114 protein-coding genes and 1 riboswitch (2 of these 115 running past the window's edge) are annotated in these 115,343 nt (G+C 43.1%); of the genes, 31 read left to right on the top strand and 83 right to left on the bottom strand.

Annotated features, from left to right (window positions below; genetic code table 11):
- The 17 genes from MKZ09_RS12590 to MKZ09_RS12510 all read right to left on the bottom strand — a co-directional run.
- Nucleotides 1-300 carry the 5' portion of a hypothetical protein gene (locus MKZ09_RS12590; RefSeq protein WP_076208147.1) on the bottom strand. Its footprint begins 159 nt before the window's first position, so the window shows 300 of its 459 coding nt (coding positions 1-300); the start codon lies at nucleotides 298-300; the stop codon falls past the left edge of the window.
- Nucleotides 293-562, bottom strand: a complete 270-nt coding sequence (locus MKZ09_RS12585) for a hypothetical protein (protein WP_076104504.1) — start codon at nucleotides 560-562, stop codon at nucleotides 293-295. The genes MKZ09_RS12590 and MKZ09_RS12585 overlap by 8 nt, the downstream gene beginning before the upstream one ends.
- 2 nt (nucleotides 563-564) lie before the next feature.
- Nucleotides 565-1,296: a dUTP diphosphatase gene (locus tag MKZ09_RS12580; protein ID WP_076208150.1), complete on the bottom strand. Its 732-nt coding sequence runs from the start codon at nucleotides 1,294-1,296 to the stop codon at nucleotides 565-567.
- Nucleotides 1,297-1,350: 54 nt separating this feature from the next.
- Complete coding sequence (locus MKZ09_RS12575; RefSeq protein WP_256719312.1) at nucleotides 1,351-2,037, bottom strand: hypothetical protein; 687 nt, start codon at nucleotides 2,035-2,037, stop codon at nucleotides 1,351-1,353.
- A gap of 28 nt (nucleotides 2,038-2,065) precedes the next feature.
- The gene (locus tag MKZ09_RS12570) at nucleotides 2,066-2,350 is read right to left on the bottom strand and encodes a LexA family protein (RefSeq protein WP_076138859.1); all 285 of its coding nucleotides are present in this window, start codon (nucleotides 2,348-2,350) and stop codon (nucleotides 2,066-2,068) included.
- 49 nt (nucleotides 2,351-2,399) lie between these two features.
- Nucleotides 2,400-3,077, bottom strand: a complete 678-nt coding sequence (locus tag MKZ09_RS12565) for an HNH endonuclease (RefSeq protein ID WP_076208201.1) — start codon at nucleotides 3,075-3,077, stop codon at nucleotides 2,400-2,402.
- A gap of 140 nt (nucleotides 3,078-3,217) precedes the next feature.
- Entirely contained in the window at nucleotides 3,218-3,520 is a 303-nt protein-coding gene (locus MKZ09_RS12560) for a hypothetical protein (RefSeq protein ID WP_076208152.1), read from the bottom strand.
- Nucleotides 3,513-4,046: a Holliday junction resolvase RecU gene (locus MKZ09_RS12555; RefSeq protein ID WP_076138858.1), complete on the bottom strand. Its 534-nt coding sequence runs from the start codon at nucleotides 4,044-4,046 to the stop codon at nucleotides 3,513-3,515. Before MKZ09_RS12555 ends, MKZ09_RS12560 begins: the two co-directional genes overlap by 8 nt.
- A 135-nt stretch (nucleotides 4,047-4,181) precedes the next feature.
- Nucleotides 4,182-4,442 (bottom strand): hypothetical protein, encoded by a 261-nt coding sequence (locus MKZ09_RS12550; RefSeq protein ID WP_076138857.1) that lies wholly within the window; start codon nucleotides 4,440-4,442, stop codon nucleotides 4,182-4,184.
- Between the two features lie 166 nt (nucleotides 4,443-4,608).
- Complete coding sequence (locus tag MKZ09_RS12545; RefSeq protein ID WP_076138856.1) at nucleotides 4,609-5,583, bottom strand: hypothetical protein; 975 nt, start codon at nucleotides 5,581-5,583, stop codon at nucleotides 4,609-4,611.
- Between the two features lie 33 nt (nucleotides 5,584-5,616).
- Nucleotides 5,617-5,985: a hypothetical protein gene (locus MKZ09_RS12540; RefSeq protein WP_076138855.1), complete on the bottom strand. Its 369-nt coding sequence runs from the start codon at nucleotides 5,983-5,985 to the stop codon at nucleotides 5,617-5,619.
- Nucleotides 5,985-6,383: a hypothetical protein gene (locus tag MKZ09_RS12535; RefSeq protein WP_076104498.1), complete on the bottom strand. Its 399-nt coding sequence runs from the start codon at nucleotides 6,381-6,383 to the stop codon at nucleotides 5,985-5,987. Before MKZ09_RS12535 ends, MKZ09_RS12540 begins: the two co-directional genes overlap by 1 nt.
- A complete protein-coding gene (locus tag MKZ09_RS12530) occupies nucleotides 6,373-6,846 on the bottom strand; it encodes a hypothetical protein (protein ID WP_076138854.1) in 474 nt (157 codons plus the stop codon). The genes MKZ09_RS12535 and MKZ09_RS12530 overlap by 11 nt, the downstream gene beginning before the upstream one ends.
- Nucleotides 6,836-7,144: a hypothetical protein gene (locus MKZ09_RS12525; RefSeq protein WP_076138853.1), complete on the bottom strand. Its 309-nt coding sequence runs from the start codon at nucleotides 7,142-7,144 to the stop codon at nucleotides 6,836-6,838. The genes MKZ09_RS12530 and MKZ09_RS12525 overlap by 11 nt, the downstream gene beginning before the upstream one ends.
- Nucleotides 7,145-7,169: 25 nt before the next feature.
- The gene (locus tag MKZ09_RS12520) at nucleotides 7,170-7,865 is read right to left on the bottom strand and encodes a Rha family transcriptional regulator (protein WP_076138852.1); all 696 of its coding nucleotides are present in this window, start codon (nucleotides 7,863-7,865) and stop codon (nucleotides 7,170-7,172) included.
- 6 nt (nucleotides 7,866-7,871) lie between these two features.
- Complete coding sequence (locus MKZ09_RS12515) at nucleotides 7,872-8,147, bottom strand: hypothetical protein (RefSeq protein ID WP_076104494.1); 276 nt, start codon at nucleotides 8,145-8,147, stop codon at nucleotides 7,872-7,874.
- Between the two features lie 4 nt (nucleotides 8,148-8,151).
- Nucleotides 8,152-8,352: a hypothetical protein gene (locus MKZ09_RS12510; protein ID WP_076138851.1), complete on the bottom strand. Its 201-nt coding sequence runs from the start codon at nucleotides 8,350-8,352 to the stop codon at nucleotides 8,152-8,154.
- 82 nt (nucleotides 8,353-8,434) lie between these two features.
- Here MKZ09_RS12510 and MKZ09_RS12505 point away from each other — a divergent pair, with 82 nt between their 5' ends.
- Entirely contained in the window at nucleotides 8,435-8,674 is a 240-nt protein-coding gene (locus MKZ09_RS12505; RefSeq protein ID WP_076138850.1) for a hypothetical protein, read from the top strand.
- On the opposite strand, the gene MKZ09_RS12500 is transcribed toward MKZ09_RS12505, so the two are convergent.
- The 3 genes from MKZ09_RS12500 to MKZ09_RS12490 are packed head-to-tail and all read right to left on the bottom strand — an operon-like array spanning nucleotide 8,643 to nucleotide 9,392.
- Nucleotides 8,643-8,855: a hypothetical protein gene (locus MKZ09_RS12500; RefSeq protein ID WP_076138849.1), complete on the bottom strand. Its 213-nt coding sequence runs from the start codon at nucleotides 8,853-8,855 to the stop codon at nucleotides 8,643-8,645. The genes MKZ09_RS12505 and MKZ09_RS12500 overlap by 32 nt on opposite strands.
- Before the next feature lie 58 nt (nucleotides 8,856-8,913).
- Nucleotides 8,914-9,117: a helix-turn-helix domain-containing protein gene (locus MKZ09_RS12495; protein WP_076138848.1), complete on the bottom strand. Its 204-nt coding sequence runs from the start codon at nucleotides 9,115-9,117 to the stop codon at nucleotides 8,914-8,916.
- Nucleotides 9,118-9,140: 23 nt separating this feature from the next.
- Complete coding sequence (locus MKZ09_RS12490) at nucleotides 9,141-9,392, bottom strand: helix-turn-helix domain-containing protein (protein WP_076138847.1); 252 nt, start codon at nucleotides 9,390-9,392, stop codon at nucleotides 9,141-9,143.
- 154 nt (nucleotides 9,393-9,546) lie between these two features.
- Here MKZ09_RS12490 and MKZ09_RS12485 point away from each other — a divergent pair, with 154 nt between their 5' ends.
- Both MKZ09_RS12485 and MKZ09_RS12480 read left to right on the top strand, forming a co-directional pair.
- On the top strand, nucleotides 9,547-10,233 hold the full coding sequence (locus MKZ09_RS12485) for a LexA family protein (RefSeq protein WP_076138846.1): 687 nt from the start codon (nucleotides 9,547-9,549) through the stop codon (nucleotides 10,231-10,233).
- A gap of 33 nt (nucleotides 10,234-10,266) precedes the next feature.
- Nucleotides 10,267-11,496 (top strand): tyrosine-type recombinase/integrase, encoded by a 1,230-nt coding sequence (locus tag MKZ09_RS12480; protein WP_076138845.1) that lies wholly within the window; start codon nucleotides 10,267-10,269, stop codon nucleotides 11,494-11,496.
- A gap of 31 nt (nucleotides 11,497-11,527) precedes the next feature.
- Here MKZ09_RS12480 and MKZ09_RS12475 read toward each other — a convergent pair whose 3' ends face one another.
- The 3 genes from MKZ09_RS12475 to MKZ09_RS12465 form a co-directional block, all read right to left on the bottom strand.
- A complete protein-coding gene (locus tag MKZ09_RS12475) occupies nucleotides 11,528-12,019 on the bottom strand; it encodes a cellulase N-terminal Ig-like domain-containing protein (RefSeq protein ID WP_076208155.1) in 492 nt (163 codons plus the stop codon).
- A gap of 156 nt (nucleotides 12,020-12,175) precedes the next feature.
- Nucleotides 12,176-12,925, bottom strand: a complete 750-nt coding sequence (locus MKZ09_RS12470; protein WP_036689808.1) for a GTP pyrophosphokinase — start codon at nucleotides 12,923-12,925, stop codon at nucleotides 12,176-12,178.
- 715 nt (nucleotides 12,926-13,640) lie between these two features.
- Complete coding sequence (locus MKZ09_RS12465) at nucleotides 13,641-14,219, bottom strand: LOG family protein (RefSeq protein WP_076138843.1); 579 nt, start codon at nucleotides 14,217-14,219, stop codon at nucleotides 13,641-13,643.
- 97 nt (nucleotides 14,220-14,316) lie between these two features.
- On the opposite strand from MKZ09_RS12465, the gene MKZ09_RS12460 reads away from it, so the two are divergent.
- Nucleotides 14,317-14,634, top strand: a complete 318-nt coding sequence (locus MKZ09_RS12460; RefSeq protein WP_076138842.1) for a MazG nucleotide pyrophosphohydrolase domain-containing protein — start codon at nucleotides 14,317-14,319, stop codon at nucleotides 14,632-14,634.
- An 81-nt stretch (nucleotides 14,635-14,715) separates the two neighbouring features.
- Here MKZ09_RS12460 and MKZ09_RS12455 read toward each other — a convergent pair whose 3' ends face one another.
- From MKZ09_RS12455 to lepB, 3 genes are all read right to left on the bottom strand, one after another.
- A complete protein-coding gene (locus MKZ09_RS12455) occupies nucleotides 14,716-15,576 on the bottom strand; it encodes an alpha/beta fold hydrolase (RefSeq protein ID WP_076138841.1) in 861 nt (286 codons plus the stop codon).
- A 262-nt stretch (nucleotides 15,577-15,838) separates the two neighbouring features.
- Nucleotides 15,839-16,876, bottom strand: a complete 1,038-nt coding sequence (locus tag MKZ09_RS12450) for an HD-GYP domain-containing protein (protein ID WP_076138840.1) — start codon at nucleotides 16,874-16,876, stop codon at nucleotides 15,839-15,841.
- 184 nt (nucleotides 16,877-17,060) lie between these two features.
- Complete coding sequence (gene lepB / locus MKZ09_RS12445) at nucleotides 17,061-17,558, bottom strand: signal peptidase I (RefSeq protein ID WP_076138839.1); 498 nt, start codon at nucleotides 17,556-17,558, stop codon at nucleotides 17,061-17,063.
- Between the two features lie 155 nt (nucleotides 17,559-17,713).
- On the opposite strand from lepB, the gene MKZ09_RS12440 reads away from it, so the two are divergent.
- Entirely contained in the window at nucleotides 17,714-18,691 is a 978-nt protein-coding gene (locus MKZ09_RS12440; RefSeq protein ID WP_076208158.1) for an alpha/beta hydrolase, read from the top strand.
- A gap of 85 nt (nucleotides 18,692-18,776) precedes the next feature.
- On the opposite strand, the gene MKZ09_RS12435 is transcribed toward MKZ09_RS12440, so the two are convergent.
- Both MKZ09_RS12435 and MKZ09_RS12430 read right to left on the bottom strand, forming a co-directional pair.
- Nucleotides 18,777-19,178, bottom strand: coding sequence for a DUF4265 domain-containing protein (locus MKZ09_RS12435; RefSeq protein WP_076130337.1), 402 nt, complete (start codon nucleotides 19,176-19,178; stop codon nucleotides 18,777-18,779).
- Nucleotides 19,179-19,547: 369 nt separating this feature from the next.
- Nucleotides 19,548-20,405, bottom strand: a complete 858-nt coding sequence (locus tag MKZ09_RS12430; protein ID WP_076208161.1) for an SDR family oxidoreductase — start codon at nucleotides 20,403-20,405, stop codon at nucleotides 19,548-19,550.
- Nucleotides 20,406-20,609: 204 nt separating this feature from the next.
- On the opposite strand from MKZ09_RS12430, the gene MKZ09_RS12425 reads away from it, so the two are divergent.
- Nucleotides 20,610-21,416, top strand: coding sequence for a hypothetical protein (locus MKZ09_RS12425; RefSeq protein WP_076138836.1), 807 nt, complete (start codon nucleotides 20,610-20,612; stop codon nucleotides 21,414-21,416).
- A gap of 18 nt (nucleotides 21,417-21,434) precedes the next feature.
- On the opposite strand, the gene MKZ09_RS12420 is transcribed toward MKZ09_RS12425, so the two are convergent.
- From MKZ09_RS12420 to MKZ09_RS12355, 14 genes are all read right to left on the bottom strand, one after another.
- Entirely contained in the window at nucleotides 21,435-22,226 is a 792-nt protein-coding gene (locus MKZ09_RS12420; protein ID WP_036689792.1) for a lipid II flippase Amj family protein, read from the bottom strand.
- 24 nt (nucleotides 22,227-22,250) lie between these two features.
- Nucleotides 22,251-22,661: a ribosomal maturation YjgA family protein gene (locus MKZ09_RS12415; protein ID WP_076138835.1), complete on the bottom strand. Its 411-nt coding sequence runs from the start codon at nucleotides 22,659-22,661 to the stop codon at nucleotides 22,251-22,253.
- 9 nt (nucleotides 22,662-22,670) lie between these two features.
- Entirely contained in the window at nucleotides 22,671-22,910 is a 240-nt protein-coding gene (locus MKZ09_RS12410) for a hypothetical protein (RefSeq protein WP_076138834.1), read from the bottom strand.
- Nucleotides 22,907-23,494: a histidine phosphatase family protein gene (locus MKZ09_RS12405; protein ID WP_076138833.1), complete on the bottom strand. Its 588-nt coding sequence runs from the start codon at nucleotides 23,492-23,494 to the stop codon at nucleotides 22,907-22,909. Before MKZ09_RS12405 ends, MKZ09_RS12410 begins: the two co-directional genes overlap by 4 nt.
- Before the next feature lie 16 nt (nucleotides 23,495-23,510).
- Nucleotides 23,511-23,984, bottom strand: coding sequence for an NUDIX domain-containing protein (locus MKZ09_RS12400; RefSeq protein WP_076138860.1), 474 nt, complete (start codon nucleotides 23,982-23,984; stop codon nucleotides 23,511-23,513).
- A gap of 30 nt (nucleotides 23,985-24,014) precedes the next feature.
- A complete protein-coding gene (locus tag MKZ09_RS12395; protein WP_076138832.1) occupies nucleotides 24,015-24,464 on the bottom strand; it encodes a DUF4362 domain-containing protein in 450 nt (149 codons plus the stop codon).
- Between the two features lie 168 nt (nucleotides 24,465-24,632).
- A complete protein-coding gene (locus tag MKZ09_RS12390) occupies nucleotides 24,633-24,779 on the bottom strand; it encodes a hypothetical protein (RefSeq protein ID WP_155288116.1) in 147 nt (48 codons plus the stop codon).
- Between the two features lie 49 nt (nucleotides 24,780-24,828).
- Nucleotides 24,829-25,302, bottom strand: a complete 474-nt coding sequence (locus MKZ09_RS12385) for a DUF523 domain-containing protein (RefSeq protein ID WP_076138831.1) — start codon at nucleotides 25,300-25,302, stop codon at nucleotides 24,829-24,831.
- A gap of 146 nt (nucleotides 25,303-25,448) precedes the next feature.
- The gene (locus MKZ09_RS12380; protein WP_076138830.1) at nucleotides 25,449-26,015 is read right to left on the bottom strand and encodes a putative ABC transporter permease; all 567 of its coding nucleotides are present in this window, start codon (nucleotides 26,013-26,015) and stop codon (nucleotides 25,449-25,451) included.
- 165 nt (nucleotides 26,016-26,180) lie between these two features.
- On the bottom strand, nucleotides 26,181-26,360 hold the full coding sequence (locus MKZ09_RS12375) for a hypothetical protein (protein ID WP_038570027.1): 180 nt from the start codon (nucleotides 26,358-26,360) through the stop codon (nucleotides 26,181-26,183).
- Nucleotides 26,361-26,526: 166 nt separating this feature from the next.
- A complete protein-coding gene (locus MKZ09_RS12370; RefSeq protein WP_036689781.1) occupies nucleotides 26,527-26,706 on the bottom strand; it encodes a hypothetical protein in 180 nt (59 codons plus the stop codon).
- 94 nt (nucleotides 26,707-26,800) lie between these two features.
- Entirely contained in the window at nucleotides 26,801-27,487 is a 687-nt protein-coding gene (locus MKZ09_RS12365; protein WP_076208164.1) for an LrgB family protein, read from the bottom strand.
- Nucleotides 27,487-27,897, bottom strand: a complete 411-nt coding sequence (locus MKZ09_RS12360) for a CidA/LrgA family holin-like protein (protein WP_076208166.1) — start codon at nucleotides 27,895-27,897, stop codon at nucleotides 27,487-27,489. Before MKZ09_RS12360 ends, MKZ09_RS12365 begins: the two co-directional genes overlap by 1 nt.
- A gap of 187 nt (nucleotides 27,898-28,084) precedes the next feature.
- A complete protein-coding gene (locus tag MKZ09_RS12355) occupies nucleotides 28,085-28,759 on the bottom strand; it encodes an NAD(P)H-dependent oxidoreductase (RefSeq protein WP_076208169.1) in 675 nt (224 codons plus the stop codon).
- A gap of 150 nt (nucleotides 28,760-28,909) precedes the next feature.
- On the opposite strand from MKZ09_RS12355, the gene MKZ09_RS12350 reads away from it, so the two are divergent.
- Nucleotides 28,910-29,302 (top strand): winged helix-turn-helix transcriptional regulator, encoded by a 393-nt coding sequence (locus MKZ09_RS12350; RefSeq protein WP_076138826.1) that lies wholly within the window; start codon nucleotides 28,910-28,912, stop codon nucleotides 29,300-29,302.
- A 16-nt stretch (nucleotides 29,303-29,318) separates the two neighbouring features.
- Here MKZ09_RS12350 and MKZ09_RS12345 read toward each other — a convergent pair whose 3' ends face one another.
- The 10 genes from MKZ09_RS12345 to MKZ09_RS12300 form a co-directional block, all read right to left on the bottom strand.
- Nucleotides 29,319-29,696, bottom strand: coding sequence for a YkvA family protein (locus MKZ09_RS12345; protein ID WP_081389201.1), 378 nt, complete (start codon nucleotides 29,694-29,696; stop codon nucleotides 29,319-29,321).
- A gap of 110 nt (nucleotides 29,697-29,806) precedes the next feature.
- Nucleotides 29,807-30,445 (bottom strand): Vat family streptogramin A O-acetyltransferase, encoded by a 639-nt coding sequence (locus MKZ09_RS12340; protein ID WP_076138825.1) that lies wholly within the window; start codon nucleotides 30,443-30,445, stop codon nucleotides 29,807-29,809.
- A gap of 159 nt (nucleotides 30,446-30,604) precedes the next feature.
- Complete coding sequence (gene rhaA / locus MKZ09_RS12335) at nucleotides 30,605-31,879, bottom strand: L-rhamnose isomerase (protein ID WP_076138824.1); 1,275 nt, start codon at nucleotides 31,877-31,879, stop codon at nucleotides 30,605-30,607.
- Between the two features lie 85 nt (nucleotides 31,880-31,964).
- Nucleotides 31,965-33,455: a rhamnulokinase gene (gene rhaB, locus MKZ09_RS12330; protein ID WP_256715257.1), complete on the bottom strand. Its 1,491-nt coding sequence runs from the start codon at nucleotides 33,453-33,455 to the stop codon at nucleotides 31,965-31,967.
- A gap of 25 nt (nucleotides 33,456-33,480) precedes the next feature.
- A complete protein-coding gene (locus MKZ09_RS12325) occupies nucleotides 33,481-34,209 on the bottom strand; it encodes a LutC/YkgG family protein (protein WP_076208171.1) in 729 nt (242 codons plus the stop codon).
- Nucleotides 34,202-35,755 (bottom strand): LutB/LldF family L-lactate oxidation iron-sulfur protein, encoded by a 1,554-nt coding sequence (locus MKZ09_RS12320; RefSeq protein ID WP_076138863.1) that lies wholly within the window; start codon nucleotides 35,753-35,755, stop codon nucleotides 34,202-34,204. Before MKZ09_RS12320 ends, MKZ09_RS12325 begins: the two co-directional genes overlap by 8 nt.
- A complete protein-coding gene (locus MKZ09_RS12315; protein WP_076208174.1) occupies nucleotides 35,752-36,480 on the bottom strand; it encodes a (Fe-S)-binding protein in 729 nt (242 codons plus the stop codon). The genes MKZ09_RS12320 and MKZ09_RS12315 overlap by 4 nt, the downstream gene beginning before the upstream one ends.
- A 26-nt stretch (nucleotides 36,481-36,506) precedes the next feature.
- Nucleotides 36,507-37,265, bottom strand: coding sequence for a DeoR/GlpR family DNA-binding transcription regulator (locus MKZ09_RS12310; protein WP_076138864.1), 759 nt, complete (start codon nucleotides 37,263-37,265; stop codon nucleotides 36,507-36,509).
- Between the two features lie 40 nt (nucleotides 37,266-37,305).
- Nucleotides 37,306-39,375, bottom strand: coding sequence for a bifunctional aldolase/short-chain dehydrogenase (locus MKZ09_RS12305; protein ID WP_076208176.1), 2,070 nt, complete (start codon nucleotides 39,373-39,375; stop codon nucleotides 37,306-37,308).
- Nucleotides 39,376-39,591: 216 nt separating this feature from the next.
- On the bottom strand, nucleotides 39,592-40,092 hold the full coding sequence (locus MKZ09_RS12300; protein WP_076208179.1) for a GNAT family N-acetyltransferase: 501 nt from the start codon (nucleotides 40,090-40,092) through the stop codon (nucleotides 39,592-39,594).
- Nucleotides 40,093-40,595: 503 nt separating this feature from the next.
- Here MKZ09_RS12300 and MKZ09_RS12295 point away from each other — a divergent pair.
- From MKZ09_RS12295 to MKZ09_RS12280, 4 genes are read left to right on the top strand one after another with little or no spacing between them, the layout of a single operon-like run.
- Complete coding sequence (locus MKZ09_RS12295; protein WP_256719313.1) at nucleotides 40,596-40,775, top strand: hypothetical protein; 180 nt, start codon at nucleotides 40,596-40,598, stop codon at nucleotides 40,773-40,775.
- A gap of 10 nt (nucleotides 40,776-40,785) precedes the next feature.
- On the top strand, nucleotides 40,786-41,217 hold the full coding sequence (locus MKZ09_RS12290; RefSeq protein ID WP_341040844.1) for an alpha/beta fold hydrolase: 432 nt from the start codon (nucleotides 40,786-40,788) through the stop codon (nucleotides 41,215-41,217).
- A 24-nt stretch (nucleotides 41,218-41,241) separates the two neighbouring features.
- On the top strand, nucleotides 41,242-41,496 hold the full coding sequence (locus MKZ09_RS12285) for a hypothetical protein (RefSeq protein WP_341040843.1): 255 nt from the start codon (nucleotides 41,242-41,244) through the stop codon (nucleotides 41,494-41,496).
- A 29-nt stretch (nucleotides 41,497-41,525) separates the two neighbouring features.
- Nucleotides 41,526-42,392 carry a sugar phosphate isomerase/epimerase family protein gene (locus tag MKZ09_RS12280; RefSeq protein WP_341041863.1) on the top strand — a complete coding sequence of 289 codons (867 nt, stop codon included), beginning with the start codon at nucleotides 41,526-41,528 and terminating at the stop codon, nucleotides 42,390-42,392.
- A gap of 63 nt (nucleotides 42,393-42,455) precedes the next feature.
- Here MKZ09_RS12280 and MKZ09_RS12275 read toward each other — a convergent pair whose 3' ends face one another.
- Nucleotides 42,456-42,965 carry a DinB family protein gene (locus MKZ09_RS12275; protein WP_076138869.1) on the bottom strand — a complete coding sequence of 170 codons (510 nt, stop codon included), beginning with the start codon at nucleotides 42,963-42,965 and terminating at the stop codon, nucleotides 42,456-42,458.
- A gap of 142 nt (nucleotides 42,966-43,107) precedes the next feature.
- Between MKZ09_RS12275 and MKZ09_RS12270 the strand changes: the two genes are divergently transcribed.
- Together MKZ09_RS12270 and MKZ09_RS12265 are read left to right on the top strand one after the other, a co-directional pair.
- Entirely contained in the window at nucleotides 43,108-44,136 is a 1,029-nt protein-coding gene (locus MKZ09_RS12270) for a glycosyltransferase family 4 protein (protein ID WP_076208184.1), read from the top strand.
- A gap of 157 nt (nucleotides 44,137-44,293) precedes the next feature.
- Complete coding sequence (locus MKZ09_RS12265) at nucleotides 44,294-45,262, top strand: glycoside hydrolase family 43 protein (protein ID WP_076138871.1); 969 nt, start codon at nucleotides 44,294-44,296, stop codon at nucleotides 45,260-45,262.
- Between the two features lie 73 nt (nucleotides 45,263-45,335).
- On the opposite strand, the gene MKZ09_RS12260 is transcribed toward MKZ09_RS12265, so the two are convergent.
- Nucleotides 45,336-46,130 carry an AraC family transcriptional regulator gene (locus MKZ09_RS12260; RefSeq protein WP_076138872.1) on the bottom strand — a complete coding sequence of 265 codons (795 nt, stop codon included), beginning with the start codon at nucleotides 46,128-46,130 and terminating at the stop codon, nucleotides 45,336-45,338.
- 133 nt (nucleotides 46,131-46,263) lie between these two features.
- Between MKZ09_RS12260 and MKZ09_RS12255 the strand changes: the two genes are divergently transcribed.
- Nucleotides 46,264-47,607, top strand: coding sequence for a glycoside hydrolase family 30 protein (locus MKZ09_RS12255; protein ID WP_076138873.1), 1,344 nt, complete (start codon nucleotides 46,264-46,266; stop codon nucleotides 47,605-47,607).
- Nucleotides 47,608-47,695: 88 nt separating this feature from the next.
- Here MKZ09_RS12255 and MKZ09_RS12250 read toward each other — a convergent pair whose 3' ends face one another.
- From MKZ09_RS12250 to MKZ09_RS12230, 5 genes are all read right to left on the bottom strand, one after another.
- Nucleotides 47,696-50,113: a TIM-barrel domain-containing protein gene (locus tag MKZ09_RS12250; protein ID WP_256719316.1), complete on the bottom strand. Its 2,418-nt coding sequence runs from the start codon at nucleotides 50,111-50,113 to the stop codon at nucleotides 47,696-47,698.
- A 22-nt stretch (nucleotides 50,114-50,135) separates the two neighbouring features.
- On the bottom strand, nucleotides 50,136-51,740 hold the full coding sequence (locus MKZ09_RS12245; RefSeq protein WP_076208187.1) for an extracellular solute-binding protein: 1,605 nt from the start codon (nucleotides 51,738-51,740) through the stop codon (nucleotides 50,136-50,138).
- 45 nt (nucleotides 51,741-51,785) lie between these two features.
- Complete coding sequence (locus MKZ09_RS12240) at nucleotides 51,786-52,709, bottom strand: carbohydrate ABC transporter permease (RefSeq protein ID WP_076138875.1); 924 nt, start codon at nucleotides 52,707-52,709, stop codon at nucleotides 51,786-51,788.
- 17 nt (nucleotides 52,710-52,726) lie between these two features.
- On the bottom strand, nucleotides 52,727-53,650 hold the full coding sequence (locus MKZ09_RS12235; protein ID WP_036689753.1) for an ABC transporter permease: 924 nt from the start codon (nucleotides 53,648-53,650) through the stop codon (nucleotides 52,727-52,729).
- An 82-nt stretch (nucleotides 53,651-53,732) separates the two neighbouring features.
- On the bottom strand, nucleotides 53,733-55,337 hold the full coding sequence (locus MKZ09_RS12230) for an extracellular solute-binding protein (protein ID WP_076208190.1): 1,605 nt from the start codon (nucleotides 55,335-55,337) through the stop codon (nucleotides 53,733-53,735).
- A 256-nt stretch (nucleotides 55,338-55,593) separates the two neighbouring features.
- Here MKZ09_RS12230 and MKZ09_RS12225 point away from each other — a divergent pair, with 256 nt between their 5' ends.
- Both MKZ09_RS12225 and MKZ09_RS12220 read left to right on the top strand, forming a co-directional pair.
- The gene (locus tag MKZ09_RS12225) at nucleotides 55,594-57,318 is read left to right on the top strand and encodes a cache domain-containing sensor histidine kinase (RefSeq protein WP_076208193.1); all 1,725 of its coding nucleotides are present in this window, start codon (nucleotides 55,594-55,596) and stop codon (nucleotides 57,316-57,318) included.
- A 14-nt stretch (nucleotides 57,319-57,332) separates the two neighbouring features.
- Nucleotides 57,333-58,943: a response regulator transcription factor gene (locus MKZ09_RS12220; RefSeq protein WP_076208195.1), complete on the top strand. Its 1,611-nt coding sequence runs from the start codon at nucleotides 57,333-57,335 to the stop codon at nucleotides 58,941-58,943.
- An 88-nt stretch (nucleotides 58,944-59,031) separates the two neighbouring features.
- On the opposite strand, the gene MKZ09_RS12215 is transcribed toward MKZ09_RS12220, so the two are convergent.
- Both MKZ09_RS12215 and MKZ09_RS12210 read right to left on the bottom strand, forming a co-directional pair.
- The gene (locus MKZ09_RS12215) at nucleotides 59,032-59,154 is read right to left on the bottom strand and encodes a hypothetical protein (RefSeq protein WP_256719317.1); all 123 of its coding nucleotides are present in this window, start codon (nucleotides 59,152-59,154) and stop codon (nucleotides 59,032-59,034) included.
- Nucleotides 59,155-60,247: 1,093 nt separating this feature from the next.
- A complete protein-coding gene (locus MKZ09_RS12210; RefSeq protein ID WP_076204443.1) occupies nucleotides 60,248-61,342 on the bottom strand; it encodes a glycosyltransferase in 1,095 nt (364 codons plus the stop codon).
- 181 nt (nucleotides 61,343-61,523) lie between these two features.
- Here MKZ09_RS12210 and MKZ09_RS12205 point away from each other — a divergent pair, with 181 nt between their 5' ends.
- From MKZ09_RS12205 to MKZ09_RS12190, 4 genes are all read left to right on the top strand, one after another.
- On the top strand, nucleotides 61,524-62,405 hold the full coding sequence (locus MKZ09_RS12205) for a DUF4850 domain-containing protein (protein WP_076204446.1): 882 nt from the start codon (nucleotides 61,524-61,526) through the stop codon (nucleotides 62,403-62,405).
- A gap of 131 nt (nucleotides 62,406-62,536) precedes the next feature.
- Complete coding sequence (gene thiD / locus MKZ09_RS12200) at nucleotides 62,537-63,349, top strand: bifunctional hydroxymethylpyrimidine kinase/phosphomethylpyrimidine kinase (protein ID WP_036689743.1); 813 nt, start codon at nucleotides 62,537-62,539, stop codon at nucleotides 63,347-63,349.
- Nucleotides 63,350-63,545: 196 nt separating this feature from the next.
- A complete protein-coding gene (locus MKZ09_RS12195; RefSeq protein WP_076133466.1) occupies nucleotides 63,546-64,058 on the top strand; it encodes an Rrf2 family transcriptional regulator in 513 nt (170 codons plus the stop codon).
- On the top strand, nucleotides 64,045-66,918 hold the full coding sequence (locus MKZ09_RS12190; protein WP_076204449.1) for a YhgE/Pip domain-containing protein: 2,874 nt from the start codon (nucleotides 64,045-64,047) through the stop codon (nucleotides 66,916-66,918). The genes MKZ09_RS12195 and MKZ09_RS12190 overlap by 14 nt, the downstream gene beginning before the upstream one ends.
- 65 nt (nucleotides 66,919-66,983) lie before the next feature.
- Here MKZ09_RS12190 and MKZ09_RS12185 read toward each other — a convergent pair whose 3' ends face one another.
- The 6 genes from MKZ09_RS12185 to MKZ09_RS12160 all read right to left on the bottom strand — a co-directional run bounded on the left by MKZ09_RS12185 (nucleotide 66,984) and on the right by MKZ09_RS12160 (nucleotide 74,188).
- A complete protein-coding gene (locus MKZ09_RS12185) occupies nucleotides 66,984-68,327 on the bottom strand; it encodes a glycoside hydrolase family 30 protein (protein ID WP_076204452.1) in 1,344 nt (447 codons plus the stop codon).
- A gap of 63 nt (nucleotides 68,328-68,390) precedes the next feature.
- Entirely contained in the window at nucleotides 68,391-70,028 is a 1,638-nt protein-coding gene (locus MKZ09_RS12180) for a sugar ABC transporter substrate-binding protein (RefSeq protein ID WP_076133472.1), read from the bottom strand.
- Between the two features lie 55 nt (nucleotides 70,029-70,083).
- Nucleotides 70,084-70,971, bottom strand: a complete 888-nt coding sequence (locus tag MKZ09_RS12175; protein ID WP_036689738.1) for a carbohydrate ABC transporter permease — start codon at nucleotides 70,969-70,971, stop codon at nucleotides 70,084-70,086.
- A gap of 14 nt (nucleotides 70,972-70,985) precedes the next feature.
- Nucleotides 70,986-71,927 carry an ABC transporter permease gene (locus MKZ09_RS12170; protein ID WP_036689816.1) on the bottom strand — a complete coding sequence of 314 codons (942 nt, stop codon included), beginning with the start codon at nucleotides 71,925-71,927 and terminating at the stop codon, nucleotides 70,986-70,988.
- A gap of 179 nt (nucleotides 71,928-72,106) precedes the next feature.
- Nucleotides 72,107-73,114 (bottom strand): LacI family DNA-binding transcriptional regulator, encoded by a 1,008-nt coding sequence (locus tag MKZ09_RS12165; RefSeq protein WP_036689737.1) that lies wholly within the window; start codon nucleotides 73,112-73,114, stop codon nucleotides 72,107-72,109.
- 171 nt (nucleotides 73,115-73,285) lie between these two features.
- Nucleotides 73,286-74,188 (bottom strand): ArsR/SmtB family transcription factor, encoded by a 903-nt coding sequence (locus MKZ09_RS12160; RefSeq protein ID WP_076204455.1) that lies wholly within the window; start codon nucleotides 74,186-74,188, stop codon nucleotides 73,286-73,288.
- Nucleotides 74,189-74,338: 150 nt separating this feature from the next.
- Between MKZ09_RS12160 and arfA the strand changes: the two genes are divergently transcribed.
- Complete coding sequence (gene arfA / locus MKZ09_RS12155) at nucleotides 74,339-75,844, top strand: arabinosylfuranosidase ArfA (RefSeq protein WP_076105376.1); 1,506 nt, start codon at nucleotides 74,339-74,341, stop codon at nucleotides 75,842-75,844.
- A 73-nt stretch (nucleotides 75,845-75,917) separates the two neighbouring features.
- Here arfA and MKZ09_RS12150 read toward each other — a convergent pair whose 3' ends face one another.
- Nucleotides 75,918-78,299 (bottom strand): alpha-L-arabinofuranosidase C-terminal domain-containing protein, encoded by a 2,382-nt coding sequence (locus MKZ09_RS12150; protein WP_076204457.1) that lies wholly within the window; start codon nucleotides 78,297-78,299, stop codon nucleotides 75,918-75,920.
- A gap of 169 nt (nucleotides 78,300-78,468) precedes the next feature.
- Complete coding sequence (locus MKZ09_RS12145; protein ID WP_076204460.1) at nucleotides 78,469-81,135, bottom strand: family 78 glycoside hydrolase catalytic domain; 2,667 nt, start codon at nucleotides 81,133-81,135, stop codon at nucleotides 78,469-78,471.
- Between the two features lie 136 nt (nucleotides 81,136-81,271).
- Here MKZ09_RS12145 and MKZ09_RS12140 point away from each other — a divergent pair, with 136 nt between their 5' ends.
- Complete coding sequence (locus MKZ09_RS12140; protein WP_076133478.1) at nucleotides 81,272-82,141, top strand: AraC family transcriptional regulator; 870 nt, start codon at nucleotides 81,272-81,274, stop codon at nucleotides 82,139-82,141.
- 47 nt (nucleotides 82,142-82,188) lie between these two features.
- On the opposite strand, the gene MKZ09_RS12135 is transcribed toward MKZ09_RS12140, so the two are convergent.
- Together MKZ09_RS12135 and MKZ09_RS12130 are read right to left on the bottom strand one after the other, a co-directional pair.
- Nucleotides 82,189-83,094, bottom strand: coding sequence for a hypothetical protein (locus MKZ09_RS12135; protein ID WP_076204463.1), 906 nt, complete (start codon nucleotides 83,092-83,094; stop codon nucleotides 82,189-82,191).
- Between the two features lie 167 nt (nucleotides 83,095-83,261).
- Nucleotides 83,262-84,086: an AraC family transcriptional regulator gene (locus MKZ09_RS12130; RefSeq protein ID WP_036689725.1), complete on the bottom strand. Its 825-nt coding sequence runs from the start codon at nucleotides 84,084-84,086 to the stop codon at nucleotides 83,262-83,264.
- Between the two features lie 120 nt (nucleotides 84,087-84,206).
- Here MKZ09_RS12130 and MKZ09_RS12125 point away from each other — a divergent pair, with 120 nt between their 5' ends.
- The gene (locus MKZ09_RS12125) at nucleotides 84,207-87,317 is read left to right on the top strand and encodes a glycoside hydrolase family 2 TIM barrel-domain containing protein (RefSeq protein WP_076204466.1); all 3,111 of its coding nucleotides are present in this window, start codon (nucleotides 84,207-84,209) and stop codon (nucleotides 87,315-87,317) included.
- A gap of 66 nt (nucleotides 87,318-87,383) precedes the next feature.
- Here the strand turns inward: MKZ09_RS12125 and MKZ09_RS12120 are convergent, their stop codons facing one another.
- Nucleotides 87,384-88,214: an AraC family transcriptional regulator gene (locus tag MKZ09_RS12120; protein WP_076100780.1), complete on the bottom strand. Its 831-nt coding sequence runs from the start codon at nucleotides 88,212-88,214 to the stop codon at nucleotides 87,384-87,386.
- A gap of 120 nt (nucleotides 88,215-88,334) precedes the next feature.
- Between MKZ09_RS12120 and MKZ09_RS12115 the strand changes: the two genes are divergently transcribed.
- A complete protein-coding gene (locus tag MKZ09_RS12115) occupies nucleotides 88,335-89,795 on the top strand; it encodes an alpha-L-fucosidase (RefSeq protein ID WP_076204469.1) in 1,461 nt (486 codons plus the stop codon).
- A 93-nt stretch (nucleotides 89,796-89,888) separates the two neighbouring features.
- Here MKZ09_RS12115 and MKZ09_RS12110 read toward each other — a convergent pair whose 3' ends face one another.
- Nucleotides 89,889-91,094: a mannitol-1-phosphate 5-dehydrogenase gene (locus tag MKZ09_RS12110; RefSeq protein ID WP_076204472.1), complete on the bottom strand. Its 1,206-nt coding sequence runs from the start codon at nucleotides 91,092-91,094 to the stop codon at nucleotides 89,889-89,891.
- A gap of 42 nt (nucleotides 91,095-91,136) precedes the next feature.
- Nucleotides 91,137-91,799 (bottom strand): HAD family hydrolase, encoded by a 663-nt coding sequence (locus MKZ09_RS12105; protein WP_076204475.1) that lies wholly within the window; start codon nucleotides 91,797-91,799, stop codon nucleotides 91,137-91,139.
- A 526-nt stretch (nucleotides 91,800-92,325) separates the two neighbouring features.
- On the opposite strand from MKZ09_RS12105, the gene MKZ09_RS12100 reads away from it, so the two are divergent.
- From MKZ09_RS12100 to MKZ09_RS12075, 6 genes are all read left to right on the top strand, one after another.
- Nucleotides 92,326-93,351, top strand: a complete 1,026-nt coding sequence (locus tag MKZ09_RS12100; RefSeq protein WP_076204477.1) for an ABC transporter substrate-binding protein — start codon at nucleotides 92,326-92,328, stop codon at nucleotides 93,349-93,351.
- Nucleotides 93,352-93,490: 139 nt separating this feature from the next.
- Nucleotides 93,491-95,158 (top strand): helix-turn-helix domain-containing protein, encoded by a 1,668-nt coding sequence (locus MKZ09_RS12095; RefSeq protein WP_076204480.1) that lies wholly within the window; start codon nucleotides 93,491-93,493, stop codon nucleotides 95,156-95,158.
- Nucleotides 95,159-95,206: 48 nt separating this feature from the next.
- A riboswitch (cyclic di-AMP (ydaO/yuaA leader) is annotated at nucleotides 95,207-95,350 on the top strand.
- A gap of 132 nt (nucleotides 95,351-95,482) precedes the next feature.
- Nucleotides 95,483-96,658, top strand: coding sequence for a KamA family radical SAM protein (locus MKZ09_RS12090; protein ID WP_370511173.1), 1,176 nt, complete (start codon nucleotides 95,483-95,485; stop codon nucleotides 96,656-96,658).
- A gap of 132 nt (nucleotides 96,659-96,790) precedes the next feature.
- Nucleotides 96,791-97,702, top strand: a complete 912-nt coding sequence (locus MKZ09_RS12085) for a helix-turn-helix transcriptional regulator (protein WP_076204487.1) — start codon at nucleotides 96,791-96,793, stop codon at nucleotides 97,700-97,702.
- Between the two features lie 81 nt (nucleotides 97,703-97,783).
- Entirely contained in the window at nucleotides 97,784-98,299 is a 516-nt protein-coding gene (locus tag MKZ09_RS12080; protein ID WP_076133491.1) for a DinB family protein, read from the top strand.
- Nucleotides 98,300-98,355: 56 nt separating this feature from the next.
- Nucleotides 98,356-98,925 (top strand): YdeI/OmpD-associated family protein, encoded by a 570-nt coding sequence (locus MKZ09_RS12075; RefSeq protein ID WP_076204490.1) that lies wholly within the window; start codon nucleotides 98,356-98,358, stop codon nucleotides 98,923-98,925.
- 71 nt (nucleotides 98,926-98,996) lie between these two features.
- On the opposite strand, the gene MKZ09_RS12070 is transcribed toward MKZ09_RS12075, so the two are convergent.
- A complete protein-coding gene (locus tag MKZ09_RS12070; protein ID WP_179089552.1) occupies nucleotides 98,997-99,293 on the bottom strand; it encodes a hypothetical protein in 297 nt (98 codons plus the stop codon).
- A 750-nt stretch (nucleotides 99,294-100,043) separates the two neighbouring features.
- Complete coding sequence (gene uvrA, locus MKZ09_RS12065; protein ID WP_076204493.1) at nucleotides 100,044-102,548, bottom strand: excinuclease ABC subunit UvrA; 2,505 nt, start codon at nucleotides 102,546-102,548, stop codon at nucleotides 100,044-100,046.
- 206 nt (nucleotides 102,549-102,754) lie between these two features.
- On the opposite strand from uvrA, the gene MKZ09_RS12060 reads away from it, so the two are divergent.
- Entirely contained in the window at nucleotides 102,755-103,243 is a 489-nt protein-coding gene (locus MKZ09_RS12060) for a MarR family winged helix-turn-helix transcriptional regulator (protein WP_081394256.1), read from the top strand.
- A gap of 70 nt (nucleotides 103,244-103,313) precedes the next feature.
- Here MKZ09_RS12060 and MKZ09_RS12055 read toward each other — a convergent pair whose 3' ends face one another.
- From MKZ09_RS12055 to MKZ09_RS12025, 7 genes are all read right to left on the bottom strand, one after another.
- On the bottom strand, nucleotides 103,314-106,067 hold the full coding sequence (locus tag MKZ09_RS12055; RefSeq protein ID WP_256719201.1) for an alpha-mannosidase: 2,754 nt from the start codon (nucleotides 106,065-106,067) through the stop codon (nucleotides 103,314-103,316).
- Nucleotides 106,068-106,112: 45 nt separating this feature from the next.
- Nucleotides 106,113-109,265, bottom strand: a complete 3,153-nt coding sequence (locus MKZ09_RS12050; protein ID WP_076204496.1) for a beta-galactosidase — start codon at nucleotides 109,263-109,265, stop codon at nucleotides 106,113-106,115.
- Nucleotides 109,262-110,581, bottom strand: a complete 1,320-nt coding sequence (locus MKZ09_RS12045; RefSeq protein ID WP_076204499.1) for a glycoside hydrolase family 125 protein — start codon at nucleotides 110,579-110,581, stop codon at nucleotides 109,262-109,264. Before MKZ09_RS12045 ends, MKZ09_RS12050 begins: the two co-directional genes overlap by 4 nt.
- 122 nt (nucleotides 110,582-110,703) lie before the next feature.
- Nucleotides 110,704-112,221, bottom strand: a complete 1,518-nt coding sequence (locus tag MKZ09_RS12040) for an ABC transporter substrate-binding protein (RefSeq protein WP_076133496.1) — start codon at nucleotides 112,219-112,221, stop codon at nucleotides 110,704-110,706.
- 85 nt (nucleotides 112,222-112,306) lie between these two features.
- Nucleotides 112,307-113,230, bottom strand: coding sequence for a carbohydrate ABC transporter permease (locus tag MKZ09_RS12035; RefSeq protein WP_036689623.1), 924 nt, complete (start codon nucleotides 113,228-113,230; stop codon nucleotides 112,307-112,309).
- Between the two features lie 18 nt (nucleotides 113,231-113,248).
- Complete coding sequence (locus MKZ09_RS12030; RefSeq protein ID WP_076204502.1) at nucleotides 113,249-114,178, bottom strand: ABC transporter permease; 930 nt, start codon at nucleotides 114,176-114,178, stop codon at nucleotides 113,249-113,251.
- Between the two features lie 281 nt (nucleotides 114,179-114,459).
- Nucleotides 114,460-115,343, bottom strand: the 3' portion of a protein-coding gene (locus MKZ09_RS12025) for a response regulator transcription factor (protein ID WP_036689621.1). Its footprint extends 691 nt past the window's final position; 884 of the gene's 1,575 nt are visible here — the last part of the coding sequence; the start codon falls outside the window, past its right edge; the stop codon is at nucleotides 114,460-114,462.

Here is a 115,343-nt window from a genome sequence, read left to right as displayed (position 1 = left end):
CGCCTCGCGTTGTCGGGCTATGGTCTGCTGTGCCTCTACTAGCTCCTTTTCTAAGCGAGTTTCAGCGCATACCGGACAACTATGACCACCTTCTGGTGTATCGTCTTCATACATTGCAGGAAATGCAAATCCGCAATCCTCACATTCCCAAAGTTCAACCTTCTGTTGTTGAGACTCTTCTAGAGCAGCCAGCAGGTTGTGTAGTTCTCCGACTGAGATGAATGTGAGTTCTTCTGGCGCTATATCCTTGAATCGACCTTTTAGTTCTTCTATCCGTTCTGGTGTCATAGGATTAGTCATCGTCCGTGTCATCCTCCTCGTTATATAGATTGTCTGGGTGTTGGCGGCTGTGGCGTATGTCCTCAAGCATACAAAGGATTGTCGCGTGCTCGGATAGCATGCCGGCGCGCCCAGAGTATTTGAGCCTATTCAGTTCGTTTCCTCCACCGCGCCGCGGCTTCGTACCATGCTTCTCAATCCTACGGAGCTTCCGACGTAGATACTGCCGCCGCTTATCCATACCTTGCAGGAGCAGTTCAAGTGTTTCTTCAGCCGATCTCATTCCTAATATCCGTTGGATTGACGATCGTGGTTTACTTTGTTCTTGGCTGTATATGCTTCTGCAATCTGCTCGAAGGTAAATCCTAGTCGTTGCTCCCCGAGGCTATAAAAAACGAATAGCGCCGACCGGAAATGTTCACGTTGAAACTTAGCGTTATCATTAGGAGGTGTTGCTAGTAGCTTGTCTCCGAGAATCAACCCAACATTGTGCAATAAATCCGTAAATAAGATTGCTGTTTCTGCTTCAACCAATTCTTCCATTACATACAAATCATCTGCCGGAAGGTTTAGCTGCCTAGCGATGCTCAGAAAGAAGTGTAGGCAGTCTACGTATTCTTCGAGTAGTTTCTGTGGTTGTTTTTCCGGGAAATGCGGGTAATCCTTAAACGCTCCAATATGTTCATCATGAGCTGCAGCATACTCCACTCGTGTTGATTCCCAGCAATGTTCACACATGTCGGCGCCAGCATCAGTCATAAACGGAGTTGGGCGCGTATAGCTAACTTCTTCTCCGCAATAACTGCATCTTTCTAGTGGAAACATCTTCGGTCCCTGTCGGTTGCTCCAATGTTTAAAACCGCGCCATTCGTTAGCCAATTCCGCAATCTCCACTTGCAGAGCCAGGACTGTATTAGGCAACAGGTCTTTTCCTTCAAGGCCCTTTTCCTTGATGATTCGCGCATCTAGCGCCTTCTGCATTTCATACATTTGATCAAGCGTTAATATGGATTCCATTATCAATCGTCTCCTTTTTAGGAAAGAGGGTAGTTAACCCTCTCTCAAGATTGCTTACTCGTATTCTGGGTTGCTGAACTCTGTTTCGTAATCATCCATAATTACCTTCGTGCCATGCGTGTAAAGTTTAAACAGCGTTGCTTCAAGTCCGTGCAGGCCGCCCATAATTGTTTTCTTATCAAATGTCTTGTCGGAAATTTGTACACTATTGACGCTTCCGTCTGCATCAAGAACAAGTCGGTATTTACAGCGATAATTAGGTTGATCTGGTTGTGGGTCAAAGTAAATGAAGGCGAGTGTGCTGTAATTTTTATCTGCATGGACCGTGATCTCTTTGTAATCCTCATATTCGAGTTCCCCAAGTTCGAGCTCGTCCTCAACCATTTCTTTGATAATTTCAGAGAATTTAATTGACTCTTGCTTCGTTCCCAGTAACTCTTGCAACTGCTCCTGCATTTTGGCAACACCAACATCATGAATGGATCTTTCCAGTTCTGCTTTGATAGCATCAAGAATCACGTGGTTATAAGATGGAATATCCAATTGTTCAAGATTAATCTGTAGCTGGTTTTTTACGGCTTCTTTCAAACCCTTTCCAAAGTCACTCCAACTTCTCAACGAATCTTCCACAATATCCTTGATTGTCGATTCGAGTTGCTTTTTGATAATCTTCTCAACGTACCCTTCAGACTGTAGTTCAGCCAGTTTCTCATTAATAATTAAGTTCATATCGATGCTCATTGTTTATCTCTCCTTATGGGCTATGCCCCTATTTATGTGCCAGTTCTCCAGCCTTGACGTTTACTTCAGATACTCGTGTCTTAGTTACCTGAGCCATCCCTTTTCTGGTTAGTACTATGGTTCTTGGTTGGAATCTCCTCCAGGTCAGGAGATTTTTGTTCTCCAGACGCTCAATAAAACCGTGAGTTGTCGATATTGACTGATGACCCATAGCATCTGCGATATCACGTATACTGGGTGAATATTGAAATTCAAAAGAGTATTTATCAATAAAGTTCAGGATTGCTTGCTGCTTTTTGGAAATAGCTTTCACTTTTAGCCCTCCCTAAATAATTACTTTTATTCGTTGTTACACGAATTATCTAATCTTCAAAACGGTCATTAGGATGGTAAGATCCCTGTGCAGCATAGCCATTAAGTGCATCAGTAAACATTGATGTGAAGGTGTTCAGATCCTTAGTTTCTAAGGATTCCAGTAATCTAATTTCTTTTACTCGAAGATCCCTACCAGCTGCCGTTGCGATTAGATCCGCTATAGGTTCAATCTGCTGCAGCCGTTCATCCCTTGCTTTCTCCAACTCAAGTTGCTTGTTTAACTTGTGATTGTGTTCATTCCAGTCTTGTTCATCAAACCAGAAGTAATCGCCGTATTTATTCCAAAACACTGAAATCCAGTACTGCAAGAGCTCTTCATCTGTTTGGATAATGTCATGGCAGACCCCACAAAGGCGTAATCCATTTGTCTTAACTCCCCTGCCCTTTCTTCCTCGTGGCATTACATGATGTGTTGTTGTATCCGGGGCAGTTTTACAATGTGAACATTTACCGTCAGCCTCTGCAATCAATTCCTTAATTACTGCCGCTGGAAACTCACAGCGCTGTTTTGAACTTTTACCTGACTTGTGTTCTGCGAATATCTTTTGCTTCAAAGGAGATACCTCTTTCTTCTCCTTCTTCCGCTGCCCTAAGCTGCTTGTCTTCTTGGGTTTCTCTTGTTTCTGCGGTTTCCAGAAAGTTTTATGAGGGGTTTCTTGAACCATGCTACACCTCATCTCTCTTTGATTTTGTTTAGTAGGTTGTCCTATAGATAATTGCTCTGCCTCCCACTCACATTCAGTACAACGGTATAAGTCCAGGGTTATTTCCCTCATATCTGATCCACACTGGAGACATACCAGAATCATGATCCTCTCTCCGCTTCTGCAAGTTCGCCTGGCGTGAGCTGGTTTACTTCGATCTGTTGTTTATCCCGAGCGTACAATGGAGCATAGCTATAAGGTGGAATTGCATTTCGTACATGAAGATAAGCAACAGGCTGTTCGGTAGCTTCCACATGAGCTTTAAGTTGCGCACATCGATATTTTGGTAGGATCGCCCATCCTTTGGGACGTTCTGGACGCCATCCGGGACCGCCTGTGATATAAAGTGGCTTACCACATTCTGCAGCTTCGTTACGGGTCAGCCAGCCATTTCTATCAGGCATTCTTCTGAGTGTCCTCGAACCAAACTCTATCAACTGTAGCTAAATAATCTAGTGGCATGCTTCGTCCTGAACTAACTTCATAGGCATCTATCTCCATGTTATCTAGTGTCATACTCTTATGCCCTCCACGAGCTGCCTCCATCTTGTATGCTCTCAGTGCAGTAAACGGGAGAAGATATGTTTTGCGTTGCTTTCTAAACTCCACTAATACGAAGCATAGTGCTCCAAATTTATGGCACTTCTCTAAATGTTCATACTGATGATCCTCAACCTTCTTTAGGTCAAATCGATCAAGTTCTTGAATTGACTTAGCTTCAAAAAATACTGCTCGTCCTCGATAAATGCCGTCATAATCAACTGTTGACTTAGCTTCAAAGAATCCTGCAAGTACTTTTGTTCCTTTGCTCCGAGTTACTTTTACTGGTGTCGATCTTTTATTGATAACCGCAAGCTCTCTATTCTCATAAGATTCATTTGTGTAATTTAGTAGATTCTCGAACGCTGCTCCCCGGTTCCCTTGTCCCATGTTTAACCGCCTTTCTATTAGCTCTAGAATCAAGTACATAGTTCATACCATCGATATTAAGTATGTTTGGTACTTCATTTTTGATTTTCATTACTGTTACGATCTTTTTATATTTCTTACCAACCTCGTAATGTGTCATTTCGAATCTTTCCTCGCTCTTTTTGGGGTTTCTAATTCACGTTTTTCAGCTATTTGGTCAATCATATCTTCAATCTTTGCCCGTACAACTTTTTGACTAGTTGATAACCCTACACCTGCAGTAGATGCCTCTGAGATAATTTTAGCTACGATATGGTCAGCTGCGGCCAGATGTTCAAAAAGTCGATATTCCAAGGATTCAAAGATTCTATCGAATTCATTTAGCAAGTACTTCTCCCGGCGTTCAGCAGCAGTCATAATCACCACACCTTTTCTCGCTTGCGATTGACGAGTAGCATTATAAGCTTTTTTATTTTTTCTCTAGCTATGAGTTCTTTAGTTGCGTGGATTCGTATGTCATAGTCAAGTGATTCATCGTTTATGATCTGCAAAAGTTCAGCGTCAGTTCGACAATTAAGAAAGGTCATCGATGTTTTGCCTCCTTCTGTTCTCTTTCTCTCGCCGCTTTCATTTCCTTTGCCCGTTGCATTGAACGTTCTAACTCTTCAGCGCTAACCGATTTAGCACCGGCATTTGTTGTAATTTCAAGCTTTGGCTTTCCACTCGGTGTACTGCTATTTCGGTTTGTCTGCTGTTGTGCTCTCATATGGGTTAGTATTTTCGGATATTGTTCTCTCAAATTAGTTGGACTAAAAATGATAGTCCGGTAAAAGTTTTCGTTCAGACCGTATTTGATAACTTCGCCTAACTCAACCTCTGGGATCTTATCTCTTTCAAGTATCAATCTGAATGTGTCCGCCCAGTTCTGAAAGTTAGGCTCCTTGATTAAATGGCTTGTCCCAAGTTGGAGAGCATTCTCATAGGCCAATTCATGAAATCGTTTAGCCAGTTTATAGACTCGGTCATCCTCGGAATAAACGCGTTTAGCGTTTTTCTGAGAGGAAGATTTTTTTAATTCTTTTTCTTGTTCATTCTTGTCATTCTTTACATTCTTGTTTATATTGTTGGGTTGCCGTTGCTCTCGCTTAGGCTTCGCGTCCGTTTCGTCATTGCCTTCGTCGTTGCTTTCGTCCTCACCAGAATCTTGATAAACGCTGTAGTTAAGCACTTCTACAAGCATTCCGTGCGTTGCTTTCGTCGTTGCAATCATCGTTGCTTCCGTGTCGCTTTCGTGACCCCCTCCATCGGGTTTTCGTAGAAAGCTCAAAACCTGATATACTTGGTCCTTTGTCGGCCGTTCTACTCGGGCTCCTACATGCCATTTACAAGCTTCAATGATATCGGGTATAGAGGTACTAATTTGCCCTCGTTTAAGCCCCTTGTATTGAGCATGTTGCGCTGAGATAAGCAAATACATCCAGACCTTCAGATACAGCGGCGGCTTATCCCAAATGGTGCTTTCTATAATCTTTCGATGTAGTTTGATCCAGCCGTCCATTTCACCACCTGCTTACTTTTACATTTTCATGAACTACCCAGCATCAATTGCTATATCCCGGCAGTTACGCGAACAGTACCATGCACCCTGATACTCATAGACATTTTTCTTCGAGTAAATTCTTTCTCTACAACAGACACAAACCCCAATAATTTTTTTGTGCGGCCTCTCCTTTTCAGGTGTTGTTTGCTTTGTTTTTTTCATAGTCTCTTCAGGTTCCGCCTCGATAGAACGTTTATCAATCCGTTTCAGCGCTATCCTTAATCCTTCTATCGTTCTATTTCTCTTGGAACACGGCTTGCCGCATTTTCGTATATAGTTTGATTGGTCTTGGTAGGCAATTCTCAGTTCTAGGCGTATCCGTGCACGCTCCGCCACGCGTTTCGAATCTACTTTAGCCATCAAAGTCCACCTCCTAGAGTCCTATTCTCGCGATTAGCCTTCAGGTGTAGTTCAAATAGTTGTTGTAACAGAGACTCATGCTCGTTTTTCCACATCTTTCTTTCTTCCATAGCTTCAGCCTCTAACATCCTCAGTTCCTCTACAGCTATTTCAGCGCGTGTTTCCTTATCTCCGGGGCCTGGTTCCATCTTGGCGCGAGCATAGGTGGATTTCCGAAGTGCGTATATCCGCCAATACTCCCCCTCTCTCACAGCTGCCACGCGTCCCATGAGCATATGTGCTTTAGTCAGTAGTTCAATCTTCATAATGTCCGCGCCTGGGGCGTTCCCATCGTACTGATCAGCTTGGGCACGTAGTATCTTGATATCCTTGATATACTGCTTAATATCAATGTCCATCTGATTTCACTCGATCTCTTATTAATTTGTTACCGAAGCAATGATAATTACAGATATGACCGCCATGGGCTGATAGATGTACCTGGCCTTCAGGAATAATTGTCTCGCAGGCTAGACAGCTAAAATTACCGTTGGTCCAGCCTGAAGTTACTTTCTCACGCTGTATCTGACGCTCTAAAAAGTCTCTTCTCCTTTGTTCTGGAGTTCTCATCCATTCCGGATAATTCATCGTTTTTGAAACAAGGTCTAGCGACTCTTCACGCATGTCCTTTACATATTTAGAGTGATCTATTGCTGCACGTTCTTGAGCTGTGAAATCCATCCCATCAAGGATGGGATCGGCATAGGGTTGGCGCTTATGCATAGATAAAACTGCATTAAATAAACTTGTAGATTGGATTGTAACCTCATATTTTCGTCCAGTTACATCTACCATAGGTAAATTCCAATCTTTAGCTTGCATTGCTTTTTCCTCCAAATGCTGATAGACTGTCCTTAATTAAATTTGTTTTGCACGTGACTAGCTCCCCGGCTCCTACCCCGGTGGGCTGTTTTTCATTTAATCGGCCATTTCGGAACTTGTCTAAGGCGATTTCATCCCAGACTTTCAGCAACTTATCCCTACATTCCCGCCGATTTTGAGCAGCAAATAGATAGATATTAAAATCTATTTCTCTTCCCCGTAACAACGCATCATCTTCAACTGTCTTCCAAAATGCAACCTCTTCGCGAAGATCTTCAGCAACAATATGCTTGTCCACAAGATCCCTCCTTTTCTTAGTTAAATCAAAACAACATTTGACCGTTTGCTTGTTCAATCTGTCTCATTAGGTTATTGGGTGGATTCCAAAGCGGAACGTATTGAAGCGCACGATCGTAATCTTTAATGAATGTGTTGTTATATGAATTGATCTCAAAGAACTCAGTGAATTCATTCCACAGCGCTGAATATACTTGCGTCCGAAGGCTGCTATCCTTATAGGCTGCTGATTTCTTTCCACCCACGATTTCTAAAACTCGTTTGTTCCCTGCCTTTTTTAGTGTTCGTTGCTGCCCGTAATCAATCGTTATGCGGTTTTCTAAATGCTCTACCCGATCTTCCATTTCTTTAGTTCGAATATCCAGCATCAGAATTGCTTGTAATTCTTTACTAGCCCCAGCGAATGGATTCTTGATCTTTTCTTCCATAGCTTCGAATTTAGTCACATAAGCAGCTGTGAAGAGCACACCCTTTTCTCCTGTCATTTTATTGGCTACCATATCGCAACCTTTACGAGTCAAGAGGTAATTAGGCTGTTCTTTGTTCTGTGCATTGAGATAATGGCTTGGAATGAAAAATTGATGACTCCCGAGATCTTGGGAGTCCAAAATCTCTGCATATCTCCGAATGTCATATAAAAGATGGTCATGACGTTTACCCATCATGTCTGCTACTTCACGGCTGTCAATTGTAACTGGCTCCTTAACAATTTGTTTATGCATGAATCGCTACCTCCCTTTACTCCTAGCTGATCTCCTATCTTTCGCGTTAATGGAGTCACTAGGGTATCCGATATTTAACCGTTGAACTGGCGTATGTCCTTCTAAATTCTTGTTTGCGGCTTGAGGATCGTATCCGATACTTTGCGGTTTACCGAATCTCCCAAACAGTTCTTTGCGCTCCATTTCATGAGCAGTGCGGCAATGATTGACTGTGATTACATCACCTGTATGACCACAATTGGGATAAGGGCATCTGACTGTACTGCATATGATTACTGTCACGTAACTAAACCTCCTTACCTTCACCTAGAGAAGTTATATACCTTACTTCTAAGTCATCAATGAGTGCTAACATACTTGGATTATTCAACCAGTTACGACGAGTACGGTCAGTAAAGTCTTGAATTTGCTCTGGCGTACAACCACGATTCAAACAGTTTTGAAATATAGTTGTCATATCAGGGTATCTACTTTTCTTGTTGTCCATGGAGTGTCTCCTTTCCAAATCTTCCCTCTGCCTTTAGAATGAAAGTTGTCCAGACTACAATTCAAAGGAAGAAGGTGATTACATGACTGACACAACTTCCATGTTTATTGGCGATTGGGAAATCGAATCATTTTTGCCGGGTTCGGTTATTTTCCATTCTCCCAAAGACAATGAGGTTCTGTTGCTCTCTAGGAGTTCGCAAATTCTTGCGAGAGTTGTCCTAAAAGAAGATAATGCAGTTATCCTTAAAACTGAGGTGGAGATTAACATACCGGTATCAGGCGGAAAACTTATTCAGTTTTTGCATAATAACGTCCATTGACCAGTTCGTATTGATCAACTAAACGTTCAGAGGTGCGGCGTAACTCTTCGGCAATCGCCGGGTTGATTTCACTTTTTAATGTTATGTTTAATTTTCCAGTCTTGATGTTGATTTTCATCGAAACCAACAAGGTCGCCTTCTCTTGGGCGGCCTTCTTCTTGAGCGCCTGTCGTCTAAACATCTGATTTGCTCCTTACTGGGTATAAAACCCTATAATGCGGTTATGATGGCTGATAGGGCTACACCTGAGAACTACAGCTTGCCCTCTCATGTTCAGCGATCCATTCTAGCAAGGCAGCTTTCCGAATGCGTATTACCTTTCGCATTTTTATACTTGGGAGGTCACCAGAAGCACACCAAGCATAAATCGTGCTTCTAGCGACATTAAGATACTCAGCTACCTCTTCTGGAGTGCAAATTTCAGGTAATGTTTCGATTTCCATAATTGCTCCTCACTTACTGTTGCTTAAAAAGCAACATTTGAATTAAAAATTTTTGGAAATACATCACAAACCGGCATTTCCAGTTTGTTTGCTATCCTCACCGCCTCCCCTAAAGTAAACTCTCTCCCACCTCTTTCCGCGCGAAGATATGTTTCAGCGCTTACTCCAACAGCAACAGCCATATCATTCGCATTGAATTTCTTAATCGTCTTACGAAGATAAAGTAATTCAGCGTACTGCGTAGGATCGGAATGCAGGTCTAATTTTTTGCTCAAATTCAGCCCTCCTCTCGCACTAATAATATACATCCGTGTTGCTCGAAATGCAACTATTTTATCATGTTAATATTTATCTTCAACTAAAGGCAACAATTTTGTTGTCTTTTACGCAATTCTGTTGTATAGTAAACAACATTAGGAGGTTAGAACATTGGAAAGAGATGTTTTTCAACAAACGTTTGAACGATTGAAAACACAATCTGGTTTAACAGATGCTGAAATAGCGAGACGATTAGATGTTAATCGCTCAACAGTTAGTAGATGGAAAGATGGAACAATCTCTCCGCCACTATCCAAAATTAAAGAAATAGCTAATCTCTTCGGGGTAAGTCCTCTTGAGTTTATTGATGATTCGGTTGAAGAAAATGAAGTGCGTAATACACTTAAAAAAGCTTTACCAGAAGGGGCAATTCCGGTCAAAGGAAAATCCATTACTGTTCCGCTTTACGGATCTATTGCGGCTGGTGTACCTCTTGAAGCAATACCGGTAGAAGAATACATAGAAATCCCTGAGGACGTGGGGAGTTGGTATCCTTATGCCTTTCTTCTCCGCGTAAACGGTGAAAGCATGAATAAGGTTGTTCCTAATGGAGCTTACGCTCTCATTGATCCTTATAATGGCGAGGACGTTGGTAATGGGGATGTAGTTGCTGTTCAAGTAAATGGATACGAAGCTACACTAAAGCGGTTTTTCAAGTTACATAACACTGTTGTTCTTGAGCCCGATAGTTATAATCCTGAATACGTCGCTCAAAACTTCACTTCACCAGAAACTCAAAACCTGCGAATAATGGGCAAAATGGTTTGGTTCATGTCGCCACCAAACGCTAAATTTTAACTAATTTACATATGAAGGGAGGTGAAGTTGAAAATGCCAAGAAAACCAAAGCAAAAACCTGAAGAGATAAAATACCCTGGGGTTCGTGAAAGAGGCGGTGTGTTTCGTTTTCGCTATGATATCATCAATCCTAAAACAGGCAAACGAAAGCAAAAAGAATCCGATCCATTTCCTACGGCTCTAGAAGCATTCACTGCAGGAATTAAAATCAAGGAAGAACTCAACAATAAAACATACGTAGAAAAGAAATCAGTTTCATTCGATGATTGTTGCGAAGAATTCCTTAAGCATTACAGTGCAAGAAATAAAAAAGGATCTTCGATAGAATCAAGGGAAAGAAACTTGAAGCGGTCGCGCGCTCAATTCAAATTCACTAGAATTCAAGATATCACAAAAAAACAATATCAAGATTTTTTGGATTCCCTTAAACTCGTTGAAAAGAAAAACAAAACTATTGGTTTAAGCCAAAACTTTATTAATAACATTCACGTTTCAACTAAACTGGTTTTTTCTTATGCAATGGAAAACGGAGTCATAAAGACGGACCCATCCAAAGGCATTGAGGTACCAAAATACCAAGAGACCGTTGAACAGCTTGAGAATGAAAATGAAATACCTAACTACATGGAGAAAGAGGAGCTAGTCCACTTTTTAAAAATAATCAAAGAGCATGGAACCGAACAGGATTACCATTTTTTTTATGTACTTGCTTATACAGGTATGAGAATAGGCGAGTTATGTCCGCTTAAATGGAGAGACTTGGACAAGGAGATAAAACAAATCTCTATCACAAAAACTCTAGCTGATTCGGGCAAAACCACAGATATGAATGTCGGTACACCAAAAACTAAATCATCGAAGCGAAAAATTAGTATAACCAGTAGTGTCATTTCTATATTTGACGCTCAATCATATTGGCAAAAGCAGTACAAAATGTCCGTCAGAAAAACTTATTATGAAAAAAGCGAGTTTGTGTTTATTAACACCAAAACGTTTCCTGGCTATCAAATATCAGGCAAGCGAATGCGTGACACAATGAAGGTCTTTCTGAAACTTGCCGGATTATCAACGGACCTAAAACCTCATTCACTAAGACATACTCATGTTTCATTATTGGCGGAAGCTGGGGTATCTCTAGAAGTAATACAAGAACGCCTTGGCCATAAAAACGATGACATAACCAGGGCGATTTATATGCATGTAACTAAAAAACTAAAAACGGAAGCTTCTGAAAAGTTCGAAGAATTACTAAATGGACTTTGATGTGGGAAGCATGTGGGAAAAAACCGCAATTTCATTGACAAATCAAGGCATTGGCATAGCCACCTGCATCATGCCAGCCACCCGAACAGTCTAGTTGAAGATCCGGTTGCCCATATACAATCCCTTTTGCGGTATGACACGCCTTGTGCTTCCAATCTCCAGCATATTCTTCAGTCAGCTCAACGCCACAGCGATAATAATAAAAAGCTTTCAGCAAGCCCTGTTGAAGCTCATGATAAGGCTGATCTGAGATTGTAAAGGATACCGAAGCTAGACCCTCGCCCTGCTCAATCCGATATCTTCCCTCAGTATTGACCTCCGAGAAATCACCTGTGTGCAAAGTTACTCCACTGGCTTTATCAAATTTTCCAGCATCTGATCTACCTTTGAACACAATAGTTCCACTATCAACATCAATTACCTGAAAATCATGCTCAGCACCTGTAAATACTGCGATTTTTTCTCCATCCAGCGGATATCCGATTTGATTCACAGTAATGGTGCGAAGTGTACGCTCGCTCATCTTCATTCTCCTTTTATGTAAAAATGATGAAGCTGAAGTAACCTTTCTCTTCTAGTTGAGAATACTCTATTCTAGTTATCTATGGCAATGTTGTATACAAGAAAAAACCTAGAGTCACCCGAAACGAAACGGATAACTCTAGGCGGACAAAACAGCTTATTTGTCGTCAAGCAGTTTAATAAAGTTAGCTGGAAGTGTGAACTGCTTATTATGAACCACTATACGGCGAAGCTCTTCCTCAAAGGAGCTAAGATCATCTTCATCATCGTCTTTGATTTCCTTTATATCCCGGTGCAGACGCTCCATTTGCAGATCAAGGGCATGAGCGGCATCCGCCGCATTTTTCAGTTCACGAGTCATACTCTCTGGTACTGATTTATTATATTTATAAAAGATTTTATGTTCGAGGCTTGCCCAGAAATCCATAGCAATGGTACGAATTTGAACTTCTACACAGACAAGCTCCTGGCGATCGGACATAAAAACAGGGACTTGAATCAGCAAATGAAGACTCTGATATCCGTTAGGTTTGGGATTCTTAATATAATCCTTCACTTCAAGGACCGTTAAATCATCCTGCTTCTGAAGCATCTCACTAACATGATAGATATCAGAGATAAAAGAACAGGTGATCCGCAGACCAGCGATGTCTTTAATACAATTTTTCACTGAATTCAGCGATAATTCTCCGTTTTTGCGCAGCATCTTGTTCATGATACTCTCTGGTGACTTAATACGCGATTTGGTATGTTCAATTGGGCTGTAATCATGCAGAGACTGAAACTCCTGTTTTAGGATCTCAATCTTCGTTTCCATCTCATCCAATGCGAATTTATAAATCAACATGAAACGAGTAATATCGTGCTTAAGCTTCTTAAATTGTTCGATTTGATTCTCGGGGGTCATTATCTCATTTCTCCTCTTGTAGCGTTTCTCTATATTTATCATAGCCAATCCACTAGTGAAATTCAAATTCAGCGGTATTGTATCCATAATCCAAACCCCACACTTCGTTTGATTACGTACCTTTTGCGCGTCGAATCCACTTGCGAAGTCGCTATCGGACCCCATAATCGCTATTGGTAAAAAACACAAAATATGAGCCTCTTCATACGAAATAACGTCACTGGAGTCCCAAACCCTGCTCAAACGGAGATAAACCTAAAAACCAAACCAAGGATGCCCAAGTGACTAAAGTAACCCAAATAACCAAACTAGCCAAAGACCCTCAATATGTTACGGACTGTATTGCAGCTATTTGAGCTTTTTGGAGCATTTTTCAGAAGTATCGGACCGTATAGCTCTTATTACCATGTAACAGTGCAGAATCGGTGTGGTTATGAGTAAATAGCTGCAATATAGTCCGATAGCTCGCCTAAAACATTCGAAATGGAGAAATAAGGTCATCTGAGTCCGATCCATCGGAAAAGTGTGTTCACAAGCATGGGGGATAGTTCAAATCGCGCAAGAACCTAAAGTAACCTAAGTGCGAATAACGCCTTCTGAGTCCGAACGCTCAGCGGTGAAGGTCTTGGAGAAAGCGCAGCCTGATTTCGGTTGGTTTACGTCCAGGAACACAGTGTACCCGAGTACCCGATCATTGAACTGAAAGTTTCATTATTCAGTTGAGCTGTTTCCACTTTTGCTCAAGCGTTTGCGGAATATACTCCTTCAAAAGAGTCAGGAGTTCCAACGGCTCGTTGGATACGTTTAGCAGGCTGAGATGCGAAGAATTAGAAAAGCCTTCTTGGATACTGTTATGAATCAGATTCAGCAGAGGATCAAAATAATTCCTGATATTTAGAACCCCTACCGGCTTCTTGTGTATGCCAATTTGTGACCAGCACAAAACCTCAAAGAGCTCCTCATACGTTCCAAACCCTCCAGGTAAAGCAATAAAGCCATCTGCCAGCTCTCCCATTTTTGCTTTACGGCCATGCATATCCTCTACTTCTATCAACTGCGTTAATTCTCTATGTACCATTTCCCCATTAAATAATCCTCTAGGCATTACCCCGATTACCTCGCCTCCACCATTCAAAACAGCATTAGCGACTTCACCCATTAATCCGATTTTTGAACCACCATAAATTAAACGATAATTATGCATAGCCATGTAATTACCAAGCTCAACAGCTTTAGCTTTATAATCCTCATGCACCCCTAAATTCGACCCTGCAAAAACACATATTGATTTCAAAATCTCATCTCCAAACTATATATTGATAATGTCCGCTATCTAATATACTATATGTTGGAGTATAAATCATGTGAAAGATTAAGGAGTGCTACATAATATGGAAATCAATGAAGTGCAGAAGTGGATTAAGCATTTTTATGGAGAACGAGGCTGGACTACTTATGGTCCTTTTATAAGAGTCGGATTCTTAATGGAAGAGACAGGTGAAGTCGCACGAGCTGTACGCTCCTATGAAATCGGCAGAGATCGACCGGATGAATCGACTCGTACTCCAGAACAACTGAGAACCGACTTGATTGAGGAAATCGGGGATGTTCTAGGAAATATCGCATTGTTAGCCGACTTATATGGCATCACTTTAGAAGAGGCTTTTACTGCACATAAAGAAAAATTAGTGAAGCGATTTAATTCCTAGGGACGAAGTAATCCTAAAAAAAAGGACTACAATCGGCAACACCGAATTGTAGTCCTTCTTTATTTTAATCTTTAAGCCCTGTTAAGCTTTACTGCCTAACGTATGATTCGAAATGGCTTTGATTATGGTTTCCCAATCAGCCGGGTGGACTTCGTGGCCCGTTCCTTCCAGGGTTAGAAGCGACGCATTAGGAATTTCCGCAGCAAGCGCCAATCCATGCTCTATAGGAAGCACCGTGTCTTCTGTGCCGTGGATAACCAAAGTAGGAACCATGATATTTTTCGCCTTGCCCTCGTAGTCAGCATCCCCTGTAAGGAGAGAATGATTAAACATGCTAAGCAAGTTGTTGGCACGTTTTATTTCCATCCATACTTGTTTATACGCTCTTTTCTCATCGAATTTATGTTTTGAACCACAGAGTATGCCGGAACCTGAAACCAAATAATTGGCTACCGCTTCCTCATTAGACCAATCCAGTGTTGCCCCATCTGCATGAAATGCGAGGATCCGCTCATCCATAGGAGGCAAGTTCCGATCATTATCATCAGCTTCAAAAAAACTAGATGCGATCAAGGTTAAGGTTAGAACTTTTTGCGGATGACGTGTAGCAAGGACTTGGGCAATCATTCCGCCTAAGGACATCCCAACGATATTTGCCTGTTCTATATTATAGGCGTCTAGTAACCCAGCGGCATCATCAGCCATATCTATCACGGTATAATTGGAACTCCCAGGCTCATAGACAACGGAACGTCCGACATCCCGGTTATCATAACGAATAAGGTAACGTCCGGTATCAGCTAATCGCTGACAGAACTCTTCATCCCAATAAACCATAGAACATGTGGCACCCATAATCAGCAATATCGCAGGATTGCTAGGATCTCCAAAACTTTCCGAACATATATCAATTCCGTTTACTTTTACTATTTTTTCGCTCATTATTCATTCCTCATTTCATTCGAATTTTATCAATGAATGCACAGTTAAATAAGACTCAATACATTTTGAAAAAATGGATGATGTCATCATTGAATTGCACCTCAAATTAACGTAAACGAATGAATTTGATAATCACAATAAGCACTCTCCTATTCCATATTGAAGGGTTTTTAACCCAATTTCGATTATAACACAAAAAAGCTATCCCCTGATTTTGCGGATCAGGGAGATAGCCTACTATTTATCGCCACAAAAATATTCGTTAAATAAATACTTCCTCAACAGTCAAATTACGCTCTTTAGATAAGTCTCTGAACGTAGTCTCATTTATTTTTACCAGAGGTTTGAAAATATCCAACGGATTATTCATAATAATCGTACCTTGCTCACCATTGCTAAGCTGAACGCTCTTACCCACAAAATTCGGCAATAAATGTCCGATCAGGGCTTGTACCGCATTTCCATTCAGTTTGCCAAATCCAAGCTCATGCACCTTGCGCAGAACGTTAATCAGGCCTTGTTTTGGTTGGTTCGCTCTTCCTAAGGTCATGCCTACATAAGTATTTGCGACAGCAACAATCTGCGTATACGGATGCAAGTCCTGTTTACGGAGATTGTTAGGATAACCTGTACCATCCTCGAATTCATGATGCTGAAGCGCCACTAGTGCGGTCTTTTCGTCATTCATCGATTTAAGGATAATATCGTATCCATACGTAGTATGACGTTTTAGTTCTTCTGATTCTTCGGGAGTTAAGTTATCCGTCTTATTTAAGATATGTGGAGCAATCTGGCTTTTTCCGATATCGTGCAAATAACCGGCTCTACTAATCTCAAATCTTTCGGCTTTTGTATGACCTAACCAAGTCGCTATGTAAAAAGATAACAGTCCGACCTGCAATGAATGATTGTATGTACTGATATCATCACGTTCAAGCAGCAATAATAAAGAAACGACATCCTTTTGTTCATCCAATTTCTCCAACAATGGCTGCAGCGTATTATCAACATCCGACTGCGTAAAGCTACCCTTGCTGAGTGCTTCCAGAAATATAGATTCATAGTTTTGGATGGCTTGATCAAAATTACCATCTATCCCTTGTGCCACATTCATTTCATCATTATCCAGCGCCATCATGCGTGGTTCAATATCGACATAATCAATCTGATGCCTCATCAGGATGGTGATTTCTTCTCCGTAGACCACTGTCCCTTTCGGAAGCACGTGTAGGCCAACACTATTGAATGTATCTGCTATTAGACAATCGCCATGTTTTAGATCTGTGACATGAGCTTTCAAAATTCAGCACCCCTTACTATATGTAGGTATATTTTACCTTAAGGATAGCTAAATTCTTCCAAAGTAACAATATGGTTAAAGACTCATTAAACCACTCGGTTAGTTCAAAAGACCCCCGCGACTTCAGCACCCCTAAATCTATTTTTAGAGATTAAGCCTTACATTTATCCGTCTTACACACTACCTAAAAGGGATTGCTAAATTCAGCGATCACTTTCCCAATCAGCTTATCCTTCGACACAAATGGAGTATCCCACAGATGAGCATCATAGCTTATATTCCGGTTATCTCCGAGAAAAAAATATTGATCGGCGGGTACCGTAACCGGTCCAAAAGTGTAATCCATTTGTTCATTGAGGTAAGGTTCGTTAACCTTCGCTCCATTTCGGTAAAGTGCGCCATCTTTAATTTCCAAGGTATCTCCAGGCAGCCCCATTAGCCTTTTTACATATCTTTTATTTTCATCACCAGCTACAGGTGGCGTAAATACAACAATATCTCCATGCTCAAGTGTGGTCATCCATAACATTTTCTCAACAATTAAGCGATCATTGATTTGAATCGTTGGGATCATAGAGCCCGTTGGAACTCTCATGGCTTCAGCAACATAGGTTCTAACAAACAAAGAAATAACCACTGCGATCACAATACTCGGCAACCATTGCTTCATAAATTTCAACATTATTGCTCACCTCACATTCATTTTATAGAGTCAAACTTTTTTCAGCTGGTTCATATTCAGTTCATAATGTCGTCATGTATAGTTCATCTTCATCAGGTAAGCTTCCTTTAGCCATTCGTTAGGTAGCTAGAATAAAGCGATTAGAACAGGAGAAGATGCGAGTGATACCAGAAGAAGAGGTTATTAAAAAAAGGATGAATAAACCGCTAAAAATTACACTTATTTCCTTAGGGGCTTTAGCTACTGCAATAGTACTTTTTCTAGTGACTGTTTTTGTCGCTAATATTTTCCTCAATAAATCGGACCAAGCTAAAATAAAACCCTATGGTCAGTCTGTAAGCGTCGATGGTAAAAATATGAATGTTTTGATTCAAGGAAATGGCGAAGAGACAGTCGTGCTTTTACCTGGTTATGGAACGGTGGCACCGGGACTTGATTTTAAGCTGCTAATAGATGAACTATCTCCATTTTACAAAGTTGTCACGATTGAGCCTTTCGGTTATGGATTAAGTGATAGAACTGAAAAAGAACGAACTACAGAAAATATTGTAAGTGAAATTCATGAAGCTGTAAAACAGCTTAATATTGACCGTTATATTCTAATGGCACACTCTATTTCCGGTATGTACAGTTTGAATTATGTGAACAAATATCCAAACGAAGTGAGTGCATTTGTCGGGATTGATAACAGTATTGCAACGGAAGACAGAACAAATGTTAAAATACCTTCAGGAAAATTAAAATTTCTTAGAAAATCAGGCTTGGGCAGATTGGTATTGAAATCAAGCGGAAACCCTTACGATGGATTGCCGTTTGATGATGAAACTAAAGAACAATTGAGATTGTTTACGCTTAGAAACACTTATAATTACACTCACTTAAATGAAATGGGACATATGGCTTCTAATTATAAAGGGGCTCTAAATTCAACTTTTCCAAAGGATCTTCCCCTTTTGCTCTTTGTACAAGGGGATGATACTCTCTTAAAAGATTGGATATCATTGCATGAAGAGCAAGTCAAAAATTCTAAACAAGGAAAATTGGTAAAACTTGATGCAGGACATTATCTGCACCATACCAAATCAAAAGATATCGCTGAAAATTTCAAGACGTTTATGGAAGAAATAAAATAAAAAGCGTTTCTTCTATTCTCCATGCTGCGGCCATCATGTGCAAGTTTCCTTGCATTTCATGACGCAGCATTTTTTTTCTTAGTATTCAAATCTCGAACCGCTCAATAATCCGATTCATTTCCCCATCAACATCAATCGAAGTATTCTTAGGAATATGAATGACGAACAAACCGCCAAAGATCAACTCACATTTGCCTTCATTCTCTATAATTCTATGTTTAAAAGCTGCAATGGCCGTTGAATCCACCGCTTCTTTACTAAGCAGCCAAGCGTATCTTTTGAAAGGAGATTTCTGAACCGTCTCTTGGTAATAATAGACTCCATTTTCTTCCTTCACCTGTATAATATCTCCCATTGTAACAGCTGGATTAAAAATCGGTGTCTCTTCAATTCGAAATTTATCTTTGCCAAATGGAGTAACATCGAGGATTTCTATTTCACGGCCATCTGCGTTGAAGCAGATATGGATTCCGGACGATTCTAGCATCGGCACACCTCTATTCTTGTTCAATATCTAATCTTGTTCATTCTAAATAACACAAAACAAAGTAAATACATTAGGCTCGTAATCCCGAACAACCTAAAGATTCCGGGCGTTAATAACATATATAAACTGTAGGGAAAACTCCAGATAAATGCAAGCAGCATTAGCCGACTTCTGTTTAAAAAGACTCCTATTGCTAATAACCCCGCCGGTAATAACAACATGATTATACTAATCACAAGAGTGGAGCGATTCGTAATCTCAGCATAAGGATTGATGAATATAAAAATTAGCCATAAAAAAACGGTCATCAAACTGGACACATAACCTATTAGTTTAATGATTGTTAAATTTATGGATGACTCCATCCTATCACCTCAATTCTTTCGCAATAATTCTCTCCAGCCACTTCCATGGAAGCAGCGTTTTGCCTAAGATTAAGATTCGCGTACCTTTGCCGATAGGATAACGTAGCCGTGGTGCTTTCATTTCGGCAATACGACCGATAAGATTAGCCACTTGACTAGGGTCAGGCGCTGTCTCAGCGGTATGTTTGGAATATCGTAGCACAGCGTCAAGACGTGCTTTATACGGAGAATCCTCCTTACGTTGAATTTGCTCCATGCCTTTTCCCCATATCGGTGTACGGAAGGAGCCTGGTTCAATTAATACAACCCTTATTCCATAAGGGGACATTTCATGACGCAGGCTTTCGCTGAAGCCTTCAACAGCAAATTTAGAAGCTGCATAAGGCGCATAACCTGGAAATCCGGATAATCCACTTACACTTCCCACATTAATAATCGTGCCGCTCTGCTGTTCTCGCATAATGGGCAGCACAGCTGTTGTCACAGCCACTAATCCAAAAAAGTTCGTCTCCATTTGCCGCCGCCATTCCTCCATAGATATTTCTTCTATGAAACCGCCAATGGCAAAACCTGCATTATTGACTAGAACATCAATTCTTCCAAATGTTTCGTGTACTGAAGATATTGCTGTCTCTATAGAATCGCTGTCAGTTACATCCATTGTCATTAAATGAAGCTGCTTTAGGATCCCTGCCTGCTCTGCCTGCTGCACCAGCTCGCCTTTACGGCTTAAATCACGCATGGTTGCTATCACCTTAAACCCCTGCCCAGCCAATTTGAGCGCTGTCAGCAGTCCAAATCCACTGGAGGTTCCGGTAATCAGGGCCACTCGATCATGCCCATACTCTAGATGTGAACTCATATTTACTCCCCTTTGTATTTCACAATTATAAAAACAAGCAAACAAACGTTCTATTATTCATTGACTATCCATTAATTTCAAGTTATAGTAAGAGCATCTTTTATATTTCTGTGCGGGAGAAGCACCTCGCAAGACAGGCGTCTATGCCTATCTTGGAGGTGCTTTTTTGCGTATATTAACTAATCCATTAAGGAGCTGAGAGGAATGTTTAAGCCAAAAAGCACCGTCAGATGTAGAAAGAACATTTTCAGAATTAGAGATTTAAAATGGGTGGCTCAAGTAGTGCTGGTAGCAGCTTTCTTAACCTGTAACCTCACACTTGCGTCTGCTACTGTCTGGGATTCTGCGCTGGATGATATTAACAGTCTTCATGGTAATTATACCGCGCTTCAAGCCACCCTCAAGACAGATAACTCAAAAATTCAGAAGTTACGCAAACAGAATAATGACGCTCTGAAATCTATTCGTACCGTCATACAGTCAACAGATCAAGCACTGTTAAGCCGCTTATCTTCAGAAGCTAGCTCAGTTCAGAAGAAACACGCTCCCCTTCTGGAACAATACAGCACACTCAGTAAACAGTCTACCGCAGCCAAGAAAGCAAAAGACTTGAAAACAGTCACATTGCTGGACCTGAAGCGTAATAAACTAAAGGCTGCTGTAACCCTCGCACGAGCCGAAATTAAGACAAAGACAACCACTTTGGCAGCCGCTCGCAAGCAAACTGCTGCTAAGCTTAAACCCGTCAAAGATGCGTTGGCATCCATCACTGCTTTAAAGAAACAAATAACTGCCGAGAGTAAGAATCTCACTGCCACGCAGAAAGTACGCGCGGAAGCTGACAAACAATATAAAGCAGCTGTTAAGCAAGGAGATGCAGTTAGAGCCGCCACAGAATTGAAATCATCCTATGAGCAAATGAAACGCATTCATTCCATGCAGCAGAATATTTACAGCTGGGAACAGAAGATTTCGCTAGCACTACGAGCAGCAGAATCTAAACTTCCCTAATAATTCGCCCCCACCGGCTCAAATCAGCTTCACTAACATACTAATTAGTTGAGCTGCGGGCACAATTAGGAGCTGAGCAAATATAGTGCCTACAAATCGTGAACCCATCAATACCACATATATTTTTCCTAGCTGATCACGGTATTCTACATTTTCAGTAGCCTTATGGGTAATAAGACCAAGCTGTGGGTCGATAAATATGGTCAGCAGAATAGTCGCCATACCGTTAATCAGTCCGGAAGCTTGAGAAGCAGTCGTGCTATATTGAGGCATTAGATGAGCAGCATACAAAGATGATATGACACCTACGGTGTAAAAGGCTGTAACAAAAACATTCATCACAATAAAACGTTTAGGAATCCCCAGGTATCTGAAGTTATATAGATTCACTTTTGGTTTTCTTATGTATTTTCTTGTGTTCTTTAGTTGCCCGATCGTCACACTGGTAAGCAGTTTTGGGATAGAACCCTCGATCTCAAGCTTAGAGATGATTCTCCCAAACAAGCCTACAAAGGTAGGGAACACCGCAATGGCAATTAAAGTCCCTAATGAAGAAGCCAATAATATAATTCTCAAGTAATTAAGAAGTGGAAAATCTGAATGTATTTTGGCATAATCTACGAATTTAGCCGTCAGTGGAGCTTGGATCATATTTGCAGTTCTTGAGACGAGAACAATAATGCCTGTGAGAGATAACGCAATGGCTATCTTGTTCAGCTTCACTCCGGCGTATCGTACCGAATACGATAAGGTTTCTGCCGTGTGAATAATCATCGTAAGCAAGCATACCACAATCAAACTATTTACCATTTAAAGGTTCCTCTCCAATAAACACTATTTATTATTTCGGTGCACCTTTTGGTGAAAGTATTGATCCAATCCATAACAAAGGCCAATGCCCGCTAAATATCTAACAAGGTCGATCCACAGGAATCCTTTTCCGAGAATTAGACCACCCAATACTGTAGAACGGATGCTGTTGATCCATTCCGCTTGATACAGCTGGCTAAATTCTATACCGAAGCTAAACACCAAACTCCATATAAAGGCGAGCCTTAGCTTTTGATTTACCAGTAGGACCCGAAACATAAAATAAACCATGCTGCCCCAAAGCGCATCTCCGAAATGTCTAGATACAAACAACGGCAGCTGATCCGTGAACACTCTAGAGCTTAACCCCAATACAATAACAACGAGGCAGATACAAGTATAAAAAAGTCTTTCTTTCAGATCATTGATCCTCATGTCCAACCTCTATCCAGCTTCTGACTTAAAATTGATGCTTGCGATAATACTAATCATTGCGATATAAAACGGATAAATAATCATCGCTCCTATTATGATCAGTCCTGTTACCGGTGCAGGTTTATCATTGGGAACCACCAAGCCGGAAATTCTGCTGATTCGATAAATATTCAATGGCAGCTCTATTACAATAAACAACATAAAGGCATAAAGTACGCTTAGTGCATTCAGCTTTATAAAATATTTCATCTGTTCAGCACTTCGGAGTCCCACAGCCGCTCCACATGGGAAAGCTCCAATTCTTCAAATTCCAGCTTATAAATATCCGGCTTGGACGTCTGTTCAAAGAACTCATATCCATACTTCTTATCAAAGTAATTTAGGATAATGGTCATGATATTCCCGTGCGTACCTAATGCGATATTGCCGCCTTTATGCTGTTGAATTAATTGCTTGATGACAGGAATTGCACGCTCTTGTGCTTCCTGGGTACTCTCTCCATCCGGCATTTTATATTGCTTGTCGCTGAACGATGTCCGAATGCCCTGCAGAAAATCATCTTCACTGATTTCAATCTCGACACTTCCGATTGCTCGTTCTCTGAGTTCTTCATACAGTTCAATCTCTTGGTTCGAAGCTTCTGCCAAATACTTAATTGTCTCTACGGCTCGTCTATATGGACTAGAGACAAAATGTGTAATTTTCTCCTCCGCCAAAAGCTCTTTGATTCTATAAGCGTCGGCGTGTCCTTTTTCGGATAATCCCCGTTCCCGCTCATTCCCTAATACAAAAGGTGATACTGCATGTCTAACCATATAAATGTATGTCTTCATGAGGCACTCCTCTCAGTCACTCAAATATCGTTGCAGTCTTCTCTCGGTCTTTTATAAAAATCTCTCTAGGATAAAGAATTGCAATCTCTGGCAGCTCGTTCTCTTTGAAAAATTTAAATTCTTCGATCTCCCCATCTATAGCTCTAAGCGTTCCTCTGATGATAGAGCACTCAAATACAATAACCGTATATTCTACCTGATCGCCATTATTATATTCGTATCTATATTTTGCTCCACCAAAAACACCTAAAATCGACGTAGGATGAACCATCAACCCTGTCTCTTCATATACCTCTCTGCGTAAGGTTCTTCCGGGACGCTCCCCTGGCTCAATCGCTCCCGCAGGCAATCCCCACAAAGATTCCCCTGGCTTGCGGATGAACAGAATCTCATCCTCTTTATTTCTTATTACTGCAGCTACGGAAGGCATCATTAATAATTCTGAGCCCACTTTCCCACGAATCCCTTGATAGTACTCAGACATCGGCATATTGATCATCCATCCTCTCCGTAAATGGGTTTATAATCTTTCTTTTAAAAAGCTGATCACGTTTATTTTCTCACCATCTGGCTGAACATTACATTGGGATAACTCGACATTAAATCGCTCACCTGTCTCTATTAGTTCAATCGCTTTGCATACATATTCGATCTTCCCAGGACTACTACTCCATGCATCTCTTGTATCATCCTTTACCCAATGAAGCTCTTTACCATTAGAATAGAAATCATGAATTAACCGTCCACTATCCGTGGTTGGTTCAATCAACATCAGGTTATCCCCTTTACCTTCACTAAACCTTTGAACGGTTTCTTTCATCCTGTTTAAATCTTTTTGATCAAAATGTATTAAAATATCATCATGTTTAGACTCATCTGAGCCTGTCTCACCTAGATCGGCCGCCAACACGCCTACAAGCACAGCAATCATAAACAACTGCACAATGATTATCCATGTTCTAAATTTCATAGTTCCCCCTAAGTTCTTTCCTTGGACTTCCCGAAAACCCACTATATGTATATTAGACATCACTATGAAAGAATCCTTTAGATTTCACAATATGCATAACCGTGGACAAAAAAAGCTTCCGAACTCAAAAAATCCTGAGCTCCGGAAGCAGTTACAATGAGGTGAGACTTAGTGTTTACCTTTTGTGCCAGCAAGCTGTACGATCATAATGACAAGAACGAGCAAAGCAATGAGCTGATCAATACTCATCTGCGTCCGCCTCCTATCCCAAATGAAGGATGGCTCATCGGACGGCATTTCCTCTCCCAAGGACACTGCTTCGTTCCCCTTATACACACTATGTATCCTACAGCCTATTTATTACTTAAAGAATGAACCCGTCCATACGTGCGAGTTCCTGCTCGACCTCATCCAACTGATCTTCGCCAAATACTTTAAACCCATTTTTCCTCAACAGCTCCGTAGTGGTACCCTCTCCCGGTGCTTTCGTATCCTTAAAGGTTCCATCATAAATATACAGACTTCCGCATGAAGGACTATCTTGTTTTAAAATAGCTAATGCAACCTGATGCTCCATGGCCAGCTTTAGTGTGGCTTGAGCCCCCTTCATAAATGGCTCCGTAACATCGATGCCTGCCCCCGTCACAACCCGATCTTCTTGCCGCTGTGCGTCAGGACGAGGGGTTGGCAAACCTCCCACTACCTCAGGACAAATATGGACAAAACGCCCTTCCTCATACCACTTTAGGAATCGGGCATCGAGACACGGAACATCGCCATTATCATAACGTACTTTATGCCCTAACAGACATGCGCTCACTAGAATCTTCCCTGTCATCGTTATCGCCACCAGTCCGTCTAGTATTTAATATATTGCTATATTATTTATGACTAGAAACGGATATGCAATATCGAAATGCCTGTCCACGAAATGTTTGTGCTTGGTACACAAAAGAAGACTCGTGGTATACATATAGAAAATCATTATTTCTGATATTGCGGCGTTTTCTCCATCCGGTACCGGCTCCAGCAGGTCCATAATAAATCTGCCAAAAAGTAGAACCCCACGATTGGAAGCACGAATTTCCAAATAGGCTGAACACCCGAATATAAAAGCTCCATAAGCGGCTGAATTACATACACACTAGCTACTGAAAGCCCCCACCAATATAGAGAAAAACGCAGGCAAATATGCCCTTGCAGTTGATAAGACATTCCTGAGTAATCCCACCATTGCTTATGGAATACTGTTTTTAACAGCCAACCGCTTATAAATTCAACAGCAGAAGGAATGATTAGCGCAAGAAATAGGAAAAGCGGAAGTGGCAGCGTCAAATCTCTAGCAATCAATAGCAATAGTGGAGCAAAGCCATACATCGGCTTAAATGGACCTTTTAGAAATCCTTCTTTACGAAAGCTTCCATTACTGTATAGATTATAGGTCCCTTCCAATACCCAACCTAAAAAGGAATAGACCATAAAATAAAAAAAGTATTGGCCCACCACAGTAACTGCTATATCTCCACTTAACGAAAATATAGGAATAATCATGACCTAATCTCGCCTCCCGTTGTCATTATTTTCTTAGTTGTCCATCCGGCCCTATTATGTCTTGATCGTTCTGGAAATATGCGCACTAAAAAAGACATAACCCAAAAGGTTATGCCTCCATTCCAGAATGCCAGGAGTAAAAGTCTCCCACTTGTTACTTTCTAATTATTTATGCTCTTCTTCATGAGGTGTCGTCAGCAACTGATCGTCGTTCTGTTTCTTCAGTGCATCCATCTTAAGCTCACTGCGTACGCCAAAGTTTGAACCATACTTTTTCTCAAAGTTTCCTGCGAGAGCCTCACCACGTTTTTGCCGGTAACGGCTGTTCTCATTCCGACTACGCATTTCATTTCCTCCCCGTTGGCAAAGATCTGTGAAATTTGCGAAAAGCTAAGACGAACTTGGAGAAAACACTCTGATGCGGTTGTACTTTTATTTATTATACAATACTTACTATAATCATCAACAAAAACAGACTGTCCCCTAAAGGACAGTCTGTCTTCCGAATCATTTACTCCAAATTATCGGGAAGCGGATCTGGGTGTGAAGATTCAGCAGGTTTGGCTACCCACTCATCTGCCTCTGGCTCGATGTCTACACCGTTCTCCATCTTCTTAATTTCAGCTAATGAATCGCCTTCTTTATTTTCCTTGTTGCGGATTTCCGCTTCATCTTGTGTGTGATCGGACATGTGAAATCCTCCTCAGGTGCTTTGCTTTTTTTGTTCCTTAGTTATAGTTACCCGATGGAGTGTTTTGCAAACATAGTCCAATTAAAAGAATAATTTAGGGGTACATCATCCACGCTACTAGTGGGCCGATACAAGAGCCAACTATCGCGCAAACAGTCATAGCAACCGAGCTCATCGAAACGGATTGTTCACCATATTCCAAGGCCTTTGCTGTTCCTAGAGCATGAGAAGCGGTTCCTAGACCAATTCCGATTCCAACCTCACTTCGAATTCTAAACAGCTTGATGATAAAAGGTCCGCCAATCGCACCTGTAAATCCAGCAATCATAACAAATACAGAGGTTAAAGAAGAGTCCCCACCTAAGCCGTTCGAGATCTGTATCGCTACAGGCGTAGTGATCGATTTAGGTAATAAAGATAAAACATATAATTTAGAGAAGCCTAGACCTGCCGCCAAAAGCAGTCCACTAAACATCCCTATAAGCAGTCCTACAATTGCTCCGCCCAGAATCGCCGGGAGATTCTCAATCAACACATTACGTTGTTTATATAATGGGTAGGCTAATGATACTACAGCAGGACCGAGCAGCTGGTTAATCCATTGGCCGCCTTTCATATATGTATCATACGGAATATGAAAATATAGTAGTAAAGTTACAACAATCACTGTGGCTGTAAGCGCGGGAATAAGTACAGGAATACGAAATCGTCTATATACTACTGACATCATCAAGTAAATAGCTACGTTAAGCAGTACAATACCTGTTGCGATAAAAAACATTATATTTCCTTCCCCTTTTCGCTTAGTCTCTTGCCGCTCCATCCTGCTTTCAGCTTGTGGTTTACGCTAGTAAGCCATTGGCTAGAATGTGCAGCTGCGGCAATCGTGAGAACACTGCTAACGATAAGGATTAGGATTAATAGTAAACCTCTACCACTAAAGATATCCATATGATTCACGATCCCAGCTGTCGCTGGAATAAAAAATAACGGAAGATAAGCTAATATCGTTGTTGCACCCTCTTCAATCCACTTCACAGGCACGACCCTAAATAGCAATAGAACAAAAAGTAACAGTAATCCTACGATACTCCCGGAAACGGGGAGATGCAGTTGCTTTTGCAGATAGTCCCCAGCCAAGTAGAACAAATATAGCAGGAACACTTGGATAATAATGCGAATGATTTTCATGATGCAGGATCCCTTCATTATTAAGTTAAAGCGATAGCACTAATATTGAGTCACCTTCATAAGGGTATCAGAGTTTTCATGAAACTTTCAATTACTTTTTGAATCTTATAAGAAATATCGAAAAAAAACCTGCAAAATCTCCAGAATACAGAGACTTTACAGGCTAAAAGCTAACAATTCATTTTCGTTAAACCCACTGAATTACTTGCTCTGCACCTTGACGGGTCTTACCACGTGGTTCATTCAGGCGATATCCGAAAGCTGCCATACAGGAGATTCCAAAATGCTCAGCGTCCATAATCCCTTCTTCTTCCAGAATCTGCTCCACCTTAACTTTATCAAAACCTTCCATTGGGCAAGAGTCGATTCCGATTAACGCAGCTGAAGTCAGCATATTCCCAAGCGCCAGATAAGTCTGCCGGCAGCTCCATTCGAACATTGCCCGCTCATTCTCCATCAGTCCGAAATCAACCTTCAAGAACTTATCAAAAACTTTACGTTTTCCTTCCATTCCTTGCGGAGGCAACTCCTGCACATTCTCCATGATCCCTTTAATATAATCAGAGTCAGCAGCCATATCTTTAGGAAGACGTGAGAGAATAAGCACAAAATGGCTTGCGGTTGCCAATTGCTTTTGTGCGCCCCAGGCATAAGGACGTAATTTCTCACGTACTTCCGGACTTTGCACTACCACAAAACGCCAAGGCTCGAATCCGAATGAACTTGGTGACAATCGTCCAGTTTCCAGAATAAATTGAAAGTCCGATTCACTAATTTTTTTATGGCTATCGAATTCTTTAGTTGCATGTCTAAACTGATATGCAGACAGGATTTCATTCTTGTTTAACGATAAAGTATCCATGAGTAACACTCCCTTTACTTGGTTAGAATCGACGGGCATTTGACTGTTTGCCGATCACATGCTTAATATTAGTGTATATATCACTTCTTTAAAAGTACGCACAATAATGTTATGTAGTATACAAAATGATACCATGGGAGTTGAACAGCTATGCGTGACCGAAAAGGTGGCTTCGGAAATTTCCCAGAAAGCAATAAAGAAGCTTGCCCTGTAGAATTTACACTGGACGTTATAGGCGGCAAATGGAAAGGAATTCTCATCTATCACTTGATTGATAGCACGAAACGTTTTAACGAATTCCGCCGGATCTGCCCGGGCATTACCCAACGTATGCTGACCCTGCAACTAAGAGAGTTGGAAGAGGATGGGGTTGTACACCGTGAGGTCTACCATCAGGTTCCCCCAAAAGTCGAATACTCTTTAACTGAATTCGGCAAGACACTGATTCCTATTATTAAACTCATGAAAGATTGGGGCGAGGTGTACAAAACAAAACAGCTTTCCGCAGAAAGCTGTCCTGAAGGTACAGATATTACGGTGTAGCTTAATGCTGCACCATTTATTTTTCCCCATTAAAAAACGCTTCAGCTTTTTCCTTATGTTCGTTGGTTACCTGACCGGATATCGCTTTTATGCCTGCTGCGATAATCGCTGCATCATCTGTAAATCCAAGGCCTAGAATCGCATCGGGTATAGCATCTATAGGAGAAATAAAATAAGCCAATGCACCGAAAGCAATTCCTTTCGCCCATAAAGGTGTTTTAGCGTCGACGGCACAATAATACATTGCGATAGCATCTTTAGTAAATGGAATTTTGCCTGCAAACTTTTTAGTTTTCGTCCAAAAATTTTGCGTTACCATTTCCTCATTTTCTTTGCTATATGGAAATTCCTCTGCAGTGAGCTCCATGCTAGTCTTGACCTTATCTTTCTTCATTGCCGGTTCCCTCCGAAAGGTTCATGTGACGTACATACCTAAAGTATTCCCTCAATTGATGTTTATATCTTTAAGATAAACTAAAGTCCGTATCCTGAACCTACTTACAATTAATTGATCGCTTTGATTTTCGTTAAATCGCTGCTGCATAACACTTCAAGATTCTTAAAAATCCGCTCAGCATCCCAATCCCACCACTTAAGCGCTTCAAGATATTCGATCATTTCATCATCAAAACGTTGTCTAATCACTTTGCAGGGATTTCCTCCAGCTACACTATACGCCGGGATATCCTTTACAACTGTAGAATTGGCTGCGATAACTGCTCCGTTTCCAATATGCACACCTGGCATAACCGTAACATTTTGTCCAATCCAAACATCGTTTCCGATGACTGTATCACCTTTTAGCGGCAGATCTTTTAAATCCGGGACCACCTGGTCCCAGCCATGGGCCATGATATTAAACGGATAGGTCGAAACCGAATTCATCCGGTGGTTGGCACCATTCATAACAAACTCAATGCCTTTGGCAATCGCGCAGAATTTTCCAATAATAAGCTTGTCGCCAATAAAATCATAATGATGAGTCACACGTTCCTCAAACTTCTCTGCACCGTTTATATCATCATAATAGGTATAATCGCCAACAATGATATTGTCTCTTGTAATCGCATTTTTTATATAGCAGATACTTTTAATTTGTTCATTGGGATAGAGCGTATCCGGGTTCGGTCCATATTGTTTCATAGTTTGCGCCTCGCTCTCTTTTGGATAAAACATAGCAGAGATCAGAGCTGAATTCAAATCATGTACGATTCATAAATATAAAAAAGCGGCTACCTGCCGGTAACCGCCTATCTTTTATCTACTTATATTGTTAAAGCTCGTTCTGCTTCACTTCTACTTCTACCTTTTCGATAAAACCTCAGCCTCATACTGTTTTACTTCATCTAGCCAGCTTTCCCGGACCGGTACGCCATTCTTCGCACAATAATAATCCCAAATGGCTCCAAACGGATACGATTTAAATTCCTCAACCAAAGCAAGTCTTGAAGTGTAATCTCCATCCAGCTCAATTTGCTTTAATTGCCCGATTGGCTCCAGCATGGCACGAAGCAAAGCTTTTAATGTATTGCGTGTTCCGATCACCCAAGCAGCAATATGATTAATGCTTCCGTCAAAAAAATCTAATCCAATATGCGTTCTGTCCAGAAACCGGCCACGAACCAGTTCACGGGCAATCTCGAGCAGCTCATCGTCCATAGTTACCACATGATCACTATCCCAGCGTACTGGACGGCTAACATGCAGCAGCAATTGATCCCCAAATAGCAGCCAGGAAGACAGCTTATTCGAAATCATTTCGGTTGGATGGAAATGCCCCGCATCGAAGCACACCGCCTTGCCCCGGCTTAGCGCATAACCCATATAGAATTCATGTGAGCCAACTACGTAACTTTCCGAACCAATACCAAACAGCTTACTTTCTACGGCATCAATGTTATATTGCTGATCGATTTCCTCGCTGAAGATTTCATCGAGTGACTGCTGAAGCCGTACCCTTGGTGACAAGCGGTCAATCGGCGTATCTTTATAACCATCTGGAACCCAAAAATTAGTAACACAAGGCTGACCTAATGCTTGGCCAAAGGACTCGGCGATTCGACGTGAGGCCTTGCAATGAGCGATCCAGAAGTTGCGGATTTCAGGATCTGGGTGACTCAGTGTGAAGCCATCGTTTGCTTTTTCATGAGAAAAACAGGTAGGATTGAAATCCAATCCTAGTCCCTGCTCCTTGGCCCAGCTCACCCATCGCTCAAAATGCCTAGGCTCTAACGCATCGAGATCTACAGTCTCTTCTGTATCCGCATAAATAGCATGTAAATTTATTTTATGTTGCCCTGGGATGAGTGCTAGAGCCTGTTCCAAATCCCGGCGCAGCTCCTCCGGATTCCCGGCCCGCCCCGGGTAACTTCCGGTGACTGCGATCCCGCCGCTCAGTTCTTTTTCCTTATTCAAAAAACCCTTCACATCATCACCTTGCCAACAATGCAAAGAAATCTTAATTTCCGCTAGCTGCTCCAACACCTTATCTACGTCGATCCCATGCTGTGCGTAAAGCTTTTTCGCTTCATTGTAGCTGTTCTGAATGCTCTGTAAGCTCTCTTTACTCTGCTCCATGTTGAGCCTCCTGATTTTTAACTTAGTTTGTTTTAGATGAGGCATTTCTGCCTCTCTTTGGCTCGTTTTCCACTATACTTAGCTACTAATTAACGACCTGCAGCCGGGCGAACTGTGCCAAAGCCGCTTCTTTGGTCGTGGGGTCCATCCCCTTCGGTATATAAGATGTTACTTGGAATGAACGACTTATAATTTCTCTCGCCTCTTGAAGATCAGTTACAGCACCCGTGCTGATCATCTGCACCACCAGATTGCCTAAAGCCGTAGATTCCGTTGGTCCGGCGTGAATTTCCATCTCCAGCAGATCTGCCGTAATCTGGCACAACAGACCGTTATTCGCACCTCCGCCAACGATATGCAATCTCTCTAAGCTGTCACCCGTCAATTGCTGGAGATCCTGAATGTAGAAATAATAAGATAAAGCAAGACTATCAAATACACATCGAGCCATTTCCCCAGGCGTTTGAGGAACCAATTGTCCTGCTTCCACACAATAGCTGCGGATCTCGTCAACCATGCTCGGTGGATTCATGAAGCGTTCATCATTGCAATAAATGATCGATCTAAAAGGGATTTCTTGTGCTGCCAGCTCTACCAGCTCGCCGAAGCTGTATTGTCCGCCGTACTCCTCACGAACCTTTTGAATTAACCACATGCCCATAATGTTTTTAAGAAACCGGAATGTGCCGTAGGCTCCCCATTCATTCGTATAGTTTCGTAACATTGCCTCTGGACTTGTGATGGCTGAAACCCGTTCCACCCCGATAAGTGACCAAGTACCACTACTGAGAAATCCCCATTTCTCGCTGTTTGCCGGAACCCCTAATACAGCTGATGCTGTATCATGAGAGGCTACTGCTATGAACTCGCAATCTGGAAGATCGCCGCGAGCCGCCAAGTCCTCCGTCAACCGCCCAACGGATTCCCCAGGTTCTGTTAAGGGAGGAAATTGCTCTTTTGAAAGACCAAGCACCGACAGAAGATCCGCATCGTAATCACGAGTGTGAAGATTCAGCATCCCAGAGGTGGAACCTATCGTCACTTCACTAATCTTGCGACCCGTAAGCCGATAATAAAGATAATCAGGGACCAAGAGGATGGAATGTGCTGCTTCCAGCTCCGCCTGATCATGCACAAACAGCTGATACAACGTATTTATCGGGAGATATTGTATCCCCACTTTTTCGTAAACGCTTTCAGTTGAGATGTTACGATGCAGCCTCTCTATCGCTCCATCCGTTCGGGAGTCACGATAAGAAAAAACCTCATGGATCCGTGCCCCCTCCTGATCGAGAAGTACATAATCGACACCCCAAGTATCGATGCCCACAGTGCAGCGCTCGATCCCTCTAGCCTTGGCCTGCTGTAAGCCCTTGACGATTTCAGCAACTAAATAATCTATATCCCAATATAGATTACCATTTTGTTCAGCGAATCCATTACTGAAGCGATGAATTTCTTCTATAGACAGGGTTCCTCCCGGCTGCTGCAAGGTTCCACAAACCACTCTCCCACTAGAGGCTCCGATATCAACAGCAATATGATTCTGAATTTGATTATGAGCTTGTGTATTCATACCATACAACACTCCTTATCTCCTATCAGCCTACTAGCAAAGCAAATACGATTCCTGGACCATGCACGCCTATCGTCAGATCATTCTCAATATCCGCTGAACGGCTAGGTCCGGAGATAAAATGGATGCCCGCCGGCAGCCCCGATGGCCCAGCTTCATCAAAATCAATAAGCACCTCACCGAGACGAGTCTTCAGCCGCTCCAATGGAACGATGGCAATTAATGCGGTAGGCAATAAGCTGACTGAACGGCCTTTATCCTCAGAGGACAGCACAGTAATGGAGCCTGTATAGGCAACTGCATAATCCGCAATCACAATTCCAATATCAGCCTCGGCCGCCCTAGCTTTCCATGCCTCCTGATCATCTGTATTCCAGACAGAGACCTGTGTATCTGTGAGTTCCTCCTCTAGTCGAAGTACTGCCAGCTCGGTGACATTTTGCCGGAGAATATACCGTGCGAGCATCTCATTGACTTTGCTGACGATGAAAGCCTTGGCTTCCTCCATATCCTGCACACGAAATACATGACCACCGGCGCTTTGAAAGTTCGCCGTAAATTGTTCAATCCTTTCCTCCGGACTCCACTGGAATTGCTGCCAGTACTGCGGTGGGCCGCGAAAAGGATGTGCAGGAGCTTCAGTAATTCTCGGCCGCTTCAGGCGGCGAGCGATATCATTCATGAATGCCTGCTGCTGTTCACGTGAATCCTGCTCCATACGTTCCAACCAGTTACTGTGCGTCTCTTCAGTCATGTCCGGCCCCTCCTTCCAGCGCTTCCCGCTTCCGCTTCGCCAGTAAATCTTCCATTCGCTTCTGTATCGCCGGTTCCATTTCGCGACTGTTCTTATCCAGCTCCTGTTGCAGCCCCTTCCAGCTCTCACGGAAGGATTGATCTGCCAGCTTCGGGGCGATCCGATAATTGTTCCAGCCTTTCAGCGGCCCCAGTTTCGACGGAATTCCTCCGTCTCGCACGAGCAGCTTTTGCCCGATTCTACCTACCTTCATCACATTACTAAATCGCTGTGACTTCGCCATGATCGCCCCAAAACCCTTCATGCCGAGACCTTCTGCCTTATCCCCATAACCACGTTCTACCTTCCGCCGCCGTAAATAGATGAGCATATCATGCAGAGGGATTTTGACCGGACAGGCTTCATAACATGCTCCGCACAGGCTAGAGGCTGAGGCGATGTCATCCCATTGATCTACATTTTTATTCAACGCCGGAGTCAACACCGCTCCTATAGGTCCGCTATACGTTCCCCCATATGCATGACCGCCAATATGACGGTAGACAGGACAAGCATTCAGACAAGCTCCACAGCGGATGCAGTTCAGCAGCTCCTGAAACTCAGGATCGCCTAGCTGCTCAGATCGACCATTATCAAGAATAATAATATGCTGCTCTTCCGGCCCATCACCGTCATTATCCCTGCGGGGACCAGAAATACCCGACATATATACCGTTAACTTCTGCCCTGTTGCCGAACGAGGCAATAATGTAGCCATCACTTCAAGATCACTCCACGAAGGAATAATCCGCTCCATCCCCATCAGGGTAATTTGTGTTTTCGGTAAAGTGGTGACCATACGAGCGTTGCCTTCATTCTCGAACAGCACCATCGAACCCGTCTCTGCAATAGCAAAGTTACAGCCAGTCATTCCAATATCCGCATCAAGGAACTTCTCTCTCAGCTTTCGCCGTACAAATCCAGCAAGGATAGTAGTTTCAGGCAAAAGCTCCTCCCCTGCCTCTTTGGACAACAGCTCTGCAATCTGGTAGCGGTTCTTATGAATCGCCGGAATAATGATATGTGACGGGGTTTCCCCGGCAAGCTGGATAATATACTCCCCCAGATCCGTCTCTATGGTCTCCACGCCAATGGATTCCAGCGCCTTATTTAAATGCAGCTCCTCAGTAACCATTGATTTGGATTTGACCACAGAAGCTGCCTGTTTTCGCTGCGCGATTTCAAGGGCAATCTTCACAGCCTCTTCACCCGTTGCTGCAAAATGAATATGTGTCCCGTTTGCTCTTGCCTTGTCTGCAAAAAGGTTCAAATAGTAATCAAGATGGGCGATCGTGTGTAGACGAATTTGCCGCCCACGTTCACGCCACTCTTCCCAGTGGCCATGATCGTTAGCTGCTTTTTGTTTTCCATCACGCAGTCTCTCCGTGGTAAAACGAACAGCCTTGCGTAAAAAGTCATTATTCAGCGCCAATTCTGCACGTTCTTTTACTGTTGCTGGCTTTCCATTCTCTGAACTCGCCGTGGAATTGGTGGTGGCTTGGCTCATTTATCAGTCACCCCCTCATACAGCAGTTCTGCTAAATGCATAACTCGAACGGGCTCGCGGCGGTAACGCAGATTCCCGGCAATATTCATCAGACAACCCATATCCAGACCCGTTAGGATTTCTGCTTCCGTCTCCAGCACATGATCTGACTTCTCAGTGACCATCGCCCCGGAGATATCAGACATTTTCACGGCAAAGGTTCCACCAAACCCACAGCAGTCCTCAGCAAAAGGCAGTGGTACCAGCTGCATCGCCTTCACATTTTGCATAAGCTGCATAGGTTCGTCGCGAATCCCTAGAATCCTTGTGCCATGACAGGAAGGATGATAGGTAACCTTATGCGGAAACACTGCTCCAAGATCAGTTACGCCAAGTACCTGCACCATAAACTGACTGAATTCATAGGATTTGCGTTGCAAATTCTGCGCCTTGACCAGATTAACCGGATCATCCTGAAACAGCTTAGGGTAATGATGAAGCATCCCCGTACAGGATCCGGAAGGTGCAATGACAAAATCACTGTCATCAAAAGCCTGTAGAATCGTAAGTGCAGCTTGCCGCGCTTCATTCCAATATCCACTGTTGTACGCAGGCTGTCCGCAGCAAGTCTGCACCTCCGGGAACTCCAGCTGTACGCCATACCTGGCCAGCAGACGAGCCATGGCTTCCCCGACCTTCGGGAACACGGCATCGCTGACGCAAGTTATAAACATCGATACCTTCATGCCTTCACCTCCTGCACAACTATTTACTACACCGTCGTTATTGCGATGTTCAGCTTCTGCAACTGCTTCATTTGTTCTCCAACAGGGCTGTAATCCGTTATTAGGACATCCACATCACTAGGAGCCGCAAAATGTGTGAACGCTTGTATTCCAAATTTACTGGAATCACATAATAAGATCACTTGCTCCGCTATAGAAATCATCTTTCGTTTCACCATAGCTTGCAGCTCATTTGATTCACTAGCGCCTCGTTCGAGATGAAACCCTTTGCAGGAAAAAAACATCTTATCCACGTGATACAATTCAAGCGAACGTTCTGCTAAATGACCAACATAGGACATTGATCTGCGGCTCAGCTGTCCGCCTGTAGAAAAGACCTCGATCCGCTCCTTCCCGCTTAACTCTGCTGCCACTCTAGTAGAATTGGTCAACACAGTAAGCGGCATATCCGGCAAATGCGAAGCCATATACCAAGCCGTTGTACTGGCATCCAGCAGAATTCGATCGCCCGGCTTAATCATCATGACCGCCTCACGGGCAATCCGCTGTTTCTCCGCTGCATTCATGATTTCTCGTTCGGCATAAGGGGTCTCCGGTTGCCGGTCACGCAGGCTAACTGCTCCGCCATGCGAACGCAGCAGCCGCCCCGCTTTTTCCAATCGATCCAGATCGCGGCGAATGGTTTCTTCCGTCACTTGGCATAATGTACTCAATTCTGAGACACGGATGCTGCCGCGTTCATTCACTAGTTCTACGATTCGTTCATATCTGTCTGCAATCAGCATGATTTCCCTCCGTTATCCCTATCTATATTCAAGCTACCTCTTATCTAGTAAAAGCTGCTGGCACTCCACCGTCGATTGTCAGCATACAACCCGTAGTTTTCTCTGACTTGGAAGAAGCAAAAAAAGCAACGCCTTCGGCAATATCACGTGGATAAATATTAACTAGCAGCGTCGTGCGTTTACGGTAATGCTCCTCTAATTGATCCGGCTCAATCCCGTAAGCAGCCGCCCGTTCATTACGCCAGTTCGAATTCCAGATGGCTGATCCTTGTAAAATTGCATCGGGCAGAATCGTATTGGCACGGATGCCAAACTCTCCGCCTTCAGCTGCTATGCAGCGGGCCAGATGGGCTTCGAGCGCCTTGGCAGAACTGTAAGCCGAAACGCTTTTTCCTGCAAAAATAGAATTTTTGGAGCCGATGAACACCATGCTACCTCCGATTTTTTGCTCCTTCATCACCTTAAAAGCTTCGCGTGCAACGAGGAAATATCCTGTGCCCAGTACAGAAATATTCAAATTCCACTCTTTCAATGAAGTCTCATCAAACGGACTGGAGGTTGCAAGCCCAGCATTATTAACAATAATATCGACCCCGCCATAAAAAAGTGCTGTCTCCGCATAAGCTGCAGTTACCTGCTCTTCCTCAGTTACGTCCATTTTAACGGCGAATGCACGATTTTCACCATACTTAGCGTTAATCTCTTCTGCTACTTTTTGTGCACCCTCCAGATTGAGGTCTGCCAATACAACATGCGCTCCTTCTGATACTAAACGACGAGCCGTCTCACTCCCAATTCCCCCGGCACCACCTGTAATAAAGGCAACTTTACGGGAGAACTCCGCTTCTGCCGGAGCCAGTGATAATTTATATAATTCCAGGGGCCAATATTCCACATTGTACGATTCATTCTCACTAAGAGAGACGAAATCTCCCAGCGCAGTAGCTCCGCGCATAACAGCAATCGCCCGGTGATACAAGGCTCCGCTGATCTTAGCATTGCTCCAGCTTTTACCTGTGTTGATCATGCCCACGCCAGGGATCAGGATCACACGTGGCGCAGCCTCGAACATTACATCGCCTTCATGTTCATTACGGTTGAAGTACGCTTTGTACTGCTCCTTATATTCGCTAATCGCTTCGCTCAGCTTCGCCTTCAAGCCATCGATATCATTGGCATTCGGCTCCCACGCAACAAAAAGCGGCTTCATTTTGGTATGTACCAAATGATCTGGACAAGCTGCGCCTACACCGGATAACTTCTCCGAGTCAGCCCCTCCTACAAAACGCAGCACATCCTCCGCATCGTCGAAGGTCAAAATCATTTTACGCTCATCACTGACCGCGCCTCTGATCAGTGGCATCACTGCCGCTGCTACAGCCCGCCGCTCTGCTTCCGGAAGTGCTTCCGATTTGCCGCCGCCAAATAGGTTCTGATCTTCAATTCTTTCTTCAATATAACTTTCCGCTTCGTTAATTATGGAGATTGTTTTGGCATAACAAGATTCAGGTGTATCCCCCCAAGTCACGAGCCCGTGTTTCTCCATCAGCACTAATTCAGCTTTCGGGTTTGCGAGCACACCTTCGGCAATCATTTTGGATAAAGTGAACCCTGGACGGATGTATGGCACCCATACGAAACGATCCCCATAAATCTCACGGGCAATTGCCTTACCGTTATGAGCGCAGCATAAGCTGATAATGGCATCTGGATGCGTATGATCCACATGTTTGAAAGGTAAAAATGCATGCAGCAACGTTTCGATAGAAGCACGCGGATGTTTAGGATCAATCATACAATTTGCGAGATAAGCTACCATCTCTTCATCAGGCATTTCATCACGTTCAAATAACGGGGCAATATCCTGAAGCCTTAGTCCGGTAAAATTGCCTGCTTTCATCGTAGCGAGGTCAGAGCCGCTGCCCTTCACCCACATTACTTCTACCTCGCGCCCGCGAAAATCCAATTCTATCGTTTTGCTGGAGGTATTCCCTCCGCCAAAGTTACAGACTCTGCGATCTTCGCCCAGCAGATTAGAGCGGAACACTAATGCATCCAATCCCCCGTTTAATTTCGTTTCCCGAGATGAATCCCATAAGTTTTGTACCATTTGTGAATACCTCCGTTTTTGAATGTTTGTTTTTTTGTTTATTTTTGTTTGTTTTGATTTTAAACTATTTGTTTATGTTTGAATAGAGCGCTTTCAACAAAATTTTAAATTATTTTCACATTTTAGACGAATCTCTATTGGATGAACTACAATAACATCGCGAATAACAAAAAAGAGCTGCCTCTTGGCAACTCCTCCCCTATTGTTCACACCAGCTTAAAGGGTGATCCAGTAGTTACATTTTTCATTCTCAATACCATGTAGTATTCCTTTGTTCGCTTCAATAACCTTTCTCGAAAATATATTGTCCGGCTCACAAGTTAGCATGACCTTATCAATCCCCATGTCCGCAGCTTTTTTTAACAGCTCTGCCAAAAAAATCGTGCCATAACCCTTTCCTCTTTCACTGGGTCTGATACTGTAACCGATGTGTCCACCTGACTTCCTCAATTGATCATTTAAGGAATGTCTTAGTTTTCCGACACCAACGGGATAAGAGTCAATCAGTAACCAGTAGTTGGTTTGTCCTACATACTGTGGCGGAAGATTAACCCCTCGTGAAAGTGCTATCCGATCCTGTATGAAATCAGGAAATTGACTGTAAGCCAGATCAAATCCGTTATTGACGAATCCATTCTCCCCCGGACCTATCTCCACAATCAGCTCAAAAATATCGCGTCCATCTGAAATACTAGCTTCCTTTAGCTCAACGAGCATAATCATCCCCACCTAGAACGTTATTAATAACTTCCCTATCAAAAATTTACCGCAAAAGAGACCGGCATGCATTATTTAATTGTACATTCTACAACTAAAATGAACTTCAATGCTCACGCCTAATGTATTAAGTGTACTTTGTGCAATTAAATTCGCCCAATTTAGCTAAATCAGCTAATTACGAGAGATATAGTTGTACAAAGTACATCTATATCACCGAAGTGAGAGTAAAGTAGCAATTTAGTTGTATGAAATACACTTATCTGGCTCCTTGTGACTACTAGGTGATCAAGCAACAGGTATCTAAACTAATCTATCTAATCTATCTAATCTAATCTAATCTAATCTAATCTAATCTAATCTAATCTTTTCCCCATCTTCTAACCTCTCTGCCCCCTCTTTTCACAGGAATGTTTCTATTTCTCGCTCCTCCTTCCGCACTCTCGTAGTATACTTATTGGAATAAGATACAGATGTTGTATTTTTCACTAAGGAGGTTTGTGATGGTAAATAGCTTTAAAAATGCCAAGGTGCAAGATCGAGTGTGGCAATCCTACCAACAGCTAGTTGATCAGTGGCTTATTCCTCTTGAAGAGCTCGATCTCCCAACCACATATGGGCTGACGCATTGTATCCTTACCGGGCAAAAGAGTAATCCCCCCTTATTTCTATTTCATGGATAACTCGGCGGTCATGTGGCTCCTTAACATTGAGGAATTATCGCGGCATTTTTACTGCATCGCTATTGATACTCTGGGCGGACCCGGAAAAAGCATTCCTAATGCGTACTTTAATAAACAAAAGTTTGAGCAGGTGGAATGGATTAATGAAATAGTCAAACATCTAAGCATAGACGTCTTTAATATTGCAGGGGTGTCAAATGGCGCCTATATTGCTTTTAATTATGCGACCAAGCAACCGGACAAAGTGAACCGTGTGATTTGTTTAGAAGGCGGAATGGTCACCACACCAATCAAAGCCATGCTGCAAACGCTAATGATGATGTTCCCAGAGATTCTGATTCCCACGGATCGCAATTTACTCAAAGTGCTGAAGAAGTTAAGTGCGCCTGACTCCCCTTTATTTGACGATCACCCAGAAGTAGCTGCTCATTTAATCCTTTAAATGCGAGCTCATAATCAGCAAGCTATGTTTGTTCATAAGCTTCAAAAATACGATAAAAACGCCGCTGTTGCCGTCAGAGATAAGCTCTATTTTTTAGTAGGAGAACACGCGTTAAAACAATCAAAGGATTTCATAGATATTTTAGAGGATGGAAAGTTTCATTACCAAGTCATCCCCCATGCGGGACACGGCATTAATCATGAACAACCGGATAGAGTCAACACTGAAATTATCAATTTTCTGACCGGCGATCACGATAAATCACTTGCATCCTTATGAAAGCGTTACTATTATGAAGGTTATTACTCATACTTACTCTATTAAAGGAGAGGTTACCCATCAGATACGGAACTCTAGCCCACACATTTGGCTGCCTGCCGCTCAAGTCGTTAACTGCAACCCTTCAGAATTATGATATCGATTTTGTTCAGCTTGCATTATCCAAAGCCATTCAGGACATCGACACTTCTACCGGTAAACTAAGTCCAGGTCTTGCCAGCTATATTGGCGAACAATTTGACAAAGCAGGAATACGCATCGGTGTTTTGGGCTGTTACATCAACCCTGTTCATCCGGATCCTGTCATCCGAAGAGCTGAGATCAATCGTTTTAAAGAGCATCTTCGTTATGCCCGCCAATTCGGCGCACCTATGGTGGCAACAGAGACAGGCGCTCTGACTACTTTTCAAGCACAAGATCCGGTCCATTACGAGGCTATCGGCTGGGATACGTTAAGGGCAACTGTAGAAGAACTTGCAGAGGAAGCTGAAAAATGGGGGGTTTTTATAGGACTAGAGGGGGTCTGCACACATACACTTTCTACACCAGACAAGATGCGGCGCATCTTAGATGAAGTCCCATCAAGCTGTATAGGTGTTGTATTGGACCCTTGTAATTTTATTGGCACGGCTGCGCATTTGCAGGATCAAATTGTCGATGATTCCTTCAGATTATTCGGCGACCGCATCATTCTGGCGCATTTAAAAGATATCTATCAAGATGGTGAACAAGCATACCACGGAAAAGCAGGCAGCGGATTATTCCATACCGAAGCTTTCCTGCGCAAACTCCAAGAATATAAGCCAATGATCGATGTGTCATTAGAAGATATCAAGGATCTGGAGGTTAATGATACCGTTGCTTTACTGAAGAAGCTTACTCCGATAACACAATAAAAACCCACTTCTGAGGATAGGTGTTAGCAGCAGCTGCGCATCTATCCCCAGCTTTATCTATACTCAAAAATAATGCTTCCAGTTATTGAGCAGATGATCATCCTCTTTCTGCAGCAATTTAGAGGCATATACGATTTGACCTGTATGATAGGAATAATGCTCTGCCGCTCCGATCATAATCTTTTGAATACTCCAAGTATAATTCTCCATTCCAGCCCCCTCAGGGAAACTAATGGTGACCTCCCGTTCTAGATCAGCCTTCGTCAAATTGCCCACAACCAAGCGACTTTCTTCCCTGACCTTCCGCATATACTGCAATAATTCCTGTGATGAATAACCGCCTCTGGTCAAAAATTCATTAGGTCTATCTCTTTCTATTGGCTTATTGCCGATTCCGCTGACCAGATGCTGATATTCGCTGCCCGCAATATGCAGGCATAGGTTACCAATGGCATTCATTTTTGACTTTGGACGAAACCATATCGCTTCGGTCGATAGCTTATTTACAGCTTGCTCCACATACCCCAAGGATTGATCGAGCCTTCTCATACATTCGATAATGATTTCACTCATACTGACCCCTCTTCCTTCTCCTTTTGTTTATAAGCTTGATAAATGGTACTTTTCTATAGGAGCTGAATAAAATAAGAAATAGAACGATTGAATCATATTGTTTCACTATTATAGCTCTAACTTGGAAGGGACGGGATTATCAATGAGATTCACATTCCCTATTCTGACCTTATCTCATGGCGGAGCACAACGTATGCTAGTAGAGCTCACCAATGGGCTGACAGACTTGGGTCATCAGGTCAATCTCCTTTTGCCTGTGGATGGCGCTATTTCTTATGATGTGCGCGCAAACGTAATCCGCTCCTCACATATGAATATTCACGAGCATGACTTTCCTCCCGGAGACGTCATTGTTTCTAATTATTATACAACTGTCCCCATCGCCCAAGCAGCGAGCGAGCAAGGAAAGGGTATTCATGTACGTTTGTCTTTATGTTATGAGCCACCTTTTTTACCCGATAACGGACGCTCCTTCCCCTCCTATCACATCACTGAGCATCTAATCGTTTTATCACGTTGGCAGCAGGAGCTGATCCGTTTAAATCATGGCATCACCGGCAGTATCGTGCCCATTGGCATTAGCTCCTCTTTTAAAAATATGAATATCCGTCACAGTCTTCAAGAGCCTTTAAACATAACAGCTATATTAAGAAAAACAGAACGAGGTTTCTCCTGGCACCGCGAGCAAGATTACCTTATAGAACAGCTGGATTACGTAAAAAGCGAATATCCCGATGTAAATATTAACTTCATCAGTCCGCCTGACGAGTTCAACACCTCAGAAATTCTCCAAAGAATGAAGGCTACTGGCAAATATCGGTTCTTTACGCCAGCAAATGATGAGGAGCTCTGCTATCACTATAACGGCGCGGATATTTTTGTTAGCTCAAGTATTTTTGATACAGGTTCTTTACCGGGACTTGAAGCCATGCGTTGTGGAGCAGCGTTAGTCTGTGTATATTCGGGTGGGAATATGGAATACGCCCATCACAAAAAAAACTGTTTGCTCTCTTATCGATATGAGAACCGGCTCGGTGAAGATGTCATCCGCTTAATACGTAATCCCAACTTAAGAACTAAATTAGCGGAGCAGGGGGAAAGATATTCGCGCAAATGGACTTGGGAAAATAGTGTTAGATTATTTGAACAAGCGATCACAGATTTATTATAAAAATATAAGGAAGCAAGTCTCCGATGGCTGAGATTTGCTTTTTTATTGATCCAAAAGAATCATTGACTAGAGAAATAATACAAGATATTATGTAAGCGTTATCAATTGCAAAATAATGAAACACTTTAGAAAAATCTAAACTAAAAGGAGAAGGAATATGGCGAAAAAAGGTAGGCAAGGTTATCGGTTGTTATTGTTGTCTTTTTTAATGCTTTTTACAACTGTTTTCTCAGCAGGATCGCAAGCTCATGCAGCAACCTGGAATCTGACTGGAGATACTAACGTACACGACCCTTCATATATCAAAGAGGGAAACACACATTGGGTATTCAGCACGGGATCAGGTCTCCAAGTGATGTTTTCAAATGATGGAACAAACTATATTCGCTCCCTTCCGATTTATAACTCGAAACCCTCCTGGTGGAGCTCTTACGTTCCCAATCAAGAAGGGCTAGATGTATGGGCCCCAGAAATTTTCTACTATAACGGTACCTATTACCTCTATTATTCAATCTCCACATTCGGCTCAAGAGTGTCTGCTATTGGTTTAGTAACTACTAAATCGATCTCCGGGGGACAATGGACGGACCAAGGTGTCGTTATCTCGTCTAATGACGCCTCCAATTATAACGCCATTGATCCTAACATTACGGCAGATGCTAACGGAAACCTATGGATGACCTTCGGTTCCTGGAGCAACGGGATTTACATTACCTCCATCAACAAAACAACCATGAAGCCAACGGGCAACTCGTATCGCATTGCGACTAAATCCGGGGGGATTGAAGGCTCCAGCATGGTTTACAATCCAAATACCGGATATTATTATCTATTCGTATCCATTGGCCAATGCTGCTCAGGTGTAAACAGCACCTATAAAATTGCAGTGGGACGCTCAACCAGCGTACTGGGTCCTTTCTATGCGAAGGACGGTACCGATATGAAAAATGGCGGGGCTACGGTCATCGATAGCGGCAACAGTTTTTGGGCGGGTCCTGGTGGACAGGATATATACGGAACCAACGTTATCGTCCGCCATGCTTACAGTGTCGCCGAGAATGGCGCACCCAAATTGTTAATCAGTGATCTCGAATGGGATTCTGCTGGCTGGCCTTACTATAATTAACGTCTAATCGAGGAGTTGCCCCTGAGTCCTACTCTGTGATTTATGGGGCAGTTTCTTTTTACTGATAAACCTTCTACTCTCTCTTTCGATAGATCCCTGGCGAGACACCATAACGCTCCCGAAACACCCTGTGAAAATAGGTGTAACTTCCAAACCCCGTCTCCTCTGCTATACGCTCTAAGGTGTAATTGGTATTGTCCATTAATCTCAGTGCCATCGCAAGCCGGATTTGCCCCGCATATTGCATAATAGAATAACCGAATTGGATCTTGAATAAATGTACGGCCCTTGTCACACTAATTCCAGCATGAGCGGCTACGTCCTTTAGTCTAATCTCTGAAGTAGCATGCTCCTCCACATAACTCTTCATCTTAAGTCCGTGTAGAAGCGAAGCCGAAGATGATGCAGGTGCCTCTTCCATAGCCCGATCTAACAGCAAACATAATGCTTTAAATAGTGCTTCAAGTATTTCAGGGCTACCCCCGTCTAGTCTTCTATTCTCCAGATCAAGCTGTTGCCATATACTTTGCAGCTTACCATCATCCGCAATTCTAACCTTTTTGGGTCGCTCACGCAGGTTCCACCAGTGGTCCACCCATTCCCCTGTACACATTACAAAATAGTCCACACTATGTCCCAGAGGACTTTTCTTTTCACCGATTCTCAGATCATATATATCATAGGGCTTAAATAATAGTAGATCCCCAGGCATTACGGTAGTCATTTCTCCATCAATGAGGACTTCACATTCCCCTTCGGCTTGCAGCCTGATGATATAGGTATCCAACCCACTGCGATATAGTTGCCGAAAAGGCTGAGTATGGCGGATAAATCCACACAGACTAATTTGAACGCTGTTTGTTTCCATCGCATTCGCTCCTCTTTCTATAGTAGTTGATGACCAGATTGTTGAGGTTCTTAGCCATATAGTTTCTTCAAAGTGCAGTGAATCTCCTTCTATAATAAAGACAGAATTCATATGTAGGAGGTTACCAACCATTATGAGTAAAACTATTCGCGTCATTCAAACCGCTAAAGAAACCACGGATCGTTTAACAGAAAAGGACCCTCTGATTTTCCTTCCCGATACGTCAGGAGTCGAATCAGAGCTAATCAATATCTATGATGATCTGGAGTATCAAGAAATTGAAGGCTTTGGTGGAGCCCTTACGGAGTCCTCTGCCGTTACTATCGCTAAACTTAGTGCAGCTAAACAAAAAGAAATCATCGACGCTTATTTTCATCCTGAGCACGGCATTGGATACACCCTTTGCCGCTCACATATCCAAAGCTGCGACTTCTCACTAGGCAACTATGCTTATGTAGAGGAAGGCGATGCGGAGCTACGTTCATTCGATATTTCCAGAGATCACGAATCGATTATCCCCCTCATAAAAAATGCTGCCGCAGCAGTAGGTGAAGATTTCCGTCTGTTCTCTTCCCCATGGAGTCCTCCAGCGTTCATGAAGACAAACGGCCAAATGAACGGAGGCGGAGCTCTTAAGCCTGAATATCGTGAGGCTTGGGCTAACATGTTCGTTAAATATATTGAGGCGTACGCTGCAGAAGGGATTGATATCTGGGCTGTCAGTGTTCAGAATGAAGCCAAAGCTGTACAAAGATGGGATTCCTGCCTGTATACCGCTGAAGAAGAAAAGGATTTTGTGCGTGACTACTTGGGACCTGCTCTGGAACAAGCGGGCTTGGGCCATGTAAAAGTTATGATCTGGGATCATAACAAAGAACGGGTGTATGACCGTGCTAAGGTTGCTTTTGAAGATCAAGCAGCGTCCAAATACATATGGGGAATCTGCTTCCACTGGTATTCCGGTGATCACTTCGAAGCCCTCTCTGCTGTACATGATCGTTTCCCTGATAAAAAGCTGTTCTTCAGCGAAGGCTGCCAAGAAGGTGGCGTTCATCTCGGCTCATGGAACACCGGTGAACGTTACGGACATGATATCATCGGCAATCTGAACAACTGGATGTCGAGCTGGACAGACTGGAACATTGTCTTGGATGAGCAAGGTGGACCTAATCATGTAGGAAATTACTGCGACGCTCCAATTATCGGAGATACCAAAAACGATGAAATTACTTTTGAGAGCTCATTCTATTACATCGGGCACTTCAGTAAATATATTCGTCCGGGTGCTAAACGCATTGGTTTCTCCAAATATACAGATAAGCTTGAAACAACAGCTTTCCGCAACCCTGATGGCACTATTGCTGTTATCGTTATGAACCGCACAGAGCAAGAGCTTCCATTCACCCTGCGCTTCCATGACGAACTGGCTGAGAACATGATTCCGGCTCATGCCATTCAAACACTGCTAATTAAGTAGCAGCGGTTCATTCCTAATAAAAAAGAGGTTCTCTTTATGCCAGCGCACAGAGAGAACCTCCTTTTTATTAAATTAAATGAAATAGTGCTTAAAGTCTTGCCGATAGTATTTCACATAACGCTCCATACAGTGTATGTTCAAGATCCAACGAGGCAAGAGAAGCCAGGGCCGCCATCGGCGTTACTGCTGCTTTGACTACATGGTAAATTTGCTCTTTCAATTGGAAAAGAATTTGCGCACGGTTCAGAAGGCTGAACACCTCATCATCTACCGAATTCACCGCAATCCGGGCATCTGTGAACGTTACCTCCAAGGAATGCTCTACCGCTTGATCCGAAGTCATGATCGTAAGCGTATGTGTAGCCTCATCATAGTCCATGTTTGCTTCGATTTCTGTGCCGCCAGCGAATACCTGTACCTTCGTATCAGCAAAACCGACAAAGGACAGCTTCCATGATCGCCGCTCAGGCACAACCTTTGTATTTCCCTGAGCAGAGAGAATCTTGAAGCTGGCTCTATCCCCCATTTCCAGGATCATTTCTGTATCACACCATTGATCGTCCTGATCCTCCGCAGTATCGCCCTCATCCTCCCAGAGATGAAAATGACCCCTTCCTCCCGCAAATACACGGACCTCCATATGCCCCGGATTATCCACTGAAGAGGTATATTGCGTCAGATCTGCCATAGGCACGATAGCACCCGCTTTAGCTAATACAGGGATATTCTCAAGATTGCGATAAAGAGAAAGCTTTCTGCCACCGTCGTACACTCTTCCGTTAAAAAAATCTATCCAAACCCCTTCAGGTAACCAAGCCTTAAATTCGGCAACGCCTACCTTTGGATTGACCGGCTGTGTAATCGGACAGGCAATAAGTTCCGTTCCAAAATAATATTCATTGGGCACTTCATAGGCTTCATTCGACAACGCATGATGATAATACATCGGTCGGATTAGCGGAAGACTTTCGCGGCTGGCGTAGCGATTCATGGTGTACAGATAGGGAAGTAAACTATGCCGCAAGCGCAGGCAATCCTTCATCACATCCTCCGCAATCTTATTGAATCGCCATGGCTCCTTGCTGTTAAAGGCACTAGCAGAACTATGTAACCGCAGAATAGGCGAAAACACACCGAATTGCACCCAGCGCATTGCTAACTCATCGTCTAAATAACCATTCATATGGCCCCCGATATCATGGCTCCACCAACCATATCCCACATTAGCGGCGTTGGCTGTGAAGTAAGGCTGGAAATCCAGCGACTCCCAAGTGACAATGGTATCTCCAGAGAAGCCCACAGGATAACGATGGCTGCCAAGACCTGCATAACGGGAGAAAGTAATCTGCCGGTTGCCTCGCCGGCCGCTATCCAGATAGTGATAATGGTTCAGCATCCAGAGCGGATCTAGTCCCGGTACTTTAGTCACTCCACCCTGCTGCCAATCAATCCACCAGAAGTCCACACCTTCATTCTCTAGCGGATGATGCAGAAACTTAAAGTATGCCCGCAAAAAATTCGGATCCGTGATATCAAATTCCACAGCATCCCCTTTTTCCGGGTCCATACCCATCTCTGCAGCAATGGCCAGATAAGGATCTTCAAAGGCCCGTACACCGTCTGCTGGATGTACGTTGAGCGTTACTCGAAGGCCTTTTTCATGCAGCCATGCCAAAAATCTTTGAGGCTCCGGAAACAATTCCCGGTTCCAGGTATAACCCGTCCAACCACTGCCGTACTGCGGATCAATATCGACAAGATGCCAATCCATATCTATAACAGCGACGGAAAACGGAATTCGCTCGAGTTCAAACCGCTCCATTAACGCTTTGTATTCTTCTTCTGAATATCGGTAATAACGGCTCCACCAGTTGCCAAGGGCATAACGTGGCAATAGGGGCGTACGACCGCAAAGGTGATAGAAATCCTTCAAGCAGTGCAAATAATCATGACCGTATCCAAAAAAATAAACATCGAGGCCAGCCAACGCCCGTAGCTCTACCCGTCCATCCTCTTCCAGTACTAGGGAGGTGCTATCATCAACTAACGTATACCCCCTACGTGAAAGTAGTCCGTGCTCCAGCGGAATCGCACCATCTGCATTATCCAGTGTACGTGCTGTTCCTCCCAAATCTTGGACTGTATCTCCATAATTCCAGACACTCATTAGGTGACCCGCTTCGTTTCTCACCCGAACACTGAGACCATGCCGGGAGAAAGGCTGCTTGTCATAAGTTAAATGCAGGCGCTCCGTAATCAACTCAAGTTTATTCCCCAGATCAATTACACGGAACTCTGGAACCGGAAAATTGCGATTCACAACGGTCTGTGACGCCCGATCTTCGAAATAACCTTTCTCACTATATTCCATCCGGATAAGCTCCGGAGTTAAGACAGTGAACCGATAGCACTCCCCCTGAATAATCGCGTCAGCATTACTGTTTGGTTCAGAATGCAGCTTTAATTGGGCCGCCAAAGGGGTTGGCTCTTTCATCGTATTTCCCATCAAGTAAAAACCTCATTTCTTGTTATTCAACGCCCATATAACGGCTGAAAGCATCTGTCCGAATTTTCACCATCTTTTCGAGGCCCATCCCCCGCAGCTGCTTCACATAGTCATCCCACTGCTCGTCAATATCACCTGAGATTATAAATTGAGCACGCATTGTATTGACGTAACTGTCAATATCGGTGGTCAAGGTCGGCAGCTCCTGAAACTCTTCTGCAGTGTACATTACGTTGGGGAAAGGTGGTGTTGTGTAGTCACTTCCCAGCTTATCGAGTTGTAGCTTCAGCCCATCTCCGGTTTTAGGATTTAGAAAGATGGTCTTTTCAAAAGCTGGGCTTACATATTTCGGCCCGAAATCCCGGAGTGACTGTTCCCAATACCAAGCATCCGCACTGGTGCCGGTTGGAGGGTCCATCAATGTATACGTACCATTGTCATTTTTCTTAATCACCGTTCCAATGGCACCCCAGAAATTCTGAATGCTGGCTTCATTGGTATAGAACTGATCCGCCCAGCGTGCAGCAATTTCTGGATACTTGCAGGATGTGGTGATCAACAGCTCGTTGCGTTCCAGATTCATCCCATATGGGTTCCCAACGGTGTAGCGCTTCCCGTCTGGTCCAGCAATTGGCGGAATGGTCACATATTGATCACTCCATTTGCCAAACATAGCGTCTGGAGTCCACTGATAAGAGAAGCCTACGATTGGGGCATCCGGATTTAGAAACTTTGCCGATCTCATCGTTTCGTCTTGAGTGAATACCTCTTTATCAAGTAATCCATCTTTAAACAACTTACTCTCCCATTTGAGCCCTTCTTTGTACTCCTCTGAAATCGGGTAATAAACCGCATTTCCGTCCTTGACCACCATGAAGTTATTATTCAAATCTGCAATACCGAAGGGACTGATCAGATCATTACTTAATTCGATAAAAGGAATCTCATCCTGTTTTCCGTTTCCATTCGGATCTTGTTCTTTGAATGCTTTTAGCACGTTATAAAGCTCGTCTATCGTATCCGGTACCTTCAAACCCAATTTGTCCAGCCAGGTTTTATTGATCACAGGCTGACGTGAGCTTTTAGGACGTGAGGGTAATCTTGCAGGCAGCGAGTAGATTTTCCCGTCAGGAAAGGTGCTGATTTTTTTCATTTCCGGTGTTTCTGCCATAGCTGCTTTGAGATTAGGCATGTTGTGCTCAATATAATCATCTAACGGCCGAAATAAGCTTAAATTATTGACGATATCCGCATCTCCGAAGGTCTGACTCCCTAAAATGATATCAGGAAGTGTGCCGCTGGCCAGCATAATAGACTTCCGTTCACTCCAATCATTGGAGGACATCACCTGCCACTCGATTTTGACATTCGTGTTCTTCTCCAAATCCTTGAGCCATTGATTCTCGGTAAAAGACTCTCCCATGCTGACCCACCTGACAGTGAGTACTTTCAGCGTCACAGGCTTTTCCACTATCGGCAATCCTTCTTTGTTAAATTCACCCGGTTCAGGTTCAACAGAATTAATCCCACTGTTCCCTTTACAAGCTGTAAGGCTAGCAAGCAACGTTGTCACTAAAAGAATGACGGTGATTGTTCTATATATCCTGTTTTTTTGTTGCTTTTTCATAACGTTCTTGCTCCCTTACGAATGTTAGTAGAATAGCTGAATGTACTATTCCTTCACTGCACCGATCATAACCCCTTGGTTAAAGTATTTTTGTACAAAGGGGTACACACACATGATCGGAACCGTTGCCACGATAATAACAGAATACCGCATCATATTGGCGAGTCGTAGTGCGATTTGCGCAGCTTCACCGGTTCCCATCCCCGACTGCATCTGATTGGTGATCAGAATATTTCGCAGGATCAGCTGCAAAGGATACATATTAGGATTTTTCAGATAGATCAAGGCATTAAAATATGAATTCCAGTAACCAACGGCGATCCATAGACCCAGCACGGCAATAATCGCCTTCGACAGTGGTAAAACGATCTGTAGAAAATAACGAAGATTTCCACATCCATCGATCTGTGCAGCTTCCCATAAATCTCCCGGAATACTCGACTGAAAAAAGGTGCGGGCAACGATAATGTTAAACACCCCAACGGAGAAAGGCAGTACCATCACCAGAAATGTGTCGTACAGATGGAAATCACGGATCGTTAGAAAAGTCGGAATTAACCCTCCATTAAAAAACATCGTAAAGATGAAAAACAGGGAAAGATATTTTCGTCCCACAAGATCCTTTCTGGACAACGCATAGGCCGCAGAAATATTTACAATTAAACCGATTACCGTCCCTACCACCGTATACATGATGGTATTCCAGTAACCAATCCAAATATTTTCATGACGCAGCAGCTCTTTGTAACCATCGAAGGTGAACCCTTTAGGAAATAACCAAACCTGCCCCCCCGCCACCGCGGAAGGATCACTGAACGAAGCAATGACGATAAAATACAGCGGATAGATCAAGATAATTAGAAAAAGTGCTGATATAACATACATCACTATTTCCATTATAGTATCCGAAGAACGATTCTTCTTTATTTTCCCCACATTCCCTTTAGTAACTGTCTCTAAACCTCCCATTTCAATTCTCCTCCCTTCTACCACAAGCTATTTTCGCTTAGTTTTTTAGAAATCTGATTGACCATGATCAATAAAATAAAATTAATAACGGTGTTAAACAGGTTGATCGCCGAGGAAAAGCTGTATTGACTGCTGAGCAGGCCAATTTTGTAGACATAAGTAGAAAGAATTTCGCTTGAAGTGATGTTCAAGTCATTTTGCATTAAGTATACTTTTTCAAACCCAACCCCAAGCAATCCACCAACCCGCAAAATCAGCAAGGTTATCGCTGTTGGCATCAGCATCGGAATATCGATATAACGAATTTTATGCATCCGGCTTGCTCCGTCTACGGTTGCCGCCTCGTACAAGCTAGGATCAACTGCGGAGAGCGCAGCGATAAAGATAATGCTATCCCAGCCGACATGCTGCCACACATCCGACCAAACATATACACTGCTGAATAATCCAGCGGAGCCAATCAGATCAGGAGCCTCTTTTCCAAAAAGACTATATATATTGCCCAGCAGTCCGGTGCTAGGTGAGAACAAAATCATCATTAAACCCACCATTACTACCGTGGAGATAAAGTGCGGCATATAGGACACCGTCTGGAAAAAACGTCTGAACCGGTTAGGTCTCATCTGGTTAACCATCAGCGCCAGTATAATTGGAATCGGAAAGGTAATCAGACTGTACACACTGATGATCAGTGTATTTTTAATCGTTGATGAAAATTGATAGGAATGAAAGAATTTCTCGAAGTATTTGAATCCAGCCCATGGGCTGCCTCCAATTCCCAACGCCGGGCTATAGTCCTTGAAGGCAATCAGCACCCCGTACATTGGCTTGTACGCGAATAATAACGTCAGAACTACAGCAGGAAAAAGCAATAGATAGAGACCCCAATTTTGTTTGATTTGTCCGAATTTCCGCCCGAAATGAAGTGGACCAGATTTCATGACATCCCCTCCTTATTTAAAATAGAGAATGCTACCCCACAGCTATCCTGTAGGGCAGCACCTTTTTCGAAAGACGAATAGGTTATTTCACGTTCATATAACGGCTGTAAGCATCCGTGCGAATCTTAACTAACTTTTCAAGTCCCATTTTATTAAGCTTACTCACATAAGCATCCCAGCCCTCGTCAATTCCACCTTTGCTAATAAATTGCGCCCGCATAGTATTCACATAGCTGTCGATATCCGTAGTCAAGGTTGGCAGCTCCTCGAACTCCTCAGAAGTGTACATTACGTTAGGGAAAGGTGTGGTTACATATTCACTGCCCAGCTTATCCAGCTGCAGCTTCAGTCCATCTCCACTTTCAGGGTTCAGGACGATTTTCGACTCGAAGGATGGGCTTACATATTTCGGTCCAAAATCACGTAGGGATTGATCCCAATACCAAGCATCTGCGCTGGTTCCAGCTGGTGGATCCATCAATGTATAAGTGCTATCATCGTTTTTCTTAATAACCGTTCCAATCGCGCCCCAGAAATTCTGAATGCTCGCTTCGTCAGTGTAGAACTGATCTGCCCAACGTGCAGCAACCTCAGGATATTTGCAGGATGTGGTGATCAGCAGCTCATTACGGTTAAGATTCATCCCAATCGGATTCCCGATCGTATAACGTTTACCATCTGGTCCGGCAATCGGTGGAATCGTCACATATTGATCGCTCCATTTTCCAAACACGGCGTCTGGAGTCCACTGGTACGTAAAGCCTACAATTGGAGCATCCGGATTCTGGAACTTAGCCGATCTCATCGTATCGTCCTGAGTGAATACCTCTTTATCTAGCAAGCCTTCCACATACAATTTATTTTCCCATTTGAGACCTTCTTTGAACTCCTCCGAAACAGGGAAATATACCGCTTTTTCGTCCTTGATGATCATATTATTGTTATTCAAATCGGCAATTCCGAAAGGACTGATCAAGTCATTACCAATTTCAATAAAAGGAATCTCATCTTGTTTTCCATTCCCGTTCGGATCTTGTTCTTTAAAAGCTTTGAGCACGTTATAAAGCTCATCAATCGTTTCAGGCACCTTCAAGCCCAATTTGTCCAGCCAGGTCTTGTTAATCACAGGCTGACGTGAGCTTTTTGGACGTGCAGGAAGTCTTGTTGGCAGGGAGTAGATTTTCCCGTCAGGAAACGTGCTGATTTTTTTCATTTCTGGGGTTTCTTCCATAGCTGCTTTGAGATTAGGCATATTTTGCTCGATATAATCATCAAGCGGCCGGAAAAAGCTCAGATTATTTACGATATCGGCATCCCCAAAGGTTTGATCTCCCAAGACGATATCCGGAAGCGTGCCACTTGCCAGCATAATCGATTTCTGCTCACCCCAGTCATTGGAGGACATTACTTGCCAATCGATTTTGACATTCGTATTTTTCTCCAGATCCTTCAGCCATTGGTTTTGCGTAAAGGTGTCCCCCATACTCCCCCAACGGACAGTCAGCACTTTAAGTGTCACAGGCTCATTCACAATCGGCAGACCTTCTTTGTTATAGCTGCTTGTTTCATTTGTCGCTGCATTATTCCCGTTATTACCGCCGCAGCCAGCAATTCCAAATACCATCGCAGCCGCCAGCAGACCCACAGTCCATTTCTTTGCAGTTTTTTTCTTACTGTGTTGACTCATCTCTTAATCCCCCATTTCAATTTATCAAAATGCATCTGAATAGCTTTATAATAACTTCTTATTTTTTCGTATTCCGGACACATTAAGACGGTTATCCAGACCTTTGAATTCGCTTACAAAAAATGCAAAAGCTAAATGCTCTGCTTGGGGAGATTTAATAACAGTATCCCGACTTCTGTATGTGCTATCCGGACTTTGAGGGAAATCGATAGCGAGTTCTTATGTTTTTTTCACGCAGAGGTTTTATAATGACTTTATGATCAAAAAAACAGCGAAACACAAAACCTACCCCATTCGCCATTATATAAAAGTCATGATGTTGGTTTCATTCACAGTCCTTATTCTGGATTTAGGAATCAGCATCGCTTCCATTTCCATCGTTAAGCAGCAGTCCACTCGAAACTTGCAGGATACTGCGGCGCTTTACATCAATCGTATTAATCATGATTTTGCCTACATTAATCACTATATGGGCTGGACGCTTGGGAACGATGAGAGCTTACTAACGATGAATACTTACGGGGTCAACAGTATCGAGTTCTTAAAAGCAAATGATAATCTGTTCAAACGCTTTACAGAGCTGCAAAAAAACTACGGGCATGAGTATAACTTCTTCTACTATTTGAAAAATGAGACCTATTTTTTGAATTGCGCACCGATCAGCGTAACCTATACGGATTACAGGGAGCTGAAAAAGAAGATTATTTCTTATATTGATGATAAGGAAATGTATGAGAAGTTTTATTCCAAATGGACGCCTATTCTTGTGAACAACCATTATTATGTAATTAATATCGTGCCCTATTACAATCGCTATTTAATTGGACTGATCTCCGCAGATAATCTGATCCGGCCGCTACGCCAAATTAATCTTGGCGCCAATGGTTATGTTTCTCTAGTAGATGAGAATGAACAGCCTTTAACCAGTCCGATCTCCAATAGCGGAACGTTAATAACGGAAAATGGGGGATTCGCTAATCTTTTGCAATCGCGTACAACCATCAATAGCGCATTCTCAGACACCACCTTCAGCACCAAAATGGTCATTAAATATGGCATATTCGAAAAAATCATGATTGCCCAGCTGCTTATTATGTTATTGTTCTTCATTGTGACCTCCACGTTATGCATTGTTCTGCTCTTTTTCAAAAAAAGAGTGTTAGGTCCGATTCAAAGCTTCTCCGATAACCTTGCTTTCATTAATGAGTCTGGGCAACCCGCAGATTTCAAAAGCAGTGAGATTATAGAGCTGGAACAGGCAAACACTCAGTTTAAAGGCTTGGTTGAACAAATCAAAACCTTTAAAATCGCTATGTACGAGCAGGAACTGGAGAAACAAAGAATACAGCTGGACTATATGAAGCTACAGATTAAACCACACTTTTTCTTAAACTGTCTGACTAGCATCTATAGCATGGCGCAAATTCATATGTATAAAGAAATTGAAAATATGACGTTGTCTACCTCTAAGTATTTCCGTTATATTTTTCAGAATGGCGAGAATTTTGTCCGGTTGGAGGATGAAATCGAGCATGTCCGAACCTACTTGGAGATTCAAAAGCAACGTTATCAGGACGCATTTATTTATTACATCGAACAAGAGGATCAGGCAGGCAGTGTGGAAATTCCACCGTTAGTGCTGCAAACCTTTATCGAAAATTCAATTAAATATGCGATTTCACGCGAACATGAAGCCGAGATCAGGCTTACAGTACAACGATTACAGATGGATCAGGAAGAAGAAATGCTCGTTATCCAGCTCACCGACACCGGTCCCGGTTTTCCATCTCAGGTGTTAGAGAAACTTAATCTTGGAGAGCCTTTGGATCAAAGTAAAGGTACACAAATCGGCATTATGAATACGCTTAAAAGACTAGAGTACCTATATTTAAAAAGAGCAACCGTCAACTTCTCCAATTTGGAGGGCGGCGGCGCTAGTGTAATCTTATATCTTCCGAAGCTTCCTAATAAATCTAAATGAATGGAGAGCAAACTATGAATGTACTGCTTGTTGATGATGACTTTTATGTTATTGCCGCATTGCAAAAGAAAATAGATTGGGAATCACTCCACATTGATACTGTTTATACGGCTAATAATGTCGCTCAAGCACGTGAAATAATAGAGAAGCATTCTGTTCAAATTCTAATTTCAGATATTGAAATGCCGCAGGGCAGCGGACTGGAATTACTGGCATGGATTCGCGAGGAAAATTATAGTATTCAGACTATTCTTCTTACCAATTATGCAGATTTCAACTATGCGCAGAAAGCAATCGAATTGCAGAGCTTTGAATATTTCCTTAAGCCCATTGAATTTGACAAGCTGATGTTGATCATCCAAAAGGCAGTTACCCAAGCAAAAGAGCAGCAGAAAAACGAAAAAGCCATTCAGGGCGGTTATTTTTGGCAAAAAAATCAGGCGAAGATTCTTGAGCATTTTTGGCGGAAGCTAGTTAGTGGCAGCACATCATTTCCGATTAAGCTGGCAGACATCACACATGCCATTGAAGAACAAAACCTTTCCTATCAAATGAGCGATACTCTACAGCCTTTGATCTTTAACTTATTCCCTTACAATGGCAGCATGGGAAAAGAAGAAAAGGATCTGTTTGATTTTGCCCTGCTAAATGTATTGTACGAATTGTTTCAGCACCCTTGTTTTACCATCGAAAGCATTCTGGAATACAAAGATTATAACTGGATCGCCATTTTAAAATGGAACCAGGCACCAGACACGCAACTGCTTGAAGCATTATGTTCTTCTTTTATTCAAAAGGCGAATCCCTATTTAAAATGTGACGTCTGCTGCAATATTGGTTTATACGATAAACTGAGTAATGTAGGGAATGTTCTAAAACAATCCCTGACTATGGATGAAGAAATTACGAGATGTAGAAATCAGACCTTTTTGGTGGAGGCTTATCTGCAGCAAAATAAACCGGGCTATGCACCACCGGATCTTGCCTATTTGGAAGAGCTGCTGAACCAGAATAAATTCACTGCTTTTCTTGAAGAAGTTACACAATATTTAAAGGTCATGCTTAACAATAGAACACTTGAGACCTCTGTCCTTAGCTTGTTCCGTTTAGATGTAGTTCAGCTAGTCTATTCATTTCTCAACCTGAAAGGGATACGATCGCACAAATTATACTCTGGCAAAACTAATGATAAATTATCTATGCACTCTTTGGATTCAATCGAGGATATGGAAGAATATCTTAAATACCTTGTCACTACAGCCATGAAATATCGTGACTTTGCTGCCCAACCTAAGTCCGTTGCAGAAGAAATCAAACAATACATTCATTCACATTACGGCGATGACCTGACCCGAAATGATTTGGCTGAAATTGTTTATCTCAATCCTGATTACCTGGCAAGGATATTCAAACGAGAAACTGGGGTTTCATTAGGAAGCTACGTCATCCACGTTCGAATCGCGGCTGCAAAACATCTATTGGAAACCACAAATATGTCTGTATATACCGTCGCGAACAAAGTCGGCTATAGCAACTACTCCTATTTCTCCAAGCTCTTCAAACAAGAGGTAGGTCTCCCTCCAAACGATTATAAAAAGGAACAACAATACAATCCAGCTTACTAAAATAGGGTAACCCGGCATCTAGTTCATGGATGCTGGGTTACCCTCTTTGGGATATCTTCTGCATATTAATTACTGTCTACCTTTACTCCTACGCTGCTGATAATGCTCCACCTACGAGCTTACTCTTGCGCCCAGTAATCATACGCCACGCCTTTACGCCTACGCTACCGGAGTCATTTACGCCGAGCTTACTTTTACGCTCAGTAATCATGCCACACCTTTACTCCTACGCTACCGGAGTCATTTACGCCGAGCTTACTTTTACGCTCAGTAATCATCCAGTAACCACCCGCCCAAGGTGCTTCCGGACCCAGATGACGCTATTTGCCCATTTATCGCCTTTTGATCACAGTTTCGGACTCCAGTGCAGCTATTCCTGAGATATTGCTCCAAATCGAGTGTGTTTCTGGTCAATAGCGACTATGCGGTCCGTTAGAATTCCAAATGTGGCATAAAGCAGCGTTTAAGGTCAGCTGGGTCCGATAGCTGCTTTGTACGCGGAAATCTGTAGCCAATCAGCGAAGTATGCCGGGGATCTTAGAAAATCCCAACACCACCAGTAACCACCGCCCAAGGTGCTTCCGGACCCAGATGACGCTATTTGCCCATTTATCGCCTTTTGATCACAGTTTCGGACTCCAGTGCAGCTATTCCTGAGATATTGCTCCAAATCGAGTGTGTTTCAGGTCAATAGCGACTATGCGGTCCGTTAGAATTCCAAGTGTGCCATAAAGCAGCGTTTAAGGTCGGCTGAGTCCGATAGCTGCTTTGTACGCGGAAATCTGTAGCCAATCAGCGAAGTATGCCGGGGATCAAGGGGACAGCACAACTCCGCCAGTAACTATCCGCTTCACTCTTGCACATAGTAATCATCCACCGCACCTTTACTCCTACGCTACCGGGAAACTTACACCTCATACCTTACTCTTACATCCAGTAACCATCCAGTAACCACCCGCCCAAGGTGCTTCCGGACCCAGATGACGCTATTTGCCCATTCATCGCCTTTTGAGCACAGTTTCGGTCTCCAGTGCAACTATTCCTGAGATATTGCTCCAAATCGAGTGTGTTTCAGGTCAATAGCGACTATGCGGTCCGTTAGAATTCCAAATGTGGCATAAAGCAGCGTTTAAGGTCAGCTGGGTCCGATAGCTGCTTTGTACGCGGAAATCTGTAGCCAATCAGCGAAGCTTGCCGGGGATCACGGGAAGCTTCCCCACCGCCAGTAATCTTGCAAGCTCCAAAAAACACATAAATACCCCAGCAGTCATAATCAGAACGGCCGGGGCATCTCTTTTACTAAATTAAGCCTGAAGCGCTACATATTTATCACCAAGCCGATTTTTGAAATAGGTGCGATTGTATAACATACTAGGATGGGATGGATAAAAACTCAACGCCGTTTCATTGTGATGATTCGCCTTCTCGTGTTGGCCGAGACGATCATAACAAAGTGCCAATTGAAGATGCGGCAGCCAGGTATAAAAGATCCCATTCTTCATCCCCATCGAATCGTTATCCCGCGGTAGCTGAATCGCTAGCTCATACCAGTATACGGCTGGATGCAACTGGCCTTTATCCAGCAGAAGTGACCCCAGTCGGCAACAAAACTCTGAACGTGGTTTATCATACTGCAAGGTTTTACATAACGCTTCAAATGCACCTTCTTTATCCCCCAGCCGTTCCCGGCATTCGGCAAGCTTTAGGCAAGCCTGAAAATTATCTTCAATCCAGCCCTGTCCACCCGCTAAGAAAATCTCATAGTATTTGCAAGCCTCTTCATTAATAGCATGATCTCTTAATTCATTCGCATAATAATACTGGTCTCTCGGCGAAAATACTTCACCCTGTGCAACACGTTTTTGATAAATCCGCAAATTACGATCTGTGTATTCCTTATCTTTCTCATGTGTGATGCAGACATCACTACTAAAAGAAGGACCACTTACCTCTAAATACTCATGAACAGGCCCGATCCATTGAAAGTTGCAGCTGCGCCGAACCAGCCTGTTGCGGCGTAAACTAGCTGTGACATTTCCCGCTTCGTCAAAAGCCAGATTATATTGCATGTTCACACTGTGAATATGTCCTGGCAGGATTTCTTTTAGTTTTTTTAAAAGAATCTGATCCTCTTCCTTTATATAATCATCCGCATCAAGCCACAAAATGTACTCCTGAGTAGCTTTGCTAAAGGCAAAATTACGTGCGGCACTAAAATTATCAATCCATTCAAAATCATAAATTACAGCTCCGAAGGACAACGCAATCTCTTTTGTTTTATCCGTCGAGCCTGTATCCACGATAACAATTTCATCTACGAGACTTGCAATGGTAGATAAACATCGGTGCAAGCTTTTTTCTTCATTTCGTACTATCATACATAAACTAATCGTAACCATACTCGCCCTCCTACACGCTTTGTTTGAAATTCTTTCTATATTGATATGCAGGGTTTAAGAAACGGACTCCCTCTCTATCCCGCCCGATCATGAAGAACTTCAGAAATATAAAGGTTATGTAAGAAACTTTCCACTCCATTCTTAGGTCTATATAAGTAAGATCAAAGGAGGTACAAAATATATGAAATCCAAACGAAGAGGTGTTAGAAACGGCTGGATCTTAACTTCAATATTGTGCGTCGTAATTGTACTAGTGCTGCTGATTGGATATAAAGGGCTCGACTGGGGAACGCCAACCACACCACCCACGTCCACCAACGCACAAACTAATAAGGAAGCAGATAACGAACCCAGCCCCACTCAAAAAATGCTCAAATTTCCTAGCAGTAATCCCGATAATGGGCAGGTCATCATTCCACTGCATACCACGCTCGCGCAGCTAAATATTGATAGTGGCAGCGAATTTATAAATACAGAAATCCCCCCCATACCTGAAATGACCTTTGCTTTATCTCAAGACATGAAAAACCAAGTAGAAGCAACACTGGTCTACCGCCCTGATATCGGTGGAGGTTATCTTCTACTTGCTCCTGCCGGATGGCAGGCTACGGCGGTTGTCGGCGCTAACGGTTCTTATGGAGTTACCTTTCAGGATCCGAACCATCCGGAACAAAACATGAACTATTCAGATACGGCTTGGACTTGCACAGGCTGTGCCATCACTGCAATCGGAGCCTATTTCCCGGAAAAAGCCGAATGGGCTGACGCGCTGGGATTTACGATTAATAATCCACTTAAGTTTAGCGAACAGCATATTTTAGGTACTGCAGGAGCTGAAGCAAGAACGGTCAGATATACGCTTCAAGCAGACGCGAATGGCTATCAGAATGAGGGTGCTGCCTATTACGATAAGGGAGAATGGGGTTATTTATTCCGCAGTATCGGAATACATCAAGCTCAAACATCCCCACAGCAGGAAGTAGTGGAGACCCTCATGAAGTTCTTTACAGATAATCATGGACCGCTCTTCATTGCTGACCCAAACGCAGAGAAGCTGGACTAAGGGTGGGAATTTTTAGAGGAATGTATTTTCAACCTTGCTCTTGCTTTTAGAAAGACGTAGGTGCTATTTTTTGTTATAATCAATGCAATGCGTTGTTTATGAATTCAGACATATATAAAGGGGACGTAACCATGACTCAAATTATTAAAACTCTAACTATTGCAGGCAGCGACTCCAGTGGTGGCGCAGGCATCCAAGCGGATCTAAAAACATTTGAAGAGTATGGTACCTACGGCTTTAGTGCCTTGACCACTATCGTTACTATGGACCCGGACAACGGCTGGCACCATAATGTTTATCCAATTGATGCCTCCATTGTTGCTGAGCAGTTAAAAACTATTTTCGCTGGTGGCCCGGTTAATGCCATGAAGACAGGTATGCTTGGAAGTGTTGAAATTGTGCGCGTTGCTGAGCAAGCGATCAAAGAAAATCTTCAGACTAATGTAGTTATTGATCCAGTTATGGTGTGCAAGGGTGAAGATGAAGTCTTGAACCCTGACAGCGCTGAGGCTATTCGTGACTTATTGCTACCACTAGCAACTGTGGTCACCCCAAACTTGTTTGAAGCAGGTGTTCTTTCAGGTCTTGGCAAACTTACTACCCTTGAGGAAATGAAAGAAGCTGCACGTCTGATTCATAAGCTCGGTGCACGTAATGTCGTGGTTAAAGGCGGCAAAGCACTCGGCGGCGATCAAGCGATTGATATCTTCTACGACGGTTCTGAGTACACTGTATTCCAAACAGCCAAAATCGAACCCGCTCACAATCACGGGGCTGGATGTACTTTTGCCGCAGCAATTACAGGCGGTCTAGCTAATGGATTAACGGTTCATGAGGCTGTTGCAAAAGCTAAAGATTTTGTCTCCGCAGCCATTCGTAATGGATTTGCGTTTAATGAATATGTGGGTCCTGTATTTCACGGTGGTTACCGTTTAGAACGTTAGAACTCGCATTCCAATTACACAAAAAAATAAATGGCAGTCCAGACGCTGAACTTCAGCTCTGGACTGCCATTTTTATTTCTCTGTACACTAATAGTTGCATTTTTTCACCAAATGTTTTATTGTAGATAAACGATATCCATCATGGATATTTAACATCCCCATTAAAATTCATTAAGTTTAGGAGGTGAATAATCAAATGAAATTAACAGCAGGCGTTGAACAAGCCATTTGTATCATTGTTTTATTGTCAACTCAGGATAATAAAGCTCCACTTGCTTCTGATCATATTAGTGCAAGATTGGATGTATCTCCATCTTATCTAAAGAAAATCATGCGTAAACTAGTTGTAAAACAATTAGTTACCTCGATCCCCGGAAATAACGGCGGATTTTCACTTGCTAAAAGTCCAGAGGAAATTACAGGGCTTGAAATCATTGAAGCCATGGAAGGCCGAATCTCTATCTACTCGGACAATGATTTATTAACGAAAGCTTTTGAAGATGGTATACATGCTTCTAAAGGGATAGAAGTTCTTAATGACCTCTTTAATGGAGCAAACGATGTTTTAAGAGCGTATTTCTCTAAATTTACCGTTGCAGATCTTCTGAAGAAAAGTATGTCTCTTTCCCAGATTCCTTCCCTAGACTGGAATAATACATCCTTAAAAGATTTCTTAGCGAAAGAGATGAAAGAACATGCAGATGATTAAACATGAGTGGAAAAATTTCTTTTCTAATAAAATATTACTTGTCAGTATAGTGGTTATGCTGTTTATTCCGATTATGTATGGGGGCATCTTCCTCAGTTCTGTATGGGATCCCTATTCTAGAACCGAGGACCTGCCTGTAGCTATAGTTAATCTCGATAATCCTGCTGAGTATGGAGGCCAAACTTTAGCTCTTGGCGACAAACTTGTGGCTGAGCTAAAGGATAATCATGATCTTCAGTGGCATTTTGTAACTCAAGAGGATGCCGATAACGGACTAGAGAATGGCGATTATTACATGGTCATCACTGTGCCTGAAGATTTCTCCCATAGAGCTTCTACTGTTCTTGACGAGAGTCCAAAGGAAATGAATCTTATCTATAAAACGAATCCGGGCCGTAGTTTTTTTGCCGAAGCAGTTTCCAAACAGGGTGCAACAAATATAAGATCTTCAGTAGCAACAAGTCTTACCCAAGAGTATGCAAAAGCTATCTTTGCACAAATCACTACGCTTGGAGATGGTTTCAGCGAAGCTGCTGATGGATCAAACATGCTTACGGAAGGCATTGATCAATTAGAACAGGGTAGCGGGGATATATCCATCAATCTACAAAAACTCGCCTCCAGCTCATTGACCTTCAAGGACGGTGTAGAGCAAATGAAGATCGCTGTTGGTGAAGTACTGACTGGCGCGAATGCTTTAAATGATGGTGCTCTGCAGTTGAATGACGGCATTCACGAATACACAGCCGGTGTTGATGCGTTGAAAACAGGAGTGGATAAATTTTCAGTCGGAGCGACACAGTTATCCAATAGTTCTTCAGCTCTTATTAGTGGTTCAACCGCTCTAAGTGAGGGAGTTACTAAAATCACCCCTGGAATTGAGGGCTTGCATAATGGCTTAGCTGCTTCATTAGAGAGCAGTACAACACTCAGTGATGGTCTGAAGCAATTGCAGGTTAATGCAGCAAAATTAACAGATGAAGCAAATGGTGTCCCTAAGCTAGTTACTGGGCAAAATAATCTAAACGAAGGTATTAAACAATTATCAGCAGGTAGTAACGAATTAGAACAAGGCTTACAGCAAATGAATAGAGGTCTTCCTACTGAAGAGCAACTTGCCAAGCTTACTAACGGACTTACCAATATTCAAAATGCTATAAATCAACTTGCTAAATCGATTTCTGCCGGAAGTGATATATCTGCTATGATTGCCGATTTGGGTAGCAATTCTACGAATATGCAGTCTGCAATCTCCGCTTTAAGTGCTACTATTCCAACCAATAACCAAAGTACAATAAACGTTATTCAGGATACGAATGCTTTTAAAAATGGACTGAGTAGCACTGAACAAACGGAGCTTATACAAAGTGTAGGACAAGAACTTACCAAACAAGCTACTGCGCAACAACAAATCATCATGAGCCTTTCCACAGATCTTAATAATTTATCAACGCAATTAATGGATAACCTGATCCCATTAGCAAAAGGACTTGGCACACTTCCTGATCAGGTACATCAGTTGAATCAGACAATAAACATAGTTCATCCCAAAGCAATTGATATTATAAATGGCTATACTGCGATTAAGCAAGGTCTGGAGCTACAACTCATCCCTGGAGCAACAGGTTTGAATACGGGGCTTACTAACATCTATCAGGGCAGCATTCAATTAATGACAGGAACTACAACCTTGAATCAACAGATCTTGCCTTTAGTTAAGGGAATTACACAATTAAACGTTGGTAGTCTATCATTAACAGAAGGTCTTACCTTAATAAATGCAGGGTCAAGCCAGCTATCTGATGCTACAAAGCAGTTCCAAACTGGCTCCGCATCTTTTGTTGAGGGTGTGAGCAAATACTCAGCTGGAATTACCGAGTTGAACAATGGTGCTGTTCATATCACTACGGGAGCGGAACAACTTTCTGCAAATTCGAACTCCCTTAAAGCTGGCGCTGAGACTCTTGTTGCAGGAACAGGTGCACTAGCAAATAATCTTCCAGCACTAAATGAAGCAGCAGGGCAACTTTCAAACGGTGCTATTCATATTAGTGAGGGTTCTAAATCCCTTGCTGAGGGTTCTGTTAAGATTGAAGAAGGTCTCGCAACCTTAAAATCAGGTTCTACCGAACTCTCTGCCAAACTTAGTGATGGCGCGGCAAAAATTGGGGATAACCAATTAACCACTGCAAATTATGAAATGATAGCATCTCCTATTAACTTAACTCAAGAACAGATAAGCATAGTACCGAATTATGGACATTCATTAGCTCCATATGTATTAGCTCTTGGATTGTTTGTGGGGTGTCTCGCATTTAATTTGATCTTCCCAATAGATACCCCTTCCATACGACCTACTTCTGGTTTCGCATGGTGGGGCAGTAAGTTCTCCATTGGTTTAGCTCAAGCCATATTTCAAGCATTAGTGCTTGATGTTATCATGATTCTAGGTATGGGGCTCCAAGTGGATCATATCGGGCAATTCATTCTACTTTCCATCATGATTTCCATAACATTTATGTCCCTTGTCATGCTTCTTACGATTGCACTTGGGAATCCGGGCCGCTTCTTGGCCATGGCTCTACTCGTACTCCAACTCGGAGCTAGTGGCGGTACGTTCCCAATGGAGCTTACCAATGGCTTTTTCAACGTTATTCATCCTTATTTACCGATGACATACGCTGTTGAAGGATTCCGTCAGACGGTATACTCCAGCCAAGGCTCTAATGTCTTCACAATTTGCATTCTAACTCTTGCTTCATTTGCTATTCTATTTAACTTAACTCTAATCCTTGCCTTAGTTGTTCACAAAAAAAAAGAACACTTCACTTCTTCAAACAACCAAACTTCGACAATGTAAAATAAATAATCAATAAAGACCAACTGTTCCTATTAGGATTGCAGTTGGTCTTTTTGGTCCTCTAATTATTTTATCAGAATGGATAAAGCACTTTTTGACGCCAAACGGAAAGATAATTCATCCGCTCCCGGCAAGTTCAAAGCCACATTCTCAGCCTTTTCACTATCGTTGAACAGAACAACTGCAATAGAGTTATCTGTATTCTTAAAAGCTACGGAACGAATCACTTCTTGATTGGTTGAAGCGTCAATACGCACAGCCTTCGGACGAATAAATTTACTGAAATGTGCCAGCGCATAATAGTCGAGCGTATACGTAAGCTCCTTGGTCTCTTGGTTGACTGTCACAACACCACGACAAGTACTTTTACCAAAACCCGGTACGGTTGGGCCGTTCTTTTCATCTAAGGCCATATTCCATAACACAAAGGATTTACTATGATTTCTAAGAATATCAATCCCTGTTCTCATTACATTGGAGAAGGCTTGTTCAAACGGAGGAATCCATTCTCCACCAGAACCTTCTGTAAAATGCACTTCTTTATCAGCAAAAGCTTTCAGAACCTCTGATTGTGCTGACGCATTGCCACCATACCAGTGCCAAGCTACACCATCCACTTCATCTTTTGCATAATCGAGCACGGTTAACGGATAGTCTGGACGATCCCAGTTGTGGTCGTAGCAGAGAATTTTTGTTTCGATGTTATGCTTAACAAAGCTTGGCTTCAGGTAGTTTTTAATGAAATCTTTTTGCGCCTCAGGCAACATTAACATACTAGGGTAGTGTTTTGGTTCAAATAAAGGCTCGTTCTGTGGTGTTACAGCATAAGTTGGCAATCCGTGCCCTTCAAAAGCTTGAATATATCGAACAAAATAATCGGCATAAGCCTGATAATATTCTTGTTTAAGTTCTCCAGCAATCATCGATCCGCTAGTCTTCATCCAACCTGGTGCACTCCATGGAGAAGCCATCAGTTTGATCTCAGGGTTAATTTCCAGAGCTTGTTTCAATAAAGGGATAATGTCTGCTTCATCATGTGCGATAGAGAAGTGGGTTAATTCCGTATCCGTTTCCTGTGCAGGTCTATCGTCATAGCTATAAATATCTCTAGCATAATCCGATGCCCCCATTGGATTTCTTAATACGGACAAACCAATTCCATCTTGTGCGTCAAAAAGCTTGCTCATGACTTCCTCTTTCTGTTCGTTGTCCAGGACTTGATTAATCAAATAAGCGGATGAATCCGTAAAGGATGCTCCAAAGCCATCCATTTCCTGAAAGGTTTGATTCTCGTCAATAGTTACAGTAGTGGTCGCCTCTGCATCAGCAATTGGAGTTAATTGTTGCAGACTTTGCTCTACAAACAATGTATTCTCCCCGGTGGATTGATAAATTTTAAGCTCTGGCATGTTGTTTCCCTCCATCTTTCTATGAAGAGGCCCCAGTGAAGGGGCCACATTCTATTATCTAACTTATTTAAGACCTAATTTTTCTTTGTTATTTTTCATTTTTTCAGAACGAACTTCTACAATCTTATCCCAGTTGTTATCATTCAAAAATGCTTTGTAAGCAGCCAAGGTGCTGTCGAATGTAGCATCGTCTTTAGCGCGGATCATACTTACAAGCGTAGTGTTCCAAGTAGTATCAATTGCAGTAAGACTACGAGCTTCAGGCGTTCCTTGAGCCGGGTTAATGTTTTCAAGAATAAAGTGTGGTTTTAGCTTTCCTTTGCCCCACTCTTGCATTTGTTTAATGGAATCTGCAAATGCGTCGTTACTCAGCGCCTTATCACGGTCATGTCCAAAGAACATAAATTCGCCCATCCGGTAATCTTTTTTGAATTTATCGGCATTATTTAATTGCAGGTCTTTGATTTCAGGCAAGAATTCAATTTTACCGCTGTCGTTAACTTTATAGGTTTCTCCTTCAATACCGTAGTTCATGAGCTTTTGTCCTTCGTCGCTGAGCAAATAAGTGTAAATTTGAATCGCTTTGGCAGGGTCCTTAGCCTTTTTAGTAACATAGCTAATCATCCAACCTGTAATTCCTGATTGATTCAACGTTGGTTCATGTCCAACAGTACTTTGTGGGCCATCAATAGCGATATATTCCTTGCCTGGATTTTCTGTCATGAAGATTTGCAGGTTACCACTTTGTTGAGGTGTTCCATCCAAAAGTATTGTTGCATATTTACCGGATTTCACTTTTTCTTCAAAGGCAGTACCGTCATCAGCAAAGCTGTCATCACTGATGTCACCATTTCTGTAGACTTCATTTAACGTTTTCAACCAAGTCAAGTAATCCTCATCCAGATTACGGTTGTAGAATTCGCCATTTTCAGTTTCCATCGGCACTCCGATGAAGTCCTCCAATACATCTCCCAAAGAACCAGTGCCTGAACCAATGGAGTTAAAACCAAAAGGAATCATGTCCGGGAATTGTTTTTTGATTTGTTGCATAACGCTCTTGAATTCTTCAGGAGTTCCAAAGCTTGGTTTTCCAATGGCCTCGTAAACATCCTTACGGATGACAAAGGCTGTTTTAGCAGGGATGTTACCGCTATCATAATCGTTTTGCGTATTGGAATAGTTAGGGTATCCATAGGTCTTGCCATCTGCTAACTGGAACCAGTTCATCGTATCTTTTTCTGCAACTTTATTGAAATACGGATCATATTTATCTGCCAGATCATTTAAAGGCAATGCCCATGTAGCAGCTTTTTGTACGACTGGAGAGTTGGAATCAAAAATAGTCAACAGGTCTGGCATTTCACCGCCGGCAAAAATCGTGTTCAGCTTAGTGTCATCGCCTGTAATGAATTTAATGTTGATGTTTAAATCCTCTTTAATTTTCTTGGTGACTAGGTCTTTTCCGAAATCAGTATTCCACCAGTCTGCATTCACGTACCAAGTCAGATCTGTTGTCTCTTTTTTTGTATCCAACTTCCATGCCGGTGTTTCCGGATCTATAGTATAACGGCCTTCAATGGAGCTTAACTCTTTACTGGAGCTGTCAGAATTACCTTTCGATCCACAACCTGTAAATACTAATACAACAGCCATAAGTGCCGTACAAAGTTTGAGTCCTTTTTTCCCAAATGCTTTGTTCATCTTTTGTTTCCCCCTAAAATGTTTTGTAAGCATTCACTACTTGGAGATTTACTTACTATTCCTTCACCGCCCCCATCATCATGCCTGAGATAAAGTACCTCTGTAATATTGGATACATCACAACAATCGGCAAAGTTGTAATGACAATTGTTGCTAGTTGAACCCCTTTAGTCGTAGTTTCGATAATCGCAGATCCACCCACATTTTGCATGGATTGTGTTTGCGACTGAACAATAATTTCATAGAGCTTCATCTGCAGCGGGTAGAGCGATTGATCGGTAATATATAACTTGGTAGTCATAAAGTCGTTCCACTGCCCAACCCCGTTAAATAACGCAATGGTGGCCATAGCCGGCATGGAAAGAGGGATAAAGATTTTTAGGAAAATGCGCCAATCACCTGCACCATCAATTTTGGCTGACTCTTCAAGTGAATCCGGTACATTTCTGAAGAAGTTCATTAGAATAACTACATCATAATAACTGAACAAGGCCGGGATAATATAAACCCAGAAGCTGTTTAAGAGGCCTAATGATTTAATCAATAAATACGTAGGGATCATTCCACCAGAGAAAAACATAGTGATTACACCCATGGCAACATACAGCTTACGTCCACGTATGTATTTCTTACTCAAGCCATAACCGATCATGGCACAAAAGAATACGTGGGTAATGACACCAATGAATGTTTTGGCAAGCGATACTACGAATGCTAAACCAATGGTCTCATCTTGAAATACAGCACGATAATTTTCCAAGGAGAACTCTGGAGACCAAAATATGAATCCGCCTTCTGCAAGCGCCTTGCCCGAGCTTAGAGAGGATATGACTACATTCCATAAAGGAACGACAATAATGATTGTACAAATACAGAGCAGGATAATATTTAAGGTATTAAAGATTCGACTATCAAGATCTTCTTTAGCCACCGTACGATTCACTGAAATGCCTCCTTCTACAGAACTGATTGATTATCATTTAATTTACTGGATACTTTGTTGGCGCTAATCAGTAGGATGACTGAAACGATGGAGACACCTAAACCAACAGCAGTAGCATAAGAGAAGTCACCTTGCGTCATACCCATACGATATACATAAGAATTAATGACCTCCGCCTTAACGCGGTTCTGAGAATTCATCAATACCAGGGTTTGATCCAGATTTGATCCTAATAAACCGCTTACAGTGAGAATCAGATTTAAACTGATAATCGGTTTCATGTTAGGAAGTGTGATATTCCAAATTTGTCTCATACGGCTTGCGCCATCTATTTTGGCAGCCTCATAATAAGTAGGATCAATTTTCGACATAATGGCTAAGTAGAGAATCGTTCCCCAACCAGCCTCTTTCCAAATATCGGATAACGTTGCAATCCACCAGTATTTATTCGCATCAAGCAAAATATTTACCGGTTTCGAAATCAGTCCCAGACTGAGCATAATCTCATTAAACATACCGGATGAGGAAAACCAGGCAATCAGCATCCCGCCGAGAACGATCCAGGACAAAAAGTGTGGTAAATAAGAGATGGTTTGCACTATCTTTTTAAAGCGTCCACCACTTAACTCGTAAATCATTACGGATAAAATAATAGGAATAACAAACCCTATGGCTAATTTCAGAAAGCTGATCCCTAATGTATTGACTACAGCGTCCCAAAAATATTTATCAGATAAAATAATTCTGAAATTATCGAGCCCTACCCAAGGTGCAGAATCGAGCGTATCAATTACGGTGTAGCTTTTAAAAGCAATCGTCAATCCGTAAATCGGAATAAAACAAAAGATAATCATAAAAATAATTCCCGGGATGACCATGGATTGAATTTCCCATTGTCTCTTGTAATCAATTACAAATTCTTTGACCCTCTGCCCCATAGGCTTTTTCCCGCTCATTGGATTCTTTCCGTTTGTTGGCACTACGGCTAATTTATCCACTTTTTCTTCTCCCCTCCAAATCATGATCCCCAAACAATAAAAACGTTTTTATTTTTTTGAAAAAAAAACCCTCCCAAACCAACAAAATTTTAAAAAATGATCGGGTGAAATCTTGAACCCATTACATATATGTGTTCTTACCGGCCAATCTTTACTTGACTAGAACCTCTTACGACTAATTCACCCGCCAATTTCATCATCTCGCCCTGTTCCTTCTTCTGGATCATGCGAACTAGGTGATTAATAGCCAAAATACCCTGTCTAGCAATTTGATTTCTTACAGTAGTTAAAGGCGGTGAGAAATACTGCGCAATATCAATATCATCAAACCCCATAACGCTAACATCTAGCGGAACTTCGTATCCATGCGATTTCAAAGCTTGAATACATCCAATCGCACTCAAGTCGTTCCCTGCCAAGAAGGCATCAGGTATTTTATCAGGACTATAATGAAGGAAAGATTTTATAGCATTGTAAGTGCTCTCTTCTTCAAAATATCCTTGTATAATATACTCTTCATGCGTGGGTAGCTGGTACTGACGCAAAGCAGCTAAGTATCCTTCTCTCCGCTGAACACTGTCGTACATCTCATCCACACCAGATATGTAAGCAATCTTTTTATGCCCTAGACTGATTAAATATTTGGTCGCTTCAAACCCCGCTTCAAAGGAATCAAAAATCACGCTTCCCATTGTGTCGTTCTTAAGCGGCCGATCCAAAAATACAGCCTTGATCTTGTCTTTCACCATTGCGGCAATTTCTTCTTCGTCTATTCTCAGCTCTTCGTAGATAATAACACCATCCACTCGCCGGCCTAGAATATTGCTCATAATCACTTGTTTATCCTTGGTAACAAATACATTCAGCCCGTAACCTAGCCGATCACATTCACGCGACATGGACTCAACCAGCTTATAGAAGTATGGACCCGACACACTTGTTGTGAAAAAACCCAGCATTTTGGTTTTCCCGTTCCTAAGGAGCTTACCGTTCAGGTTAGGAACATAATTTAATCGCTTCGCAACCTTAAGAACATGTGATTTCGTCTCCGGGTTCAATACATCTACGTCATTTAACGCGTTGGAAACCGTAGAAATGGAGACTCCAGCCTCTCTGGCAACATCTTTGATCGTTACCTTTTCCATAATGATTCAATCTTCCTTTACGAATAAAAACGTTTTTATAGATTTAAATTAACATAAAAACGTTTTCATTACAATATATTTTTTATTTTTATTTTATCAGAGGTAATAATTGGTACACAAGCTTAAATTTTCTACAGAATCTTATAAACCTCCTTACCTGCAAACTCGAAATCATTCGTAATACACTCTAAACATAATGTCTTGCTCGTAATTCCCAAACCCACGGCCATATATGGTTAGTCCGCCTCTTCTCCGTCCGCTATTCTCTGCCGTTAAACGAAAGGTCCAATGATCCTGCTCTACTCGTACATCTTCCAGGGTAATATCTGAAATTTGCTGCCCATCCACAAAGGTTCCACCTGCATTAATCCGCAGAACCTTCAGCAAACCATATTGGTTAACATCTGAACGCCACCAAATGGGATTTAATCGTCCTCTAGTAAGGCCAAAGTCGCCCGGACTGGTCCATTTTCCTAAATCCTGTCCATTCATCATAAAGCCAATATCCGACGGCCACTTCTCATTTACATGTGGAGCTTCGGAACCTATTTCCAGCGAAATCTCAATCTCCTGCACCACTTGATCTTGAAATAGATAATTTGGAATCTTGTACTCGATAGAACCTTTCGCAAACCATACTATGCCGGCATTCACCCGTTCCGGGTCCAGAAAATAACGCGGATCATCATAATAGCCGATCAGTTTCTCAGTAGTAGCAATCCCGCAGGTAGGTAAAGCCTGAATATCGGTATATTGCCCTACAGGGATAGACACCTCAACCACCTTTCTGGCAACTCCACGGGAGCCCGATAATTTAATCTGCAGGTAATTCGCAGACAAAGAACAATATTTATAGGTCCCTCCATTTACTCGTCTCATTTTAGAACTGATCAGGCCTGCTTTTTGCAGCTTTGCTACATGAGTACTAACAATTGCACTACTAAGATAGAGCTCCGCTGCCAGCTCTTTGATGTGCATCTCTCTGCGGTCCAGAAGTTCAATAATTCGCAGCCTAACTTCACTTGCCAGCGCTTCATACACCTGCAAGGATTCAGAATCTGTGGTTAAGTACATTTCAACGTCTCCTATGCTTATTGAATTAGTATTTTAACGAATCCTAAATTAATTCATTGCTTATTATAAGCGAAAATCAGTATCATGTAATCATAAAACAATTACTTAATTAGTTAAATCATTAATTCAACTAGAGGGAGCTGTACACTCATGCCGATTAAATCGACAATGATTATTGACAAAGATTTCAGACTAGCTGAAGTAGACCCGCGAATCTACGGCTCATTTATCGAACATTTAGGAAGAGCAGTTTACGGTGGGATTTATGACCCGGGTCACCCTACTGCGGATCAGAATGGTTTTCGGAACGATGCCATCGAAGCGATTCGTGCCTTAAACGTTCCTATCATCCGTTATCCTGGAGGAAACTTTGTATCCGGTTACAATTGGGAAGATGGGGTTGGACCCAAGCATGAACGCAAGCAATCTCTTGAACTAGCTTGGTGGACCACTGAAACAAATCAAGTCGGTACCAACGAATTTGCAGATTGGGCTAAGCTCGTAGGCAGCGAAGTCATGATGGCAGTTAACCTTGGAACACGCGGTATCGATGCAGCTAGAAATCTAGTAGAGTACTGCAATCATCCTTCCGGCTCCTACTACAGTGACCTGCGGATCTCTCATGGGTATAAAGAGCCTCACGCTTTTAAGACCTGGTGTCTCGGAAATGAAATGGATGGTCCGTGGCAGATTGGAGCTAAAACCGCGGTCGAATATGGCCGGTTAGCGAACGAAACTGCAAAAGCTATGCGCTGGGTCGATCCAACGCTTGAGCTTGTGGCTTGTGGCAGCTCCGGCAGCGGCATGGACACTTTTGCCGAGTGGGAAGCTACCGTGCTTGATCTTTCTTATGATAATGTAGATTATTTATCACTGCATACGTACTACAATAACAACAATGACGACACGCCTAACTTCCTAGCCCGCTCCATGGATTTGGATCATTTCATCAGCAGTGTGGCTGCCACCTGTGATTATGTTCAAGCGAAGAAAAAGAGCAAAAAGAAAATTAATCTGTCACTGGATGAATGGAATGTATGGAAATCACAAGGCAGCAGCCGTGCCGAACAACACTGGCAGATCGCACCGCCAGAATTCGAAGATGTCTACACACTTGAAGATGCACTCGTTGTGGGCTGCTGTCTTATTTCATTGTTGAAGCATGCTGATCGTGTGAAAATGGCCTGCTTAGCGCAGCTGATCAATGTTATCGCCCCAATTATGACTGAAAATGGCGGACCGCTTTGGCTGCAGACTACTTATTATCCGTACCTGCATGCTTCCCTTTATGGTCGTGGAACCGTACTTCACCCGCTGATTTCCAGCCCTAAATACGATTCCAAAGATTTCACTGATGTGCCTTACTTGGAAGCCATTAGTGTATACAACGAGGAGCTGAATGAAGTAACCGTCTTCGCTGTAAACCGCCATTTATCCGAAGGACTAGAGCTCGACGTGGATCTGCGCAGCTTCAGTTCCGTAAACATTATTGAGCATATTGTACTGGAACATGAAGATATTAAAGCTATAAATACCAAATCCAATCCTCATAACGTGATGCCTAGTCAAGGCAAAGCCGTTGTTGAGGGTGGACATGTAAAAGCCCTTCTCGCAAAAGCTTCCTGGAATGTGATTCGTCTGCGGGTGAACGGCTAAGTTAACTTGTAATTAGTCATAGAAATGCCCCCATGAATTTTTAATAAGCTATAGATTCATGGGGGCGTCTTCGTTATTTTATTCTGAAAATTGTCACGGATTGCTTCGGAAACTCATAACTAAAGCTGCTTCCTTCTGTCTTAAAGCTGGTTTGTTTCGGAGAGACCTGCTGCTTATTCTCAAAGTTATTTTCGTCCTCAAGCTGGTATCCCGACATTTCATAGACTTCGATGGTCAGTGCTTCTTTTGCCAAAGATTCCAGTGCAACCTCAGCAGAAACACTATTCTCTTGTACGTTTACTGTCTTGAGGATAATATCCCCCGTTAATTCTTCCACACTTGCCGTGTAATACAACGGTTCGATGACCGGAAGTTTATCTTCTGTCTCATTCACCAGTTCTCCGTTAATAAAAGTACGGATTTGTCTGCCCACCACTTCTAACTTAAGATCGTATTCTACATCTGTTTCAACCGTAAACATAGTATGCGTCAGAACAGAATTTCTTCCGTTGATAATTGAGGCCACAATCGAATCCTGATTCTGCCAGCCACCCAGCTCCCAGTACAAATGATTCTGATCATCCGCTTTACCAAAATAGAAGATAAACCCTTTATTTCCTGCGGTTCGTGTAGCCTTAAAATGCAAAGTATAGTTTTCCCACTCTGTCTCACCAAGCTCTAGTTTCCGTTTAGCCGTTCTATTCTGAGCAGGGTCAGGCAGATTTGAGACTTCCTCTGATAAGTCAGAGTACGTCTTCACTTCTCCCGTAAGATTGTTGACTAATGTGATCTCGGAGAAACGAGCAGCGGAGGCATCCACACCGAAACTGACGGCTCCAGTGATCGCTTCCTTTCTGCTTTCCTTCGGTGCCGTGAAGCCATCTGCTTCCATCTTCAGCAAATGATCTCCCTGATGGTTCATGAATAGCTTTTGCACATAATAGTTTGCCGTGCCGTACACTTCATGATTATTGAACCAGATCAGGTCCGGCTTCCAGTTGATATAATCCACATTACAGAGCATTGGAGCATAACAAGCTAAGCCAACGGCATGGGCATTATTTTGCAGACCTGTCATAAATGCTGCTTCCACCAATGCATTGTAATAGGTATTGCCCCATGAAGCATATTCACCGAGGAATACCTTTGGCTCATCCGCTTTGAAGTCATCATAACGATGATGATTAGCCAGGAACCATTCAGGTGTACAGTAATAATGCTCGTCTACGAGGTCCGAATTGTTCTCTTTTGCCGACGTCCAGCCTCGTTCATATTCCTGACCGGCAGAGAACGGGCCGCTAGAATTAATGACCTTGATTTCCGGATATTTTGCTTTAATGGCTTGATGAAAGTAAGGATATCTCTCGAAAAAGGGTGCGCCTACCTCTTCATTCCCAATGCCGACATACTCCAGCCCAAAAGGCTCGGGGTGACCCAGTTCTGCACGAATGCCTCCCCACTTCGTGGAAGAATCCCCCTTGGCGAATTCAATTAAATCCAAAGCATCCTCAATCCAAGGCGTTAATTCATCCAGCGGTACCATCCGTTTATGATGCGGGTCATAGCCGCCCGGAAGAACGGGGATCGGCTTAGCTCCAATATCCTCACAGAACTGAAAATATTCATAATAACCTAACCCAAGTGTCTGATTATACGACCAGTTATTGCGTCTTGCCGGTCTCTGTGCAACATCCCCAATCGTATTCTTCCATCTGTACATGGAGTCTCTGTCATCTGGATCCAAGGAACCGTCATGCACCAGACATCCTCCTGGGAACCGCATAAATTTAGGTTTTAAATCAGCGAGCAGCAGCGAAATATCTTCACGCATGCCTCCGGGTCTATTCTTAAAGGTCTTCTCAGGAAACAGGGAAACCATGTCCAGATATACCTTTCCGTTACCTTTGGTAACGATTACAAGACGACTGCTTGTGTCTGTGCTATTAGCTGTGATAACGGCTTCATATCGGGTCCATTCAGAGCTGCTTACGGCTATTTTCGCTTCACCAAGAATGGTGCCGTCTGTGCTTTCGATGTTTACGGTAAGCGGCACATCAAAGCTTGTCTCCCGGCGGGCATACACCGAGAAGTTATAATTCTCGCCTTCTTTTACCGGAATACCACTGTTAAAGCCTAGATTCATCAGGCCAACGCCGTCACCTTCAGCCACAATATCGATGGCAACATAATGTTGGTTACGATCATTTAAGGGCTTGCTGTCTTCTACAGAGATCTTTACCTTTCCAGCTCCACGTTCTACAGGCTCCCAAGCCATTAGCGCATGATAATCTGCCCGGTCAATCGGGTCGAACTCAAAAGATCGGTTCTGAACTAGTTCAGCGTAAAGCCCACCATCGGCCGCATGATTTAAATCCTCGAAGAAGATACCGAATAGATCGCCTAACTCCGCCCCACGCTGCTGCGTATGTATCGTCAATTTTCCTTCTGTCTTCATTCTTTTGTCTTCCTCCTTGTGAATTCCAATTTGATTTATATTTATATTACTTAGTTCATATCAATATAAATCATTATAATAACTCCTCTCTACATTCGTCAATTCGAAAACGAAAAACTGACACCGAATACCTCTCGATGTCAGTTCACACTAGGAAGCCCCCTAAAGGTTATAAAGAATACGTAAATTGATAGCTGCCCGAACCTAATTCGAGTCTAACTCCGTTATCGACCAAGCTGATACTGTGCACGCCTCTGGACTGCTCTACAGGAACTCCATTCTCTAATAACCCTAGTTGATTGGCTCCAGGCAGAACGACAATACCGTTGGTATTGGCAGGAATCGTAACGCGAATCATCATTCCATTATCCTCTGATCGCCGCCACGCTGACTCCACTTTTCCGTACATGGTTTCAAGACTAGCTTCTGCGTAATCCAGACCGGGGCCTGGCTGTGGCTTGATATGAACGATTTTGAAGCCAGGCTCCAACTCATCTGTTCCAATTCCTGCAACGTAACGATACAGCCATTCACCTATTGCGCCATAGGCGTAATGATTGAAAGAATTCATATCTGCACTCCAGAAGCTGCCGTCCTCCTTGATCCCATCCCAATGCTCCCAAATCGTCGTCGCACCTTTCGTCACCTGATACAGCCAGGATGGATAATCCTTTTGAAAAAGAAGCTTATACGCGAGTTCGTTATTTCCACTCTCGCTGAGCACAGGATTCAGATAAGGTGTGCCCACGAATCCAGTAGTCAGGTGATCCTTAGCTTCAGCAAGCAGCTCAGTGAGCTTCTGAATTGCACGTTCTTTGGCGACCCCTTCTACAAGATCGAAACGTAAGGCTAATATCTGTGCAGTCTGTGTAGAGACAGATAACCTTCCCGCAGGTGTTATGAACTCATCACTGAATGCTTTTATAATTTTGACGTGCAGCTCACTATAGTAGTCCACATCCTCCGATTTTTCTAAGGCTATTGCCGCTTTCAAAGTCAGAGAAACAGAATAGGCATAAAAAGCGGTGGCGACATAATCCCGATCTGTAGCTCCCACATAGCTGTCTGGCTTGGAATCAAGTGCTAGCCAATCGCCGAAATGAAAGCCAGTATTCCATATATAAGGATTGCTTCCCTGTGCGTAGATATAAGAAATCCAATGCTTCATGCTCTCGTATTGCTCTGCAAGCAGCCTTTTGTCGCCGTACATTTCATAGATTGTCCCTGGACAGATCGTAGCTGCATCTCCCCAGGCCGCAGAAGAATGGTTAGTATCTCCGTCCCCAGGAGGAGCTGCTCTCAGCTCTGGAATAAAAAACGGAATGCCACCCTCAGGGGTTTGGTCTGCCTTCAAATCCCGCAGCCATTTCGTAAAGAATGGTGCCGTATTCATCAAATAAGAGGCTGTGCGGACAAACATCTGAGCATCCCCCGTCCAGCCGAGCCGCTCATCACGCTGTGGACAATCAGTGGGCACATCGAGGAAATTCCCTTTTTGCCCCCACAGGATATTGTGATGCAGTTGATTCACAAGTGGATCTGAGCACTGAAAATCACCCGTACGTTCCATATTGGAGTGCATCACAATTCCTGTGAAATCCTCTAGTTGAAGATCTGCTGAGAACCCACTAAGCTTCACATACCGAAAACCTTGGAAAGTGAAGTGTGGTTCATACGTCTCTTGCTCTCCACCTTTCAGAGTATAGCGGATGCACTGTTTCGCTTTACGCATATTCTCCGTGTAGAAATTTCCGTCCCGGTCTAATATTTCAGCATGCTGAAGTTCTACCGCCTGACCAGATTGACCTTTCACATTAAATTTTAACCACCCTACCATGTTCTGGCCCATGTCCAGCACTCTATCTCCCTGCGGGGTAGTCAGCAGTGCAATCGGCTTCAAGGTTTCAACTTGTGTCACTGGCACATTTTCCTGGGCAACGATGATCGCTTTGGAATAGTTAATAATCTCCACTGGATGCCAACCTTCTGATGAAGGATCGGTGATATCCAGCTCCAGCCGAGCATCATAGGTTTCACCATTATAAATTTCAGACATCATAATTGCGCTTTTTGCAGCCTGCCAATTCTGATTTGAGCTAATAAGCTCATTTGAACCGTCTGCGTACCGGATATGAAGCTCCAGCAGAAGTGAAGTCTTTGATCCATATATCTCCTTTTGATTATCCCAGCCTAAATACCCTCTGTACCAACCATTGCCCAACAGTGCGCCTAACGCATTCGCACCTTCATGCAGAAGCTTTGTGACATCATAAGTTTGATATTGCAGCCGTTTACTGTAACTGGTCCAGCCTGGAGTAAAATAATGATCTCCCACCCGACTTCCGTTCAGCTGCAGTTCATACAAGCCCAAAGCAGTAACGTAAATCCTTGCACTTTCCACTGGACCTTTTACATCCACGAATGTACGAAGCTGTGGGCAAATCTCAGAATCTTGTGAAAAAGAGGCTGTAGGAGCGCTGATCCACTCCGCCTGCCAATTCCCCGCATCTAATAGTCCGGTTTCAAAAAATGCAATCTCAGACCAACCCGAGTCTGTTGCATTCTGATTCCATGCCCGAACCCGATAATAATAACGCGTGCGAGCTGCCAGCAGCAGACCTTCAAGCTCAACATGGATCGATTGAGAAGACTTTACTTCCTCTGTATCCCATAGCTTGCCTTGAAAAAGCATATTCTCAGCCACTTGAATTTGATAAGCAGACTGCATGCAGTCCCTGTCATCTGAAACTAACTGCCAACTGATTCTGGGTCTGATCACATCAATTCCTAGCGGATTTTCTTTGTACTCACAACGAAGCTTAGTGATTGCGAACATATAGATAAAACCTCCTTCTATAGCGACAAATTAGTCTTTGCCCTATAATTATAGCTGCGTCACCGCTTTCATCACCCGGTAATAAGGACATCATATCCCTGCAATTATGCCATAACTTTGGAAAGGGGAATTCAATATGCAACGAACCACCGAGTTGTTCAAAAATGAAGTCTTTTTTCAAAACGATCTGCATCTGCTGGTTAACCGCTATTCAGAGAACTTCCATGCCCCTTTTCATGCACATGAATTTATTGAGTATTGCTATGTAGCTGAAGGAAGAGGTTTTCATCACCTTGAAAATGAGATCCTTCCCGTTAGAAAAGGAATGCTGTTCGTGATTCCTGTAGGTGCTCCCCATGTGTTCCGTCCAGCATCTTCTGATACTTTAGGGAATCGCCTGATCGTCTATAATTGCCTTTTTGATATGCAAATGGTGGAGCAATTAAATATCGTCCTTCAAGAGCCATCTATCCGGGAGCACCTAGCCACTCTTGGGAGTAGCAGCTCATCTTACTTTTCCGTCTCAGATCGAGATGGCTCGATTGAGCGCTTTATGCTGAATTTATATCATGAAATGTCGGTATCCGGTATGGGCTCCAAAACAATGCTTTACACCCTGCTGAGTCAATTAATCATAGCAGTGTACAGGCAAAAATACGGAGAAGATGACAAATCTACAATGGATATGGCAGACTTCACGCAAGTAATTCAATACTTAGAGCATAATCTGTCGGAGAAGATTACACTTGCCGAATTAGCCCGTATTTCACAGTGGAGCAGCAGGCATCTTCAGCGTATGTTCCACAAGCATACTGGCCAGTCCTTTGGGACCTACTTGAAGAATCTGCGAATGCATAAAAGCTGTGAATTGCTGCGTACTTCTGGACATAAAATTAATACGATTGCCGAGCTAGTTGGTTACCGTGACATCGACTCCTTTAACGCTGTATTCAAAAAAATAGTCGGCCAGACACCCATCGCGTACCGCAAGCTCTACAGATCATAAAAAAGCCGATGTCGTATGAGCATCCATACAACATCGGCCCTATTAATTTATTGATTAGTGATCTGTTTAAGTAAAAACTCAACAAAATCAGTTGATTTAGTCTTACTGTCATCTTGCCCTAACGTTCCGATGATCATCTGGTTTGAATGGATAGGGAGTTCTGTAGCAAAATCCGTATCTGTGATATCTATGCCAGTAATCAGCTCTTGGCCACTCTCCGGGTTAGTCATACGTTTCAAACGGTTATCGTCCAGAGGAAGTCCTGCGGATTTAATAAACGACTCCAGATTTTGCAGTCCCGACTGCTGGCCAATCCATTCAAAAGTAGCATCATCCATTATCAGGATATCCGGATGATCGGCTGCCAGCATCGCCATAGCCCGCTGCATATAGCTCATATCCAAGGCTCCACCGTCCGTCCCACCTGTTGAGGGTAGATAAACGATTTCTGCCTCCACTCTCTTCCAAGCCGGGTAACGATTGATAATTTCTTGTTTTAGCTCTTCATTCTTACCTGACGAGTCCTGAGATTCATAGTTGCCTAAGAACATGATTCGAACATCTACCGGTGGAAGCGTAGCTTCATATTTTCTTTCCTGCCATTGATCATAGAGCGCTTTCCCCCCAAAGATAACTACCAGCAGCACGATAATAGAAATAATAGTGTGCGTTTTGTAGAGTCGAAAGAAATTCTCCGATTTACGTGCTACACCGGACATGGCTCCCCACTTCTCCAGCCGCTTGTCCTCTGCTTCCTGAATCTCCTTCTGATCCAAGCCATCTAGGATGGTTTTGTAAGCGCGGAATTCCTCTTCATAAGCTGCGACCTCATCTTCAGTCGAATTCGATCGACGGCGTTTCAAATGAATATCTAACCTTTTGTTCAATTCCTCCCGGGTAACGTCTTCAGACAAGTTCAAACGCTCATAGGCTTGCTTTAGCTTCTCATTCAAAATGATGTCTCCTTCCTGATGCTTTTCGTCATTTCAGATCGTTAATTTGGTTCTATGTATTGAATTCTTGTGGCAGTAAAAGTATGGGCTAAGCCGCAAAAAAAACATCGCAGGAACTCAAGTAAACTATATCATGTTGTGCTAGACGGTAACAAGTAAGCGTTTATCTAATCCAAACCATGCAGCTGCTTAAATTGCTCAGGACTCATCCCTGTCAATCTTTTAAACACCAAACAAAAGTAACTAGCATTATCAAAGCCCACTAGCTGGGCAATTTCATACATTTTTTTATCGCGTCCATTAAACATAAGCTGTTTACTCAAATTGATACGTTGCTTATTGATATAGGTTACAGGTCGATCATGAATTGTTTTTTGAAAAAGTCTGCATAAATACTGTGGCGATACCGAAATAATCTCCGCCAGCTCCTTTAAAGGAAGCGTCCTATGCAGATTGCTCTCTATATAACGCAGCACCGGTTTAATTCGCTCCAATTCATGTGCCTCATTCAGCGGCGATACTAGCTTTCTTTTTAAATCCAGAAGCAATGCGTAAAGATGTTTAGAACGTGCTAAATTAGTCTCCAGCTCATTGCTATCTGGCAGCATAAGGATTTGCTTTAGAGGATTGAGCCATTGATCTTCTTTTAATCTAGCAGGACCAGACTCGCGGATGCCCGCATAGAGCAGCATTTGACCAACCTCTCTGCCATTGAACGAGACCCATGATACCTTCCACTCCTTCCCACTGATAGGGGCATACGAATGAGGAATATCCGGGAACAAAAAGAACACATCCCCTGGACCCACGAGATATCGGCTCTCATGAATGATAAGCTCGCCCTTACCTTCGTGAATCTGATGTATTTGATAGTCTGGAAAGCCTGCAGGACGTATAGTTTCTGGCTGATGCTCCCAAAATCCAAGGGTTGTAGCATAAAGCGGCAGCATGCTTACATCTTCTGTTTGGCAAAAAATAATTTTGCTCTCCATAAAAAGTCCTCGTTTCATATTTTGTTATCAGGGACTAAAATTCTTTTATTTATCCTAACATTACTTCAACTTATAATATGAATATAATAACATTACAATGATTATAAAGGAGATCAACTCATGCGAGCAAAGTTTGTCTACCAGCCACCTGCTAACGGTTATCCGGAATGGAATAACAACCCAGAGACTTTTGAATTGAATCGATTGGATGCACATGCCTCCATGATCCCTTACCGTAGTTTATCCCAAGCGCTAACTAACGATAAAGAAACCTCACCTTTCTACCAAACCCTCAATGGGCTTTGGAAATTCGCTTTTTCCGAAACACCGGATCAACGAATTGTGGATTTCTATAAAACCGATTTCGATTGCAGTACTTGGGATACCATTCCTGTACCGTCCCACTGGCAGTTCCAAGGTTACGACTATCCACAATATACAAATCTCCGATATCCTTGGGCGGAATCCGAGCCAGAGCTTAAAGCCCCCTTTGCCCCAACAAAATATAATCCAGTAGGCTCTTATCTGCGAACCTTTACTGTACCTGAGTCTTGGAACGGTCAACCGGTGTACCTAAGCTTTCAGGGTGTTGAATCCGCTTTCTACGTCTGGGTAAACGGTGAACTTGTCGGGTACTGTGAAGATACATTTACTCCATCAGAGTTCGATATCACCCCATATTTAGTTGCAGGGGACAACAAACTAGCTGTCGAGGTTTATCGTTGGTGTGATGCCAGCTGGCTAGAGGATCAGGATTTCTGGCGCCTTAGTGGTATTTTTCGGGAAGTCTATCTTTATTCAGCTCCTTCCGTTCATATTGCTGATTATTTCGTCCACACCGATCTGGATGAAAACTTCGTACATGCGGATTTAAATGTAGATATCAAGGTGGAAAATTACTTTAACGAGCAAAGCCCATATACACTGCAAATGCAGCTTTACAATAAAGAGGGCCAGCCTGTTTGGGAGACTCCTATCTCCACTACGGGTTCCTTTGAGCAAGAAGGCGTTCAACAGCTCAAGCTTTCTGCCCCGGTTGAGCAGCCTTTTAAATGGAGTGCTGAAACCCCTTATCTTTATACCTTAGTCCTGTCTATAAATGACAGCAAAGGAAATACACAAGAAACGGTCAGCTGTAAGGTTGGATTCCGCAAGTTTGAGATTAAAGACGGACTTATGAAGATCAATGGCAAAAGAATCGTGCTCAAAGGTGTCAATCGCCACGAATTCTCTTGCGATACTGGTCGTGCTTTAGGCAAAGAAGATATGCTGCGCGACATCCAATTAATGAAAACGCATAATATTAATGCCGTTCGAACCTCCCATTACCCGAATCAGTCTGTCTGGTACGAGTTATGTGATGAATACGGATTATATGTAATTGACGAAACCAATCTGGAAACGCACGGCACCTGGGCATACAGCCAAGAAGGATTGAATGACTTGAATGTCCCTGGAAGCAAACCGGAATGGCGGGCCAATGTCATTGACCGCTGCAACTCCATGATGCAAAGGGACAAAAATCACCCTTCTGTCATCATTTGGTCTCTCGGCAATGAATCTTTCGGAGGCGACAATTTTATCGCTATGCACGACTACCTGAGAGAAATCGATTCTTCGCGGCCGGTTCATTATGAGGGAATCTTTCACTGTAGAGAATCGGAAGCAGCAAGTGATATAGAATCTACTATGTACATTAAACCGCAGGATGTTGAAAAATATGCGCTTAATAATCCGAAGAAGCCTTATATCCTCTGCGAATACAGTCATGCCATGGGCAATTCATGCGGTGGGCTGCACTTATACTGTGACTTGTTCGACAAATATGACATTGTTCAAGGTGCATTCATTTGGGATTGGGTAGATCAAGCCATTCGGACCCACACCTCCGAGGGAATTGAATATCTCGCTTATGGCGGTGACTTTGGTGAATCGCCTCATGACGGCAACTTTAGTGGCAACGGATTGCTTTTTGCTGATCGTACGGTTACTCCTAAGCTCTTTGAGGTCAAAAAATGTTATCAGAATATTAAAGTAACGGCTGAAAATATCCTAGAAGGACTCTTCCAGATTCGCAATTCCTTCTTATTTACCAACTTAAAGGAATACGATCTCAAATGGGAAGTCCGTTTAGACGGAATAACTGCACAAGAAGGTTTGCTGAAGATCTCATGTGCACCAGGTGAGAGCATTTCATGCAAAGTTCCTTACGAGCTGGATTCACTGCGTGGCAATCATGAAGCAGTTCTGAATCTTTCCTTTATTCAGCCTTCAGCAACTATATGGGCAGAAGCCAATCACGAAATCGCTTGGGAACAGTTCATTCTGTCACCCCGTTTCGTAACCAATACCTCAAAGACAACTGCAGAAACACTGCGTGTCAGCGAGCTTGAGAATATTTTGAACGTACAAGGTGATAATTTCGAACTGAGCTTTAGTACCACTACGGGGGCTCTGAACTCTTACCGTTCCGCAGGCAAAGAACGTCTGCTAGAACCTGTAAGAACTAACTTCTGGAGAGCAGTTACAGATAATGATTGTGGTAATAAATTGCCAGAGCGGTGTGCAGTATGGAAGCATTCATCGCATAAACAACACTTAATCAGCTTTACATTTAGAACCGAAGGCTCTCTCTGTTTTGTCTCTGCCAGCTACCTTCTGGCTACAAGTCCGGATTCCACGCTTCGGGTCCAGTATGTGATTCACGCTGACGGGACTTTAGAGATCACGCAAGAACTGAGTCCCGGCAGCAGCGTTCTACCAGAAATCCCTGAGTTCGGAATGATGTTCGTTCTAGATGGAAGTCTTGATACCCTTTCTTGGTACGGCCGCGGACCTCATGAGAATTATTGGGATCGACAAACCGGAGCCCCACTTGGACGTTACACAGGAAAGGTCAGTGATCAATTCACGCCTTATCTCAAACCTCAAGAGTGCGGCAACAAGACTGATGTCAGATTCGCTTCAATTACAGAGGGCAACGATGGATCAGGGTTCTATTTTGAAAGTGCAACGCCTATCGAAATTAATGCCCTGCCTTGGAAGCCTGAGGAACTGGAAGCCCATGACCACGTCTATAAATTGCCAGTCTCGAACAAAAGCGTACTAAGAGTTAACTACAAGCAAATGGGTGTTGGCGGGGACGACAGCTGGGGCGCACCAACCCACGAAGAGTTCACTCTGCCGGCTAATCGCCCGTACTTCTTCCGTTTCACTGTCTCACTGCTCTAATCTCTTCCACTTATAAAAAAGGCCGTCTCTGGTTGGTTTCTACCACACAGGACGGTCTTCTTTTATTTATTTCACTGCTACTGTTCCTTGTCTGAATTCCGAAGGGCTTAAACCCACATTTTTTTTGAACTGTTTGGAGAAATAATAGAGATCGCTAAAACCAAGATCATGGGCAATCTCACCGACAGAACTTTGCGTCCCCCTCAATAGCTCCTTGGCCTTAGTTATCTTTTTTCTGGTGATATACTGTATGGGTGGAACTCCGATTTGCTGTTTAAATAGCCGGATAAAATAGTTGGGATGCATGTACGCAATCTCGGCAAGCTCGTGTATGGTGATATTTCGCTCGATATGGGCGTCTATATACGTTAATATTTTCGTTAATTTTTCGATCGAGCTTAGATTCTTAAAAGTGATTTCGTCTACATCTATGTTCATAATAAAATAAGAAAATAACTCCATTAACTTACTTTTGGCTAATAAATGAGCATACACCGCATCAGATTTCATATGACTCGTTAAGCTGCTGAAAATCTCTTGGATTACATGAGGATCTACTTCTCTGCATACATGACTTAACTCTAACATTTTGAATAGATTAATGTCGCCGACTTTTGCGCTGAAATGGCACCAATACTTCTCAAAGGGTTGATCACTTATGCAAGAATAAGATTGCTTTACTCCCTCAGGCATCAAAAAAAGCTGACCAGGCTTCGGATAATATTCTCGATCCCCAATCTTTAACCAACCCTCCCCATCGCAAATAAAATAAAATTTACTATAGTCAGGCGTATAGTCGAGATCTCTCCAGTCACGGCCACAAAGATTGTAATCAGCCATAAATAAATCAACCTTTAAATTGGATAAATAATTAGTAAGCAAAACATGGTTATCCATCTCTTACTCCGCCTTATCAGGTTAGTTTTGTACATCTAAAAGTTAATGTCCTACATTTTGATTCCCACATCCATTCACTACAATGAAGAAGAAATAAACGTTTGAAAGGATGATTGCAAAATGGTGGATAAAAGCAAATATTTAAAAGTAATCGAAGATACGATCGCAACTGGAAGATTCAAAGCCGATTGGGATTCACTAAGTCAATTTCAAGTGCCCACGTGGTATGAGAACGCTAAGTTTGGTATTTTCATTCATTGGGGCCTTTATTCTATTCCAGCTTTCGCCAATGAGTGGTATCCCCGAAATATGTATATCCAGGGTTCACGGGAATATGAACATCATCTCGCTACTTATGGCGAGCATAAAACCTTTGGCTATAAGGATTTCATCCCCTTGTTCAAGGCTGAGCATTTCAATGCTGAGGAATGGGCCAATCTCTTCAAATTATCTGGAGCCAAATACGTGATGCCTGTTGCAGAGCACCATGACGGCTTTCAAATGTATAAGAGCGCTTACTCCCACTATAACACATATGAGATGGGGCCCAAGCGGGATTTAGTCGGAGAAATGAAAGGCGCTTTTGAGCAGCAGGGATTAGAGTTTTGTGTATCTTCCCATAGAGCTGAACACTGGTTTTTCCTGTCTCATGGCAAGGAATTTGATTCCGATATTCATGAACCGCTTGGATGTGGAGATTTCTATTGGCCATCTATGCCCGAACCCGATCATCAGGATTTATTCGGCTCCCCGCCCGATCAAGAATTTCTGGAGGATTGGTTGATTCGCTGCTGCGAGCTGGTAGACAATTATCAGCCGAAAATCTTTTACTTTGACTGGTGGATTCACACAGCTGCCTTCAAACCCTATCTTAAAAAGTTCGCCGCTTACTATTACAATAAGGGAGAGGAATGGGGAACTCCGGTTGCAATCAATTATAAGCATGATGCCTTCATGTTTGGCTCAGCGATCCCAGATATTGAGAGAGGTCATTTCTCCGAGCTTAAACCTTATTTCTGGCAAACGGATACAGCAGTAGCTAAAAATTCATGGTGTTATACACCGGAAAATGATTATAAATCTGCCGTAGAAATTATCAGAGATTTAGTAGATATCGTAAGCAAAAACGGCAACCTGCTGCTGAATATAGGCCCTAAAGCGGACGGCAGCATTCCAGCTCAGGATCAGGAGATTCTGCTTGGCATCGGAGAATGGCTAAAGGTAAATGGTGAAGCTATCTATGATACGACCTACTGGCGCACCTTCGGGGAAGGCCCTACAGAGATCGTTGAAGGTCAGTTTACAGATGGGATCACGAAAATTTTCACCAATGAAGATATCCGCTTTACGGTAAAAGGCAGCTATCTTTACGCTACTGTTCTTGTCTATCCAAACAACGGTATAGTGCAAATCAAATCCCTTAAAGAAAACTCTGCTCACTTCCATGGGATGATTAAACAGATCAAAATCTTAGGTTTTGAGGAACAACCTGCATGGGAAAAAACCGATGAAGCCTTGGTTATAAAAACAACCTCGGTTCGCAGTGAGACTCCGGTTGTTCTGCGGATTGAATTGGATTAGAGACTCTTACAGAACTTCATAACCTATAAAAAGAGTGTTCTTGCCCATCCAGCAGAGAACACTCTTTTATAGTTTTATAACCATCAATTTATATTAAAAGTAGGGTACCCTGACGTTTACTGTCTTCATTCTAGTCCTATGAGGATATCTCGCGCGTAATTTGTTGGACTCCAAAATAATGCGACCATGAAGCGGATGCTCCGCGGGAATTTTTAGTTGTGCAGCAATGACTTCACTTAGCCCGTGGTTTCGGATTTCGGCTTGAAGCTGTAAGGCTTCTGGATCTTTTTCATGATCAAAATAAAGTGCAGAAGCAATAGCTGAGACTAAATGTGAGGTCTCAAAACCAAGTTCATGAGCAAGCATGGCCGGTTTTAAGAGTCGATCATTAGGTGAAAGCTTGCGAAGCGGGGAGCGGGCGACACGTGTAATTTTATCGTTAAAGTTGGGGTTAGTGAATCGTTCCATCATCTTTTCTATATACCGGTCATGTTCTATGGGCTTAAAGCCATATAAATGCACCAATAATGTCCCTGTTTCCATAAGCACCCCGTGAACACGAGCCCTGATTTCGGGATCAGACATCGCTTCTTGAATGCTAGTATAACCGTCCAGATATCCAAAATAGGCTGCACTGCAATGACCTGTATTCACAGTATATAGCTTCCGTTCGAGGTATGGCGCTAGCGAATCCACATAATGGACGCCTTTAATTTCATTGTAATTACCAATCATTCCACTGCGGGGAATAACCCACTCACTGAAGGGTTCAACGAGGATTTCAAGTGAATCTGTATTTTTCTGCATAGGTACAATCCGGTCCACCATCGCATTGGGAAAAGCGACATTGCGGTCAGCAAGCTCCTTGAAGGATTGCTTCATATGCCGATAAACTGATTTTTTCAACTTCTGACTGCTTCCAATCCCATTCTCACAGGCAATGATATGAAGTGGGGTGAGATTTCTGCTATTTTCAAGCCTTCGTTCGATACCCTGCGCAATGGTCTCAGCAATATCTTTTAAAGCGGATATTCCGACTGCAGTTGTCACAATTTCAGCTTCTGCTATAGCTCTAGTAACGTCCTCAGTATCATTCAGATTGATTGCAGTAACATTATCAACGATAAAGCTGTCCCGGTTCTTGTTAGCTAGGGTGACAGGATATTGCCCACTTTTTTGCAATTGGGCAATTTTACTCTTATTTCTTCCGACGAAACAAACGTTGTAACCGGAGTCCGACAACATAGGCCCAATAAAACCTCTGCCAATATTGCCCGCTCCAAAGTGTACGGCTCTCAATTTGGTATCCCCCTTTAATTTGAACTCAGTTTCTCGGTTTCTCTATACGAAGCAACGTTGAGTAACTACATGATCAAATTCAAGAAGACTTAAATTATCTATTTTATGGTGCTGCTTATCGAATTCAAGGAAATTAGTAATTTCGTTAGGCGTCACAATGCAACGGATGCCAGCTGCTGCCGCTGCCATAGATCCATTCGGTGAATCCTCGATAGCAACCGCCTCATCAGCTGTAATTCCAAGACAAGCTAACGTTTGGTTATATAGCTCGGGATCTGGTTTCACTTTTGCCACATGGTCAGCAGTCCGAACACATTCGAAATACTCGCGAATACCCAATTGATTCAGATATTTTTCCACCCATTCCAGTGAAGAACTTGAGGCCAGCCCTATACGCAGTCCAGCTGCCTTGGCAGAATCAAGATAATGCTGAATACCTGGTCGTATTGTTTCAAGCTCCATCAGTTTGCTGTGTCTCTGTTTAACAGCCTTGCTGAACTCTTCTTTGTCAATTGCGAGCTTAAGGTCAGTCATCAAATATTCATAAGGATTAAAACTGTTCAAGCTCGTGCCGATGCAGGTGGAATATTGTTCAAGCGTCAGGTCCACTCCATATTCTGCATAAGCCTCGTTAAATGCGGTGTACCAAGCAGTCTCCGTGTCGATAATCGTTCCGTCAAAATCAAAAATAATTCCTTTGATCACAATCAACCATCTCCCTCGTATTATGTTTGGTTAGAATATCTTACGCAAAACCTTCTGCATATTCTACAAAAAGCTATTTCGGCTTGCGTTTGACTATAAAAACCATAACAAAGCCCTTCTACTGGCGTCAAGCACGGTAGATAACATGCCACGTAATGATAACGATTACAATCAATGCGGATAACCCTGGATTTTTGGATACCTGAATATCTTAAAACATAACAGTAATCAGATTCAAAAAAACACCACAATCCTATGTGCTTCAAGGGATTCCGTCTACCAAGTTTGTTATGAAGACAAGCTTCCTCTCTTTCTCTCCATTGCCGTTATTTAGAGTATTTTTCCAAGCCGCTAAAAATAATTCAAAATAATTTCAAACACATCCTTTTTACTTGATTGTACAAATCAAATTACGGGGTTATTTTTTGTCCATTGAGTAAAAAGAGGCTTTAATTTATGATAGTTTTTAATCGAGAATGATTATCATTATTGGTGGTCGTTACATATAATAGGGAGGCAATAAGATATGAACAAGGTACGACAGTCCTTCGCTGTGGTATGTGTACTATTTTTGATGAGTACATTGTTACTAGCGTGCGGAAACTCAAAGGAACAATCCTCTGCCAATAGTACGGCAAACGCAACCGGGAACTCTTCCGCTGCAACCGCAGTACCTTCAGCAGAACCCTCAGATAGCAGTACAGATGAAGCAGCAGCGACTACCCGCTCCTATACAGATTACATAGGGCATACTGTAGAGATTCCGGTGAATCCGCAGCGAATTATCTATTCTGGAGAAACTTATGGCGATTTGCTCGCACTTGGTGTGCAGGCGGTAGGTTATCCTCTTTCTATGGGTGAAGGCCAGGTTTTTGAAGATCAATTACAAGGTGTGGAGGATGTAGGCTTCCCTATCAATCTGGAAAAAACATTGGAGCTTCAGCCTGACCTGATCATCTATGCGGGCACAGATGAAGCTGATTTCGAGCAGCTCTCCAAAATTGCACCAACGATAATATTTAATACCTTTGCCCCACTCCAGGAACGTATGCTGGACATTGGTGGAATTGTTGGTAAAACGACTGAAGCAGAAGCATGGCTTGCGCAGTATAAAACCGCTGAAGAGAACATGTGGAAGCTATTGAAATCCGCAGGCATGAAAGAAGGCGAAACCGCTGCGGTCTTCACTTATTATCCAGGAGACAGACTGTTTATAATGGCAGCAACCGGACTTTCACAGGTACTCTATGGGGAGAATGGCTTCAAGGCAACCCCAGCTATTCAAAAGATACTTGATGAAGGTAAAGGGTTCCAGGAAGTATCCATGGAAGTCCTGAAAGAATATGCCGGAGACCGGATATTCATCTTGACTCCAGTGGCAGAAGAAGCAAAACAATCCACAGAGAATCTATTAAAGAGCCCTATCTGGAAGAGCCTTCCTGCCGTCAAGAACGGATATGTCTATACACAAGACATCATGAAGACTTCAAGTGATGCGACAACAAGAGAATGGCTGCTTGGCGAAATTCCACAGCTATTGAATATGAAATAACCTTCCGAGATGAAGTGTTTAACACAAGGCTGATAAAAAACTGCAAGAAGCATGTCAACAGCTGTTGATATGCTTCTTTTTTTTATATACAATGAATTCATTGATAATCATTCTCACCAAATGAACGGAGGCTGAACCCATGCTGCATACATCATCGTCCTGCCCCCCACTCCACTCTCTGTTATTTCAGCTAAACGAGGCCGAACTGATGATTCAAGCTGCCGATTCAAGCTCAATAACGCGTACAACCCAGGACTATACCCTTCTCATATTTACTGGAGGGAACGGACAATTGAACCTCGATAATCAAAGCGTGATACTAAGTACGGATAAATGTTATCTACTATCTCCTGGAATCTCCTATAGTACGAACAACCAGGAGCTGACGTTGTATTATTACCTCATCACCTTTACAGCAATTTATACAACCAAGCATCCTAAACGATATTCTGGAGAACTGCTTTCCGGCAGACGGGAGTTAATTGTGCACCCGTTCACCAAGGTAATCCGACTAGTCGAAGAGCTGCTCATGAACAGGAATAATACCGATGATGTACAACAATTCAAGCGACAATTAAAATTCCAAGAATTGCTGCTGCTACTTTTTGAGCATAATTACCCTTCCAAACACCTGCCAAGTCCTACGGAATCCGTAGAAAAGACCATAACATTCATTCAGGAGCATTATACAGAGAGTATCACCGTGAAGCAGTTGGCTGAACAGGCGGGGATATCCATCTGGCAGTATACACCGATCTTTCAACAGCTTACAGGTAAAAAGCCGCTTGAATACCTGACGGATCTGCGAATTAATCATTCCAAACGATTCCTGCAGGAATCGTCTGAACCACTGCGGGAAATCGCCAGACTGGTCGGCTTCTCGGATGAATACTATTTCAGCCGCCGCTTTCGGCAAAAAACCGGAGTTACACCCGGACAATATGCACATCAGCAAGGTCGTAAGCTTACCGTCAAGGATTGGACGGGTCATGAGGTGGAGATTCCAGAGCGAGCGAAACGTATTGTCTATCATGGCGAAACACTTGGCGACCTTCTCGCGTTAGGTGTAAAGCCTATCGGTGGAGATGAAGCGTTCGCCCGGAACAGCGTCTATAAGCATCGGCTTAAGAAGCTCGCCAACGTCGGGTTTCCACTGGACCCGCAGTTGACCGCTTCCCTAAACCCAGATTTGATCATTTTGGCAAATAGTGATGAAAGAGCCTACAGAGCAGTTTCTGGTATCGCTCCGACACTCACCTTTGATTCATTTGCGCCTCTCGACAACCGAATGCGGACATTAGGCAGTTGGCTAGGTAAACAGCGCGAAGCGGAAGCATGGCTGGAGTCATTCACAATCAAAAACGCAGCCATGTGGCAGCAGCTTTACTCGACAACTCTCCAAGTTGGAGAAACCGCCTCTGCTTTGGTCTATGATCATGGAGATCATCTATATGCTATGGGAATGTCCGGATTCTCCACTGCGCTTTATGCCCCATGTGGTTTACAACCGACCGAAGAGATTCAGGCCATATTGGACGAAGAGTTAGGGTTCGCCGAAGTGGATCCAACACGACTGCCTGCCTACGCCGGAGATCATATCTTCATGTTCATTCCGGAACGCAAAGACTCGCGAGCTGCAATGGAACGACTACTAGACAGTTCACTTTGGAACAGTCTCCCGGCAGTACGTCAGGGACATGTTTATCTGCTCGACGGAAGCAAATGGAACTCCAGTGATGCGTTAACCCGGGAGAAGCTGCTAACGCTGTTGCCTAAACTACTCGGCGGAAGTAGCGCTAGCAATTGAAGGTGAATCTAGGATTCTCTTTTGACTTTTCAAAACTTCATAGGGTATACTTTATCTACGCTTAATTTCCAACTTTTACAGTTGAAAAGCGGGGGAACCAGTTAATTGGGGCGAATCATTGAGCATTAGAATGTAGGGTACCATCTTACCCGAGTCCGTCAGCTAACCTCGTCAGCAGTGGATGGGTCTGCTTTTCATGTTATTTACATAACCAGAGACCCTTGCTAAGGGTCTCTTTTTGTACTTTTTTTGGACCCTGCTGGCAGTAGATTGGCTTTTGACACTAAGGCTCCCTCATTTCTCACACTACGAGACAAAGGAGAGATGTACGTGCAAAAGGTAAAGTACTTCACGGATATTAACAAAATAACTATGTTGTCTGAGCTGGAAAAAGAGAATCTGAAAGAAATTACGGACAAGTTTGTTTTTCGTGTAAATGACTACTATCTGTCTTTGATTAACTGGGATGATCCAGAAGATCCCATCCGTAAGCTGGTTATTCCTAACGAAGGTGAACTACTGGAGTATGGGCGCTGGGACGCCTCCGATGAGGACACGAATTATGTGGTACCTGGTTGTCAGCACAAGTATAGAACCACTGCACTGCTGATTGTATCCGAGGTCTGCGGGGCTTATTGCCGCTACTGTTTCCGTAAGCGTCTGTTCCGAAATGACGTGAAAGAGGCGATGGCTGATGTCTCTCCGGGCTTGGAGTATATCGCAAAGAATCCGGAGATTAACAACGTACTTCTTACGGGCGGGGACAGTTTAATTCTCTCCACACCGAAGCTAAGATCCATTATTGAAAATCTAAGAAGCATTGAGCATGTTAAAATCATTAGACTAGGTTCGAAGATACCCGTATTTAATCCGATGCGGATCTCTGAAGACGAAGAGCTGCTGGAGCTGATTCGTACTTACTCTACCGAAGACAAACGAATCTATGTTATGGCGCACATCAATCATCCTCGTGAAATCACACCTGAAGCCAAAAAAGCATTTAAAGCTCTCCACAACGCAGGGGCAATTGTCGTAAATCAGACTCCCATCCTCAAAGGCATCAACGATGATCCCGTTATTTTAGGGGAACTATTGGACCGGCTTTCATGGGCTGGCGTTACACCCTACTATTTCTTTGTGAACCGGCCTGTTGCCGGAAACCGGGATTTCGTATTACCGCTCGAGCAAGTCTATCAAATTGTAGAAGAAGCCAAAGCCAGAACCTCAGGACTTGGCAAAAGAGTACGCTTATCCATGAGCCACACCTCAGGAAAAATAGAAATTCTCGCCATTGATAACGGGAAAGCCTATCTCAAATACCATCAATCCAGAGATCAGGAATACGGAAAATTTATGATTCTAGATTGTCCAAAGGACGCCGAATGGTTCGATGAGCTGCCTGGGAATGAGCAATATTGGACCCCACCTGTGAAAAAAAACGATGCTATTATTTCTGTTAATGATTTATCAGGCGAGCCTGCGGATTTAATCTGTAAATAGATTAATCGACTCTGTCATAGGATATTTCTTCATCACCAACAACAAAACTCCTCCCTCCCAAAATTAGCCCGGAAAAATCTATGCTATAATCACGCTGTAACACGAAATGGACTAATGGGTGGGAATGCACATATGAAATTGGAACGATTGATTTCTATGATCTACAAGCTATTGAACCACGAAGTTTTATCTGCCTCCAAGCTGGCTGAAGAGTTTCAGGTTTCCCAGCGAACAATCTATAGGGATATTGATGTGATTTGTGCCGCTGGCATCCCGGTCGTATCGTATCAGGGAACTAAAGGTGGATATGGCATCATGGACGGATATAAAATGGATAAAAGCCTGCTCCGTTCGTATGATATCACTTCTCTGATTACTGTACTTAACAGTCTCTCTTCCGTGTTTGAAGATGAGCATGCGCAAGGAACCATTGAACGGCTGCAAACGATTGGAACGGAGCCACAGACCTCTAGTCTCGCGGTGGATCTTGAAACCCGGCGTACGGATCCTGACGCACTTCCTCTTTTACGTGCGGCTATAGCAGAACGAAATGTTGTCCGTTTTGATTACATCAGTGTAAAAAATGAACGTACAACCCGTGAAATGGAACCCGTAAAGCTTCATTTTAAATATAGCAACTGGTACATCTATGGTTATTGCCGGGAACGGCAGGACTATCGGGAGTTTCGTCTTTCCCGGATGCTGAATATGTTCCTGACGAAGGATACCTTTCAATCACAACATGAGGTACCTAAAGAGGCTGGCTGTTCAAACAGGGCAGATCAGGTGGAGGAAATAGTAATCCGGGTGGGCCCTGAGGCTTTGGCAGAAGCTTTGGATCAGTTTCATCAAGTCGACAAGGAATTTCATTCCGATAAAAGCATGACGATGCGAATTCCTGTGTATAAGCCATTAGAAGCACGTTGGCTTTGGTCCATTCTGCTGAGTTTCGGCAGCGGGGCCGAAGTCCTCGAACCCCCTGCATTGCGAGGAATTTTAAAAGAGCAGCTTCAAAACACACTCAAACTTTATGAAGAAGTATGACAGTCTGATGTCATACTTCTTCTTTTATATTAACTACAGTAACAAAAAAAATCCATGACAATTCAAAAGGAGATTGTACGAATGACAAATTATCCAGTAGAAATGTTTAAATACCACACATGGGCAAACCAAACTATCCTGGGGAGAATCAAGGAACTCCCGGCTTCTGTGCTAAGTCAAGAAGTGAACAGCTCATTTCCCACCCTCGCTCATGCCCTTAGCCATATCTATGCGGTTGATACGATGTGGTATCTTGTTTTAACGGGCACTGCCATGCCTGAGGCTTTTCAACAAAGTATCCCGCTAAATTTGAGCATTCTAGATTCTGTGGATGAATACGTAAATATCTTTGCCCAGCTATCGGAACAATACAAAAAATGGTTACACAACCAATCCGATTTGGAGCAAACCATTCTGCTTGACAATCCATTCGCCGGAATCCGCCAAACACACCTATCAGAAATTGTGTTGCAAGTCGTTAATCACGGGACTTATCATAGAGGTAATGTATCTACTATGTTACGGCAGTTAGGCTATGCTTCCACCATGAATGACTATGCTCTTTTTTGGTATCAGGTACATTCGGAAGCTATTTAAACTCTAATGGGCAATCTGCCCCACTCCATACCTAGAAAGGAAATTGTATTTTAATTATGGAGATTGAAAATCTAATTACAGTAAAGACGAGAGAAGATTTAAGAGTTTGGCTGCAGGAGAATTCTAAGACTGAAAAATCTTGTTGGGTACTCGTTAGTATGACGCCAAACCAAGAAACGTTGCTATATTTGGACGTAGTTGAGGAATGTTTGTGTTTTGGATGGATCGATGGAGTGAAAAAGAAAATTTCGGAAACGGAGCTGGCGCAAAGACTCTCTCCCCGAAGCAAAAAAAGCTCTTGGACTGAATTGAATAAAGAACGGGTCCGCCGCCTTGAAAAGCTGGGATTAATGAGTGCTGAAGGAAAACGGGTACTTCCTGATATGAACCCTGATTCTTTTATAGTAGATAAGATTATAGAGCAACGGCTCAAAGAGGACAGGCAAGTATATGAGAATTTTCAGGCCTTTCCAGCCCTTTATAAAAGAGTTCGGATCGACACGATCCAAAGCAATAAACATCAGCCAGATTTATTTAAGAGTAAATTAGACAAGTTTATAGCAAACACTAAAGAAAATAAAATGTACGGGCAATGGCATGATAATGGACGTCTACTAGATTATTAAGCTGCGCTAGATGCATGATCTCCTGCTGAGGCTTTCGGACTCCAATGACGCTATTTACTAATTTATCGACTTTACAGCAATCCATCGGACTCCAGTGCAGCTATTCCATAGAAACAAGCTCTTGTGCGGTGATTTTTCTTCCAATAGGTGCTATGCGGTCCGATAATACTCCAAATGGCGGATTTTCCTGCATTTAAGGTCCGCTGAGTCCGATACCGCGAAGCATGATCATTTGCTGGCTCTACTGTTACTATTACTGCTACTGCTACTGCTACTGCTACTGTTACTGTTACTGTTACTGTTACTGTTACTGTTACTGTTACTTTTACTGTTACTGCTTCTGCTTCTGCTTCTGCTATCGATACCATAATCTCCTGCTGAGGCTTCCGGACTCCAATGACGCTATTTACTAATTTTTCTCCTTTTCAGTAACTCATCGGACTCCAGCGCAGCTATTCCTTAGAAACAGGCTCTTATAAGGCGTTTTTTCCGCCAATAGGAGCTATGCGGTCCGATAATACTCCAATAGGCGGATTTTCCTGCATATAAGGTCCGCTGGGTCCGATACCGCCAAAGTATGATTATTCGCTGGTCTACTACCACTACTACTTCTGCTACTGCTACTGCTACCATGATCTCCTGCCGAAGCTTTCGGACTCCAATGACGCTGTTTACTAATTTATCGCCTTTTCAGCAATCCATCGGACTCCAATGCAGCTACTCCTTAGAAACTGGCTCTTATAAGGCTTTTTTTTCGCCAATAGGAGCTATGCGGTCCGATAATACTCCAAATGACGGATTTTCCTGCATTTAAGGTCTGCTGAGTCCGATACCGCCGAAGCATAGTCTTTCGCTGTCTGATGCTACCGTATCCTAATCATCTGCGGATCAAACACCATTGACTCATGATCATCTGTTATTCCGAAAGTGTTAAGTACGCGTGAATGGGATTGGTTCAAACGTTCAAACGTTCAGACGTTCAGACGTTCAGACGTTCAGACGTTCAGACGTTCAGACGTTCAGACGAAGTTTAGAGTTGAGAGCATAGGTTTGGTTTAAGTTCAAAAAAGGAGGTGTCCTAGCCATTTTCATGGCTTTTGGACACCTCCTTTTTTTGATTACAGCCCTTCAGCCAGAATCCGTTTCAGGAACATCCCTGTGTAGGATTCCCGCACTTCAGCAACCTGCTCCGGTGTACCTTCAGCTACAAGCTTACCGCCCACAACGCCACCTTCAGGGCCAATGTCAATCACCCAGTCGGACTCCCGAATCAACTCTAAGCTGTGCTCCACAACTACGACAGTATTTCCCGTATCAACCAATTTGCTCAACAAGGTATGGAGCTGCTTGATGTCTGACGGATGAAGGCCTGTTGTTGGTTCATCGAGCAGATAGAGCGTATGGTTTTTGGAAGGTTTGCTCAGCTCTTTAGCCAGTCTTATCCGTTGCCCTTCACCACCGGATAAGGTTTTGACAGATTGTCCCCATTTAAGGTAACCGAGACCCACCTCACACAATGTCTCGATAATCCCCGCCATTTTGGCTTCTGACTTAAGAATCGGCAAGCTTTCCTGCACGGACATGTCCAGCAGATCCGAGATGGAGAACCCATCATATTTCACCTGGAGAACCTCATCCGTAAATCTTCTCCCTTTACATGCGTGGCATTTAACCTCCAGATCGGGTAAGAAATTCATGTCCACAGTCAGCACCCCAAGGCCCTGACAGGTTTCGCAGCGTCCACCCGGTGTGTTAAAGGAAAAATGCTTGGAGGTCAGTTTTCTTTTTTTCGCCTCCGGCAAAGCAGCAAACAACTGGCGCAGATGTGTGAATACATCTGTATACGTCGCTACATTAGAACGCAGCATTCTACCCATGGGCGATTGGTCAAAGATCACTATATTTCCAACCTGATCTAAGCCCGCAATCTCCGCACAGCCTATTTGCTCATGACCTTTCGCACTGCCTTGCGCAAGAATATCAAAGACCAGCGTCGACTTGCCTGAACCCGAAACCCCAGTTACAGAGACCAGACAACCTAGAGGTAAAGATACTTCCGGGATATCAATATTCCGGTACTGTGCCTGTCGGATGGTGATCTGTTTTCCTTCCCCTTTCCGGCGAACGTATGCAGCAGTCTTATGACGCTCTTCTCTAAGATAGGCTCCCGTAACGGAAGTCTCGCTTGCCATCAAGTCCTCAATACTGCCCTCGCCAACAACTTGCCCGCCGTCCAGACCAGCACCCGGACCCATATCAATAATATGATCGGCAGCGCGCATCATCTCAATATCATGCTCGATAACGAGCACCGTATTACCCAAATCGCGCAGCTCCTGAAGCACACGAATGAGGCCAACAGTATCCCGCGGATGAAGCCCGGTCGTCGGTTCATCTAGAATGTATAATACTCCAGTCAGACCTGACCCCAGCAATGAGGCAAGGCGCAACCGTTGTGCCTCTCCACCAGAGAGGGAAACCGTCTGACGGTTCATGGAAAGATAACCAAGACCAACATCGATAATCCGTTTTAGTCGGGTAGGCATATCGTGAAGGATGGGTTCAAGCAGATGAAGTCCCTCGGCGGGAAAAGCCGCCTCCAAGCCTTTCGTCCACTCGTAAACATCGCTTAATGACCAATCCGATACCTCCGTAATCGATGCGTCAGCTACCCGAACGAGACGAACTTCTTTTTTTAGGCGAGCGCCAAGACATTCCGGACATTGCTGTTCATGAAAAAATCCGCCGTCTTTTTCCTGTGTACCAGCTTCTCCTTCCTTCTCCTTGTATCGCCGCCACAAACCAGGAATGACGCCTTCAAATTTGGTGCCTTGAATCGGCTTAACATTGGGAAAATGGCGCTTAAACGCCTCACTTTCCACTCCGTAATATAACAAGTCGCGCTGAATTTCGCTGTAATTTTTTAAGGGCTGATCCGGGTCAAACTCAAAGCCAAAATGCTTGCCAGCAGCCACTAATATACGCATCTGTATATCACGATGAACACCATTCAGCGAGGCCACCCCACCCTCACGCATACTAAGCTCTGGATTAAACACGGCCGCTTCATTTATAGTTGCCACAGATCCAACACCGCCGCAGGCTTCACAAGCTCCCTCCGGTTTATTAAAAGAAAAGTGTGACATGCCCAGCTTTTCAAGCTCAGCTCCGCAATGCGGACAACCCATCGTTTGACCATCCATTTCCTCGTCTTCCTCGATCAGCAATCCCCTCGCTTCAAAAGAAGGTGGAATGCTGCCACTACAGGAAGGGCAAACCCGCTCGCCTAATCTGGAAAAGATAAACCGGACAAACGTATAGATGTCGGTGACTGTCCCAACTGTCGAGCGGGGATTACGATTCGTGACATGTTGTCCAACACTAATGGACGGAGACAGTCCAATAATAGACTCCACCTTTGGTTTGCTGATCGTATCTGACGTCATGCCCATGGAATCCAAATACTGTCTTTGGCATTCCCGCTGAAGTGTATCCATAGCTAACGTCGATTTCCCAGATCCCGAAGGTCCTGTCAGGACAACTAGCTTATACTTAGGAATCGTGAGCGAGACATTTTTCAGATTATTCTCTCTTGCACCTTTAATAACAATAGTCTCTTTCACATCTATTCCCCTCTCAATTCAACCCACTGGTTCGTAGTTATATCTTCTATCCATATGGTTCCCCAAAGTTGTTGTATTGCAATTATTTTGCAAAACATTTCTAATTTCGATAGAATGTATTTGATAAATCACAAAATTTTCGAATAACTTTATAATCTAATATCTTGACTATCAAGATATAATTATTTTAAAAGGAGCGTTATCTTTTGTCAAGCCACGAACAACCTACACCAGAGCAGGAACAATTCACCTTGCTTATGCGCAGTTTGGGAAACCGAACGGTATTGTACCAACAAAATGTAGCCGCCTCACTTGGGTTATACAATAATGATTTCTTATCTATAGATATTCTACGGGAGAAAGGTCCGATTACTGCGGGAGAACTGTCCAAATTAACGGGTCTGACCACAGGCAGTGTTACCGCATTAATAGACCGGCTCGAAAAAAACGGCTATGTTCGCAGACAAAATGACCCGAATGACCGCCGTAAAGTGATTATTGTGCCATTATATGAGAATAAAGATGATGTCATAGATACGTATCAACCGCTCCATACCGCCATGGTTAAGCTCGCAGCTTCTTATACGGATAAAGAGCTCGCCCTTATTTCGCAGTTTTTAGGCAAAGCAAGTGCGGTTCTGGAAGAGCAGATTGATCATCTTGGATCCACTGCGCGCGGCAAATCTTCTTCCTAAGATACGTATTTATACAAAAAAGGACGATATCCAAAAGTCATACGACTCTCTGGATACCGTCCTTTTTCATTTATTTTCTAATACCAATTGTTACAATTTCGCATGGACCGATCTGTAAGTCAAAGCTACCTTTCTCATCACTAGTAACTGGGTGGCTCTCCTCTTCTAGGATCGTCGTTTTATAGAAATACTGTTGCGGAATAAACGAATGGAAGGCCAGGTTGGTGTTCTGCTGACTCATGTTGTACCAACGCAGCAGTATATCTCCAGTCTGCTCGTTCATTTTTAGTGAAGAAAATGCGAGTTCCTTACTCTCCCAATCGAATGGAGTATACACCGGCGCAACCACGCCTGCATGTACATCTGTCTGGCATACAATCCACGGAACCTGGAATTGGTAAGCTTCAGCATAAGCACCAGAAGTTATACCCTCACCTGTGTGCGGGATTAGCTCCATACGAACAACGTGCTCTCCAAGACACTGCGCTTCTGGAGTAGGGAATAGCCCCCAGTCACCAAGTTCGCCAACAGAACGTAGCAGTGTAATCGCAATAGTGTTACGTCCATCTCGCAGCACTTCATATTCATTTAATCCAAAATTAGCGGCGGTTAGACCCGCTTCCCCATCACTAACATCAACAAAGGCTTGCTGATGTTGCGTGTTACTCGGATTCTTCCATTCTGTAGCTGGTTCAATATTCCGCTCAGCGACCTCGAACATCGAATCTACACGATGCGCAGCTGCGTTCAAATCTGTCGGAAACAGTATACGAATCCGGTGATCTTTGGCCTGGTTATCTATTGTCGTTTCGATATGCAATCCCTTTCCGCCCCGCTCCAAGGTGACTACAGTACGAAGTTTTAAAATGACTGTGTCACTACTGCGCTGAGCTTTGCGCTCCGGATAGTAAACCAGTGCACGCTGCTCCTCATCCAGCTTATCATCTGCCGAGGCTGGAATCTCCCAGTTATGGTTAATTTCTATAGCGGCGCGAAACGATGTATTTTCCAGTACACAAATGTTAGCCTTCAGTCCTTTAGTCGTCAGAGCTTGTTCGGCCTCTGGCTGTTTGTACATATATTCATTGCCGATATCCCCTGTGTTTTCATACACGCCAAGTTCTTGATAGGTCACGCCACTAGTTTTGTCACTTAGCATAAATGAACCATCATCATTAATGACTACCTTGATAACGTCATTTTCCAGCACCCGATCTCCATATAGCAATGATTCAGCTGCTATTGGCAGTTTTGCATCTGCTCGGCGAACCCAAGCATATGAACGAAGACCTAGCGCAGGAACTTCTACGGCTTCAAAGGTAAGTCTTACCCGGCGGCACATATACGGCTGACGGAACTTATCATCTGGCAAATCATAACCAAACTGAAGCCCCAAGTCCTCCAGCTGGCAGGCAATGTCATTCCCTTGATCGTCTACTAACACACGACCGTGCAAGTCAATTCCAGTCATACGGCTAGCCGTTTCTTCCAGAGAGAACCCTTCCCGCAAATATAGACGCGCCACATCAAGTTCTACGCTCACAGTACCCGTGCGACTCCAACCCGTCATATTCATTGCTACTAGTGGAAGCACGTCTTCACCATATGCTGTAAACCCGGACGTATCCACAGCTTCTGCAATCACTCGTTTACTATCCTCAACAATGGTCTCTGCCACATGACGGCTTTTGTCAAAACGGGTGACCATCTCACGGTGTACCTCATCCACGCTGCATCCACAAATACTATCATGCGGATGATTCTGCATTAATGTCTTCCATGCATAGGTGAACAGATGATGAGGGTACTCTTTGCCCAGTAAATGTGCGAACGAAGCAAGTGGCTCGGCCAACTTTTCAAGCAAGATTTGCCCTTCCTGATTCATCTGTTTCAAATAGACACGCGCAGACGCGGTATTCACTAACGTACCCCATCCATCGGTATGCTGGCTCCGCAGTTCTCCCTTTACAGTCGACAAGCTGCTGCGATCCATTACACCCTCTACGGCCTTAAGGTAATCAGGAAAGTTCGAATGAATGAACTCCATATCTGGATACAACCGCTTCGCAGTTTCGACAGCCTCTGGCAAATCCAGTTGAGCCGGCTGATGATCGCAACCATTCATGAACAGCAGCTCACCTGTAGAGGCAAACTTCCGCGCATCTGCCAGCTTTTTCTCCCAGAACACTTTGGCTTCTGCTTCATTTACAGGCACTTCGTTTCCGTTAGAATACCAATTGGCAAATAGGATGCCGAGCACTTTGGATCCATCAGGACCTTCCCAAATCAGCTCCGAGAATGAGGATTCGTAACCTCCATCTGACACCGTATTATTGAATCCAGTGGGCTTCACACCTCTTCCAAAAAAGGCATTATTGATGCCGGATTGCAGCATTAATTGTGGAGTCTGGCCGACTAGACCAAAGGTGTCCGGAAAATAACCGATTTTGGAGGGTTCCCCGTAACGCTTCGAATCCTGATGGCCAATCTGCATATTACGAACATTGGCCTCCCCACTAGTAAGGAACGCATCCTGCAGAATATACCAAGGTCCTATTAGAAGGCGACCTTCCGTAATATATTTCTGCAGCCGCTCTTGATTTTCGGGACGAACCTGAAGATAATCTTCCAGAATTATCGTCTGTCCATCCAGATAGAAACTCTTAAATTCGTTATCCTCATCCAACCGGTTCAGTAATTCATCAACCAGTTTCACTAAGCGTACATGATGCTTCTCATAGGGAAGATACCATTCCCGGTCCCAGTGTGTATGAGAAATGATGTGGGCTGTCTGAGGTTTAATTGATTGTTTTGAACTTTCCAAAGTGAAGACCTCCTTATATGCAATGCGTTCTATCTACCAAGATGCTTAATGTAGAAGATGTGAATAATTCACATGGATCTCGACTTCCTGCGGGCGATAAACACCAAGCAAATCTCCTTTACTATCCGTGGCAAAAAGAACAGAACGTTCCTGCTCCAACACGAACGAATAGGTTCGGCCAGTGGCTGAATCCTTCACCTCGATCTTTGCATCTTGGGCATATTCCGACACGAAGGTAAAAAGTGCACCCGTAGCAAAGCTCAGCTTCCGTCCGTAGATACCCGCTAAGTCCCCACCACTAATCCATTCAAAATCACGTTTCACAAAAGCAGCATTAACCGCGTAGCGGTAAAGTGCAGCCGTAGTATCCCTTCGCTCACTCAATTCAACGGGCAGTGGACTCCATAGGAGTCGACCCTTGCCAAGCGGAAGGTTCACGACAGTGTCTATAGTAGAACTCCCACCATTTTTTTGAATGATCGTTTCCTTCGTCACCTCAGCTATCCGGCGGTGGGCAAAAGAGACAGGCAGTACTTGACCTTGAAGCATAAGCACTTCTTCGCGGCGCACATTACGCAATTCACGTTTGCCAAGAATATCACTCAACCGATCCGAAGAACGCCAGTAGGCATCAATGCTTAACGGTCCAGTGGCAAGCAATACCGCTCCTGTCTCTTCAACGATATGTAACAACCGTTCCATCGCTGCATCAGCGAAGTTATGCGCGCTTGGCAGTATAATCAGTTTCGCAGGGTTCTTCTCCAAATCATCTAGGTGGTATTCAGAAGCCCCCCGAAAAGACGTCTTGAGCTCATAAGACAGAATGCGGGTAAGCTCTGTTGTAGACGCAAAAGCCAACTTCCGATTTGAGAAATCATTCGAATAAGGGAACACCACCGCAATTTCTTCCAATTTCCGATCACCAAATATATCACGGATACCTTCTATAAACTTCCCGAAATCATAAGATACGTCTGCCTCAGGCTTCTCGGTTCCATCCGCTCTCAGTGCTCCGATATGGGACTCATTCGCATTATCCATATAGAAATTCGTATTCCAGATCCAGTGAATAGCCCCCGCACCAGCCGTTCCAAAAGCGTAAGCATACTTCCGTTCCAGCAAATTCCGCAGCTCTTGTTCTGAACGTTTGGCTCGGCCATCTGGAGTTTCTACATACATGACGCCAGTCTCCTGAATTAGGCTTGGCTTATTAGGCGTCTTGGCAAAGATGCCATCCCACACCAGATAATCATTAAACCACCAGGAATGAACAGTGGTGTAATCCACCGCCTCCTCGTAGAAGAATGGCGAAGGTCGCTGCGCTCCTAGTCCCTCATCCTGGCCAACCGTAACCATCTGAGCTGGACATTGCTCCTTAATGGTGTCGTATAATTGCTTCACCCAACGGTTATGCATCTCCATAGAGAACAGACAATAATCCAACCAGCGTGTTCCCCTCTTGGCACTGTGCATATCTTGTACATCGAAGTTAATCTCTTTTGCTTCAGGCAGCCCTGCCGATACAAAGTCCGGAAGCTGTGAAGGTGTCATATTCCAGCGTTCCTGCAGCACGTCGATTACACCATGTCTTTCTTGTAGCCATTCCATAAAGGCTTGTCGCTCAAAACGATCATGGCATGAACTCGGGCCGTCCGAAAAAATACGTGCCGGATCAAACATCGACGGTTCATTAATAAGATCCCAATCTACATTCGAAGAATCTTTATGACGAGATACAATAGACCGAATGAACCGCTTCTGAGCTTCCACACTTTGTGGGTCCAGATAAGGATTTACCCCTCCCCACGTTTCCGGTGTGAAGGAGAAGAACGTGAAAGTCACTTGAAGATCATGCTTCTTCGCCGTCATGATGAAGGCGTCAATCGCCCGCAATACTTCTTCCGAGACATGTCCATCGTCTTGCATCACATTCCGATAAGCTGTCCAGATCCCTGTGCGGATCCAGTTAATCCCGGCCTTCCGCATCTGGCCCATATCACGATCCCAAACTCCGGCGTTCGGCAGAAATAGAAATTTACGCGCCACATCACTCGCCATATAAGTCATGCCGACCACTGGTAGCGGACGCCCATCTTTTATAAAATAATCTCTGCCGCTCGTTACCGGATGGCCTGCTGCCAGCAGCTCAGGAGCATGACCCCAGAACCCTTGGCGCAGAATGCGAACCTCACCATCACTGGCTTCTGCTTCACAGAGAATCTGGTAGAGGCCCCTACTTATCTCCAAAGGAACAGGCAGACGCACCATGTTTAGTTCAGCATTCGCCTTCATTTCCAAACTCTGAGACCACTTCAAAGAGGTATCTGATTCATGCTCTACATGAATTGTGAAATTCCATGTATCTTCATTTCGCATAGAAGGTCTCACTCGTTCAAGCTGCTGAATCTGAAGGGTTAGGGAAGCTCGTTCTCCTGATTCATAAGACGCGTAATTGGGCTTAACCCACATTTCCGTAACACCCTTGCTGCAGAAACGAGACCAATTGGAGATCGCGGAAGGACCTTTTTGCTCCCAAAAAGAAGCTGTTGCAGGTGTATTTACGAACAGCCAGCGTGAACCTGCATATAAACCAATCGTATTCTCCCAAAGAACCACTGGGGCAGAAATTTCCCGACCCTCGAGTGTAATTCCTTTTAATAGCGGGTAAATCCGTGTGCTCATCGGACCTGCCGAGCCCATTTGATGTGGTAAATCACTCGTCTTTGTCGTATGTGGCACGAGGTTCCATGTGTCTGCACTCGTTAGAAAAAGAGTTTCTTGACCCTTAAGCAGAGGAATGACATCCGAGGCAAGCAATGAATGGTTGCGTGAGCATTCAACACGAAGTGCCTCATGAATATACAGCTCCTGATGATAGGAAGTCTGCTCCGCTTCCACATGCCATCGGCCATTTTCCCAACGAACAGGTTGTTTGAAGGGTGCGCCTCCAATGCTAATCAACCCGCCACCTCTTTGCAGGTATTCAAGAATGGCCATCCAGGCCGCTTTCGGGAAATAAGGGGCATGCAGATTGATGAAACAGCCGCCTTCCGTTTCGCATAGCGTTTGTGCAAGCTGATTCTCACTTACAATAGATCCGAACTCACTCATGGATGTAATCGCATCGCTAGGAATGGAACTGGAAATTGGAAAATCAGAATCATAAAATATGATGACAGGTCTGCTCAGGCTGCTCATAGTAGTCCTTCCTTCATCGTTTTATAGACAAGTTGGGAGAACAGACTATTGGACCAGGCGAACCATTTTCTAGTGAACGTATTCGGATCATCAACATGGAATCCCTCATGCATAAAGCCAGTATCCGCATCTGTAGCTTCTAACATCGCAAGCATCTCCAGCTTTTCTTCCTTAGTTGAAGCCGTCAAACCTTGCATGGATAATGCCATATGCCAGATGTAGTCTTTGGGAGTATGCGGACTGCCGATTCCCTTCGCTGCGGTTCCTTCAAAATAAAAAGGATTCTCCTTGCTCAGAGCAAATCGTCTCGTATTCTGATAAATTCCATCCTCTGCGGTAACATAGCCGAGATAAGGAATCGACAGGAGTCCTGGTGTTCCCGCATCATCCATCAAGCAGTAGTTGCCATAACCATCGGTCTCGTAGGCGTAGATTGGACCGAATTTCGGATGACGATAAATACCGTACAATTGAATTCCGTGATCAATCTCAGCTTCTAATGCTTTAAGCTGTTCCAGAAATTCAAGATCACGGAATACCCATTCAGCGAATTCCTGCATATGACGTAATGCAACAACAGCGAACATATTCCCCGGAATGTTGTAATGGAAGTCGCAAGCATCATCGCTCGAGCGGAACCCGGACCAGACCATGCCCGTGTAATTAACAGGCATACCCAGGCCGTTATTACGCAGTGTATCTTCAGGAATCCCATTGTTACGCGTAAAGCGGTATGGAGATAATTCACTATGGCGCTGTTCAGTTTTGAACAGGTTGTATATTTTGACCATGGCTGCCTTAAATCCGGCGTCGAATATATCAGCCTTTCCGGTTTCTTTCCAATAGGCATAAGCCAGACGCATGGAAAAACAAAGAGAATCGATCTCGAATTTACGCTCCCACACCCAGGGGGACATTTCTGTAATATCGCTAGTGCTCCAATGCCAATCATTCGCCGTCTCATTAAACGCATTGGCGTACGGATCGATATGAATATACTCGATATGACGTTTAATTAACCCGCTGATAATCCGCTGAAGATCGGGATCGTTTTTAGCAAAGGGCACGTAGTGCATAACCTGCTCTACAGAGTCTCGCAACCAAGAAGCCGGGATATCTCCTGTAATCACAAACGTTGTTCCATCATCCATAAGCTTAGTTGTTGTCTCAAGCGTATTAGGGAAACAGTTCTTAAAGAGCTGCAACAGCTTCGGCCGATGAGCTAACTTCTCCTCGGCTTCGTTCAATACCTCTTGAACCGCTTGAGGAAGCGGCAGCTTCGGCATAGAGATGGTGGGAAGTCGGAATTGTTCCATATTCTCACTCCTTCATAATAAATGGGGATAGATAGAGAGACGGGCAGCATAGCTGCCCGTCTCCACTAATCCTATTTGTGTTACCTTTAGTGATTAATCTTAGGCGTGTTACGTTCATTAGCTTATTTCTTTGTCTGGTTCCACTCATCAAGTTGCTTTTGAACTTCTGCAATGACTTTATCCAATCCAGCTTCTTTAAATTTCTTCGCTGCTTTTGGCAGATATGTTTTAGGATCAACAGAACCTGTGTACAGCGCTGGCATAAATTCTTTAGTTACGTTGTTGATGGCCGCTACTTCTGTTTTCACAGGTGTAGGATCAAATGCAAACCCGAAGGTAGGGGCTTCTTTTGAAGAATCATTAAACTTCTTGAAAGCATCCCATTTATCAGCAGGGTCATCAGCATGCAGATAAGTCAATAACATATTCCCAAGCGTGAAGCCTGGCATTGCATAGCTATCTTGCATAGCTGGCAGATCTTCAATGACATTGTCGGAGATTTTCTTATAATGAGTGCCTTCAATACCATAGTTGAGCAAATTGCGTAAGTACTTATCTGTATTCAAAAGATTCAAGAACATCATCGCGCGTTCAGGATCACCTGAGGTTACGGAAATCGCGTGCATCGAACCTGCGGCGGACTGTGTATATACATAAGGCTCATGCATAGGCGAAGTTACAATTTCATAACCTGCTGAACGAGACCAACCTTTTTCTGCATAAGGTTGTGTAATTTCGCGATCGGCGAACCATTTACCGGTCTTAATGTTATCAATTCCTTCAAGTGTCGCAACGTCTGGGCGTAAGTAACCTGCTGTGTAAAGTCTACGCATCGTATCTAACGATGTTGCAAGTTCAGGTGTCTCCAGAATATTAACAACCTTGCCATCTGTGGAATCCATATAGACCCCGATAGGTAGCTCATCACCTAGTACATAGTCAAATGGCATAAATGGTTTAAAGCCTTTAGGAACAGCTAGCGGTGTAATATCAGCCGGCTCGTTCTCTTTAATCGTTTTAAGCAGTGGCTCTAGATCATCCAATGTACGGATATTGGAAATGTCCATGTTGTATTTATCAACATATTTCTTATTGAAGCGCCATACCCATTGCTGTCCAAGCTCCTTATTTACAGGAACACCATAGATCTCACCTTTAATCTTAGTTCCTTCTAAGAAACGAGGGTCCAAAACTTCTTTCGTTTCCTTACCATACTTATCCAGCAGATCATTCAGACCCAAGAACGTACCATTAGCAGCGTTACGGCGGAAGTCATTTGTCCAAGAAGAGGTAAAGGCAATATCATAAGGCTCACCAGAAGCGGTGATGACTTGCATCTTCTTATCGTAATCGCCCCAATCGAACATCGTAATGTTCAACGTCGCATTAATTTTTTCTTGGGTATATTTATTAACTTCTTTTAAGACAAGATCCAAATCCTTTTGAGGTCCACCAATTAAATACATCTTCAACTCATATGGCTTTAATTCTGATGTGTTCCCTGCTGAATCCCCTGCTGCCGCTGAATTGTTTGTTTCTTTAGCAGCATTTGTATTATTATTCGAACCACATCCAGCTAGAAGGCCAGAAAAAAGCATTGTCCCTGCAAGAGCGAGTGTTAAGCCTTTTTTCATTTTCATTTCTATTTTCCCCCTTTAGATTAATGAACGCTTTATTTATATCGATTCCTGTCCTAGCGATTCGAATAAATACATCTTAGTAGTGTTACTCCTTTAAAGAGCCCACGGTTAAACCTTGTACAAAATACTTTTGGAAGAACGGGTACGCTAGTGCTATAGGCAAGGTCGCCAGTACAACCATCGCCATACGAACGGTTTCTGTTGGCAAGGTAGCAGCAATCTCAAAGCTTGATCCCATCTGCATACTGTTCTGAATGACAAACTCCATATTATTCTGAATCCGCATCAGCATCGCTTGGAGTGGTACAAGACTCGCATCATCTATATACAACAGGGCATTAAACCAATCATTCCAATAGCCCAGCGTACAGAACAATCCAATCGTTGCAATCCCCGGTAAAGAGATGGGAAGTACAATTTGCAGGAAGGTCCGAAACTCACCAGACCCATCAATTTTGGCAGCCTCAACGAGTGCATCAGGTACACTAGTCTGGAAGAAGGTCCGCATTACTAGAATAAAGAATGCATTCATCGCGATTGGCAATATCAAAGCCCATATCGTGTTGTACAGATGTAAAAACTGCGTAGCCACGATATAGTTAGGAACCATTCCGCCTGAGAATAACATCGTAAAGAAGGCGAAGAAGCTGAAATAATTACGATAGCGAAATGATCTTCGAGAGAGTACATACGCATAAGTTGTTATTAGAAATAAACTAATGAGTGTACCTAGTACAGTAACCATCAAAGTAACTCCAAAGGAACGAAGTAGTTGATCACCTGTGTTAAAAACAAACTGATAAGCTGCTAAACTATATTTTTCGGGTAACAAGCTAAATCCATTTAAAGCAAGTACTTTTTCATCTGTAAAAGAAATCGCTATCACAAACAAGAACGGAAACACACAAGTAAAAGCGAAGATGCCAATTATAATATTGAGTACCACATTCCATAAAGGAGTAATGGCGTTGTTGTCGATTTCTTTTGGTTTACGTTTGAATACTGCCATAACGTCACTAACTCCTTTCTAGAATATCGCATTCTCTTTGCTGATCTTTTTCACAATAGAATTCGTTACAAGCACCATGATAAATCCAACAACCGATTGATATAGACCCGCCGCTGTACTCATTCCTAGATTACCTGTCGTACTCATGCTTCGATAAATATAAGTATCGATAACATTCGTTACGGAGTATAGAACACCTGAATCCCGAGGGATTTGATAGAATAAACCGAAGTCTGATCTAAAAATACCACCAATCGCTAAAATCGTTAGCGTTACCATTAAAGGTTTAAGCAAAGGAAGTGTAATAAACTTAATCTGCTGCCATTTGCTGGCCCCATCAATCATAGCCGCTTCATAGTAGGACTTGTCGATACCCGCTATAGCCGCTAAGTAAACAACACTTGAATAACCAATTGATTTCCAAATCCCCATGAAAATTAGGATATATGGCCAAAAGCGAGTATCCCCATACCAGGAAATAGGATCGCCGCCGAAGTAAACAACTACTTGATTCAATATTCCTTTATCTACACTCAGAAAGCTGAAGGTAAAGAAACTAATAATGACCCAAGAAAGGAAGTAAGGCATAAACATCGCCGTTTGATAAACTTTAGCCATCCGTTTGTTCACAAGTTCATTCAAGGTGATCGCAATGCCCACCGCAAGAACTAAACCGAGAGAGATCAACGCCAAGTTATAAAGAATCGTATTTCTTGTAATGATATAGGCGTCCTCCGTCGAGAACAAAAAGTTGAAATTTTCAAGGCCAACCCACTTACTATTTAAAACGCTTGCAAAGAATCCATCCCGATGAATCTTGAAATCCTTGAATGCGATTACCGTTCCAAACATCGGTAAGTAGCAAAAGATCAGGAACCATAATGTCCCTGGTAATACCATAAACCAGAGTACTTTATCCTTAATTAAACTTTTGAAAAATGCAGGCATTATTCCACATCCCCCTTCTCTCTATCCCCAAACAACCCCTATATATCCCTTAGATCTTTTTCCCTCGCCCCTTTAACTACCCTTAATTCTGCGCTATAAAAGCGGTTTCATAAAGTTGAAAAACTCCAGAATCAGATGTAAAAATTAAAGATCCACAGCAGAAAGGACATTTAAAAAGTCTATTTCCTCTTAAATTTGAGCAAAAAAAAAGGAAACATTCTCGTTATCAACGTCCATGAAACCCGTACTTGAACGCGATACCCAGGAACATTTCCTTTATTTTAGGATTTTGCTTTTTTGTACATATTCCGAAGCTCTGTTGGCGATACACCTACTGATTTTTTGAACTGGCGATAGAAATATGCTGGATCCGGATATCCTACTTCAGCTGCAATTTCGTTGGTTAGTAACGTAGTTTGAAGCAGCAATTGTCTTGCCTTTTCAATTCGAAATTGATTAACATAATCAGAGAAACTACGGCCCATTTCCTTCTGAAATAGCTGCCCCAAATAATTGGGATGCATTTCCATACGCTGACTGAGCGTTTTCAGGGATAGCTCTTCTCTATAGTGTTTGCTTACTTGATCAACCATATATCTCATATTTGGACTGAGCTCATCATTTACTAATGATAATTGGTCCAGCGTTTCTTTCACACTTTCCTGCACATGGTGCACCAATTGCTCAATAGTATGTATGCGCAGCAATGGATTAAACACGGCACTAAAATTAGAGTTTTTCTCCATTTTCTTAGCAATCAACATTAACTCAATCGCTACGTTGTAATTATCAATGCGGGTAATCATGCCACAGCCAAACAGCTTTTCGAACGTTTCTGCGATAAACTGGTTCGTAGCCTCCCGGTCCCCAGATAATAATAATTTGGTGAATTCCTCATAATCAATTTCGAGCTTCTCCTCGTGCAGAACCATCTTTGATAGTTGTTCCACATCTATAATCGGGTAACCCGGTAGCATAAGATGATCAACATATAAACTCTTCGCCTTTTTATAACTTTTGGGGACTTCCTGAAAAGCATGCTCCTTACTCCCTATCGTTATCCAGACAGACTTCTCCAACTCATGCATAATCTCATATTGTACTTGCTCCAGTACACAATAAAGCTCTTCTTTGTTCTCAGCTTCAGCCCGCTCAGCAATAATAA

Origin of the sequence: Paenibacillus sp. FSL R5-0908 (assembly GCF_038006245.1) — a bacterium.
Classification (GTDB): Bacteria; Bacillota; Bacilli; order Paenibacillales; family Paenibacillaceae; genus Paenibacillus_AQ; species Paenibacillus_AQ odorifer.
The sequence above is the reverse complement of the archived record's forward strand: the minus strand, read 5'-3'. Positions and strand labels throughout refer to the sequence as shown.

Excerpts from the sequence above, each read along its gene's own strand:
- MKZ09_RS12585 (WP_076104504.1), bottom strand. The coding sequence starts at position 562 with ATGAGATCGGCTGAAGAAACACTTGAACTGCTCCTGCAAGGTATGGAT.
- MKZ09_RS12580 (WP_076208150.1), bottom strand. The coding sequence starts at position 1,296 with ATGGAATCCATATTAACGCTTGATCAAATGTATGAAATGCAGAAGGCG.
- MKZ09_RS12575 (WP_256719312.1), bottom strand. The coding sequence starts at position 2,037 with ATGAGCATCGATATGAACTTAATTATTAATGAGAAACTGGCTGAACTA.
- MKZ09_RS12565 (WP_076208201.1), bottom strand. The coding sequence starts at position 3,077 with ATGGTTCAAGAAACCCCTCATAAAACTTTCTGGAAACCGCAGAAACAA.
- MKZ09_RS12560 (WP_076208152.1), bottom strand. The coding sequence starts at position 3,520 with ATGCCTGATAGAAATGGCTGGCTGACCCGTAACGAAGCTGCAGAATGT.
- MKZ09_RS12555 (WP_076138858.1), bottom strand. The coding sequence starts at position 4,046 with ATGGGACAAGGGAACCGGGGAGCAGCGTTCGAGAATCTACTAAATTAC.
- MKZ09_RS12550 (WP_076138857.1), bottom strand. The coding sequence starts at position 4,442 with ATGACTGCTGCTGAACGCCGGGAGAAGTACTTGCTAAATGAATTCGAT.
- MKZ09_RS12545 (WP_076138856.1), bottom strand. The coding sequence starts at position 5,583 with ATGGACGGCTGGATCAAACTACATCGAAAGATTATAGAAAGCACCATT.
- MKZ09_RS12540 (WP_076138855.1), bottom strand. The coding sequence starts at position 5,985 with ATGGCTAAAGTAGATTCGAAACGCGTGGCGGAGCGTGCACGGATACGC.
- MKZ09_RS12535 (WP_076104498.1), bottom strand. The coding sequence starts at position 6,383 with ATGGACATTGATATTAAGCAGTATATCAAGGATATCAAGATACTACGT.
- MKZ09_RS12530 (WP_076138854.1), bottom strand. The coding sequence starts at position 6,846 with ATGCAAGCTAAAGATTGGAATTTACCTATGGTAGATGTAACTGGACGA.
- MKZ09_RS12520 (WP_076138852.1), bottom strand. The coding sequence starts at position 7,865 with ATGCATAAACAAATTGTTAAGGAGCCAGTTACAATTGACAGCCGTGAA.
- MKZ09_RS12510 (WP_076138851.1), bottom strand. The coding sequence starts at position 8,352 with ATGGACAACAAGAAAAGTAGATACCCTGATATGACAACTATATTTCAA.
- MKZ09_RS12505 (WP_076138850.1), top strand. The coding sequence starts at position 8,435 with ATGACTGACACAACTTCCATGTTTATTGGCGATTGGGAAATCGAATCA.
- MKZ09_RS12500 (WP_076138849.1), bottom strand. The coding sequence starts at position 8,855 with ATGTTTAGACGACAGGCGCTCAAGAAGAAGGCCGCCCAAGAGAAGGCG.
- MKZ09_RS12495 (WP_076138848.1), bottom strand. The coding sequence starts at position 9,117 with ATGGAAATCGAAACATTACCTGAAATTTGCACTCCAGAAGAGGTAGCT.
- MKZ09_RS12480 (WP_076138845.1), top strand. The coding sequence starts at position 10,267 with ATGCCAAGAAAACCAAAGCAAAAACCTGAAGAGATAAAATACCCTGGG.
- MKZ09_RS12475 (WP_076208155.1), bottom strand. The coding sequence starts at position 12,019 with ATGAGCGAGCGTACACTTCGCACCATTACTGTGAATCAAATCGGATAT.
- MKZ09_RS12470 (WP_036689808.1), bottom strand. The coding sequence starts at position 12,925 with ATGACCCCCGAGAATCAAATCGAACAATTTAAGAAGCTTAAGCACGAT.
- MKZ09_RS12460 (WP_076138842.1), top strand. The coding sequence starts at position 14,317 with ATGGAAATCAATGAAGTGCAGAAGTGGATTAAGCATTTTTATGGAGAA.
- MKZ09_RS12455 (WP_076138841.1), bottom strand. The coding sequence starts at position 15,576 with ATGAGCGAAAAAATAGTAAAAGTAAACGGAATTGATATATGTTCGGAA.
- lepB (WP_076138839.1), bottom strand. The coding sequence starts at position 17,558 with ATGTTGAAATTTATGAAGCAATGGTTGCCGAGTATTGTGATCGCAGTG.
- MKZ09_RS12440 (WP_076208158.1), top strand. The coding sequence starts at position 17,714 with ATGCGAGTGATACCAGAAGAAGAGGTTATTAAAAAAAGGATGAATAAA.
- MKZ09_RS12435 (WP_076130337.1), bottom strand. The coding sequence starts at position 19,178 with ATGCTAGAATCGTCCGGAATCCATATCTGCTTCAACGCAGATGGCCGT.
- MKZ09_RS12430 (WP_076208161.1), bottom strand. The coding sequence starts at position 20,405 with ATGAGTTCACATCTAGAGTATGGGCATGATCGAGTGGCCCTGATTACC.
- MKZ09_RS12425 (WP_076138836.1), top strand. The coding sequence starts at position 20,610 with ATGTTTAAGCCAAAAAGCACCGTCAGATGTAGAAAGAACATTTTCAGA.
- MKZ09_RS12420 (WP_036689792.1), bottom strand. The coding sequence starts at position 22,226 with ATGGTAAATAGTTTGATTGTGGTATGCTTGCTTACGATGATTATTCAC.
- MKZ09_RS12415 (WP_076138835.1), bottom strand. The coding sequence starts at position 22,661 with ATGAGGATCAATGATCTGAAAGAAAGACTTTTTTATACTTGTATCTGC.
- MKZ09_RS12410 (WP_076138834.1), bottom strand. The coding sequence starts at position 22,910 with ATGAAATATTTTATAAAGCTGAATGCACTAAGCGTACTTTATGCCTTT.
- MKZ09_RS12405 (WP_076138833.1), bottom strand. The coding sequence starts at position 23,494 with ATGAAGACATACATTTATATGGTTAGACATGCAGTATCACCTTTTGTA.
- MKZ09_RS12400 (WP_076138860.1), bottom strand. The coding sequence starts at position 23,984 with ATGCCGATGTCTGAGTACTATCAAGGGATTCGTGGGAAAGTGGGCTCA.
- MKZ09_RS12395 (WP_076138832.1), bottom strand. The coding sequence starts at position 24,464 with ATGAAATTTAGAACATGGATAATCATTGTGCAGTTGTTTATGATTGCT.
- MKZ09_RS12385 (WP_076138831.1), bottom strand. The coding sequence starts at position 25,302 with ATGACAGGGAAGATTCTAGTGAGCGCATGTCTGTTAGGGCATAAAGTA.
- MKZ09_RS12380 (WP_076138830.1), bottom strand. The coding sequence starts at position 26,015 with ATGATTATTCCTATATTTTCGTTAAGTGGAGATATAGCAGTTACTGTG.
- MKZ09_RS12375 (WP_038570027.1), bottom strand. The coding sequence starts at position 26,360 with ATGCGTAGTCGGAATGAGAACAGCCGTTACCGGCAAAAACGTGGTGAG.
- MKZ09_RS12370 (WP_036689781.1), bottom strand. The coding sequence starts at position 26,706 with ATGTCCGATCACACACAAGATGAAGCGGAAATCCGCAACAAGGAAAAT.
- MKZ09_RS12365 (WP_076208164.1), bottom strand. The coding sequence starts at position 27,487 with ATGTTTTTTATCGCAACAGGTATTGTACTGCTTAACGTAGCTATTTAC.
- MKZ09_RS12360 (WP_076208166.1), bottom strand. The coding sequence starts at position 27,897 with ATGAAAATCATTCGCATTATTATCCAAGTGTTCCTGCTATATTTGTTC.
- MKZ09_RS12355 (WP_076208169.1), bottom strand. The coding sequence starts at position 28,759 with ATGGATACTTTATCGTTAAACAAGAATGAAATCCTGTCTGCATATCAG.
- MKZ09_RS12350 (WP_076138826.1), top strand. The coding sequence starts at position 28,910 with ATGCGTGACCGAAAAGGTGGCTTCGGAAATTTCCCAGAAAGCAATAAA.
- MKZ09_RS12345 (WP_081389201.1), bottom strand. The coding sequence starts at position 29,696 with ATGAAGAAAGATAAGGTCAAGACTAGCATGGAGCTCACTGCAGAGGAA.
- MKZ09_RS12340 (WP_076138825.1), bottom strand. The coding sequence starts at position 30,445 with ATGAAACAATATGGACCGAACCCGGATACGCTCTATCCCAATGAACAA.
- rhaA (WP_076138824.1), bottom strand. The coding sequence starts at position 31,879 with ATGGAGCAGAGTAAAGAGAGCTTACAGAGCATTCAGAACAGCTACAAT.
- rhaB (WP_256715257.1), bottom strand. The coding sequence starts at position 33,455 with ATGAATACACAAGCTCATAATCAAATTCAGAATCATATTGCTGTTGAT.
- MKZ09_RS12325 (WP_076208171.1), bottom strand. The coding sequence starts at position 34,209 with ATGACTGAAGAGACGCACAGTAACTGGTTGGAACGTATGGAGCAGGAT.
- MKZ09_RS12320 (WP_076138863.1), bottom strand. The coding sequence starts at position 35,755 with ATGAGCCAAGCCACCACCAATTCCACGGCGAGTTCAGAGAATGGAAAG.
- MKZ09_RS12315 (WP_076208174.1), bottom strand. The coding sequence starts at position 36,480 with ATGAAGGTATCGATGTTTATAACTTGCGTCAGCGATGCCGTGTTCCCG.
- MKZ09_RS12310 (WP_076138864.1), bottom strand. The coding sequence starts at position 37,265 with ATGCTGATTGCAGACAGATATGAACGAATCGTAGAACTAGTGAATGAA.
- MKZ09_RS12305 (WP_076208176.1), bottom strand. The coding sequence starts at position 39,375 with ATGGTACAAAACTTATGGGATTCATCTCGGGAAACGAAATTAAACGGG.
- MKZ09_RS12300 (WP_076208179.1), bottom strand. The coding sequence starts at position 40,092 with ATGCTCGTTGAGCTAAAGGAAGCTAGTATTTCAGATGGACGCGATATT.
- MKZ09_RS12295 (WP_256719313.1), top strand. The coding sequence starts at position 40,596 with ATGGTAAATAGCTTTAAAAATGCCAAGGTGCAAGATCGAGTGTGGCAA.
- MKZ09_RS12290 (WP_341040844.1), top strand. The coding sequence starts at position 40,786 with ATGTGGCTCCTTAACATTGAGGAATTATCGCGGCATTTTTACTGCATC.
- MKZ09_RS12285 (WP_341040843.1), top strand. The coding sequence starts at position 41,242 with ATGTTTGTTCATAAGCTTCAAAAATACGATAAAAACGCCGCTGTTGCC.
- MKZ09_RS12275 (WP_076138869.1), bottom strand. The coding sequence starts at position 42,965 with ATGAGTGAAATCATTATCGAATGTATGAGAAGGCTCGATCAATCCTTG.
- MKZ09_RS12270 (WP_076208184.1), top strand. The coding sequence starts at position 43,108 with ATGAGATTCACATTCCCTATTCTGACCTTATCTCATGGCGGAGCACAA.
- MKZ09_RS12265 (WP_076138871.1), top strand. The coding sequence starts at position 44,294 with ATGGCGAAAAAAGGTAGGCAAGGTTATCGGTTGTTATTGTTGTCTTTT.
- MKZ09_RS12260 (WP_076138872.1), bottom strand. The coding sequence starts at position 46,130 with ATGGAAACAAACAGCGTTCAAATTAGTCTGTGTGGATTTATCCGCCAT.
- MKZ09_RS12255 (WP_076138873.1), top strand. The coding sequence starts at position 46,264 with ATGAGTAAAACTATTCGCGTCATTCAAACCGCTAAAGAAACCACGGAT.
- MKZ09_RS12250 (WP_256719316.1), bottom strand. The coding sequence starts at position 50,113 with ATGGGAAATACGATGAAAGAGCCAACCCCTTTGGCGGCCCAATTAAAG.
- MKZ09_RS12245 (WP_076208187.1), bottom strand. The coding sequence starts at position 51,740 with ATGAAAAAGCAACAAAAAAACAGGATATATAGAACAATCACCGTCATT.
- MKZ09_RS12240 (WP_076138875.1), bottom strand. The coding sequence starts at position 52,709 with ATGGGAGGTTTAGAGACAGTTACTAAAGGGAATGTGGGGAAAATAAAG.
- MKZ09_RS12235 (WP_036689753.1), bottom strand. The coding sequence starts at position 53,650 with ATGAAATCTGGTCCACTTCATTTCGGGCGGAAATTCGGACAAATCAAA.
- MKZ09_RS12230 (WP_076208190.1), bottom strand. The coding sequence starts at position 55,337 with ATGAGTCAACACAGTAAGAAAAAAACTGCAAAGAAATGGACTGTGGGT.
- MKZ09_RS12225 (WP_076208193.1), top strand. The coding sequence starts at position 55,594 with ATGATCAAAAAAACAGCGAAACACAAAACCTACCCCATTCGCCATTAT.
- MKZ09_RS12220 (WP_076208195.1), top strand. The coding sequence starts at position 57,333 with ATGAATGTACTGCTTGTTGATGATGACTTTTATGTTATTGCCGCATTG.
- MKZ09_RS12215 (WP_256719317.1), bottom strand. The coding sequence starts at position 59,154 with ATGATTACTGAGCGTAAAAGTAAGCTCGGCGTAAATGACTCCGGTAGC.
- MKZ09_RS12210 (WP_076204443.1), bottom strand. The coding sequence starts at position 61,342 with ATGGTTACGATTAGTTTATGTATGATAGTACGAAATGAAGAAAAAAGC.
- MKZ09_RS12205 (WP_076204446.1), top strand. The coding sequence starts at position 61,524 with ATGAAATCCAAACGAAGAGGTGTTAGAAACGGCTGGATCTTAACTTCA.
- thiD (WP_036689743.1), top strand. The coding sequence starts at position 62,537 with ATGACTCAAATTATTAAAACTCTAACTATTGCAGGCAGCGACTCCAGT.
- MKZ09_RS12195 (WP_076133466.1), top strand. The coding sequence starts at position 63,546 with ATGAAATTAACAGCAGGCGTTGAACAAGCCATTTGTATCATTGTTTTA.
- MKZ09_RS12190 (WP_076204449.1), top strand. The coding sequence starts at position 64,045 with ATGCAGATGATTAAACATGAGTGGAAAAATTTCTTTTCTAATAAAATA.
- MKZ09_RS12185 (WP_076204452.1), bottom strand. The coding sequence starts at position 68,327 with ATGCCAGAGCTTAAAATTTATCAATCCACCGGGGAGAATACATTGTTT.
- MKZ09_RS12180 (WP_076133472.1), bottom strand. The coding sequence starts at position 70,028 with ATGAACAAAGCATTTGGGAAAAAAGGACTCAAACTTTGTACGGCACTT.
- MKZ09_RS12170 (WP_036689816.1), bottom strand. The coding sequence starts at position 71,927 with ATGAGCGGGAAAAAGCCTATGGGGCAGAGGGTCAAAGAATTTGTAATT.
- MKZ09_RS12165 (WP_036689737.1), bottom strand. The coding sequence starts at position 73,114 with ATGGAAAAGGTAACGATCAAAGATGTTGCCAGAGAGGCTGGAGTCTCC.
- MKZ09_RS12160 (WP_076204455.1), bottom strand. The coding sequence starts at position 74,188 with ATGTACTTAACCACAGATTCTGAATCCTTGCAGGTGTATGAAGCGCTG.
- arfA (WP_076105376.1), top strand. The coding sequence starts at position 74,339 with ATGCCGATTAAATCGACAATGATTATTGACAAAGATTTCAGACTAGCT.
- MKZ09_RS12150 (WP_076204457.1), bottom strand. The coding sequence starts at position 78,299 with ATGAAGACAGAAGGAAAATTGACGATACATACGCAGCAGCGTGGGGCG.
- MKZ09_RS12145 (WP_076204460.1), bottom strand. The coding sequence starts at position 81,135 with ATGTTCGCAATCACTAAGCTTCGTTGTGAGTACAAAGAAAATCCGCTA.
- MKZ09_RS12140 (WP_076133478.1), top strand. The coding sequence starts at position 81,272 with ATGCAACGAACCACCGAGTTGTTCAAAAATGAAGTCTTTTTTCAAAAC.
- MKZ09_RS12130 (WP_036689725.1), bottom strand. The coding sequence starts at position 84,086 with ATGGAGAGCAAAATTATTTTTTGCCAAACAGAAGATGTAAGCATGCTG.
- MKZ09_RS12125 (WP_076204466.1), top strand. The coding sequence starts at position 84,207 with ATGCGAGCAAAGTTTGTCTACCAGCCACCTGCTAACGGTTATCCGGAA.
- MKZ09_RS12120 (WP_076100780.1), bottom strand. The coding sequence starts at position 88,214 with ATGGATAACCATGTTTTGCTTACTAATTATTTATCCAATTTAAAGGTT.
- MKZ09_RS12115 (WP_076204469.1), top strand. The coding sequence starts at position 88,335 with ATGGTGGATAAAAGCAAATATTTAAAAGTAATCGAAGATACGATCGCA.
- MKZ09_RS12100 (WP_076204477.1), top strand. The coding sequence starts at position 92,326 with ATGAACAAGGTACGACAGTCCTTCGCTGTGGTATGTGTACTATTTTTG.
- MKZ09_RS12095 (WP_076204480.1), top strand. The coding sequence starts at position 93,491 with ATGCTGCATACATCATCGTCCTGCCCCCCACTCCACTCTCTGTTATTT.
- MKZ09_RS12090 (WP_370511173.1), top strand. The coding sequence starts at position 95,483 with ATGTACGTGCAAAAGGTAAAGTACTTCACGGATATTAACAAAATAACT.
- MKZ09_RS12085 (WP_076204487.1), top strand. The coding sequence starts at position 96,791 with ATGAAATTGGAACGATTGATTTCTATGATCTACAAGCTATTGAACCAC.
- MKZ09_RS12080 (WP_076133491.1), top strand. The coding sequence starts at position 97,784 with ATGACAAATTATCCAGTAGAAATGTTTAAATACCACACATGGGCAAAC.
- MKZ09_RS12075 (WP_076204490.1), top strand. The coding sequence starts at position 98,356 with ATGGAGATTGAAAATCTAATTACAGTAAAGACGAGAGAAGATTTAAGA.
- MKZ09_RS12070 (WP_179089552.1), bottom strand. The coding sequence starts at position 99,293 with ATGGTATCGATAGCAGAAGCAGAAGCAGAAGCAGTAACAGTAAAAGTA.
- MKZ09_RS12050 (WP_076204496.1), bottom strand. The coding sequence starts at position 109,265 with ATGAGCAGCCTGAGCAGACCTGTCATCATATTTTATGATTCTGATTTT.
- MKZ09_RS12045 (WP_076204499.1), bottom strand. The coding sequence starts at position 110,581 with ATGGAACAATTCCGACTTCCCACCATCTCTATGCCGAAGCTGCCGCTT.
- MKZ09_RS12040 (WP_076133496.1), bottom strand. The coding sequence starts at position 112,221 with ATGAAAATGAAAAAAGGCTTAACACTCGCTCTTGCAGGGACAATGCTT.
- MKZ09_RS12035 (WP_036689623.1), bottom strand. The coding sequence starts at position 113,230 with ATGGCAGTATTCAAACGTAAACCAAAAGAAATCGACAACAACGCCATT.
- MKZ09_RS12030 (WP_076204502.1), bottom strand. The coding sequence starts at position 114,178 with ATGCCTGCATTTTTCAAAAGTTTAATTAAGGATAAAGTACTCTGGTTT.